We start from the raw sequence: 114806 nt of genomic DNA, 5'->3' as shown, positions 1-114806 counted from the left end.
GGCCGGGGCGCCAGCGGCGACGACGGGCGGTACGCGCTCAGCGCGCCCGGCGCCGGATCGTACGTCCTCATCGCCGCGGCCGGCGGCCACCAGCCGCAGGCCGTCAGCGTCACCGTCGGCGAACGCCCGGTCGACCTCGACGTGGTGCTCGGCGGCGCCGGACGGCTGGCCGGGACCGTACTGACGGCGGACGGCATCCCCGTGCGCGACGCCTCCGTCACCCTCACCGACGTCCGCGGCGAGGTCGTCGCCTCCACCCGCAGCGGACGCGAGGGCGGCTATGTGATCGGCGAACTGGTCGCGGGGGAGTACACCCTCGCCGCCTCCGCACCCGCGTTCCGGCCCGCCGCGCTGCCCGTCAGCGTCCAGGCGGCCAGGGAGACCCGGCAGGACATCGAACTCGCGGGCGGCGCCGTGCTGCGCGGCATCGTCCGGGCGACCGGCGGACGCCCCGTCGAGGACGCCCGGGTGACCCTCCTGGACGCCGCCGGCAATGTCGTCGACACCCAGACCACCGGCCCCGACGGGGCGTTCCGCTTCGTCGACCTGTCCACCGGCGAGTACACCGTGATCGCCGCCGGCTACCCGCCGGTCGCCACCGTCCTCCAGGTCGCGGGCGGCGGACGCACCGAACGCGACCTCCAGCTCGGCCACGAGGACTGAGGCCTGTCCGGACCGGAACCCCACGGCGGGTTCCGGTCCGGACGCGGCGCCCCGGGCCCCGCGCCTCAGCGGCCGGTGTCCTGCCGGACGAGCGCCATCAGCGCCCGCGCCCCCGGGCTCATCGCCTGCGCCTCCGGCAGCACCATCACGCTCTCGTACGACGGCCGGCCCGCCCCGTCCAGCGCGACCGCCGCCAGCCCCCGGGCCTCCGGCTTGCGGGCGAAGTGGTGCGGGACCACCGCGATCCCCAGCCCCTCGTGCACCAGCTCCAGCAGACTGTGCACATCGCTGACCTCCAGCGCCACCGTGCGCCGCACCCCGGCGGCGGCGAACGCCGCGTCGGCCGCGCGCCTCGGCCCGAAGTCCGGGTGGAAGTCGATGAAGCCCTCCTCCGGCAGCTCGCCCCAACCGGCGCGCTCCGCCGACGCCAGCCGGTGGTCCGGCGCGCAGAGCAGCACCAGCGGCTCCGTGGCGAGCGGCACCAGTTCGCCGCGCCACTCGCCCCGGGGAACCCCGGAGGCGAAAGCGATGTCCAGCCGCCCGCCCGCCACCCCCTCGACCAGATGCGTCGTCCCCTCCTGGCGGAGCCGGATCTCCATCTGCGGATGGGCGCGGTGGAACGCCGCGAGCAGCCGGGGCAGCCGCACCCCCGCCACGCACTGCTCCACCCCCACCGACAGGGTGCCGCGCAGCAGCCCCCGGACCGCGTCGACCGCGTCCCGGGCCGCCCGTGCGCCCGCCAGGGTGCGCTCCGCCTCCACCAGCAGGGCGCGCCCCGCCTCGGTCAGCCGCACCCGGCGGGTGGTCCGGCTGAACAGCGGGGTGCGCAGCTCGTGTTCCAGCGCCCGGACCGAGGCCGAGAGCCCGGACTGGGAGACGGCGACGCGCTCGGCGGCCCGGGTGAAATGCTGCTCGCGGGCGACCGCGACGAAATGCTCCAGCTGGCGCAACTCCATGATTGAGAAATATAGGCGCTGAATCCCAGCGGAATCTCCTGTTGGACCGCTGGATCGATGTGCGCGAGCCTGGATCCCGCATCCCCGTCCGGGCCGACGCCGCAACGCGCCCCCGCGACCCCGTACCCCTTCGCTGTGGAGCCCCGCATGTACATCCCGTCCGCCGGCCGCTACCAGGACATGCCCTACCGGCGCACCGGGCGCAGCGGTCTGAAGCTGCCCGCCCTCTCGCTCGGCCTGTGGCACAACTTCGGCGGCGACCGGACACCGGAGTCCCAGGGCCGGATCCTGCGCCGCGCGTTCGACCTGGGCATCACCCACTTCGACCTCGCGAACAACTACGGTCCGCCGCCCGGTTCCGCCGAGACCGCGATGGGCCGGGCGCTGGCCACGGACTTCGCCCGCCACCGGGACGAGATCGTCGTCTCCACCAAGGCCGGCTATCTGATGTGGGACGGCCCGTACGGGGAGTGGGGCTCGCGCAAGAACCTGCTCGCCTCACTGGACCGGAGCCTGGAGCGGCTCGGCCTCGACTACGTCGACATCTTCTACTCGCACCGGCCCGACCCCGACACCCCGCTCGAAGAGACCATGGGGGCCCTGGACACGGCGGTGCGCCAGGGCAAGGCGCTGTACGTCGGCATCTCCAACTACTCCGCAGAGCAGACCCGGGAGGCCGCCCGCATCCTCAAGCAGCTGGGCACCCCGCTCCTCATCCACCAGCCCCGCTACTCGATGCTCGACCGCCGCCCCGAGGACGGGCTGCTCACCGCCCTGGACGAGCTGGGCGTCGGCTCCATCGCCTACTCGCCGCTGGAGCAGGGCATCCTCTCCGACCGCTATCTGCGCGGCATCCCCGAGGGCTCCCGCGCCGCCGGCAGCAGCCCCTTCCTGTCGGCCGAGGCGGTCACCCCGGACCTGGTCGAACGGCTCCGGGAACTGGACCGGCTGGCCTCCGCCCGGGGGCAGTCGCTCGCCCAGATGGCCCTCGCCTGGGTGCTGCGCGGCGGCCGGGTCACCTCCGCCGTCGTCGGGGCGAGCAGCGTCGCCCAGCTGGAGAACAGCGTCGAGTCCGTGCGCAACCTGGAGTTCGACACCAAGGAGCTCACCGCGATCGACAAGCTCCTCAAGGGCGCCCGGCGCCGCTGAGGCCTACGCCGTTCCGGGGGATGCGGCCCCGTCCGCATCCCCCGTCAGAGGCATGGACCTGTGGCGGGCACACCACCTCTGGCCTGCGCGTTCGGTGACGCGTACCGTGTGGCCGCATGAAGATCCTCGTCAGCGCCGACATGGAAGGCGCCACCGGTGTGACCTGGCCGGCCGATGTGCTGCCCGGCACCCCGCAGTGGGAGCGGTGCCGCTCTCTGTTCACCTCCGACGTCAACGCCGCCGCCCTCGGCTTCTTCGACGGGGGAGCCGGCGAGGTGCTGATCAACGAGGCGCACTGGACCATGCGCAACCTGCTCCTGGAGAACCTGGACGACCGCGTCCAGATGCTCACCGGCAAGCACAAGTCGCTCAGCATGGTCGAGGGCATCCAGCACGGCGACGTGGACGCGGTCGCCTTCGTCGGCTACCACACCGGTGCCGGTACGGAGGGCGTCCTCGCCCACACCTATCTCGCCAACTCCATCACGGGGGTCTGGCTGAACGGCGTCCGGGCGAGCGAGGGGCTGCTCAACGCCCATGTGGCCGCCGAGTACGGCGTGCCCGTCGTCCTCGTGACCGGGGACGACCTCACCTGCGTGGACGCCGAGGGGTACGCCCCCGACGCCCGCAAGGTCGCCGTCAAGGACTATGTGTCGCGCTACGCGGCGGTCTGCCGCACCCCGGCGCGCACCGCCGCCGACATCCGCGAGGCCGCCGCGCGGGCCGTGCCCCTGGCCGGGCGGTACGCCCCGGTGGAGGGCGGCCCGTTCACCGTGGAGCTGGAGTTCGACGCCGAGCACCTGGCCGCCGCCGCGACCGTCGTCCCCGGCGTCGCGATCAGCGGTGAGAGGCGTGTCTCGTACACCAGCGCGACGATGTACGAAGGAATCCGCACGTTCAAGGCGGTCACGACCCTCGTGTCGTCCGCCGTGGAGGAGCAGTATGGCTGAGGCGAGCATCCGTCAGGACGGCACCGGCGGCGACGGCGTCGACGGCACCGCGCTCGACGAGGTGGTGACGTTCACCTCCGAACTGATCCGCATCGACACGACCAACCGGGGCGGCGGCGACTGCCGCGAACGCCCGGCCGCCGAGTACGTCGCCGAGCGGCTGGCCGGTGCCGGGCTCGAACCGGAGATGCTGGAACGCACCCCCGGACGCACCAACGTCGTCGCCCGGATCCCCGGCACCGATCCCTCCGCCGATGCCCTGCTCGTCCACGGGCACCTGGACGTGGTGCCCGCCGAGGCCGCCGACTGGAGCGTCGACCCGTTCTCCGGCGAGGTCCGCGACGGCGTCGTCTGGGGCCGGGGCGCCATCGACATGAAGAACATGGACGCGATGGTCCTCGCCGTCGCCCGCTTCTGGGCCCGGTCCGGCATCCGCCCCCGGCGCGACATCGTCATCGCGTACACCGCCGACGAGGAGGCCAGCGCCGAGGACGGCTCCGAGTTCCTCGCCGAGCGGCACGCCGCGCTCTTCGACGGATGCACCGAAGGCATCAGCGAGTCCGGGGCGTTCACCTTCCACGCCGGACCCGATATGCCGCTCTACCCGATCGCGGCCGGCGAACGCGGCACCGGATGGCTCAAGCTCACCGCCCACGGCAAGGCCGGGCACGGCTCCAAGGTCAACCACGCCAACGCCGTCAGCGCCCTGGCCGCCGCCGTCGCCCGGATCGGGGAGTACGACTGGCCGGTCCGCCTCACCCCGACGGTCCGCGCCGCCCTCACCGAGATCGCCGCCCTGCACGGCATCCACCCCGACCTGGACGCCCCCGGCTTCGACGTGGACGAACTCCTCGGCAAGCTCGGCCCGGCCGCCGACCTGGTCGCGCCGACCGTCCGCAACAGCTCCAACCCCACGATGCTGGAGGCCGGTTACAAGGTCAACGTGATCCCGGGGCACGCCACCGCGTACATCGACGGCCGGATGGTCCCCGGCGGCGAGGAGGAGTTCCACGCCACCCTCGACCGGCTCACCGGGCCCTCGGTCGACTGGGAGTTCCACCACCGCGAGGTGCCCCTCACGGCCCCCGTCGACTCGCCCACCTTCGCCAAGCTGCGGGCCGCCGTCGAACGCTTCGACCCGGACGGCCACACCGTGCCGTACTCCATGTCCGGCGGCACGGACGCCAAGCAGTTCTCCCGGCTGGGCATCACGGGCTACGGCTTCTCGCCGCTGAAGCTGCCCTACGGCTTCGACTACCAGGCCCTCTTCCACGGCGTCGACGAACGCGTCCCCGTGGACGCGCTGCACTTCGGCGTCCGGGTCCTGGACCACTATCTGCGCACCGCCTGAACCGTTCGGGGGAATTGATCATGGTATCCACCGGGGCCCACGGAACCTGGCCCTCACCCATCGACGCCGCGCTGGCCGCCTCCCACGACGGCCGCCCCGAATACGTCGGGGCGGTCGGCGAGGAACTGTGGTGGACCGAACCGCGCCCCGCCGAGTCCGGCCGCCGCGCCCTGGTCCGCCGCCGGGCCGACGGCACCACCACGGAACTGCCCGCCCCGTGGAACGCGCGCAGCCGCGTCATCGAGTACGGCGGCCGGCCCTGGGCCGGGACCGAACGCGCCGAGGGCGGCCCGCTGATCGTCTTCGTCCACTTCGACGACCAGCGGCTCTACGCCTACGAACCCGACAGCGGGGCCGCCCCCCGGCCGCTCACCCCCGTCTCCGCCACCGGCGGCGGCCTGCGCTGGGCCGACCCCCGCCCGCAGCCGGAGCGCGGCGCGGCCGGGGAGATCTGGTGCGTCCTGGAGGAGTTCACCGGCGAGGGCCCCACCGAACTGCGCCGGGTGATCGCCGCCGTCCCGCTCGACGGCTCGGCGGCCGACGACCGCACCGCCGTACGCGAACTCTCCGCCGGACAGCACCGGTTCGTCACCGGACCCGAGGTCTCGCCGGACGGGCGGCGCGCCGCCTGGATCGCCTGGGACCACCCCCGGATGCCGTGGGACGGCACCGAGGTGATGCTCGCCGGCATCGGGGAGGACGGCACCTTCCACGACGCCCGCCCCCTCGTGGGCGGCCCGGAGGAGTCCGTTCCGCAGATCCGCTGGGACGCCGCCGGGCGGCTGCTGTTCGCGAGCGACCGCGACGGCTGGTGGAACCTGTACCGCCTCGACGTCGACGGCGGGGGCGAGGCGGCCGGACTCTGCGCCCGCGAGGAGGAGTTCGCCGGCCCGCTCTGGAAGATCGGGCTCACCTGGTTCCAGCCGCTGGACAACGGACTGATCGCCACCGTCCACGGCAAGGGCTCCACCACGCTCGGCGTCCTCGACCCCGAGACGGGTCGGCTCGCCGACATCGCCGGACCGTGGACCGAATGGGCCGAGACCCTCGCGGTCCGGGGCAGCCGGGTCGTCGGCGTCGCCGCGAGCCCGCACCGCGCGTACGAGATCGTCGAACTCGACACCGCCACCGGGCACACCCGTGTCATCGGCGCCCCCCACGAGGACGCGGTCGACCCCGCGTACTACCCCCGGCCCGTCGTGCGGACCTTCACCGGCCCCGGCGGCCGGGAGATCCACGCCCAGATCTACGCACCGCACCACCCCGAACGAACCGGTCCCGACGGCGAGTTGCCGCCCTACGTCATCTGGGCGCACGGCGGCCCCACCGGGCACGCCGCCCTCGTCCTCGACCTGGAGATCGCCTACTTCACCTCGCGCGGCATCGGCGTCGCCGAGGTCAACTACGGCGGCTCCACGGGCTACGGCCGCGCCTACCGCAACCGGCTGCGCGAACAGTGGGGCGTCGTCGACGTGGAGGACTGCGCCGCCGTCGCGCGGGCGCTCGCCGACGAGGGCACCGCCGACCCGGCCCGCCTCGCCGTCCGGGGCGGCAGCGCCGGGGGCTGGACCGCCGCCGCCTCCCTCACCGGCACCGACGTCTACGCCTGCGGCACGATCATCTACCCCATCCTCGACCTCACCGGCTGGGGCACCGACGAGACCCACGACTTCGAGTCCCAGTACCTGGAGTCCCTGGTCGGCCCGCTCGCCGAGGTCCCCGACCGCTACCGCGAACGCTCCCCGATCACCCGCACCGACCGGCTCGCCACCCCCTTCCTGCTGCTCCAGGGGGAGGACGACCCCATCTGCCCGCCCGTCCAGTGCGAACGCTTCCTGGCGGCGGTCGAGGGACGGGGCATCCCGCACGCCTACCTCACCTACCCCGGCGAGGGGCACGGGTTCCGCCGGGCCGAGACCATGATCAGCGCCCTGGAGTCCGAACTCTCCCTGTACCTCCAGACGTTCGGCATCGACCGCGACGACGTGCCGCGCCTGGAGCTGCGGAAGTGAGCACCGGCCTCGTCCCCCTGACCCGGCCCGCCCGGCTGCGCGCCGGCTCCAGGGTCGCGATCGTCTCCCCGAGCGGACCGGTCCCGGCGGACCGCCTGGAGCCCGGACTCGACCTCCTGCGCGGCTGGGGCCTCGACCCCCTCGTGATGCCCCACGTCCTCGACACCCACCCGGAGCTGGACTACCTCGCGGGGGCGGACGCCGCGCGGGCCCGCGACCTCCAGGACGCCTGGTGCGACCCCTCCGTCGAGGCGGTGATCTGCGCACGCGGCGGCTACGGCGCACACCGCATGGTCGATCTGGTCGACTGGGCGGCGATGCGGGCCGCCGGGCCCAAGGTGTTCGTCGGCTACAGCGACATCACCGTTCTGCACGAGGCGTTCGCGCTGCGGACCGGACTCGCCACCCTGCACGGACCGATGACGGGCACGGAGACCTTCCTCACGGACCCGGCGACCCAGGAGTCCCTGCGGGCCACCCTGTTCGCACCCGAGACCGTGTCCGTGCTGGGGCTTCCCACCGCGCGGACCCTGGTCCCCGGGCGGGCCCGGGGCATCACCTACGGCGGCTGCGTCAGCCTGCTCGCCGCCGATCTGGCCACCCCGCACGCCCGGACCTCGGCCCGGGGCGGACTGCTCCTCATCGAGGACACGAACGAGGACCCCTACAGCCTCGACCGGATCCTCACCCAGCTCCTGCGGGCCGGGGCGCTCGACGGGGTCGCCGGGGTCGCCTGCGGCTCGTGGGCCGGCTGCGAACCGTACGAGCAGGTGCGCGCGGTCCTCGCCGACCGGCTCGGCCCGCTGGGCGTCCCCGTCGTCGAGGAACTGGGCTTCGGGCACGGCCCCACCGGACTGACCGTCCCGCTCGGGGTGCCCGCCGTCCTGGACGCCCCCGGGGACGGCACACCGGCCACGCTCACCGTCGAGACGCCCGCGCTGCGCTGAGCGGCCGGGCGCGGCCCCGTACCGCCGTTCACCCGAACGGCGGTACAGAGCGGCCCGCCGGGGCGGCGGCGGAGCCATCCTGGTGGTCCGGGCGCAATGTGCCCCGGAGCAGGGAAGGGGCCGCTCCATGAGCCCGAAAGACGTGTCGAGCGGTGGCAAGGGCGGTTCGGGCGCGTTCACACCGGCCCGCATCCTGGTCCTCGTCATCGCGGTCCTGTCGGTCGTGTTCATCGCCGAGAACACCAAGGACGTCGAGGTCCGGCTGATCATCCCGCTGGTGACCATGCCGCTGTACGTGTGGCTGATCGTGATGTTCGTCGCGGGGGCGGCCTGCGGCGCCTACTTCTTCCGCAGGCGGTCCCGGTAGGGCCGGGGCGCCGTGCCGGTCACGGACCGGGTCGCCATGCCGTGACCGGCACAGCACAGGCGTGCCATGCCGTGACCGGCACAGCACAGGCGTGCCATGCCGTGACCGGCACAGCACAGGCGTGCCATGCCGTGACCGGCACGGCACGCCTACGCTGTGCCGATGTCCGACACCAGCTATCTCGCCGAGGGCCCGCGCACGGGCATCCGCCCCTTCACGTACGCCGACGCCGAGGAGTTCACCGCCCGGGTCCGCGACAGCCGGGACACGCACCGGCCCTGGCTGTTCCCGCCCGACGGCCCCGAGGCCTACGCCGCGTACGCGCGCCCGCTCATCGAGGACCCCACGAGGGCCGGTTTCCTCGTCTGCGAGCGGCGCGGCGAGCCCGGCGGGCCGGCCGACGGCCCCATCGCCGGGTTCATCAACATCAACAACATCGTCACCGGCGGATTCCGCTGCGGTGCCCTGGGCTACGGAGGCTTCGCCCACGCGGCCGGGCGCGGGCTGATGAGCGAAGCCCTCGGCCTCGTCCTCGGGCACGCCTTCGGCCCGCTCGGCCTGCACCGACTCGAAGCCAACATCCAGCCGGCCAACACGCGTTCCATCGCCCTGGTCCGCAGGGCGGGCTTCCGGCTGGAGGGGTTCTCCCCCGACTTCCTGTTCGTCGACGGCGCCTGGCGGGACCACGAACGCTGGGCGATCACGGCCGAGATGCGCTGAACCAGCCCTGCCGGGGCGACGGTTCCGCCCTGCCGGGGCGGCCGTCCGGTCCTGCCGGGGCGACGGTTCCACCTGCCGGGGCGGCCGGCTGTTCAGCCCGTCGCTGCCGTCTGCGCGCCCAGCGCCGCGAACAGCCAGTCGTGCGCGGACCCGGGCGTCGGCTCCCGCGGACCGTCCGGCGGGCTGATCACCTCCGTCACCAGCTCCCAGTACCGGTCGATCCGCGGATCCCCGGCCAGCTGCGACAGCAGCACCCGGCGGAAGTCCGGGGTGTCCCGGCCGCCGTACGCGCTCGCGTACGCGTCCACGAAGCAGTCCAGCTCCTCGCCCGCGTACGGTGCGGCGCCCCGCCGCAGCGGGCCGCCGGCCAGCTCGTACGCCTGGGCGAGACCGGCGTACAGCACGGCGGGCCCGCGCGGCCCGGCGGCCGTGTGCGCCTGCGGCTGGCACACCTCGCCGCCCGTGCACGGCCGCGTCACCAGGGCGTACAGCCGGGCGAAGGCCAGGACCTGGGAGGGGGCGGGGTCGTCGGGAGGGGCGGGCACCGCCGCGTCCAGGAACGCCGCCGTCGCCGCCGCCGGCATCCTGGCCGGCAGCCAGCCACGCCAGAAGCGCGCCAGCGCGGCCGTGCTGGGCGGCGAGGCCACCGCACCGATCAGCCGCAGCCGGTCGGCCCGCTCCCCGGGCGGGCACTCCAGCACCAGCCGCAGCCCCGCCTCCCGCCAGCGCAACGCCGTGAGCTGCGAACCCAGTTCGCTCAGCTGCCCGGCGACGGCGTCCTCCAGCACCCGCTCCCCGGCGTCCTCCTCGTCCAGCACCCGGTGCACCTCGCGCACCGGCAGACCCAGCGCACGCAGCGAACGCAGCAACCGCAGCCGGCCCAGTGCCTCGGGGCCGTAGCGCCGGTGCCCGCCCGCGCTGCGCGCGGCCTCCGGCAGCAGCCCGCGGTCCGAGTAGAACCGGACGGTCTTCACGGTCAGCCCGGCACGCTCCGCCAGCTCGCCGATACTGCACAGTCCGTCCTGCGACATGAACACTTGAACCTCCCTCCGGGGGAGCTTCTACCGTACCGGCGAGGGCGGCCGGACCACGGGGCCGGGCCGCCGCCGACGGATCGCCGAGGAGCCGACCATGACGGAATTCATCCTGGTAGCGGGCATGTTCACGGGTGCGCGGGTATGGGAGGGGACCGCCGCCCGGCTGGTCCCGGCGGGCGCCGGGGCGCACCCGGTGGCCCTGTCCGGACTCGGTCCCGGGGCGGACGGGGACGACGACCCCGTCGACCTGGAACGGCACATCGCGGACGTGCTCGCGGTGATCGACGACGTGGTGGCCTCGGCGGGCGACGGCCCCGCACCCGAGATCGTCCTGGTCGGCCACGACTACGGCATGTATCCGCTGCTCGGCGCCGCGGACCGCCGCGCCCGGCACATCGCCCGGATCGTCGCCGTGGACACCGGTCCGGCCGCCGACGGCATGCCCGCCCTGGCCGTCGTCGCGGACGCCGGACTGCGCGACGAGGTGATCGCGCTGGCCGGGGCGGACGGGCCGGTGCGCCCCCTGCCCGTCCCGGAGCCCGAGCAGTGGCGGCGCTGGGGCAGCACCGACGGACTGGACGACGCGGCGCTGAAGCACCTCACCTCCCTGGCCTCGCCGCAGCCCCTCGCCACGCTGCTCCAGCCGCTGAAACTCACCGGGGCGTCCGGCGCGCTCCCCGTCACCGGCGTGCTCTGCCAGGCCAACGGCGGCTCCATCGGGCTGCTCCAGCAGCGGGTGGACTTCGGCGACCCCGTCATCGGCATGCTCGCCTCGCCCGGCATCTCGTTCTTCGAACTGGCCACCGGACACTGGCCGATGCTGTCCCGGCCCGGCGAACTCGCCGATGTCCTGCTGCGGGCCGCGGCGGGGGAGGGCCACCGTCTGACCAAGCCCGACGCGGACCGTCCGCCCGCCCATCTGCGCCCCTTCCCGCTGGACGTCCCGGAGCGGACGCCGGAGCGCCACGGGAACATCGACCTCTACGTCCCCGAGGGCGGCGGGCCCCGCCCCGCGGTGGTGTTCGTGCACGGCGGACCGGTGCCCGCCGGGGTCGAACCGACCCCGCGCGACTGGACGGCCCTGCGCGGATACGCCCGCTACGCGGCGGCCGAGGGCGTCGTCGGCGTCCTCTTCGACCACCGTCTGCACGACACCACGGACTACGCCCGCGCCGCCGACGACGTGGCCGCCGCCGTCGAACGGGTCCGGTCCGACCCCCGGGTGGACGCCGACCGGATCGCCCTCTGGTTCTTCTCGGGCGGCGGCCTGCTCTGCGCGGACTGGCTCGGCGCCCCGCCGGCCTGGCTGCGGTGCCTGGCCGCCTCGTATCCGATCCTGGTCCCGCTCCCCGGCTGGGGCCCGGTCGAGGACCGCTTCCGCCCGGCCGACGCACTGGCCGGCACCGGCTCCCTGCCCCTCGTCCTCACCCGCGTCGGACAGGAGATGCCCGGAATCGCCGCCACCGTCGAGGAGTTCCTGACCTCCGCCGCCCGGCACGGCACCGACATCGAGATCATCGACGTCCCCAGCGGCCACCACGCCTTCGAGGGCGACCCCGTCACGGACGAGATCCGTGACGCCCTGCGCGCCGCGATGAGCGCGGTCATCGGCCGGCTCACGGACTGAGCGGGCGCACGGGGCAGCGGCCTCCCGGCCGCGCGGAGCCGGGAGGCCGCACTGTCGGTGGCACCCCCTAGGCTGGTCCGCACAGAGCCGGCCGGGCGAGTCGGCCGTGCAGCGGAACCATGGAGCGGAAGCGTGCTGATAGAGCGTCATCAGGTGGGCGGGGCAGCCGTGTCGGCGGCGCGCGAGGACTTCCCCCACCGCATCGGCCGCATGGTGCACTCGATGTCCCGGGCCGACCGGATGACGACGCGCGAATGGCAGCTGATAGCCGACGAGTTCCTCGACTACCTGGGCGCACTCTCCGTGGAGACGCCCCAACTGGCCACCCCGGAGGCCGAGGCCGTCCTCCAGGACGCCTGCGAGGCCGCCGTCGGCGCCGTGACCTACGCGGCCTACCACCCGTACTGCGGCTTCCACGTCTTCCTGGACTACGTGAACTTCGGCATGGGCTACGAGCCCGGCGAGGACGCTCCCGCCGAGAGCGTCACGCCCGGCGACTGGATCGACGCGCTCTGCCTGGCCGTGCTCCGCGACCGGACCGCCCGGCACGGCGAGGCGTTCTCCTTCGCCCGCGCCGAGTTCGCCGCCAAGGCCCAGGGCACACCCGCCGGGGAACTGGCCACCGGGCTGATGGCCGTCGTCCTGGACGACGCGGGGGAGGACGGGGAGTATCCGCTCACCGAGGCGGCCAGGACCGCCGCCGTCGACGCGGCTCTGGACCGCCTCCGGGCGGGTGCGGAGGAGACCGGCCGGCCCCTGCTCGACCGCCCGGACAGCCTGGCCCTGCGCGCGCTGCGGGCCCTGGCCGCCGAGGACCGGACAGCCTTCGACGCCGCGCTGGCCGGCGTCCTCACCGCGCACGGCGCCCTGTACGGTCGCTCCGCGAGCCCCCGCACGCTGCTGCCGCTCGTCCCCCTGGCCCTCGCCGCGCTCGCGTACCGCCGGCACGGCTGGGCCCCCGCCGTCCGCACCGACTACCTCCCGCACGCCCTGGTCACCGGCTTCGAGACGCCCGGCCCCCGCGTCGCGGCCTTCGGCCGGGACCGTCGGCCGGACGCGGTGGCCGCCCTGGCCGCGGGCCCGCTGACGGTGGACCGCCCCGCCCCCGCCGCCACGCCGCCGGAGCACGTCGAGGACCGGTACGAGGAGCGCGCCCGCGCGGCGTTCACCCCCGTCGAGGGCAAGCCGGCGGAGGTGTGGCGGCTCTCCCGGGTCATGGAGGACCAGGAGCGCCTCTTCGCCTGGCGCGCCGGCACCGCCGCCGGCACCGTCGGGGCCCAGCTGGCGACGCTCCGCAGGGCCTCCCGGATCGGCGCCTTCCTCTTCCGCGTCGCGCTCGCCGCACCGGACACCGAGGTCGAGGCGGCCGTCGACGGCCACCTCCTGCGCCACCCCGGCGGACCCCACGAGTCGGCCGGGCCCGGAATCTGGCACCGGGCCACCGTCCTCGCCCTGATCACCGGCGCCCGCGAGGACCTCGCCCCGCTTGTCCTGGCGGGCCCCGCGCTCCAGGGGCCGGACCGCTCCGCCTTCGCCGCCTACCGCGAGGCCCTGCACGCCTACCTCAAGGGCGACGACCCCGAACCGGCCGCGCTCCGCGCCGTCCGACAGGCTCGGGCACTCGGCAACCGCACCTTCCCCGCACCCCCGGCCGTGCTGCTCTCGCAGCTGGTCGAAGGGGACGAGGAGAGCTTCTCCCTGGCACTGGCCGATGCGCTGGAGGCCCACCGCGCCCACTACCAGGTCGCCGACCGCGCCGACGATCCCGACGCCGCCGTCGCTCCGGACGTCCTCGCCCTGGCCTGCCACGCCCGCCGGCGGGGCTGGGAGATCCTGGTCCGCTCGCCCTACCTGCCGGAGGAGATCCTGCGCGCGGCCGAGCCCTTCTGAGCCGGACCGGCCCCCGGGCAAAAGGTGCGCGGCGGGACGGCGCGGGATAGGAAGGACGGAACTGCCGTCACGGAGCCGGTTCCCCGCCGGCGGACGGCGGGAAGGACGGGCCATGTTCCAGGAGCGCAAGGACCGCCGTCACGCCAATCGCGCGTTCGAGCACGGCGAGAACGTCACCCGCTACCGGATGCGTCAGAAGCTGGTCTCGATCGGCGACGACTACTGGATCGACGACGACGCCGGTGACCACCGCTACAAGGTCGACGGCAAGGCGCTCCGGGCCCGCAGGACCTTCCACATCGAGGACCGCGACGGCCACCGCGTCGCCACCGTCCAGAGCCGGCCGTTGCGGATCAAGGAGTCCATGGCGATCGAGGACGCCGACGGGCAGCGCGTGGCGATCGTCAAGAAGGCGGTCGTCGGCCCGCTGCGCGACCGCTGGCGCATCAAGCAGGAGAACGGCGACGACCTCACCGTCCACGGCAACATCGTCGACCACGAGTACACGATCGAACGCGACGGCTACAAGATCGCCGAGGTCTCCAAGAAGTGGTTCCGGGTGCGCGACACCTACGGCCTCGACATCGGTCCCGGGGCCGACCCCACCACGGTCCTGGCCGCCGCGGTCGCCATCGACGCGATGGCCCACCCCGGGGACTGACCGGGGGACTGCCTCGGCCGGACCGGTCCCGCCCGTCCTACCGCCCGGCGCGCCGGGCGCGTTCCCGCTCGAACGCGGTGACGTCGGTGAACCAGGGGCGGTGGGAGTCCGGGGCCCAGGTCTCCTCGGCCTCCTCGTCGTCCGGCTCGGGCGAGGTCTTCGCACGGTCCACGGCCTCCGAGCACATCAGGAAGCACAGCGTGCGCACCGCGTCGTCGGCGAGCCGGGGGTGGGCCCGGCACAGGCCCGTCTCGACCGCCGCCGGCATCCGCGGCCAGGCGCTCTTGTCGGTCGCGCCCCGGCCCCGGCGCGGGTCGAGACCGATCCGCATCCCGGCGCACGCCTCCTCCGCAGTGGCGACGACCCGCAGCACCTCGGGCAGCAGCGCGGGCGCGACGGCGCCGGGCAGCCGCTTCGGGATCGTCGCACCGTGTGCGTACTGCCCCGTGTACGTGAGGATCGCGGCGTCGAGCGGCCCAAGCACGGTGCCGCGTCCGGCGCGGCGGCGGTCCGCCCGGTACCGCTCGGCGCGCTTCGGATCGGACGTCTCCGTCGCGGTGCGCGCCGCCGCGCAGATCCGGCCGTCGTCGAGCAGCGCGATGTCGGCGCCGTGGGCGACGAGCCGGTACCGGTCCCACCGGGTGGTCCGGAAGAACGCGTCGGCCTCCCCGTCCGGGGTGAGGAGGACGGGATCAGTCCAGGTCGGGCAGCCGGTCGGCCTCCAGGGCCCGCATCGCGTAGGACGCGTTGAACGGCAGGATGGTCACGGCGACATGGGGGAGCCGCTCCAGGGTGCGGGCCATCGTCTCGCCGGTGCCGCGGTGGAGGATCTTACCGAGCGCGTTGGCGTACATCCGCCTCGGGACGAGCACGGTCAGGGAGGTCTCGCCGTCCTCGGTGGTGCGGACGGCCAGCTCCCGCATCGCGTGCCGGAGTCTGCGGTCGGGGCAGTCGACCAGTTCGAGTTCGACGGAGGTCGCGGACGTCGACTCCCAGACGGCGGAGAGCCGTTGCGCGTGCGCGACGTCGATGGCGAAGTGCACGGCCCGCACCAGGTCGGGGCGGAGTTCGTGGGCGTAGCGGAGCGCCTTCAGGGTGGCCAGGTCCAGGGTCTCGACCAGTACGAAGACCTGGTGGCGGCGGGAGCGCGGGCGGTCGGCGCCCTCGGGGAGGCGTTGCAGGGCGGCGGCCTCCCGGCGGTATTCGCGGTTGATCCGGATCAGCCCCCAGACACCGAGCGGGAAGACGATGACGACCAGCCAGGCGCCCTCGGTGAACTTGGTGACGGCGAAGATCAGGACGACGGCGGCGGAGATGACCGCCGCCGCGGCGTTGACCCCGGTCTTCGTCCGCCGCCAGGCCTCGCGCCGCCGCAGGTGGTACGCGGTCAGACCGGAGCCGGCCATGGTGAAGGCGGTGAACACGCCGATCGCGTACAGCGCCACCAGCCGGTCCACGCTGGCCCCCGTGACCAGCAGCAGGGCCAGCGAGAGCGCGGTGAGCGTGAGGATGCCGTTGGAGAACGCCAGCCGGTGTCCGCGCCTGGTCAGCATCCGGGGCAGGAACCGGTCCTGTGCGACGAAGCTGGCCAGGAACGGGAAGCCGGTGAACGGGGTGTTGGCCCCGGTGTACAGGATCAGCGCGGTCGCGAGCTGGACGAGGACGAGCCCGGCCGTCCCCAGGGTGCCCCGGCCGAACGCGAGCCGGGCCTCCTGGGCGATGACGGTCGGGGTGCCGTCGGTGTAGGGGACGGCGTGGGTGGCGTGCGCCAGCAGGGATACGCCCAGGACCAGGACGGCCAGCACCGCGCTCATGGTGATCAGGGTGCGGCGGGCGTTGCGGCCCTGCGGTTCCCGGAAGGCGGAGATGCCGTTGGAGATGGCTTCGAGCCCCGTGAGGGAGGAGCCGCCGTTCGCGAAGGAGCGCAGCACGATGAAGAGGGACGCGCCCTGCAGCCAGCCGTCGCCGGGCGTGCCCAGCGGGACGACGCCCGCGGCGTGCAGATCGGCGTGCGGCAGATCGCCCGCGAGCGCGCGGACCGCCGCCACGGCGAAGACCAGGCCCATGGCGGCCATGAAGAGGTACGCGGGCAGCGCGAAGATCCGCCCCGCCTCACGCACGCCGCGCAGATTCCCGTACGCCAGCAGCACGATCACCCCCACGGAGACCGGCAGTTGGAGATGGTCCAGGCCGGTCCAGCCGTTGCCCGCCAGATGCGCGAGGGAGATCAGCGCGTTCGTTCCGGCGGACACCTGGACGGCGACGGTGACGATGTAGTCGACGAGCAGTGCCACGGCCGCGATCTGGGCGACGTCCGGGCCGAAGTTCTCCCGGGCCACGACGTACGACCCCCCGGCCCGGGTGTAGATCATGACCACGTCGCTGTAGCAGAGCGTCAGGAGCAGCAGCACCAGCAGGATCGCCCCGGTCACCGGCAGCACCATCGTGAACGCCGCCGTTCCCACGACGGGCACGAGGACGCGCAGCATCTCCTCGGAACCGTATGCGGAGGAGCTGACGCAGTCGGAGGCCAGCACCCCGAGTGCCGTCCGGTTGCTCAGCTTCTCCTCGCTGACGCGGTCCGTGGTCAGCGGCCTGCCGAGCAGCCGCCGCTTGACGCGGTACAGGGGCCGGTCCGTGGTCATCCCGTCATCAGAACCGGTGGGCGGCGACGATCCGTGCAGGCTCCACCGGCGGGCACTCGTACGGAGCCGTCATCGCGCCCCGCCGGTCAGGAGGCCGGGGCCGTGAGGAGGTCCCGGGCCGGGGCCGCGGGCAGGCACGGGCTGATGGTGCGCCAGGCGTGGGCGACGTACTCCTCCTTCTCGCCGACCGGGGCGACGTAGTGCAGGGCGCTCTCGGCCTCCTCCCGGCCGCGCAGCCGGGCGATGATCCAGGCGGCGAGATAGGGCGAGGCGAGGCAGCCGCCGGCGGTGGCGACGGAGCCCCGGGCGTGGAAGGGCGCGTCGAGGACGTCGATGCCGGCCGCGACGACCCAGGGCCGGGTGGTCAGGTCGGTGCAGGCGGGCATGGAGCCGAGCAGCCCGAGCCGGGCCAGGACAAGGGCGCCGGAGCACTGGGCTGCGATGAGCTGACGGGACGGGTCCAGCCCCCGCAGCACCTCCATGACCGCCGGGTCCTCGACGACCTCCCGGGTGGCGATGCCGCTGCCGACGACGACGGCGTCCGCCGCGCAGGCCTCCTCCAAGGTCGACATCCGCTCGACCACCACCCCGTTCATGGAGGTCACCCGGGGGGTGGGGGAGGCGAGGGTGACGCGCCAGCCGTCGGCCCGGACGCGGTTCAGCACCCCGAGCGCGATCAGGGAGTCGAGTTCGTTGTAGCCGTCGAAGGTGAGGATGGCGATGTGCACGGCGGTGGCCTTCCTGCGGAGGGGGCGGGCGGGCCGCCACGGTACGAAGCGGCCGTCCCGCCGAGCGGTGCGGACGGGCCGCCACGCTACGAATCCGCTGCCAGGACAGTCAAAGAATTGTCATGGATACAATCCGGTCCATGGCAGCAGCGCGGTACAAGGCCCTCGTCGACGCCCTCGCCTCCGACATCCGGACGGGGCGGCTCACCCCGGGCACCCGGCTGCCGACCCACCGCGCACTGGCCGCCCGCGAGGGCGTCGCGGTGGTGACCGCGACCCGGGTCTACGCCGAACTCGACGCCATGGGCCTGGTCAGCCGCGAACAGGGGCGCGGCACCTTCGTCCGCGACCGCGCGGCCCCGCCCGGCCAGGGCGCCGACCAGCGGACGGTCGCCGCCGACGCCGTCGACCTCACCTTCAACCACCCCTCGCTGCCCCGGCAGACCGGCCTGCTGCGCGCGGCGCTGCGGGACATCGCGGTCTCCGGCGACCTCGAAGCGCTGCTGCGCTACCAGCCGCACCGGGGCCGCCCCCAGGACCGGGCCTCGATCGCCCGGCATCTGCGCCGCCGGGGGATCACCGCCGACGCGGACCGCGTCCTGATCGTGGGCGGCGCCCAGCACGGCCTGGCCGTCACGGCCATGGCCCTGCTCGGACCGGGGGACGTCGTCGCGGTCGACGCGCTCACCTACCCCGGCTTCAAGGTGCTCGCGCACACCCTCCGCCTCGATCCGGAACCCGTGCCCGCCACGGCCGACGGCATGGACCTCGACGCCCTGGAACGGCTCTGCGCGGCCCGGCCCGTGCGGGCCCTCTACACGATGCCGACCCTGCACAACCCCCTCGGATCGGTGATGCCCGAGGCCGACCGGGTCCGCCTGGCCGCGATCGCCCGGCGGTACGGCGTGCTCCTGATCGAGGACGCCTCGTACGCCTTCCTCGTCGAGAACCCGCCCCCGCCGATGGTGGAACGGGCACCGGAACGCACCGTCCATGTCTCGGGCCTCTCCAAGAGCGTCGCCACCGGACTGCGCGTCGGACACGTCCTCGCCCCGCCCGACCTGGTCCCCGCCCTCGAACGCGCGATCAGGGCCACCACCTGGAACACCCCGGCACTGACCACGACGCTCGCCTGCCGGTGGCTGGACGACGGCACGGTCGACGCGCTGGAGGCGCGGAAACGGGCGGACGCCCGCGAGCGCCAGGCCCTCGCCGCCACGGAACTGGCCGGGCTGCCGCTCGTCGCCCACCCCGCGTCCTACTTCACCTGGCTGCCGCTCCCCGACAGTGCCCGCGCCGACCGCCTGGCGGCCACCCTCGCCCGGCACCGCGTCTCGGTCACCACGGCCGAGCCCTTCAGCACCTCGGCCCGCACCCCGCAGGCGATCCGCCTCGCACTCGGCTCGGCGGAGCCGGACGTCCTGCGCACGGCGCTGCGCACGGTGCGCAGGCTGGCGCTGGAGGACGCGTTCGCCTGAACCCCGTTACAGGGGGCGGGAGTCGGAGTCCCGGCGCTCCGACACGGGGGCGCGGGCCGGAGCCCGGTACTCCGCCACGGGACGCGGGGGCCGGAGCCCCGGCCCGTCGGGGAACGGCGCGTACGTCCCGGCCGGGCCGGGGTAGCCGCACCACGGACCGGGCAGCCTTACGGGGCGCCGAGGCCCGGCCCACCGCTCAGGGCCGGGGCGGCCCGGCCGCACCACCGTCGAAGGAGAAACCCCCATGTCCGAGCAGCCGTTACTCGTCCTCGACCCCACCGGAAGCGACCCGGACGCCGAGCACCGGGCGCTCCTCGCGCGCGGCCCGGCGACCCCCGTGGACGTCCTCGGGGTGCGCGCGTGGTCCGTCTCCGACCCCGCGCTGCTGAAGCGGCTGCTCACCAGCCCGGACGTCTCCAAGGACGGCCGGGCCCACTGGCCCGCGTACGCCGAGGCCGTCGCGACCTGGCCGCTGGCCCTGTGGATCGCGGTGGAGAACATGTTCACCGCGTACGGCGCGGACCACAGCCGGCTGCGCCGCATGATCGCCCCCGCGCTCTCCGCCCGCCGTACCGCCGTCCTCGCGGCGGACATCGAGGCGCTGGTCACCGGCCTCCTCGACGAACTGGACGCGCTGCCGCCCGGGACGACGGTCGATCTGCGCGCGCGGTTCGCCCATCCGCTGCCCATCGCCGTCATCGGCCGGCTCATGGGCCTGCCCGCCGACCGGCGCGAGGAGTTCCGCACCCTGGTGGACAACGTGTTCGCCACCCATCTGACCGCCGGGGAACAGGCCGCCAACACCGCCTCGCTCTACGCGCTGCTCGCCGGACTCGTCGCGGCCAAACGGGCCGAACCCGGTGACGACCTGACGTCCATGCTGATCGCCACCCGCGACGAGGAGGACGGTTCGGTCCTCAGCGACGCCGAACTGCGCGACACGCTCCTGCTCATGATCAGCGCCGGGTACGAGACCACCGCCAACGTCATCGACCAGGCCGTGACCACCCTGCTCACCCACCCCGCCCAACTCGCCCACGTCCGCGAAGGCCGGTGCACCTGGCAGGACGTCGTCGAGGAGACCCTGCGCCACGAACCGCCCGTCAAGCACCTCCCGTTGCGCTACGCCCGCGCCGACATCCCCCTCCCCGACGGGCGCACCATCCGGACCGGTGAGGCGATCATCGCCTCCTACGGCGCGGCCAACCGCCACCCGGACCTGCACGAGGACCCCGAACGCTTCGACGCCACCCGCCCCGGCAAGGAGCACCTGGCCTTCGGCCACGGCGTCCACTTCTGCCTCGGCGCCCCGCTCGCCCGCCTCGAAGTCACCACCGCCCTGCGGCTGTTCTTCGCCCGCTTCCCGCACAGCGGCCTGGCCGCCCGCCCCGAGGAGCTGACGAGACTCCCGAGCCTCATCAGCAACGGGCACACCACGCTGCCCGTACTGCTGCGCCCGGCACGGGAGGCCCCCGCGAGCTGAGCGCGGACCCGCCCCCTACTGAATGCTCCAGCGGTGGGGGTGCCCCGGATCCCGGGGGCAGGCGAAGACGTTCAGCTCGCCCCAGCGGCCCACCACGACGGCGGTCGGGGCGGCGGCGCGGCGCGCGCGTAGGCCCCGGTCCTCCAGGGGCCTCCAGCTTCCGCTGCCGCCGTCCCACTCGGAGCTGTCGACGGTCAGCAGCAGTTCCATCGGCGCCGAGCAGGACCGGCAGTCCATCGGGGAGGGGTCGGTCAGGTGCCAGGAGGCGTAGCCCCCGACACGCCAGCCCGGCGGAATCGACAGGTCGTACTGGTAGCCGAGCACCGGCGCGTCCCCCTCGCCGTCCTCGTCCTCCCGCTCCTCGGCCCGTTCCTCCTGCTCCTCGTCCCAGGCGTCGATCCGGGCGCACAGCTCCTCGGGGAGCAGACCGGCGAACGGGTAGGTGGTCACCTGCTCCGGGTGCAGCACACACGGTTCGGGCACGTACCCGTCGAAGCCGACGACCGCCGGTTCCGGCGGCGCGGACAGCACCTCCGTGACCTCCCACGAGCGGCGCCACCGCAGATCGAGCAGCATGCCGTGGCCGGTCGGGCCGTGCGCGTCGAACGGGCACCAGAAGACCTGGAGGAGGTCGCAGCCGTCCGGTCCGGCGGGAAGGTCCGGCAGGTCCCGGCGGTACAGCTGGGCCAGCGCCGTCAGCGGCAGCGGAGCGGTCGCCGCGTCCCCCTCGACCCGGTGGGTCTCCTCCAGTTCGCCCAGCAGCCGCCGGTCCTCGTCGGTCGGCCCGCCCTGCGGGACCCGCCGCCACGCCGCTGCCAGAACCTCGCGCGCCCGGTGGATGTCCGCCGGGCGCCGGCCCCGCGCATGGGCGTGCGCCTCGGTGCACACCGGCCAGGGCTCGTCCGCCGGCCACAGCAGCGGCCCGCCCACCGAACTCTCCGTGGCCTCCGGCCGTCCGGGCCGCGGATGGAGCCGGGTCGTCGTGCCCCGGTGCGCCGCCAGCTCCGGGAACAGTGCCTCGACGTCGAGCGGGCGGGGCGGTGTGGTTCTCGGCATGGGAGCGACCCTAACGGGTGGGGCACGGGCTCCTTCCGGCGGACCGGAGCGGTGTCCGACCCGATACGGGGCCGCGCCCCGGGTCCAGGGGCACGCGCCCACGGGCACGCTCCCCGGCAGGGCCTCGCCTCGGACCTCTGCCCGGACCCATGACAGGATTCGGCCATGCCGATCGCCGCCGTGTCCCCCGGAGTGTCCCTCGCCCACCAGACCTTCGGCGACCCCGGGGACCCGCCCGTCCTGCTCGTGATGGGCTTCGGCGCGCAGATGATCGCCTGGCACGAGGACTTCTGCCGGGCACTGGCGGACCGCGGCCGGTACGTGATCCGTTACGACAACCGCGACTGCGGGCTGTCCACGAAGTTCGACGAGCACCCCGTCGACATGGCGGCCTTCATCGCCGCCGTCACCTCGGGCGACATCCCCGCCGCCCTCGGGATGATCCCCTACCGCCTCCAGGACATGGCCGACGACGGACTGGGCCTCCTCACGGCCCTCGGCATCGAACGCGCCCATGTGGTCGGCGCCTCGATGGGCGGGATGATCGCCCAGACGATGGCCCTCTCCGCCCCGGACCGGGTACTGACCCTCACCTCGATGATGTCCTCGACCGGCGAGAGCGAGTACGGCCAGGCCGCGCCGGAGGCCCAGGCGGTGCTGTTCACCCCGAAGCCGGCGGACCGCGAGGGATACGTCGCCGCGGCCGAGAAGGAACTGGTCTGGGCCTCCAGGCGCTACGGCGACCCCGCCGCCCTGCGTGAACTGGCCGCCGCGAGCTACGACCGCGCGTACTACCCCGCCGGCATCGGCCGGCAGCTCGGCGCGATGATCCTCAGCGGCTCACGCGCCGACGCCCTCCGCGCGCTGCGGGTCCCTACCCTCGTCGTCCACGGCCTGGACGACACGCTCATCGCCCCCAGCGGCGGTGAGCGCACCGCGGAACTCGTCCCGGACGCGCGCCTCCTCCTCGTCCCCGACATGGGCCACGACCGCCCCCGGGAACTCTGGCCGGTCCTCATCGACGCACTGGCCGCCCACACCGGCTGAGGGACTCACCCTCGCCACGTCGGCCTCCGGTACTCCGCTGTTTCCTATGCCGTGGCCGGGCCACGCACTCGGAGCTGTCCGCCGCCCTGCCCGCCCTCTCGGGCAGGGTTCCTTCCGAGTTCCGGCAGGGCGCAATCGCTGATGTGCCACCTGACGTCAGCGATGATTTCCGAGACGTTCGCGGTCGTCGGCGTCCAGCAGTCTCCGCAGCAGCGTGGTCAGCGTGTCCCGCTCCTCGGGGCTGAAACAGCCGAGGAAGGACTCCTGCGACTCCTGGGCCACCCGCCACAGCAGGCGCTGCAACTGGACGCCCTCAGAAGTCAGTTCGACCAGCTGTCGACGCCGATCGGATCGGTCGCGGGTGCGTCGTACCAGCCCGCGCTCCTCGATCGTGTCCAGATAGCCGCCCAGGTGGCTGCGCTGGAAACCGAGTCGGTCGGCCAGCACATGCTGCGGCAGCGGACCGAAGTCCGCGAGCGCGGTCAGAGTGGCGAAGTGGGGCAGCCGCAGACCGTGCTGCCCCACCGCCTCCACGAGTACGTCGTGGCCGATTCGCGCCATGTGCCCCGCGAGGTACGACGGCAGCGCCAGAAGGCTCGGCGGGCGGGGCGCGCCACCTTCGGCCGTGGCGTACGAAACGGGTTCAGGGATTTCGCTCATGTGCTCATGGTACGGCAATCCAGTGACTGGACGTAATGATGACACTGTGGAACGATCGCATCGCGATACTAGTTCGGCGTCCTTTCCGTGCTCCGAGACCGCGGACCGCGGCGCCCGTTTCCGGAGGACCGCCCGATGACCGACCACACCCCCGCTCCCAGCGAACGCCGCGGTTTCGCCGCCCCGTTCGCCGCCCTGCTCCTGGCTGTCCTGTCCTTCTCCCTGATGCAGACGATGGTCGTGCCCGCACTGCCCGACCTCCAACGCGAGTTCGGCGCCTCGACGACTGCCGTCTCCTGGGTGCTCAGCTCCTTCCTGCTCACCGCGTCGGTGGCGACAGCCTTGTTGGGGCGCGTCGGCGACATGTTCGGCAAGCGCCGGGTACTGATCGTCAGCCTCGGCGTCTTCGCCGTGGGCACCCTGATCGCTGCCCTGTCCGATTCGCTCGCCCTGCTGATCGCGGCGCGCGCGGTGCAGGGGGTCGGATCGGCCGCCTTCCCCCTGGCATTCGGGATCGTGCGCGACCAGTTCCCGCGCGAGCGGGTGCCGGTGGCGATCGGACTGATCTCGTCGACCTTCGGCATCGGCTTCGGTGTCGGGCTCGTCGTACCCGGCCCGATCGTCGACGCCCTCGACTGGCACTGGATCTTCTGGCTCGGACTTGTCGTCATCGTGCTCGGCATCGCCGCGGTCACTGCGTTCATCCAGGAGTCCGCGACCACCCGACCCGGGCGCATCGACTGGGCTGGTGCGGTCCTGCTCAGTGCGGGTGTCGTGGCGCTGCTGCTCGCCATCAGCGAGGGCAAGTCGTGGGGCTGGACGTCCGGTGGGGTCATCGGCCTGCTCGTCACGGCCGTCGTGCTGCTCGCGGTGTTCGTCCACGCCGAGAGCAAGGCCGGCGAGCCTCTCATCGACCTCGAACTGCTGCGCCGCCCTGCCGTGCTCACCAGTCACCTCACCGCGCTCATCATCGGGTTCGGCATGTATGGAGCGTTCACGCTGGTGCCGCTGCTCGCCCAGACTCCGTCCGAGGTCGGGTACGGCTTCGGCGCGTCCGTCACCGAGGCCGGGCTGTTCATGGTGCCGATGGCGGCGGCCATGCTGATCGCCAGTCCTCTCGCCGGGCGCATCGGTGCGGCGGCCGGATGGAAGTTGCCGCTCGTTCTGGCCTGCCTGATCGGTGCCGTCGGTTTCGTGGTCTACGCGGCCGCGCACGACACCGAAGGGAGCATGTACGTCGGTTCCGGGGTTCTCGGCATCGGTGTCGGCTTCGCCTTCGCCGCCCTCGCGAACCTCGTCGTCAGCGCGGTCGACCGAGGCCAGACCGGCGAGGCGACCGGCATCAACACGATCATGCGGACGATCGGCGGCTCGCTCGGCGCCCAGATCGCCGCGTCGATCGTCGCATCCAAGACAATCCCCGGCACCCGGGTGCCGGCCGAGTCCGGCTACACCACCGCGTTCGTCATGTCGGCGATCGCCCTGGTACTCGCGACGCCGGTCGCGCTGGCCGGGCCGGGCAGGCTCTGGGCCAGGCCCGGTGCGCCGGTGCCGGCAACGTCGACCGAGCGACAGTCACGGTCGGCGGCTTGAGGCACCGGCCTGCCGCAGGCCCCTCGGGCCGGGCGAGACCCGCCTCCTGCCCCGACACCGAGCAGATGACAAGGAGTTCACGCACCTATGCCCGACTACGGACATGACCTTCTCTTCGGTGCCGTCCTGGTGCCCGGTGCCGGGTACGCCGCCGAGACAGTGGCGCTGGCCCGTGTCGCCGACCGGGCGGGACTGGATCTGGTGAGCGTGCCGGACCACCCCTACCGGCCCGAGCTGCTCGACGCGTGGATGACGCTGGCGGTGATCGCCGCGTCCACCACACGCGTGCGGGTCTTCCCGAACGTCGCGAACCTCCCGCTGCGCCCGCCCGTCGCGCTGGCGCGCACCGCCGCCGGCCTGGACCTGCTCAGCGGGGGCCGGGTCGAGCTGGGGCTGGGGGCGGGGGCGTACTGGGACGCCATCGCCGCCGACGGCGGACCCCGCCGCAGCCCCGGTGAGGCGGTGCGGGCGACCCGCGAGGCCATCGACGTCATCCGGGCGTTGTGGACCGAGGGCCGGCAGGTTCGTGTGCCCGGCGAGCACTACGGACTCGACGGTGCGGTCGCGGGCCCCGCACCCGTGCACCCCATCGCGATCTGGGTCGGCGCGCTCGGCCCGCGCATGCTGCGGCTGACCGGAACGACGGCGGACGGCTGGCTGCCGAGCGTCCCGCACCTACCGCCGGGCCGCCTCGCCGCGGGGCACCGGGTCGTCGACGAGGCGGCCGTCGAGGCGGGTCGCGACCCCGCCGAGGTCCGCAGGCTGTACAACCTCTCACCGGGACCGTCCGGCTTCCCGCGAGGGCCGCTCGGCGCCTGGCCCGAGCAGCTCGCCGCGCTCACCCTGGAACACGGAACCAGTGCCTTCCTGCTGCCGGCCCAGCAGCCGGACCTGCTCCGGGCGTTCGCGGCGGAGGTGGCGCCGGCGACGCGGGAGCTGGTGACGGCACACCGCGGGCGCACGAGGGACACACCCGGCCCGGACGCGGCGCGTGGTCGGAACGCCACTGCCGCAGGCGCCACGTCATCGGCATCCGATACACCCCGGCCATGACGTTCATGGCGCTGATCGACCTGGTGTTCCGCGATGGGAGTCGCACCTTCGACGTACGCGCGCCGACGGGACCACCGAAGCCGAACCGACGGCCCTGCTGGAGGCCGCGGGTTGAGCTCGGCCCGCGGCGGCGAGGCGCCTCGGCGCGGGGGCCCGGCTGGTGCGGACGGCTGTTGCGGTTGCTCCGGCCGCGGCTCCACTTCCTACCCTCGCCGCCCTTTGAAGTTGATCTTCATCGTGTCCATGTCGGTCGCGGTGGAGCGGAGCTCCCCGTGGCCGTGGCCGGCCGCGCGCAGGGCGGTTTCGGCGCGGTCCTCGGCGAGGGCGCAGGCCATCTCCTCGCCGTCGTCGGCGTCGGAGACGACGACGTAGCGGAAGCTGAAGTGCTTGAGGACGCGGTCGTAGGTGAGGGAGCCCTCCTCGGTGAACTGCATGGCGGCCAGGCCGTGCTGCTCGACCTCGGCCAGCAGCCGGGTGCGGGACTCGTCGGTCAGCCCCTCCCACGTGCCGCGCACGATCACCCGGTAGGTGTGCTGCGTACTCATCGCTCTCCGCCGTTCCTCGGTCCTGGCTCTGCCGGATCGCGAGCCTACGGGGCCGCGGGCCGGTGGAAAACGGGATTTTTCCGGGGTGGTGGTGCCTTTGCCGAAGTCTGACGGCTGATCCACTGGTCCGGGCGGCGTCCAACGTGTTCCATGGTCATCGGGGGGCGCCCGGACCTGCGGCGGCCCGCGTGAGGGAGCGAGGTTGCCTTGGCCACCACCGTACGACGGACCGTACTCACCCTGCCCGCGGCGGCGACGGGGCCGGAGAATCCGCTGCCGGCGCTGCGGCCCCTCGACGAGGCGCATGTGATCGACGACCGCGACCGGGGGGACCTGCCCCGGGACATGGCGCGGCAGCTCGGGCACGCGCCGCTCGCCACGGTGCTGCCGGTGCGGATCCTCGACGGGTACGGACGTGAGCGCACCCCCACGGACCTCGACGCGATCGTCATCGAGAACGAGCGGCTGCGGGTGACCGTGCTGCCCGGACTCGGCGGCCGGATCCACTCGCTGTTCCACAAGCCGACCGGCCGCGACCTCGTCTACACCAACCCGGTGCTCCAGCCCGCCGACTTCGCCCTCAACGGGGCCTGGTTCTCGGGCGGCATCGAGTGGAACATCGGGGCGACCGGGCACACCACCCTGTCGTGCGCCCCGGTGCACGCCGCGCGGGTACCGGCGCCCGACGGGGGCGAGATGGTCCGGCTCTGGGAGTGGGAGCGCCTGCGCGACCTGCCCTTCCAGGTCGATCTGTGGCTGCCGGCCGACTCCGACTTCCTGCACGTCGGCGTACGGATACGCAATCCGCACGAGCATCCCGCCCCCGTCTACTGGTGGTCCAACATCGCCGTCGAGGAGGGCGAACGGACCCGGGTCCTCGCACCCGCCGACGAGGCGTGGCGCTTCGGTTACGAGCGGAACCTGTCCCGTGTCCCGGTTCCCCGGACGGACGGGGCCGACCACACCTATCCGCTGCGCGGCGACTTCCCCGCCGACTACTTCTACGAGGTGCCCGACGGCGCCCGCCGGTGGATCGCCTCGCTCGACGCGGAGGGGCGCGGACTCGTCCAGACCTCCACCGATCTGCTGCGCGGACGCAAGCTGTTCGTCTGGGGCAGCGGCCCCGGCGGCCGCCGCTGGCAGGAATGGCTCACCGAGCCCGGCACCCCCGGATACGCCGAGATCCAGGCGGGCCTGGCCCGCACCCAGCTGGAGCACGTCCCGCTGGAGCCCGGGGGTGAGTTCAGCTGGCTGGAGTCGTATGGTCCGCTGGCCGCGGACCCCGCCGCCGTCCACGGCGAGGACTGGGACGCCGCCCGCGCGGAGGCCGAACAGCGGCTCGCCGAGGCGCTGCCGCGCGCCGAGGTGGACGCGGCGTACGAGGCGTGGCGGCGCTGCGCGGACACCGAGCCCGGGGAGATCCTCGCCACCGGCTCCGGCTGGGGCGCCCTCGAAGTGCGACGCGGCGCCCACAAGCTGCCCGGAACCCCGTTCCCCGACTCCACCCTCGGTGAACAGCAGGCTCCCTGGCTGGAGTTGCTCGACCAGGGGGCTTTCCCCGGGCAGCGCGGCTCCGCCCCGCCCGGCCCCACTCTGGTCTCCCCGCACTGGCGCGACATGCTGGAGACGGCCCCGGCCGAACCGCTGACCGAATACCACCTCGGCGTCGCCCAGTGGCACGCCGGCGACCGCGCCCAGGCCGTCCGCAGCTGGGAACGCGGGCTCGGACCGGCCGTCTCCCGCTGGCCGCTGCTGCGCTGTCTCGCCGTCGCCGCCCAGGAGAGCGGCCAGCGCGACCGCGCCGCCGGCCACTACGCGGAGGCCTTCGCCGATCTCGTGGTCCGGCGCGACGGCGACGAGGGGGAGGAGTGGACCGCCGCCACGGCCGCGCTCGGCCGGGAGACGATCGAGTCCCTGCTCGCGGCGGAGCGCGCCGCCGACGCCCGCGCGGTCTGGGAGGGGCTGCCGGCCGAGGTGCGCGGCCGGGGCCGCTTCCGGCTGCTGGAGGCGCGCCTCCTCCTCGCGGAGGGCGACCGGGCCGCGGCGCGCGCCCTGTTCGAGGCGGGCTTCGAGGTCGCCGATCTGCGCGAGGGAGCGGAGATCCTGGACGAGGTGTGGGCCGGGATCACCGACGAACCGCTGCCGGACGCGTACAACTTCCGTATGCGGCCCCGGGACTGACGAGGCGTCGGAGCAGGCGTGCGGGCGGGCCGTCCCGAGGGCGGCCCGCCGGCGGTTCGGACCGTGCGGGCCGCCGTTCGCTCAGACCGCGCGGTTGCGGTCCACGTACTCGAAGACCGAGCCGTCCGGGTGCACGGCGATGAGATTGCGGCCGGCCGGCGTCGGCACCGGACCCGCGATCACCCGGGCGCCGATCCGGTTCAGCGTGCCGAGCGCCTCGTCCACGTCCTTCACCGCGATGGTCGCGCCGACCCTGCGCAGGATCTCCAGCTCCGACTCGGGGCCGGCCATCAGGAGGAAGCAGCCGACGGCGGCGACGGAGACCCCGCCGCGCTCGAAGCGCTGCGCCGGACTCGACGTCAGCTGCTCGTAGAAGGCGACCGCGGCCTCCAGGTCGTCGACGCAGATACGCAGCGTGGTTCCCAGGATCTCCATGCGTACCAGGGTAGTTGGGTGGTCGGCGCGGTGTGATCGGTTCGGGGGAGGGGGGCGGGCCCCGGGCCGGGCGGGACGTGCCGGGCCCGGGGCGTCCCGCTCAGGCCCGGCAGAGGATCTCGCCGTGCGGCACCATGAACCAGCCGTCCTGCTGCTCGCCCCAGGCGCGCCAGGCGTCGGCGATCGCGTTCAGCTGCTCCTCGGTCGCGTGGCCGCCCTCGACCGCCAGCTTCGCGTAGACGGAGCCGACCGTGCGGTCCGCCCACAGCCCGCTCCACCAGGCCCGGCTCTCCGGGGTGGCGAAACACCAGGCGGCGGCCGTCGGGGTGATGTCGGTGAATCCCGCGGCGCGCGCCCAGGAGAGCAGTCGGCGCCCGGCGTCCGGCTCACCGCCGTTGGCCCGCGCCACCCGGTCGTACAGTCGCTGCCACGCGTCCATCTCCGGCGACGCGGGGTACCAGTTCATCGCCGCGTAGTCGCTGTCGCGCGCGGCCACGATGCCGCCGGGGCGGCAGACCCGGCGCATCTCGCGCAGCGCCTGCACCGGATCGCCCACGTGCTGGAGCACCTGATGGGCGTGGACCACGTCGAAGGAGTCGTCGGGGAAGTCCAGGGCGTGCACATCGGCTACGGCGAACTCGACGTTGTCCAGGCCTCGTTCGGCGGCCACCGCGGCGGCCTGGTCCAGGATCTCCCGCGTGGTGTCCACCGCGGTCACCCGGCCCGGCGCGACCAGCGCGGCCAGATCGGCGGTGATGGTGCCGGGGCCGCAGCCCACGTCCAGCACGTCCAGGCCGGACCCGAGTTCACCGATGAGGTACCCCGCGGAGTTGGCGGCCGTGCGCCAGCGGTGCGAGCGCAGCACCGACTCGTGGTGCCCGTGGGTGTAGGTGGCGGTCTCCTTCGACATGGCCGTGCGTCCTCTCTCGGATGCGAACCCGCGAATGCGCTGTTCGGTACGGCTACGGTACGCCCGGAACTCGCATGGTGAGATAGGCGTCTTGCGATATGGACACCGGAGGGTGGCGGGACGTGCGAAAGGGGCGGCCGATTCGCCTTCGGCCGCCCCTTGTCGGCCCTTCTGCCGACCCGCCCGTCGCCCCTTTCGGGCTCGTACTCACACGGGCATCGGGCAGTACACCGTCAGTGCCTCCGGAAGCTTGTCGATCATCAGGTCGCCCTGGCTGTGCGCCACTTCGCCGTCGTACGCGTACGGCGTGCCCGGCGTGAGCCCGGAGACCCGGACCCGCCGCCGGCGGACCGCCGCGTGCATGGGGGAGCGGGTCAGCGGACCGGCGATCGCGGTCGCCAGCAGACGCAGACCCGGGGTCCGGCCCCCGTGCACCACGCGGACGTCCAGCAGCCCGTCCGCGAGATTGTGCCGCCGGCCCGGCGCCGGGCCGACCCGCTGGAACATCCCGTTGCCGATGAACAGCAGCCACAACGGGCGCTTCCTGCCCTGGAGTTCGGCCTCCAGGGGGCGTTCGCCGCGCAGCACCTTCAGCGCCGCGAGCACCCCGGCCGGCCAGCCGCCGATCCTCGGGGACCAGTGCTCACGGGTCCGGACCAGCTCCGGGTAGACACCGAGGCTGAAGGCGTTGAGGAAGTAGCCGTGCGCGCCCCCGGGCCCCTCCGGCCCCGGCCGGAAGCGTCCCAGGTCCACCCGGACCGCGCTGCCGCCGCCGAGCGCGGTGCAGACATCGGCCACCGTCTCGATGCCCAGGTCGTACGCGAAGTGATTGAGCGTCCCGCCGGGGAACACGGCGAGCGGCAGACCGTGCACGGCGGCCACCGCCGCCGCCCGGTTCACCGTGCCGTCGCCCCCGCACACCCCGAGGGCCCGGCCCCGCCCCGCGGCCTTCTCCAGCTCCGCGGAGAGCGCGTCGGGCGGGCACTCCACCACCTCGGCCCGGGGCAGCGCCTCCCGGACCTGCGCCGCCGTCGCCGTCGCTGTACCGGACTCCCGGTTGACGATCACGACCAGGTCCTGGCCGTCCGGGAGGGCCGGGGCCTCGGCGGGCGGGCGGCCCGGCGCGGGCAACTGGCCGCGGGTCGGCACCAGCCCGCGCAGCGCGAACGCCGCACCCACCCCGAGCAGCGCCCCGGCCAGCACATCGCCCGGATAGTGGACCCCGGTGTAGACCCGGGAGGCGGCCACCGAAACGGCGACGGGCGCGACGACCGCTCCCCAGCCCTTCGACTCCAGGGCCACCCCGGTCGCGAAGGCCGCCGCCGACGCGGCGTGCCCCGAGGGGAAGGAGGTGGTGACCGGCTGCCGTTCCAGCCGCCGTATCACCGGGACGACGTCCAGCAGCGGCCGCTGCCTGCGGACCGCGCCCTTCCCGATCGTGTTGATCGTGGCCGAGGCCACCGCCAGGGACGCGACCCCGCGCAGTGCGGCCCGCCGGGCGCGGGCACTGCCGCCGAACGCGGCCATCCCGGCCGCCGCGCCCAGCCAGAGCAGTCCGTGGTCGGCGCTGCGGCTCAGCCGGGGCAGGACCGGGCCGGCGGCCGGCCAGTGGCGCCCGGCCAGACTCCGGAACGCGGCGGCGTCGCCGCTGTGCAGCAGTTTCCGCAGGCCGGTGGGGTGCGGCAGGAAGGACGAGAGCTTCGGTGACGACATGGAACACCGCATACCCCGCGCGCCCCTGCCGAACCGGCAGGCGCGCCCGAGGGGCCCCGGACTCCTCACCGGACCCGTCCCGCGCTACGGTCCGCGTGCCCGGGAAGCCCCCTGCCGCCCTCCCGTCATTGCCCCGGCAAGTGCGGCACGCATAGCCTGTGTTCGTGATGCCGGTCAGTGGCCGGAATGCCGAACACGAGAGGGTGGTGCACGACCATGGGGCGACTCGTCCCCGCGGTGACCCGGGCGCTGGACGTACTCGAACTCTTCCTCCAGGGCGACGGTACGCTCTCCGCGCCCGAGGTCACCCGCAAGCTCCAGCTCCCGCGCACCACCGTCCACGAGCTGCTGACCACGCTCGCCGCGCGCTCCTACCTGGTCACGGTCCCCGACCAGCCCGGCCGCTACCGCCTGGGCGTGCGCACGTACCAGCTCGGCAGCCGGTACGCGGAACAGCTCGATCTCGCCGCCGAGGGGCAGCAGGTGGCCCGGCGGGTCGCCGAGACGTGCGGGGAGACCGTGCACGTGGCGATCCTGGAGGGGACGGACGTCATCTACATCGCCAAGGTGGACTCCACCCATGCCGTCCGCATGGTGTCGGCGGCCGGCCGCCGGCTGCCCGCGCACTGCACGTCCGTCGGCAAGATGCTGCTCGCGGCCCTTCCCGAGCGGGAACTGGACGCCCGCCTCGACGGGCTCGAACTCACCGGCATGACCCCCGACAGCATCACCGACGAGGCGGAACTGCGGACGGCGCTCGCCACCGTCCGGGAGCGCGGGTTCGCCGTCGAGCACCGGGAGTCCAACCCCGATGTCAGCTGTGTCGCCGCGCCCGTCCGGGACCGTTCGGGACGGGTCGTCGCCGCGCTCTCCGTCTCCGTGCCCATGAGCCGCTGGAACGAGGAGCGCGAGACCGAGCTGGCCGCCCTCGCCGTCGAGGGCGCCGACGAACTGTCCGGCCGGCTCGGACACCACCGGGGGGACCGATGAGCACGCCACGCCTCGACATCGCCGTACGCGAACACGCCGAGCTGGGCGAGGGCCCGACCTGGGACCCGGTCACCCAGCGGCTGATCTGGGTCGACATCCTCTCCGCCCGGATCCACACCTACGCGCCCGCCACCGGCAGGCGCACCGTGATGGCCACCGAGCAGCACGTCGGCGCCGCCAAGCCGCGGACCGGCGGCGGCCTCGTGGTCAATCTGCGGGACGGCATCGGCCTGTACGACGCGGACGGCGCGTTCCGCTGGCTGGTCCACGATCCCGAACCGGGGCGGCGCGGCAACGACGCCGCGGTGGCACCGGACGGGGCGCTCTGGGCCGGGACGATGCTCTACGACGAGTCGCGGGCCGGCGGCAGCCTCACCCGGATCGCGCCCGACGGCACCGCCGACCGGGTGCTGCCCCTCGTGGCCTGCAGCAACGGCACCGGCTGGAGCCCCGACGGACGGCTGATGTACTACATCGACACCCCGACCCGCCGCATCGACGTCTTCGACGTCGATGGCGAACGGGTCACCGGCCGCCGCCCGTTCGCGACCGTGGAGGACGGTGCCGGCTACCCCGACGGGCTGACGGTCGACGCCGACGGGGCGGTCTGGGTGGCCCTCTGGGACGGCTCCGCCCTGCGCCGCTACACCCCGGACGGCCGGCTGGACCGCGTCGTCCCGCTGCCCGTGCGCAGGCCCACCGCCTGCGCCTTCGGCGGCCCGGACCTGCGCGACCTCTACATCTCCACCGCCCGCACCGGACTGGCCGCTCCGCACCCCCTCTCGGGTTCGCTGCTCGTCCTGCCGGACGCGGGGCAGGGGCTGCCGGGCACGGCCTTCGCGGGCTGAGGCGGGGCCGGGGCCGGTGCGGGCCGAGGCGCCGGGCGGCGGGGGCGCCGGGGCGGGGCCCCGTCCCTCTCCGGCACCGTCGCCGCTCACTCCGCGGGGAAGCGGCGGAGCGGGCCCGGAAGCCGGGAGCCCAGGGGCGACATGTTCCCGTCGGCGCCGTGCCGGGCGAGCAGGTCCAGGGCGAGCCGGCCGCGCCGGACCCGTTCGCGCGCGGTGTCCAGGGCCACGGTGCGCAGATGCGCGCCGTAGGGGTAGATCCCCGGCGCCCTGGACAGGCCGAACTTGAGGTAGAGTGGGGCGCCCCGCCGGATCAGCTCCGCCGTCTCGTACATCCGCACATAGCCGCCGAGATCGTCCGGCGCCTCGATGTACAGGTCCATCGGTGCGGCCGACACCCGCCGGATCTCCGTGAAGTGAGCGAGCGTCAGATCCGACGGGACGTTCACCGAGTCCGCGCCCAGCCGCTCGTAGACCTCGAAAGAGGCGGGGTTCACCGGGCCGATCAGGGCCGACACCTTGAACGTCGTATCGGCCGGCAGCACCCCCCGTTCCCGCAGCCGGTGCAGGGTTCTCAGCACCCCCTCGTCCGCCACCAGCAGGCATTTCACGCCCAGGGCCGAGGCCCGCAGCGCGTCCTCGACACAGCCCGCAAGCCCGTCGTGCCCCCGGGCCCGCAGCCCGGCGCCACCCGAGTCCGTCCGGTACGAGGCCCCGGTGTCCCAGCTGCCGCGCGGACCGGTGAACAGGCACAGCTCGATCCCGCGCGCGGCGCAGCCGTCGGCCATCTCGGTGATCTCGGCGTCCGTGAGCATCCAGATCCCGCTGCCCTGGCTGATCCGGTGCACCGGGACGTCCAGGCGGGCGCTCTCCTTCAGGACGACGGCCAGCGCCTCTGGGCCCTCCACGGAGGGGACCTCGGTGCGCCAGGTGCCCCCGTCCGGGAAGGCGTGCGGGGAGGCGTCGGCCGGATCGGCGGCGGGCGCGCCCAGTCCGAGCGCGCCGAGCGCGGGCTCGCCGGGGCGACGGACGGGGGAGGGGGACGGGTCCGGCGATGCGACGGTCATGGGAGGCCCTTCGTGTTCGGTGGGTCGGACAAGGTTCGGGACGGTGGGTGTGCGCAGGTACGGAGGGGGCCGGATACGGGGGCGGCGCGATCCGGAGGGCGGGCCCGGCGCCGCCCCCGCGCCCCGGGCCCCCGGGGCGGGACTTTCGGAACACGCCCTACGGCCGCAGCAGCACCTTGCCCGTGCCCGCCCCGCCGCCCCCGACCAGCGCGACCGCGTCCGCGAACCGCTCCAGCGGGAACTCGTGGGTGATCAGCGCCGCCGGGTCCAGCAGCCCCGCCGTGAACGCCCGGACCGCGTACGCCCAGGACGCGGACGACGCCCCGAACACGCTCCGCACGGTCAGCTGGCTCACCGACAGATGCACCGGATCGATGCCCGTCGACCCCGGCGCGAACATCCCCGTGAGCACGACCCGGCCGCCGCGCCGCGCGAGCAGACAGGCGTCGGCCGCCGTGGTCGGGGCGCCCGCCGTCTCCACCACGAGGTCGTAGCGGCCCCGCACCTCCTCGGCCTCGCGCGGTGCGAGCGCCTCGCTCGCCCCGAACCGCAGTGCCTGCCGGGCCCGTTCCTCGCGCGGGTCGATCACCGTCAGCTCCCCGGGCGACACCGCCGCCAGGAACTGGACCGCGAGCAGCCCGAGCGTGCCCGCGCCCACCACGGCGATCCGCTCGCCCGGCTCCGGGGCGCCCGCGCGCACGGCCGCCGCCACCACGGCCGCGGGCTCCAGCAGTGCGGCGGCCCGCAGATCCGCGTCGTCGGGGAGCGGGTGCAGCAGCCGGGCCGGCACCACGACATGGTCGGCGAAGGCACCCGGACGGGTGAAGCCCGTCTCGTCGTAGCCCGCGGAGCACAACGAGGTCTCGCCCTCGCGGCACCGGTCGCAGCGGCCGCAGGAGCGGAAGCCCTCGGCGACCGTGCGCCGGCCGGTCAGCGCCGGGTCGACGCCGGGGCCCACGGCCTCGACCGTGCCCGCCCACTCGTGACCGGGCACCACCGGATAGCGCACATAGCCCTCGGCGCGGCGGCCGTCGTACACCTCGCGGTCGCTCATGCAGAGGCCCGCGGCGGCCACCCGCACCCGTACCTCGTCCGGCCCCGGCTCGGGAACCGGGCCGGTGGCCAGCCGGTGGCCGCCGGGTCCGTCGACGGTGATCGCCCGCGAGCGGGCCGGGGCGGCGCTCACTTGGGCTGCCTCTTCTCCCAGCCGTCGGCCCACAGGTCGAACCGGGCCTGCTGCTGCGGGAACTCGGCCGCGGCGTCCACGTCCAGCTCCACTCCGAGCCCGGGGGCGTCGGACAGCTCGAAGCAGCCGGTCTCCGGGTCGACCTCCGGGGCGCCGCGCACCACCTTCTTGATCTCCGCGTCCGCGAAGTCGTTGAAGTGTTCGAGGATCTTGAAGTTGGGGGTACAGCCGGCCACCTGGAGGCCGGCCGCCGTGAGCACCGGACCGCCGACGTTGTGCGGGGCGACGAGCGTGTAGTGGGTCTCGGCCGTCGCGGCGAGCTTGCGGGTCTCCAGGATGCCGCCGATGTGGCCGACGTCCGGCTGGATGATGTCGGCCGCCTGCGACGCGAACAGCTCGCGGAACTCGATCCGGTCGTGGATGCGCTCGCCGGTCGCGATCGGCAGGTCCACCTTGTCGGCCACCTTGGCGAGCGCCCGCAGATTCTCCGGCGGCACCGGCTCCTCCAGCCAGGCCGGCCGGAAGGGCGCCATCTCGTGCGCGATCCGCACCGCCGTGGACGGGCTGAACCGGCCGTGCATCTCCAGCATCAGCTCGGTGTCCGGGCCGATGGCGTCGCGGACCGCCTCGATCAGCGACACCGCGTACCGCGTCTCCTCGTGGCCCAGTTCGAAGTGGCCGGTGCCGAACGGGTCGATCTTCAGCGCCCGGTAGCCGCGCGCCACCACGCCGGACGCGGCCCGGTGGTACGCCTCCGGGGTCCGCTCGGTCGTGTACCAGCCGTTGGCGTACGCCTTCACGCGGTCGGTGACCCGGCCGCCCAGCAACTGCCAGACCGGCACCCCGAGGGCCTTGCCCTTGATGTCCCAGCAGGCCATCTCGACGACCGCGATCCCGGACATGACGATCTCGCCGGCCCGGCCGTAGTCCCCGTACTTCATCCGGCGGACCAGATCCTCCACGGCGAACGGGTCCGACCCCGCGATGTGGTTGGCCTCCGCCTCGCGCAGATAGCCGAGGAGCGCGTCGGTGCGGCCGAGCATCCGGGTCTCGCCCACACCGGTGAGACCCTCGTCGGTGTGGACCTGCACATACGTGAGATTGCGCCAGGGTGTTCCGACCACATGTGTGCTGATTCCGGTGATACGCACGGGAGTCGCCCCTCGACTTGTTCGATATTTCGTCACTCGTTCGAAATCCTGGCGTGACCGTAATGACGCGGCGGGGCGAGTGTCAATGGGGCCACCCGCGCGGCGCAGCGCAGGCGCCCCGCGCCATTCCCTCGTATAACTCGTACACGGAGCCGACGGACGGCGACGGCGGACACGGCGAGCGGCGAAGGAGGCCCGGATGGGCCGGGAGCGGACCGGGGCCGGGGGAAGCGAGGGGCCGCGCGGCCCGCAGGGCCGGGGACCCGTGCGCTACGGACCGCCCGCCCCCGGGCCCGGCCTGCCGGTCCTGCCCGAACTGGCCCGGGTGCTGGCCGCCGCGGCCGACGACGCCGCCCCCGAACCGGCCGGCGGCTCCTTCGCCCTGCGCGAGGCCGCCGTCGCCTACTGGGAGCGGCGCGGCCTGCACGGCGGCCCCGAACGCGTCGCCGCCGCCCCCGGCGCCTCCCCGCTGCTGCTCGCCCTGATCGCCGCGCACGGCGGCGACGTGCTCATGCCCCGCCCCTGCCCCGCCTCCTGGATCCCGCAGGCCCGGCTGCTCGGCCGGCCCGCCTACCACGTGCCCACGCCCGCCGAGTGCGGCGGCGTCCCCGACCCGTACGCGCTCCTGGAGACCGTCCGCAGGGTCCGTGCCGAGGGCGGCCGGCCGCGCCTCCTGCTGCTCTCGGTCGCCGACGACCCCACCGCCACGGTCGCCCCGCCCGAACTGGTCCGCGAGGCCTGCGAGGCGGCCGTCGCCGAGGGGCTGCACATCGTGAGCGACGAGACCTGGCGCGACACCCTGCACCGCCCCCGCGACACCGTGCTGCTCAGCCCCGCCGAGATGTGCCCCGACGACGTCACCGTCCTCGCCGATCTGGCGGGCGCGCTGACCCCGGCCGCCTGGCCCGTCGCCGTCGCGCGGTTCCCCGACACCCCGAGGGCCGCCGCCCGCCACGCCCGTACGCTCGACATCCTCACCGCCCTCGGCGCGCTCGTCGCCCGCCCCGCCGCTGCCGCCGCCGCCCACGCGCTGCGCGAACCGGACGCCGTCACCGAACGGATCCGGCGGGCCGCAGCCCTCCAGGCCCGGGTCGCCGCCGCGGCCCATCGGGCGGTCCTGGCCTGCGGCGCACTGGCCCGGCCCCCACAGGCCGGCCGCCATCTGTACGCCGACCTCGGCCCGCTCCGTGCCCGGCTCGCCGAACGCGGGGTCACCGACTCGCTGGAGCTGGAGGGCTGGCTCACCGACCGGCTCGGCGCCCCCGCCCCCGGCGGCCACCGCTTCGGCGACGAACTGGGCGCCCTGCGCGTGCGCCTGGGCACCGGACCGCTGCTCGGCGCCACCCCGGAGGAGCAGACGGCCTCCCTCACCGCCCCGGAACCCCTCGAATTGCCGCATGTCGCGACGGCGCTGAGCATGTTCCGAGCGGCCCTCGACACACTCCGCTGACGGACGGGCCGACGTATTCCGAGACGGGAGTACCCGATGACGGAACGAACAGAGGGCGCCCGCACCCGGGACGTCCGCCGGGTGTCCCACGGCCGTGTGCTCGCCCCGCGTCCCCTCGGAGAGACACGCACCTGGCCCCGGAGCTTCGCCGACCGGCTCACCGCGCCGCTCCCCGGCGTCCTGGGACTGTCCCGGCTCGCCCGGGAACACTCCGTCCGGCCCAACGCCGAGGGACTGCGCGGAATCCACCGGCTGCCCTACGCCCCCGAACCCCTGCCCGCCGCCCCGGCCGGCACCACCTGCGTCACCTGGGCCGGGCACGCCAGCTGGATCATCCGCACCGGCGGCCTCACGATCCTCGCCGACCCCGTCTGGTCCCGGCGCATCCTGGGCACCCCGGCCAGGATCACCCCCGTCGGCGTCCGCTGGGAGGACCTGCCGCCGGTCGACGCCGTCGTCATCAGCCACAACCACTACGACCACCTCGACGCCCCCACCCTGCGCCGGCTGCCCCGCCACACGCCCCTGTTCGTCCCGGCCGGACTGGGCCACTGGTGCCGCCGCAGGGGATTCACCGTCGTCACCGAACTCGACTGGTGGGAGTCGGCCGAACTGGACGGCGTCCGCTTCGACTTCGTCCCCGCCCACCACTGGTCCCGGCGCACCCTCACCGACACCTGCCGCTCGCTCTGGGGCGGCTGGGTCGTCGAGGCCACCACCGGCCCCGGCGGCGGGCGGATCTACTTCGCGGGCGACACCGGATACGGCCACTGGTTCACCGAGATCGGCCGCCGCCACCCCGGCATCGACCTCGCCCTGCTGCCCATCGGGGCATACGAACCGCGGTGGTGGCTCGCCGACGTGCACACGGACCCGGAGGAGGCCGTCCAGGCGTACGAGGACCTCGGCGCCCACGCCATGGCCCCGATGCACTGGGCCACGTTCCTGCTCTCGGCCGAACCGGTCCTCGAACCGCTCACCCGGCTGCGCACGGCCTGGCAACGCGCCGGCCATCCCCGCGAACGGCTCTGGGACCTGCCCATCGGCGGCTCGCGCCTCCTCGACACGGCGGACGAACCGCGCCCCGTCGGCCGCTGACCCCCGGGCTCAGCGCCCCGCCCGCAGCCGGCGCCACACCCCGGGCGCCGCGCTGATCAGCAGCGTCAGGCCCACCGCCGCCACCACCCCCTGCCACGGCTCCGGGAACAGCGAACCGCCCAGGATCCCGATCAGCTGGTACGTCGCGGCCCAGGCCAGACACGCCGGCACATCCCCCCGGGCGAACCGCCGCAGCGGCATCCGGCCCAGCAGACACGCCAGCATCACCGGGATCCGCCCGGCCGGCACCAGCCGCGAGAGCACCAGCACCACCACACCGTGCTCGTCCAGCTTCCGCTGGGCCTGCGCCAGCCGCTCCGGCGCCGCCCGGTCGCTGATCGCCCGCAGCCACCGGGAACCGTTCTTCGACCCCACCCCGCGCTGCCCCAGCCAGTACAGGCACAGGTCGCCCAGGAACGCCGCCGACGACGCCACCGCGAATACCACCAGCAGGGCGAACGGCGCCGACTGGTGGAACGCCACCACCGCCGCCGAACTCACCAGCGCGCCCGTCGGCACCACCGGCACCAGCGCGCCCAGCGCCACCAGCAGGAACAACGAGGGATAGCCGACGGCCTGCTGGGTCGACTCCGGGGGCAGCGTCGCCGTCTGCCGCAGGAACTCCGGGATCACCCGCGCGCCCCCGGCCGCACATGCTCGCCGTGCGCCAGCCGGTGCACCGCCACCTCCGGCGCCCGCAGCGCCGCCTGCCGCACGAACTCGTCGCCCGGCGCGTGGAACTCGTGCGGCCGGACCCCGTCGAGCCCGATCGGCCAGTACGTGCCGTAGTGCACGGGCACCGCCGCACGCGGCGCGAGCCGGGTCAGCGCCTCGGCGGCCCGCCCCGCGTCCAGGTGCCCGTGCCCCAGATACGGCCCCCAGCCGCCGACCGGCAGCAGGGCCACGTCCACCGGGCCGACCGCCCGCGCCATGTCGTCGAAGAGCCCGGTGTCCCCGGCGAAGTACGTCCGCGCCTCGCCCTCCACCACATAGCCCAGCGCGGGAGACCGGTGCGGGCCCAGAGGCAGCCGCCGCCCGTCGTGCAGCGCCGGCACCGCCCGGACGCGCACCCCGCCCACGCGCAGCTCGTCACCCGGGGCGACCTCCGTGATCCGCACCCCGCGCCGCCGGCGCAGCGCACGCAGTCCGGGCACCGCCGCGACCGCCCCCAGCGGAACGATCAGCCGCGCCTCCGGGGTGATCCGCGCGAGCGAGGGCAGATGCAGATGGTCGGAGTGCAGATGCGAGATCAGCACCGCGTCGGCCACCGCCGCCGCCGGAGGGGGCAGCTCGCCCCGGCGCCGGCGCAGATGCGCGAAGCGCCGTACGAAGAGGGGATCGGTCAGGAACCGGACCCCGGAGTCCTCGATCGTGCAGGTGGCATGGCCCCACCAGGTGATCTCCACCGGCACCCGCCGTCTCCCTCCGTCGTCTGCCGACGAGCCTACGGGGCGCGCGCCCGGTCCGGTCGGCGAGTCCCGGCCTTCCGGCCCGCGCGCGGCACCGCCCCGGACACCGCACGGCGGGGGCGCGCGTCACGGCCCCGGCGCGCGCCCCCGCCCCGCATACGCCCCTCGGGCCCGACGTGCGCCTTCTTGTGCGGGAATCCGGCGGGTAGGGTCGGAGCACTCCGGACAGGAACCAGCACGGGGAGACGGCCATGGGGGACGTACGGGTGGCGGCCATCGCCAGCCTCACGCCGCTGGAGGAACTCGACAGCGAACCCTTCCTCGTCGACACCCGAAGCCAGCACGCCATGTGCGCCCGCTGGGCCGCCGACCAGGGATACGTCGTCACCCGGCAGCTCCGCCTCTACGGGATGCGCCCCGACCACCACGCGCTCTGGGCCGATGTGGAGGGCGGCGAGGTCGAGCTGTTCGTGGCCCCCACGGACCGGGTCCTCGCCCGTGCCGTCGCCTCCGTGCCGCAGTTCGCCGCCGAGTGCGAGCGCCGCGGCGTCCGGCTGGAGATCGCCGGCCTCGACGAACCGGAGTACAGCTCCCGGACCAAGGCCAGCGTCCACCGCAGACTCTCCATGCCCACCGCCGGCTACGACGGCTGCTGACCCGGGCCAGGCCCGCCCCGGGCCACCGCTCCGCCGCCCGTCCCGCCCGCTGTGAAAGGCTGGGCGGGGACCGGAACGGCAGGTCCCGGACGTGTGAGGTGGCGGCGGAGTGAGTGGCGGGCGATGGCGGACGGCCGGGAGCGCCCTGATGCGAGTGATCGCGGTATGGGGGGTCTCGACCCTCACCATGCTGGTGCTCGCCGGGATCCTCCCGGACTTCCAGCTCCAGTCCGCCGACGGTGACAGCTGGACCAAGACCGCGTTCACCGCGGCCTGGGGAGCGGGCGCCTTCGGTCTGCTCTCCGCCCTCGTCTGGCCGCTGCTCGTACGCGCCCTGCTCATCGTCCCGGCGCTCGTCCTCGGGCTGCTCGTCTTCTTCCTCAACGGCTCCCTGCTGATCGTCGCCCTGCGGCTGATCCCCGACGGGCGCGGAGCCGCCGCCCCCGAGACCGCCGTCGTGGTCGCCGCCGCGATGTCCGCCGTCGCCTCCGCGACCTCCACCGCCCTCGCGGTCCGCGACGACAACGCCTACCGCCGTCGGCTCTCCCGCCTGGCCGAACGGCGCCGCCGCCGCAGCGGTACGCCCGGCACCGACGGGGACGGCCCGCCCGGCACCGTCTTCCTCCAGCTCGACGGCGTCGGCCACGACGTCCTCGCCCGCGCCGCGGCCGACGGCGTCATGCCCACCGTCGCCCACTGGCTGGCCGACCCCGCCGGCCACCGCCTCACCCCGTGGCGCACCGACTGGTCCAGCCAGACCGGCGCCAGCCAGCTCGGCATCCTGCACGGCAGCAACCACGACGTGCCCGCCTTCCGCTGGTACGAGAAGGAGACCGGCGCCGTCATGGTCTCCAGCCGCCCGGCGAGCGCCCTCGAACTCCAGCGCCGCGCCATCCTCCGCACCCACGACGGCGGACTCCTGACCGTGGACGGCGCCAGCCGCGGCAACCTCTTCAGCGGCGGCGCCGACCAGCTCGCCCTGGTGCTGTCGATGGCCGCCCGGCGCGGCAAGGGGCGGCGCTCCCGCGCCGGGTACTTCGCCTACTTCACGGACCCCGCCAACGCCGTCCGCACCGCCCTCTCCTTCGTCGCCGAGGCCGGCCGCGAGATCGGCCAGTCCACCCGGGCCCGCATCCGCAAGGAGACCCCCCGGATCAAACGCGGCTGGCTCTACCCCTTCATCCGGGCCTTCGCGACCGTCGTCGAACGCGATGTGGTGGTCGCCGCCGTCATCGGGGACATGTTCGCCGGCCGCACCGCCGTCTACGCCGACCTCGTGGCGTACGACGAGGTGGCCCACCACTCCGGACCGCACGGGCGGGACGCGCGCAAGGTACTGGCCCGGCTCGACCGCGCCCTCGCCCTGATCGTCAAGGTCGCCGAGCACACCCCGCGCCGCTACCGCGTCGTCCTGCTCTCCGACCACGGCCAGAGCCCGGGGGAGACCTTCGCCGGGGCGTACGGGCTGACGCTGAAGGACCTCGTCCGGGCCGGCAGCGGACTGCCCGTCCCGCGCCGCGCCCAGCGCACCCGCAGCGGTTCCGAGGCCCGCGACGCCGTCCGGATCGCCCTGCACCGCCCGGTCGCCGCCCAGAGCGAGGAGGAGCACGTCGCCGCGACCCCCTCCGACCCCGTCGTCCTGGCCTCCGGCAACCTCGGCCTGATCTCCTTTCCGGACATCGCGGGCCGCGCCACCCAGGAACAGCTGGACCGCCGCCACCCCGCACTGCTCGGCACCCTCGCCAACCACCCCGGCATCGGCTTCCTGCTGGTCCGCAGCGAGCGCGACGGATCGGTCGTCCTCGGACGCGACGGCGCCCGCGTCCCGGTCGCGGACCTCACCGACGGACAGGGCCCCCTCGCCCCCTTCGGACCGGGCGCCGCCGACGCGATCCGGCGCACCGACACGTTCCCGCACGTCGCCGACGTGATGGTCAACTCGATGTACGACCCCGAGACGGACACCGTCCACGCCTTCGAGGAGCAGATCGGCTCCCACGGAGGTCTCGGCGGCGCCCAGTCCCGCCCCTTCCTGCTGTGGCCGCGCGAGATGACCGACCCCCTGGAGGTCGTCGGCGAGGACGGGGCACCGGCGGCCGAACTGGTCGGCGCCGAATCGGTTCACCGCGTCCTGCGGCACTGGCTGCGCGAGGTGTCCGGGCCCCAGGTCCCCCTGCGCGACACCCGCCGCCGCACCGGTGGGCGCCGCTTCGGCCGCCGCGCGGTACGGGGCGCGGACGGGACGGGGGCACCCGGATTCCCGGCGGGCGGGTCCGGCCGGGGGACGGACGCCGGCACCGGGGCGCGGGGCTGACCGCCGCCCGTCCCGGGCGCCGGCTCAGGCCGACTGCCGCCGGACCAACGTCGGATGGAAGACCACCGACGGCGGCGGGACCCCCGGCCCGCCGATCTGCTTCAGCAGCAGCCGGGCCATCTCGGCGGACATCTCCTCGATCGGCTGGCGGACCGTCGTCAGCGGCGGATCGCAGGCCAGGGCCGCGCTGCTGTCGTCGAACCCGACGAGCGCCACGTCCCCGGGCACGTCCCGCCCGGCCCGCAGCAGCACCGGAACGGCACCCAGGGCCATCAGGTCCGAGGCGATGAACACCGCGTCCAGATCCGGCCGCTCCGCGAGCAGCCGCCGCATCGCACCCGCCCCGCCCGCGTGCGTGAAATCGCCCTCCGCGGCGGCCACGTCCACGATGCCGTGCGCGGCCAGGGCGTCGACGAAGCCCGCGAGCCGCGCCTGACCGGCCGGCATGTCCTGCGGGCCCGAGACCGTGCCGATCCGCCGCCGGCCCAGCGCCGCCAGATGGTCGGCGGCCAGCTGCGCGCCCGCCCGCTGGTCGGCGTCCACATAGGTGAGCGGCGTCGGCCGGAGCGGCCGCCCCGCCAGGACCGCCGGCAGCCGGGTCTCGTGCAGCAGCCCCGGCAGCGGATCGTCCGCGTGCGAGGAGATGAGCACCACCCCGTCGACATGGCCGTGGCGCAGATACGAGACGAGCTGGGCGCGCGACTCCTGGTCGTCGGCCAGCATCAGCACCAGCTGGACGCCCGCCGGGCGCAGTACCTCCAGCAGACCGCCGACCACCCGCCCGAAGTACGGATCGGAGAACATCCGTCCCACGAACGGCTCGGCCACCGTGCGCCGTTCGCGCTCGGAGACGACGAGCGCGATCGAATCGGTGCGCCGGGTCACCAGCGAACGGGCCGCGCGGTTGGGCACGTACCCGGTGGCGTCCACGGCCTCCTCGACCATCCGCCGCAGCGCCGGGTCCACGGTGGTCGCTCCGTTGATCACCCGGGACACCGTCGCCCGGGACACTCCGGCCACCCCGGCCACGTCCTCCAGGGTGGCGGGACGTGCGGGCGGGGGCGCTTCGGCAGTCATGCAGTCTTTATACCGGGTGGTACGACCGGCGCGGAACGCCCGCCCGGCCGGGGCGGAGGCCCGGCCCGCGCTCAGCCGGACCCCTCCGACAGGCCCGGCAGCCGGGCGAGTTCGGCCGTGCGCGCCGCGACCAGCCCGCCGGCGAGGCGTCGCGCGTCCGACCGGGTGCCGGCGGTGGTCTCCGAGCGCGAGACCTGCGAGGACTGGCGCAGATGGGCGCGGATCAGGGTCACGAGCAGACGGTCGAACGCGTGCCCCGAGAGCGTGCGGGCCCGCGCCAGGTCGGGTCCGGTGACCATGCCCGGCATGGTGTGGCCCTCGTGGACATTGGTGTCCGGCAGCCCCATCAGGGCCAGCAGCGGACGCAGCCGGGCCAGTTCGCGGTTCTGCGCGGACCGCAGGGCGGCGGCCCAGGCCCGCACCCGGGGATCGGCGGACCGGTCCGGTGCGAGTGCGAGGAGCGCCACGGCCTGTTCGTTCATCGGGGTCATCAGCTGGACCCAGGCGGCGTCCGTGGGATCGGCCGGCGCGGAGAGCGGGGAGGGGGATCCGGTGGCCGGGGCCGGGCGGGACGGTGCGGCGGAGCCGCCGGATCCCGACGGGCCGGCGCAGCCGGCGAGGGCGAGGAGCAGGGAGAGTGCCGCGGTGGTGCGGGCCGCCTTCATCGCGGGGTCCTCGGGAGAAGGGCCCGTCCGGGGCGCGGGGACCCCGGACGGGCGTCGGATGAATGACGGACGGTCAGGGAGTGCCGTCGGCACCGCACTTGATGATCGCGTTGATGCAGTCACGCACCCGCTGCGCCATCTCGGCCTCGGGCCACACGTTGAAGAAGTCGCCGTGCATCGTGTAGCCGGGGCCGGAGGCCAGCCGGAAGCGGGACGGATCCCCGTTCACCGGGTAGCGCAGCACCTGGCGGAGCTTGGGCACCGGCACCGGGTGCGTGGCCGGGCACTCCCCGCCCACCGGGTAGGACATATGGCTCTTGTGGTCGGGGGAGTCCAGGTCCTTGCCGTTCCAGCACTGCGGGAAGTCGAGGTAGGACTCCAGCATGGCGCCGGACGGGCAGTTCACGAAGTCGTGGGAGGGGTTGACCTCCCCGTGATGCAGACACGACCAGCGCGAGATGGTGTTGTCGTCCGGCCCGGTCGCCTTCGCGTTGCCCGCGACGATCCGCAGGCCCCGGGGGAAGGGCTTGATCTGCCGGATGACGTCGTCGCGCACGCCCTCGCCGAGGTAGTAGAAGGTCGTGCCGGTGGGCTCGACCTCCTTGTCGCCGTCGTACAGCGTCGGCACCCAGTACGAGGACAGGTCGATGTCGGGGGAGCAACTGCTCCTCGCCTTCTCCAGCGAGGCGAGGTCGGAGTTGCCGTTGGTCGAGTCGTTGCCGAAGAAGCTGTGCATGTGCGAGGCCCCGGGCAGCCCCGGGAAGACGATCGGGTCGTCGGGGGCCCGGTGGGTGTACGGGCACTCGGCGAGGAACTCGGCGACCCGGACCACATCGGCGGCCGCCGCGGGTGCGGCGGGGGCGGATGTGTCCGGACCGGCTGACGCGTTGCCGGTGTTCGCCTCCAGGAAGGACAGGGCCAGGACGGCGGCGACGAGCGCCGCGGTGCGGCGGCGGCCGGGCCGGGTTCTGCGGTGACTGTCCTCGCGGGCGCGTCGGTGACGGAAGAAGAGCACGGCACTCCTGTTCGGGGAAGTGGGGGATTCCGGTGCGAGAGAGCGCTCTCTGCGAGGAACGTAAAAGCGTGTTACGGGCATGTCAAGAGAGGCTGCGGTTCCGGAACTCCGTGTGCTGAAAAGTCAGTTGAGAAGGCTCCGTGATGGGAGAGCGCTCTCTTGCGAGAGGTTCCGTGTCAGGCCGCCACATAGGGGGGCGGGGCGCGGTGCGGGGCCGTGCGGAGGCCGGGCCAGCCCCGTGCGAGCGGGGCGTTGTCAGTGGTGGACGGCAGGATGGAGGGCATGACGAACTCAGCTGTTGTGCTCGCCGACACCGCCGCCTACGCCGCCGCCGTCGAAGAGGCGTCCCGGGCCGCCGCCGCGTACTACGCCACGGGCGAGAGCGCGCTCGACGACGACGCGTACGACCGGCTCGCGCGTGGCATCGCCGCCTACGAGGAGGCGCATCCGCAGGAGGTGCTGGCCGATTCGCCGACCGGCAAGGTGGCCGGCGGCACCGCAGTCGGCGACGTTCCGCACACGGTGCCGATGCTCTCCCTGGACAATGTGTTCTCGGCCGAGCAGTTCGCCACCTGGACCGCCTCGCTGGAGCGGCGGATAGGCCGACCGGTCGCCGCCTGGAGCGTCGAGCCGAAGCTCGACGGCCTCGCGGTCGCCGCGCGTTACCGGGAGGGCAGACTGGAGCGGCTGATCACCCGGGGCGACGGCACCGCCGGCGAGGACGTCTCGCATGCGATCGGCACGGTCGTGGGCCTCCCGGCCGAGCTGGCCGAGCCGGTGACGATCGAGCTGCGCGGCGAGATCCTGATGACGGCCGAGCAGTTCGAGCGCGCCAACACGGCCCGCACCGCGCACGGCGGCGCCCCCTTCGCCAACGCGCGCAACGGCGCGGCGGGCACCCTGCGCGCCAAGGACCGGGCGTACACGGTGGAGATGACGTTCTTCGCCTACGGGGTCGTCGCCCTGCCCGACTCCGGGGACACGGCCACCGCCCTGGCCGAGCTGCCGCACGGCGAGACGCTGACCTACGCGGCCGGGCTCGGCGTGCACACCGCCGGGGAGACGGTGGTGGCGCCGCGCACCCTGGCCACGGTGGAGGAGGTCCAGGCGCGGATCGAGGAGATCGCCTCGCTGCGCGCCTCGTTGTCCTTCGGCATCGACGGCATCGTCATCAAGGCGGACCTCGCCGCGGACCGGCGGGACGCCGGCTCCGGCAGCCGGGCGCCGCGCTGGGCCATCGCCTACAAGCTCCCGGCCGTCGAGAAGGTCACCCGCCTCCTGGGCGTCGAGTGGAACGTGGGCCGCACCGGCATCATCGCCCCGCGCGCCGTCCTGGAGCCCGTCGAGATCGACGGATCGACCGTCGGGTACGCCACCCTGCACAACCCCGCGGACATCACCCGCCGCGATCTGCGCGTCGGCGACCACGTGATGGTCTACAAGGCGGGCGACATCATCCCCCGCATCGAGGCCCCGGTCGCCCATCTGCGCACGGGCGAGGAACAGCCGATCGCCTTCCCCGAGTCCTGCCCGCAGTGCGGATCCGAGATCGACACCAGCGAGCAGCGCTGGCGCTGCGTCCGGGGCCGCGACTGCCGTCTGGTCGCCTCGGTCTCGTACGCCGCCGGGCGTGACCAGCTCGACATCGAGGGCCTGGGCGCCACCCGGGTCGTGCAGCTCGTCGACGCCGGTCTCGTGAAGGACTTCGCCGATCTGTTCGCCCTGGAGCGCGAGCAGTTGCTGGCGCTGGAGCGGATGGGCGAGACCAGTACCGACAACCTGCTGACCGCGATCGACGCCGCGCGCCGCCAGCCGCTGTCCCGGGTCTTCTGCGCGCTCGGGGTGCGGGGCACCGGCCGCTCCATGTCCCGCCGCATCGCGCGCTACTTCGCGGACATGGACCGGATCCGGGCCGCCGACGCCGAAGCCCTCCAGCGGGTGGACGGCATCGGCAAGGAGAAGGCGGCGGCCGTCGTCGCGGAGCTGGTGGAGCTGGCCCCGCTGATCGACAAGCTGGTCGCCGCCGGGCTGACGATGACCGAGCCGGGTGCGACCCCGCCGCCGGAGCCCGGCGAGGAGGGTGCGGAGGGCGCCGACGGTACGGCGGACGGGGCCGCGGGCGGGGAGACCGGGAGCGCCGGGGGTGCCGATGCCGGACCGCTGGACGGGATGACCGTCGTCGTCACCGGCGCCATGACCGGTGCGCTGGAGAAGCTCTCGCGCAACCAGATGAACGAGCTGATCGAGCGGGCCGGCGGAAAGTCCTCCTCCAGCGTCTCCAAGCGCACGACCCTTCTGGTCGCCGGCGAGAAGGCCGGTTCCAAGCGTGCCAAGGCGGAGGACCTGGGAGTGCGCATATCCGGCCCGGAGGAGTTCGCCGCGCTCGTCGCCGCGTTCCTGCCGGACGCGGTCTGACCCCACCGCCGGACACCGGGGCGTCCGGAGGACCGGGCCCCGGCGGAGGGCGGCGCGGGCGGCGTCGGTGGCCCAGGGGCCTTGGGGGCTGGGGTGGCCTTGGATTTTGCGTGGAAGTGGCTTTCTTTGCCTCCCTATTGCATAGTGAGGGTTCGGCCATGCCTCGCGATGCGCGGGTCCATGGGTGTGTGAACGGCCGCGTCGGCGGACCGGGGGTGAGGGGCGATGCGTTCTGTGCGCGACGGGCGCCGGCGGACCGGATCCGGTCACCGGCCGGACCGGCAGCGGACGATGTCCCCCCGGCTCCCGCACCGCGGTGTGACCCGCGGTATCGCGCTCGACCTCGGCAGTTCCGGCATCCGCGCCTGGATCCCCGGGCAGGGCGTCGTCGCGGACACCGGCTCCGGCCGGGCCGACGCGCCGGCGCACGACGGCCGGCCGGTCCGGCGCGGGCGCATCGTCGACCCCGAGTCCTGCGGCCGGACGCTCGGCCGCATCGCGGACACCGCACTCGGCGCCGACCGGGGCGACGCGGTGATCGTCCTCAGCCACCCCCTGCTCACCGGTCCCGAACACCGCGCGGCGGCACGGGACATGCTCACCGCGCTGGGCCCGGCCGATGTCATCGTCCTGGACAGTGCCAGGGCGGCTGCCGCCTGCGCCGGACCGCACGACGGGGGGCCGCTGCTCGTCGTCGACATCGGCGCCGAACTGACCGAGACGACGCTCCTCGTCGGCGGCCGGGTGCGCGACGCGCGCCTGGCCGAGACCGGCACCAGTGATCTGGAGGCCGGCGCCCCGCCCGCCGCCGTGGTCGGCACCGTCCTCGACATGGTCATGGACATGTGGCGACAGGACCGGCACGGGGCGCTGCTCGGCGCCCTGCGCCGGGGGCCGCTGCTCACCGGCGGGGGAGCGCTCCGTCCGGACATCACCCAGCGCGTCGCGGTCCGCCTCGGCGTCCCGGTCCGGCTCACGGACGACCCGGCGACCACGGTCGTACGCGGAGCAGGACTGGTCCTCGGCTCCGTGCTCCGCCACGCCGCACCCGCCCTGCCCGGCCGGACCAGGTGACCCCCCTCCCGGGGCCGCCCCGGGGGAACGCACCCCGAGGGGACCGGCCGCACATCCCGGCACCCCAGGGCGTTCCGCCGCTCCCCGGTACCCCGACGGGGTGCTCGGGCGCTTCGGGGGTCTCCGACGCTCCGAGGCCCTTTGGCCCTTCGAGATCCCGAGGCGCTTCAAGGCTCTCCGACGCTCGGAGGCCTTTCGGCGCTTCGGGATCGCGAGGCGGGCCGGGATCCGTCGACGTGCCGCGACCTCTCGGCGTCCCGAGATCCGTCGACGTCCTGAGACCTGCCGACGTCCTGGGATCCGTGGGCGTTCCGCCCTTCCCCGGCGTCCCGACACTCCCTGCCGTCCGGCCGCTCAGTGGCGCGGCGGCCCGGCGCTTCCTTGCCGCGCTGCTCCTCGCCGTCCTCGCGGTGACGGGTGTCGCTCCGGCGGCGCTGGGGCAGGTGCCGTCGGTCTCGGGGCACGTGCCCGCGCAATCCGCGACCGAGCCCGCCGCCGGAGCGGACCACGCGTCCGCGCCCGCGTTCCGCACGTCCGGCGACGCGTGGTCGCCGGCGGACAGCGGGGCATCGTCCCCCGAGGCGCCGGCCCGTCCCGAACGGACAGCCGCCCCCGACTCCACGGCCGTCCCCACCCCCACCGCCGTCGACACCCTGCGGTCCGTCCCCACCACGACGCCCCAGCCGCGTGTCGCCCCGCACCCGCGCATCGCCCCGCACCCGCGGGGCATGCCGCAGTCCTGGGCGGTGCCTCGGACGGGGGCCGTTCCTCCGCACTGGGCGGCCGGTCAGCCGTGGGCGGTGTCCGAGCAGCCGCGTGCGCCGCAGCATCTGCCGCCTCCCGGGCCCGGCTTCCTGCCGTCGTCCCCGCCCGGCCTTCCGCCTCCGCACCCCGTCCCCGGGGGGCCGTCCGCCGTACCGGCGGCGGCCGCAGACCGCTTCCGTGCCGCGCTGCCCGGCGTACGCGGACCTCCGAGCGCGGCCGTTCACCGGCCGTGGGACCCGGCACCGGTCCCGACCCACCTCACCGCCGTGACGGTTCCGCGCTCCTAGAGCCGGCCGTTTCTGTGGAGGATCCGCTCTCCTCCGCAGGACCGGCCGCCTCCGAGGGGTCCGGAACCACCCGTCCGGCACCCCTCGGAGGACCCACGCATGACCCGCGCCACCACGGTGCGGGCGGTACTGGCCGCGGCCGTACTGCTCGTCTCCGTGCTCATCACGCTGACCATGTCCCCCCGGCTGGGCCTCGATCTCCAGGGCGGCACCCGGCTCGTCCTGCAGGCGAAGGACTCCGACACGGCGAAGGCCGACCGGAAGAGCACCGACCGCACCCTTGAGGTGCTCCGCAAGCGCATCGACTCCCTCGGGGTCACCGAACCGACCCTGACCCGGTCCGGCGAGGACCGGATCATCGTCGAACTCCCCGACGTCCAGGACCCGCGCAAGGCCGCCGAGGTCATCGGCCGCACCGCCCAGCTCACCTTCCACGCGGTACGCGGCCCCGGCACCGCCGCCGACGCCGAGGCCACCCGGTCAGGGAAGACCGGCCCCGAAAGCGGCGACAAGCCCGGCACCGAGAGCACCACGCCGACCTCCGGCACCGAGAGCACCACTCCGACCTCCGGCACCGAGGGCCCCACCGCCACCGGCACCGAAGGCCCCACGCTCCCCGACGAGCAGGGCCGGTTCCTCGCGCTCGGGCCCGTCGCGCTCTCCGGCGCGGGGGTCAAGGACGCGTCGGCCTCGTTCGACGCGCAGCAGGGGGCCGGCTGGTCGGTCGCGCTGGACTTCCACAAGGACGCCGGCCGGGACTGGACCAAACTGACCGGCGAGGCGGCCTGTCACCCCGTCCAGGACGAACGGCGCAGGGTCGCCATCGTGCTGGACGAGAAGGTGATCTCCTCGCCGCAGGTCTCCCCGAGCGTCGGCTGCAACACCGGGCTGCCCTCCGGATCGACCCAGATCACCGGCGCGTTCAGCGCCGACGAGGCGCGCGAACTGGCCCTGCTCATCCAGGGCGGCGCCCTGCCCGTCCCCGTCGAGATCGTCGAGCAGCGGACCGTCGGACCCACGCTCGGGGCCGACGCCATCGACGCCAGTGCGCGGGCCGCCCTGATCGGCGCCGCGGCCACCGCCCTGTTCATCACCGTCGTCTACCGGCTCTTCGGCGCCCTCGCCGCCGTGGCCCTGGCGGCCTACGGAGTCATCTCGTACGCCGCACTGGTCGGTCTCGGAGTGACGCTCACCCTGCCGGGGCTGGCCGGGTTCGTGCTCGCCATCGGCATGGCGGTCGACGCGAACGTGCTGGTCTTCGAACGGGCCAGGGAGGAGTACGCCGGGCGGCCGGGGCGGTCCCTGCGCACCTCGCTCGTCGCCGGGTTCCGGCACGCCTGGAGCGCGGTGGCCGACTCCAACGTGACCACGCTCATCGCCGCCGGACTGCTCTTCTTCCTCGGCTCCGGACCCGTCAAGGGCTTCGGTGTCACGCTCGGCATCGGTGTGCTCGCCTCGATGTTCTCCGCGCTGGTCATCGCCCGGGTGCTCACCGAGACGGCCTCCCGGTCCCGGTTCGTCGCCGACTACCGGGGCGTCAACGGCATCGCGAGCCCGGGGCGGGTGCGGACCTGGATCACCCGCCGCGACCCGCAGCTCATGCGCACCCCGCGCCGCTGGCTGATGGTCTCCGCCGTCCTGGTCGCCGTGGCCGTCGCGGGCATCGTGGTGCGCGGCGTCAACCTGGGCGTGGAGTTCACCGGCGGCCGGCTCGTCGAGTACGCGACCAGCCGGCCGGTCGACGTCGAGCGGGCCCGTACGGCGCTGGCCGGGGCCGGCTTCGGCGACGCCGAGGTCACCACCGCGGGCGCCGGTGACATCTCCGTACGCACCGGGGACCTCGACAACGACGCCGAGCACCGGCTGCGCGCGGCACTGGCCGAGGAGGGCGGCGAGACCACCAAGGTCCGCGACGAACTCATCGGACCCAGCCTCGGCGACGAACTGCGGCGCAACGCGCTGATCGCCCTGGCGATCGCCGTCCTCGTCCAACTGGCGTATCTGGCGATCCGGTTCCGCTGGACCTTCGCCGTGGCCTCGGTCGGCGCGCTGATCCACGACGTGATCATCCTGATCGGCGCCTTCGCCTGGCTGGGGCGCACCGTCGACGGCATCTTCCTGGCGGCGCTGCTCACCGTCATCGGCTACTCGGTCAACGACTCCGTCGTGGTCTTCGACCGGGTCAGGGAGCTGTGGGCCAAGGCCCGCCGCAAACCGCTCGCCGACGTCGCCAACCACGCCGTCCTCCAGACGGTGCCGAGGACCGTCAACACCGGGATGGGCGCGCTGTTCATCCTCACCGCGCTGGCGGTCCTCGGCGGCGACTCCCTGGAGGACTTCGCCCTCGCCCTGCTGATCGGCATCGTCGTGGGCACGTACTCCTCGGTCATGACCGCCGTACCGGGAGCGCTGCTGCTGGAGAGCAGCGGCAGGGTCCCGCCGCCGGCCCGGACGCGCGCCCCGCGCGCCCGCTCGGGTGCCGGACGCCGCGACCCGCTCGACAACGGCGCCCGGGTCTGAGCCCCGCCGTCGCCCCCGCGCCCCGTGCACCCGTGGCGCGGGGGCGACGACACGCGGCGGGCGTTCCCTCCGGGCCGGGCACGACGGCACCATCCTGATCACACCGAGCCGTCTCCCGTACCCCGTGATCGGAGCGTTCCCGTGCCCGTCGTCCTGCGTGAGGCATGGACCACCCTCGTACCCGACCCGGACGACCGGCACGGTCCGCTGCCGCCGCTGATGCTCGCGCTGACCGTCGTCACCGGTCTGGTCGACGCCGTCAGCTATCTGGAACTCGGGCGGGTCTTCGTCGCCAACATGACGGGCAACGTGGTCTTCGCCGGGTTCGCGTTCGCCGGCGCTCCCGGGTTCTCCCTCGCCGCCTCCCTGTTCGCGCTCGTCGCCTTCGCGGCGGGCGCGTTGGCCGGCGGGCGGATCGTGCACCACGCCCGCGCCCACCGCGGCCGGATGCTGCTGCGCGGGCTGTGGGCGGAGACGGTGTGCGTCCTGGCCGCGCTCGCCGTCGCGCTCGTCTCGGGCACCCCCTTCCACGGCGGGGTGCGCTTCACCCTGATCGTGCTGCTCGCCCTCGGCCTCGGGGTGCAGAACGCCGTCGCGCGGGCGCTCGCCGTCCCCGATCTGACCACGACGGTCCTCACCCTGACCATCACGGGGATTGCTGCCGACGGCCGGCTCGCCGGGGGCGGCGGCAGCCGGGCCGGGCGCCGCGCCCTGTCGGCGGCGGCCATGCTGGCCGGTGCCCTCGTCGGCGCCGTCGCCGTCCTGCACGGGCGGCCCGCGCTGCCGCTGGTGCTCGCCTCGGTGGTCCTCGTCCTGCTCTGCCCGGCCGCCCAGCTCCTGGCCCGCGAGGACGGCGAGTGGATCCACCCCGTCGTCAAGAAGTGAGCGGCCGGACCGGGTCAGCCCGCGAGCGACCGCAGATACGCCGCCGTCGCCGCGTCGGCCGGCAGCAGCGTCTCGATCGCCAGCTCCGCCACCGTCACATCCATCGGGGTGTTGAACGTGGCGATGGACGCCACGAACGAGAGCACGTGCCCGTGGTGCTCGACGACCAGCGGCAGCGCGAACGGCACCGAAGCCGAGGGCGGCTCCCAGCCCTCCGCGTCCCGGGACCGCTCCGGTACGGGATAGCCCGCCACCTCCTCGTACAGCGCGCGCAGCTCCACCGAACGGGCCAGGGCGATCTGACGCTCCATCTGCGCCAGCAGATCGGCCCGCCACTCCCGCAGATTGAGGATGTGCGGGGCCATGCCCTCCGGGTGCAGGGTCAGCCGCATCGCGTTCAGCGGCGGCACCAGCAGATGCTCCGCCACCCCGTCCAGCATCCGGCGCATCCCGTCGTTGGCCGCCACCACCGTGTACAGGCCGTCCACGACGAACGCCGGGTACGGGTCGTAGCCCTGGAGCAGCCGGTCCAGCCCCTCGCGCAGCGCCCCCATGGCCGGGTCGTCGAGCGGGGTCTCCGCGTAGTGCGGCGCGTATCCGGCGACCACCAGCAGCGCGTTGCGCTCCCGTACGGGCACGTCCAGGTGCTCCGCCAGCCGCAGGACCATCTCCTGGCTGGGGCGGGCACGGCCCGTCTCGATGAAGGAGATGTGCCGGGCCGAGGAGTCCGCCCGCAGCGCGAGCTCCAGCTGACTGATCCGGCGACGCTCCCGCCAGCTGCGCAGCAGCGGCCCTACCCCCGTGTCAAGCGCGACAGTTGTCATACCGAGACCGTAACGTCACCGGCAGTGCCACCCCACCCGACCCCGACGAGGGAGCCCTCCATGCCCGCCGCACCCCTGCCGCCGCACGCGATCGAGGAAGGGCTGCGCGAGCTGCCCGGATGGGCGGTGGAGGGGGACCGCATCACCTGTTCCTACCGGCTGCCCTCGCACATCGCCGCCGCCGCGTTCGCGATGCACATCGCCCGGATCCAGGACGAGCTGAACCACCACTCCGATCTGACGCTCGGCTACAACTCGGTCGCTCTGTCGGTGAACTCCCACGACGCGGGCGGCAAGGTCACGGCCAAGGATCTGGAGCTGGCCGGCCGGGTCGCGGCCGCCGCCCCCGCCCACGGGGCCGAATGAGACGCGGCCCCGGACGCCCCGTCAGGGGGCCGCGCCGAAACGCGGATGCGCGGCGAGCCAGCGGGTGTAGCTGTCGCTGCGCTCCACCGCCTGGGCGTACGCCGCCCGGGTGTGCCCGGTGACCGCCGCGGCCGCCGCCGCGGCGGCGGCCGAGCGCGGATGCCAGCCCAGCAGATGACGCCAGCTCAGTGGGGAACCGGCGATCGGCCGGGTCACCACGCCCGGTGTCGGCGGGAACGTCGCCCGGCACAGTCCGACCGCCCGCCCCACCTGCACCAGATGGACCACGGACACCGTGTCCGTCTCGAACACCGAGACCGGACTGAACCCGGCACGCGCGCAGGCGGCCACGAAACAGTCCGCGAAACAGCCGTCGCCCGGCACGTCCGCCCAGCCCTCGTCCGCCAGCGCGGACAGTTCCAGCTCCGCCTCACCGGCCAGCGGATGCGTCTCCGGCAGCATCACGAACACCGGATCGATGCCGATGACCTCCCACCGCAGCCGGTCGGCGACCGGGGGCGCACTCTCGCCGCACGCCCCGACCAGGGCGAAGTCCAGCCGCCCGTCGACCAGTTGGCCGGCCAGCTCGGCGACGGACCAGGAGGTGTACGTGGAGACCGGGGCGGACGGGTGCGCGGTGGCGAGCCGGTCGACCAGCCCGCCCAGCAGCGGTCCGTGGGTGGCGCCGAGCCGGAACCGCTCCATGGCCCCCCAGGCGTTCGCGAACCGCACCGCCTCCTCCTGGAGTTCGCTCACCGCGGGCAGCACCACCCGGGCGCGTTCCAGCACCAGTTCGCCCAGGAGCGTGGGGCGCGCACCCGTGTGGTCGCGGTCGAACAGCGGCCCGCCCAGCGCCTTCTCGATCCGCCGCAGCTGCGCGCTCAGCGCGGGCTGGGCCAGCCCGAGCGCGGCGGCCGCCTTGGTGAGGCTTCCGGTCTCGGCGATGGCCCGTACGGTTCGCAGATGGCGCAACTCCAGCTCCATAACCGCACGTTATGGCCCCCGTCGTCCTGCGGCAATACGATCGTCGGCTCCGGGCCGTGGGCTGCGGTCCTTTGTCGTACAGTCGTCCGCATGCTGGACTACGACAAGGAGGCCGCCGTCTACGACGCGACGCGCGGCGGTGTCCCCAGGGCGCAGGCGGCTGCCCGCGCCGTGCTGGGCCTCGTTCCGCCCACCGCGCGCACCCTGCTGGACATCGGGTGCGGCACGGGTCTGGTCACCGAGCGGCTCGCCGCCGGCCGGCCGCGCCTGCGGGTGTACGGCTCCGACGCCTCCCCGGGCATGGCCCGGGTGGCACGGGAACGGGTCGGAGGCGTCGTGCTGGCCGACGCGCGCCGGCTGCCCGTGCGCGACGCGTCCGTGGACGCGGTGACGGCCGTGTGGCTGCTGCACCTGCTGCGCGAGGAGGGCGCCGTGCCCGCGGTCGTGGCCGAGGCGGCGAGGATCCTGCGGCCCGGCGGCGTGTTCGTGACCACCGTCGACAAGGACGCCGCGCACGACGTCGGCAGCGACATCGACGCGCTGTTCGGCCCCTACCTCTCCGTCTCCCCGTCCGACGCCACGGACCGGGTCCTCGGCCACGCCGCCGCCTGCGGTCTCGATGTGATGGGCAGCGGGGTCTTCCGCGGCCACGGCCAGGGCAGGACCCCGCTGACCGCGGCCGACGGGGTCCTGCGCGGCTCCTACGCCTCGCGTCTGGTGCTGCCGGGCACGGCGGCCGACGACCTCGTGCGCGGGCTCGCCGCACTGCCCGGCCCCGACCGCCGCCGTGCCGAACCGGAGTACCGGCTCCTGGCGTTCCGCCGCCGCTGAGGGCGCGCGAGCCCGCCCGGGGCCCACGCCCGCCCCGCTCAGGCGCCGCCCCACGCCCCGTCCTGCGCCGCCTCCGACGCGAAGACGGCGAACGGCTTCGGATCGCGGCCCAGGACCCGCTTCACCCCGTCGGTCACCGTGGCGTTGTGCCCGTCCAGCAGGAAGGTGAACAGCTCGGCCAGCATGTCCGCCTCGGCATCCGGAACGCCGAAGTCGATCAGCATGGAGCTGTACTGATCCTCCGTCACCGCGACGTAGCGCACCTGCCGCCCGGTGGCGGCGGTGAGCGCCGCCGCCGCCTCGGCGAAGGTCAGCGGCCGGGGTCCGGTCAGCTCGTGCACCTCGCCCGCGCCCGCCTCCCCGCACAGCACCGCCACCACCACGTCCGCGAGATCGTCGGCGTCGACGAACGGCTCGGCCGTCGTGCCCGCCGGGAACACCACCTCACCCAGGTGCACCCCGTCCGCCAGCGCCCCCTCGCTGAAGTTCTGCGCGAAGAACGCCGAACGCAGCACGGTCAGTTCGGCGTCACCGGCCGACGACCGCAGCGCCTCCTCGGCCACCACGGCCTGCGGCTCGCCCCGCCCCGACAGCAGCACCAGCCGCCGCACCCCGCACCGGCGCGCGACCGCGCCGAACTCCGCCATCGCCTCCGGCGCCCCGGGCGCCGCCAGATCCGGGTAGTAGGCGATGTACGCCGCCTCCGCACCCGTCAGCGCGGCCTCCCACCCCGAGGGGTCCGTCCAGTCGAACGCGACGGCGCCGTCCCGCGACCCGGCCCGCACCCGAAGGCCCCGCGCCGCCAGCCGCTCCACCACCCGCCGGCCCGTCTTGCCCGTCCCGCTCGTCACCAGGACCGGGCCGGTGACGGGGTTCTGCCGCTGCGTGTTCTCCGTGTTCTCTGTCATGCCCCCAGACTCCCCGGCCCCGCCCCCGCCCTCCATGCCCCAGCCACTCACCTCCCTACGCGCGCGTCTACGCTGCACCGCATGGACGCACTCGCAGGCCTGCTCGACGGACCGCGCGCCCGAGGCGCCTTCCTGCTGCGGATGGTGATGGAACCGCCGTGGTCCGTACGGATCGAGGACCGGGCCCCGCTCTGTCTGATGGCCGTCACCGAGGGCGAGGCCTGGATCCGTCCCGACGCCGGCACCGCTCCCGTACGGCTGACCCCGGGCGATCTGGCCGTCGCCCGCGGCCCGGAGCCGTACACCGTCGCCGACGGACCCGACACCGCGCCCCACGCCCTCATCGGACCCGGCGGCGGCTGCACCACCCTGCGCGGCGAACCGCTGGCCCAGTCCATGCGATTGGGCGTACGGACCTGGGGCAACGCCGCCGAGGGCTCGGCCGTCGTGCTCGTCGGCACCTATCTGATGGACGGCGAGATCAGCGGACGGCTGCTCGACGCCCTGCCGCCGCTGCTCCTCCTGCCCGCCGACGGCCGGACCACCGGACCGCTGCTGAGCCTGCTCGGCTCGGAGATCGCCCGCGACGAACCGGGCCAGAGCGTCGTGCTCGACCGGCTCCTCGACCTGCTCCTCATCGACACCCTGCGCACCTGGTTCTCCCGGCCCGGCGCCGAGGCCCCCGCCTGGTACCGGGCCATGGGCGACCCCGTCGTCGGACAGGCGCTGCGCCTCCTCCAGAACGAGCCCGCCCACCCCTGGACCGTCGCCGCACTCGCCGCACGGACCGGGGTCTCCCGGGCCGGGCTGGCCCGCCGGTTCACCGAACTGGTCGGGGAGCCCCCGATGAGCTACCTCACCGAATGGCGCCTCGCCCTCGCCGCCGACCTGCTCCGGGAGACCGACGCGACCGTCGAGGCGGTGGCCCGCAAGGTCGGCTACAGCCAGGCCTTCGCCTTCAGCACCGCGTTCAAGCGGGTGCGCGGCGTCAGCCCGCAGGACTACCGCAAGGGCGGCTTGCCGGACCGGCAACAAAGTTTGCCCATCAGCTGACGTGCGGTGAGGGTGGAGGGATGAGCAACCACACCGTTCACGGTCACCACCACGAGGGCCGGCACGGCCACGGACACTCCCACGGGCACGGCCACAACCCCGCCGAACCGGACTGGGACGTCATGGCCCCGCTGCTGGAGCAGAACGCCGAACTGAGCAGTGAGCAGTACACCCGCGCGGCCCGCTGGATCGCCGGACTGCCCGACGCTCCGAAGGTCCGCCGGGTCCTGGACATCGGCAGCGGCCCCGGCGTCGTCGCCTGTCTGCTCGCCGAGGTGTTCCCCGAGGCCGAGGTCGTGGCCGTGGACGCCACCCCGGCCCTGCTGGAGCGCACCCTCGACCGCGCCCGGCGGCTCGGGCTCGGCGACCGCGTCACCACGCTCCACGCGGAGATCCCCGAGGGGCTCGCGGGCCTCGGCGAGGCCGACCTCGTCTGGGCGGGCAACGCCCTGCACCACATGGGCGACCAGCGCGCCGTCCTGGCCGGATTCGCCGGACTGCTGCGCCCCGGCGGCACCGTCGCCCTGGTCGAGGGCGGGCTCCAGCCGCGTCAGCTGCCCCGCGACCTGGGCTTCGGCCGGCCGGGCCTGGAGGCCAGGATGGAGGCGGTCCAGGCCGAGATGTTCGAGGAGATGCGGGCCGAACTGCCCGACGCGCGGCGGGAGAACGAGGACTGGGCGGCACTGTTCACCGCGGTGGGGCTGGCTCCGCAGGGCACCCGCAGCTTCCTGCTCGACCTGCCGGCCCCGCTGGGCGAGGTGGCCAGGGACCATGTGATCGCGGAATTCGCCCGCCGCCGCGACGGGCTCGGCGAACGGCTCGACGCCGACGACAACGCCACGCTCGACCGGCTCCTCGACCCCGAGGACCCGGCCGGACTCCACCGGCGCCCCGACACCTTCCTGCTGCTGGCGCGCACGTTCCACCTCGGCCGCCGCGCCTGAGACGGCGACCGCCGCCCGGCACGGGGCCGGGCGGCGGTGCGGACACGGTCTGCGGGGCTCAGGCGCCGGCGTTGAACTCGCCGGGGTTCGGGCCGAGGCGCTTGCCCTCGTCCAGCGCGGCGAACGCGGCCAGGTCGTCGGCGTCCAGCTCGAAGTCGAAGACGTCGATGTTCTCCGCGATCCGCGACGGCGTCACGGACTTCGGGATCACCACGTTGCCCGTCTGGATGTGCCAGCGGAGCACCGCCTGGGCCGGGGTGCGGTTGTGCTTGCGGGCGACCGCGACGACGGTCGGGACCTCCAGGAGGCCCTTGCCCGAGCCCAGCGGGGACCAGGCCTCGGTGGCGATGCCGTGCCGCGCGTGCAGGGCGCGGGACTCGGCCTGCTGGAGCTGCGGGTGCAGCTCGATCTGGTTGACGGCGGGCACCACGGAGGTCTCGCCGAGCAGTCGCTCCAGGTGCTCCGGCAGGAAGTTCGACACGCCGATGGCCTTCGCCCGGCCGTCGGCGTAGATCTTCTCGAACGCCCGGTACGTGTCCACGTACGCGTCCTTGGCCGGCACCGGCCAGTGGATCAGGTACAGGTCGACGTAGTCGAGGCCGAGCTTCTCCAGGGAGGCGTCGAAGGCGCGCATCGTCGAGTCGTAGCCCTGCTCGGTGTTCCACAGCTTGGTGGTCACGAACAGCTCGTCGCGCGCGACACCGGAGGCGGCGATCGCCCTTCCGGTGCCCACCTCGTTCTGATAGATCGCGGCGGTGTCGATGCTGCGGTACCCGGACTCGATGGCCGTGGCGACGGCCTTCGTGGCCTCGTCGTCCGGCACCTGCCAGACGCCGAAACCGAGCTGCGGCATCTCGACGCCGTTGTTGAGGGTGAGGGTGGGGACCTGGCTCACGAGCAGTCGATCCTTACGTTGTGGGTGGTGGGACTCCCACAGTGAACGATCAGCGCCGCTCGTGCATTCCCGAACACGCGGTCCATATTCGTGAACGCCGCTGCGGACACCGGTGCCCGGCGGCCCGTGCGCGGACATCGGGCGGTCAGCGGTAGAGGGCGTCCACCTCGGCCGCGTACGCGGTCTCGATCGCCCGGCGCTTCAGCTTCAGCGAGGGGGTCAGCAGTCCGTGCTCCTCGCTGAACTGATGGGCCAGGATCCGGAACGTACGGATCGACTCGGCCTGCGAGACGGCCGTGTTCGCGGCGACCACGGCCCGCCGGATCTCCATCTCCAGATCGGGATCGCGCACCAGCTCCGCCGGGCCCAGCGGCTGCCGCCCCTGCATGGTCAGCCAGTGCTCCACCGCCTCCTGGTCGACGGTGACCAGCGCCGCGACGTACGGCCGGTCGTTGCCGACGACGATGCACTGCGCCACCAGCGGATGGGCCCGTACCCGCTCCTCCAGACCGGCCGGCGACACGCTCTTCCCGCCCGAGGTCACCAGGATCTCCTTCTTGCGCCCGGTGATCGTCAGATAGCCGTCCTCGTCCAGCGCCCCCAGGTCGCCGGTGGCCAGCCAGCCGTCCTTGAGGACCGCCTCGGTCGCCTTCGGATCGCCGAGATAGCCGCCGAACACATTGGCCCCGTGGACCCAGACCTCGCCGTCGTCCGCGATGTGCACGGTCGACCCGGGGATCGGCTGCCCGACCGTGCCGTACCGGGTGCGCTCGGGCGGATTGGCGGTGGCCGCCGCCGTCGTCTCGGTCAGTCCGTAGCCCTCGTACACCGTCACACCCGAACCGGCGAAGAACAGCCCGAGCCGCCGCTCCATCCCGGAACCGCCCGACATGGCGTGCCGGATCCGGCCGCCCATCGCCTCGCGCACCTTGCGGTACACGACCTTGTCGAAGAACTGGTGCTGCATCCGCAACCCGGCCGAGGGCCCGGGGCCGGTGCCGAAGGCCCGCTCCTCCATGGCCTCGGCGTACTTCACGGCCACCTCGACGGCCTTGTCGAACGGCCCGATCCGGCCCTCCGCCTCGGCCTTGCGGCGCGCGGCGTTGAACACCTTCTCGAAGATGTACGGGACCGCCAGGATGAAGGTCGGACGGAACGACACCAGATCCGGCATCAGCGCCCTGGCCGACAGCTCCGGCTGGTGGCCGAGCTTCACCCGGCCGCGTACGGCCGCCACCTCCACCATCCGGCCGAAGACGTGTGCCAGCGGCAGGAAGAGCAGGGTCGCCGCCTCGTCGCCCGCCCGGGAGCGGAAGACGGACTCCCAGCGGGTGGCCATGGTGTCGGTCTCGAACATGAAGTTGGCGTGCGTGATCACACAGCCCTTCGGGCGGCCCGTGGTGCCCGAGGTGTAGATGACCGTCGCCACCGACTCCGGCGTGACCGCCCTGCGGTGCCGGTGCACGACCTCGTCCCCGACCCGCGCACCGGCCTCCACCAGCTCGTCCACCGCTCCGGCGTCCAGCTGCCACAGCCGCTTCAGCTGGGGGAGCCGGTCGATCACCGAGGCGATCGTCATCGCGTGGTCCTCGTGCTCCACGAGCACGGCCGAGACCTCGGCGTCGTGCAGCATCCACAGGACCTGCTCCGCCGAGGACGTGGGATAGACCGGCACGGACTGCGCCCCGACCGACCAGAGCGCGAAGTCGAACAGGGTCCACTCGTAGCGGGTCCGGGACATCAGGGCGACCCGGTCGCCGAACCGCACCCCGTGCGCGATCAGCCCCTTGGCCAGCGCCAGCACCTCGTCGCGGAACGTCGCCGCGGTGACATCCCGCCAGCGTCCGTCCGCGTCCTTGCGGCCCAGCGCGACCCGCCGCGGGTCCTCCTCGGCGTAGTCGAACACGACATCGGCGAGCCCGCCTACGTGGGGCGCGGCCGCCATCGGGGGAACCGTGAATTCACGCAATGACCTGCTCCTTGTGGCGCTCCGCACAGCGCCGTGACGCTACCCCACCCAAGGCCGCCGCGGGAGGGCCCGCACCACCCCGTACCAGGTGCGTCGTGCACCGGCCGGGTGGTGAAATCCGGCCAGATGGGCAAGGCACGGACACGCTTCTGACCATGGAGTAAGTGGCTCGCGCGGGAATCTCCACCGAATCTGTACGCCGCGCGCACTGCGATATGTGGGGAAACAGGGGATACGGCCAGACACCCCTACGCCGTGTCCCTCGGCCGGACCAGCCGGTCGCCGCCCGCCAGGATCGCCCCGGCCAGCGCGTCCGCCGCCTGCTGGGCGCCGCCCCGGTGGCGGCCGTGCAGCAGGACGAAGTCCACGTCACCGAGGTCCGGCAGCCCCGCCCCGGGCGGCAGCGGCACCAGCCCCGGCGGGATCAGCCCCCGGCTGTGCGCCATCACCCCGAGCCCCGCGCGGGCGGCGGCGGTCAGCCCGCTGAGGCTGCCGCTCGTGCACGCCACCCGCCAGGAGCGCCCGGCCCGCTCCAGCACCTCCAGCGCACGGGCCCGGGTGATGCCCGGCGGCGGGTAGACGACCAGGGGCACCGGACGCTCCGGGTCGATCCGCAGCCCCGGTGTGCCGATCCACACCAGGTCGTCCTGGCGCACCAGCTCCCCGTGCGTGTCCCCGGTCCGCCGCTTGGCCAGCACCAGGTCCAGCCGGCCCGCCTCCAGCCGCCGGTGCAGCGTCCCCGACAGCTCCACCGTCAGCTCCAGGTCCACCTCGGGATGCTCGTGGCGGAAGGACCGGAGGATCTCCGGCAGCCGGGTCTGCACGAAGTCCTCGGAGGCACCGAAGCGCAGCCGTCCGCGCGGCCGGGTGCCGGAGAAGAACGCCGAGGCCCGCTCGTGGGCCTCCAGGATCGTCCGCGCGAAGCCGAGCATCGCCTCGCCGTCCACGGTCAGCTCGACCCGGTGGGTGTCCCGGACGAACAGCTGCCGCCCGGCCGCGTCCTCCAGCCGCCGCACATGCTGGCTGACCGTCGACTGCCGCACCCCCAGCCGTCGGGCGGCCGCGGTGAAACTCAGTGTCTGGGCGACGGCGAGAAAGGTGCGCAACTGCGCCGGGTCGTACATCCGCCCACGTTATCGCGGAACGTGATGACAGTCAGAGCGGTGTACGGGATTCCCGATGCCCACCTCGGTGAGCAGGATGGGAGGCCGCGCCCCCGAACGAGAGAACCCGAGCATGAGCCGCCGCATCCCGCTGTCCCCGTCCCGGATACCGGTCGATCCGTACATCCTGGCGCTGCTCGGCACCGTCGCCCTCGCGGCGCTGCTGCCCGCCTCCGGAACGGCGGCCGAGGTGGCCGGCGGCGCCTCCACCGGCGCGGTCGCCCTGCTGTTCTTCCTCTACGGCGCACGGCTGTCCACCGCCGAGGCGCTGGAGGGACTCCGGCACTGGCGACTCCACCTCACCGTGCTCGCCTGCACCTTCCTCGTCTTCCCGGTGCTCGGCCTGGCGAGCCGGGGGCTGGTGCCGTACGTGCTGACGCCGCAGCTGCAGAGCGGATTCCTCTTCCTCTGCCTGGTGCCCTCGACGATCCAGTCCTCCATCGCCTTCACCTCGATCGCCCGGGGCAACGTGCCCGCCGCGATCTGCGCCGGCTCCTTCTCCTCCATCGCCGGGATCTTCCTCACCCCGCTGCTCGCGGCGGCGCTCCTCGGCAACAGCGGCGGCGGCTTCTCGGCCGACGCGCTCCTGCGGATCGGCGTGCAACTGCTGCTGCCGTTCGTCGCGGGACAGCTGCTGCGCCGCCGGATCGGCGGCTTCCTCGCACGCCACAAGAAGGTCCTCGGCCTGGTCGACCGGGGCTCGATCCTCCTGGTCGTCTACACGGCGTTCAGCGAGGGCATGGTCGCCGGCATCTGGCACCAGGTCACCCCGGCCCGGCTCGGCGCGCTGCTGGCCGCCGAGGCGGTGCTGCTCGCGCTGATGCTCGCGGTGAGCTGGTACGGGGCGAAACGGCTCGGCTTCGGGCGCGAGGACCGCATCGCGATCCAGTTCGCCGGCTCCAAGAAGAGCCTCGCCTCCGGTCTGCCCATGGCCAGCGTGCTGTTCGGCGCCCAGGCGAGCCTCGCCGTCCTGCCCCTGATGCTCTTCCACCAGATGCAGCTCATGGTCTGCGCGGTGATCGCCAGGCGGCGCGCCCGGGATCCGCAGGGCCCGCCGGAGCGGGGCGCCGCGCCGGTGCGCGGAACCGCCGCCGTGGGGTGAGGAACGGCGGCGGTCAGCCGCGGACGGCCGGTGCCTCCACGGCGATCCGGTGCTCGCCCGCGTACACGTTCATGGACGGGCCGCGCAGGAAACCGACCAGGGTCAGACCGGCCTCGGCCGCCAGGTCGACGGCCAGGGACGAGGGCGCCGAGACGGCCGCGAGCACCGGGATGCCCGCCATCACCGCCTTCTGCGCCAGCTCGAACGAGGCCCGCCCCGACACCAGCAGCACCGACCGGGACAGCGGCAGCCGGTCGTCCGTCAGGGCCCGGCCGACCAGCTTGTCCACCGCGTTGTGCCGGCCCACGTCCTCCCGGACATCGACCAGCTCGCCCTCCTCGCTGAACAGCGCCGCCGCGTGCAGTCCGCCGGTCGTCTCGAACACCCGCTGGGCGGCCCGCAGCCGGTCGGGCAGCCCCGCCAGCAGCTCAGGCGTCACCCGCACCGGGGGAGCGTCGGCGACCGGATGCCGGGTCGTGGTGCGCACCGCGTCCAGGCTCGCCCGGCCGCAGAGCCCGCAGGAGGACGTCGTGTAGACGTGGCGCTCCAGCGTGATGTCGGGGACCGGGACACCGGGCGCGAGCCGCACGTCCACCACGTTGTACGTGTTCACCCCGTCCTCGGTCGCGCCCGCGCAGTACACGATCGACCGCACCTCGGAGCCCTCGCCGACCACGCCCTCGCTCACCAGGAACCCGGCGGCCAGCGCGAAATCGTCGCCCGGGGTGCGCATGGTGACGGCGAGCGGCCGGCCGTTCAGCCGGATCTCCAGGGGTTCCTCGGCCACGAGCGTGTCCGGACGGGTGGACACCGCCCCGTCCCGGATGCGGAGGGTGCGGCGGCGCTCGGTGACCCGTCCCATGGCAGTCAGACCCGATTCTGTACGTGGCGGAGGCCCAGGCGGCCCGTGCGGCCGAGGTGACCTCGGCGTTCCCATTGTCACGCACGTCCGCCCGCGCGCCGCGGCCGGTGCGCGGGCCGTAGGTGCCGGGCTGTCGCCAAGCCTCCAAGGTGAGGCCGGGAATCCTGTGGGATCACGTACCCCTGTACCGGGCGGTAGCGACCAAGACTGGATGGTTCCTGCCGAATGGAGCGAGGGGAACCGCAAATATGACCGGCTCACGTGTCGTGGCGCTCGGCCACCATCAGCCCGCCAAGGTGCTCACCAACCACGATCTGGCGGCCATGGTCGACACCAGCGACGAGTGGATCACCAGCCGGGTCGGCATCAGGACCCGGCACATCGGAGGTCCCGACGAGCCCGTCGACGAGCTGGCCGCCCGTGCCGCGGCCAAGGCGCTCGCCGCCGCGGGCCTCCAGCCCGCCGACATCGATCTGGTCCTGGTCGCCACGTCGACCGCCATCGACCGCTCCCCGAGCATGTCGGCCCGGGTCGCCGCCCGCCTCGGCATGACCGCGCCCGCCGTGATGGACATCAACGTGGTCTGCTCGGGCTTCACCCATGCCCTGGCCACCGCCGACCACACCCTGCGGGCCGGTGCCGCCACCCGGGCGCTGGTGATCGGCGCCGACAAGATGGGCGACATCGTCGACTGGACCGACCGCTCCAGTTGCGTCCTGATGGGCGACGGCGCGGGGGCCGCCGTCGTCGTCGCCGACTCCGGGGCGCACGGCGGTCCGCCCGGCATCGGACCGGTGCTGTGGGGCTCGGTGCCCGGCATGGGCGACGCGGTGCGCATCGAGGGGACGCCGCCGCGCTTCGCGCAGGAGGGCCAGTCCGTCTACCGCTGGGCCACCACCCAGCTGCCGCCCATCGCCCGGCAGGTGTGCGAGAAGGCGGGCATCGCCCCCGAGGACCTGGCCGCCGTCGTGCTCCACCAGGCCAATCTGCGGATCATCGAACCCGTGGCCCGGAAGATCGGCGCGGTCAATGCCGTGATCGCCCGGGATGTGGTGGATTCCGGTAATACGTCGGCTGCCTCGATCCCCATGGCCCTGTCCAAGCTGGTGGAGCGCGGCGAGGTCGCCACGGGCGATCCGGTGCTGCTCTTCGGCTTCGGCGGGAACCTCAGTTACGCCGGTCAGGTTATCCGCTGCCCCTGACGCGCGGGGGCCCGGGGGTGCCGCGCCGGCAGGGCGCGGCACCCCTCTTTGTCTTCAGGGTGGAGAAAGTTGTGATGGATTCCTGCTCAACTTCTTCCCAGCCCCGGCAACCGCTGCTACGTTCCCCTCCAAAGCCCGACGGACAGGCCGATGTGGCGGGGAGAGGCGCGTGAGACGGATGACGGCACGACCCGCGAACGGCCATCAGGCGCGACTGCTGCGGCTGTTGCGCGACGGCGGGCCCAACTCACGGGCACAGCTGGGGGACCAGGTCGACCTCTCCCGCTCCAAGCTCGCCGTCGAGGTGGACCGGCTGCTGGAGACCGGCCTGGTGGTGGCCGACGGACTGGCCGCATCCCGCGGCGGGCGTCGCTCGCACAACATCCGGCTCGCCCCCCAACTGCGCTTCCTCGGCGTCGACATCGGCGCCACCTCCGTCGACGTGGCGGTCACCAACGCGGAGCTGGAGGTCCTGGGCCACCTCAACCACCCCATGGACGTACGCGAAGGCCCCGTCGCCGTCTTCGAGCAGGTGCTGTCGATGGCGGCCAAGCTCCGGGCCTCCGGCCTCGCCGAGGGCTTCGACGGCGCGGGGATCGGCGTACCGGGACCGGTCCGCTTCCCCGAGGGCATCCCCGTCGCCCCGCCGATCATGCCCGGCTGGGACGGCTTCCCGGTCCGCGAGGCGCTCAGCCAGGAACTGGGCTGCCCCGTCATGGTCGACAACGACGTGAACCTGATGGCCATGGGGGAGCAGCACGCGGGCGTCGCCCGTTCCGCGGGCGACTTCCTCTGCGTCAAGATCGGCACCGGCATCGGCTGCGGCATCGTCGTCGGCGGTGAGGTCCACCGCGGTACGACGGGCAGCGCCGGAGACATCGGCCACATCCAGGTCGAACCCGAGGGCCGCCCCTGCGCCTGCGGCAACCGGGGCTGCCTGGAAGCACACTTCAGCGGCGCGGCCCTGGCCCGCGACGCCGAGGACGCGGCACGCACCGGGAGGTCCGCGGAACTCGCGGCCCGCCTGGAGGCGTCCGGCAGGCTCACCGCCGTCGACGTCGCCGCCGCCGCGGCCGCCGGCGACCCGACCTCACTCGATCTGATCCGCGAAGGCGGCAACCGGGTCGGCCAGGTCATCGCGGGCCTCGTCAGCTTCTTCAACCCCGGACTGGTGGTGATCGGCGGCGGCGTGACCGGACTGGGCCACACGCTGCTGGCCAGCGTCCGGACCCAGGTCTACCGGCAGTCCCTGCCGCTGGCCACCGGCAACCTCCCGATCGTGCTGGGCGAGCTGGGACCCGCCGCCGGAGTCATCGGCGCGGCCAGGCTCATCAGCGACCACCTCTTCTCACCCGCCTGATCCGCTCCACCCCGCCCCCTCCCACCCGCCCCACACCACCGCGCCCGGCCGCACCGCCCGCCCGGCGCCCGCGCCGTACCCGTACGACACCTCCCGCACCCGCACGGCCCGTCACGCCCGCCCCGGGCGGCACCCCACCCGGGACCGCACTGCGCCCTGCCCGCTCACCGGCCCCTCCCTGCGTCCGGCTCCACCCCGCAGAGGAGACCCCATCCGCCGAGGGGATTCGTCATGGCTCCAGAACCACCGCTGCTCACCATGTCCGGCATCACCAAGTCCTTCCCCGGTGTGCGCGCCCTCGACGGCGTGGACCTGGAGGTCCAGGCCGGCGAAGTCCACTGCCTCCTCGGCCAGAACGGTGCCGGAAAGTCCACCCTCATCAAGGTGCTCGCCGGGGCCCACCAGCCCGACGACGGCGAGATCACCTGGCGCGGCGCCCCCGCCGTACTGAAGTCGCCCATCACCGCGATGCGGCTCGGCATCGCCACCATCTACCAGGAACTCGACCTGGTCGAGGGGCTGTCCGTCGCCGAGAACGTCTTCCTCGGCCACGAGCACACCGGCGCCGGCTTCGTCGTCCGCACTCGCGAGGGCCGGCAGGCCGCCGCCGCCCTGCTGGAACGGCTCGGCCACCCCGAGATCGACCCCGCCCGCCCGGTCGGCGAACTCCCCGCCGCCCAGCAGCAGATCGTCTCGATGGCCCGCGCCCTCTCCCACGACGTCCGGCTGATCGTGATGGACGAGCCCTCCGCCGCCCTCGACCCCGACGAGGTCGACAACCTCTTCCGGATCGTCGACTCGCTCACCGCCGACGGCGTCGCCGTCGTCTACATCTCCCACCGCCTGGAGGAGATCCGCCGCATCGGCGACCGGGTCACCGTCCTCAAGGACGGCCGGGCCGTCGCGGTCGGCCTGCCCGCCGAGTCCACCCCGACCAAGGACATCGTGGCCCTGATGACCGGCCGCAACGTCGAGTACGTCTTCCCTCCGCGCCCCGACCGCACCGACGCGGTCGAACGCCCCGCACCCGTCCTCACCGTCGAAGGGCTCACCAGGAAGGGCGAGTTCGCGCCTGTCGACCTGGAGCTGCGCCCCGGCGAGATCGTCGGCCTCGCCGGACTCGTCGGCTCCGGGCGCTCGGAGATCCTGGAGACCGTCTACGGGGCCCGCCGGCCCGCCGCCGGCCGGGTCACCGTCGCCGGCCGGGCGCTGCGGCCCGGCAGCGTCCGCGCCGCCGTCGCCGCCGGCATCGGCCTCGCCCCCGAGGAACGCAAGGCCCAGGCCCTGCTGATGCTGGAGTCCGTCACCCGCAACGTCTCCGTCTCCACCCTGTCCCGCTTCTCCCGGGCCGGCTGGATCGACCGGAGGGCCGAGCGCGCGGCGGCCCGCGCCGCCACCCGGGAACTCTCCCTGCGCCCCGACAACCCCGACACCGCCGTCCGCACCCTCTCCGGCGGCAACCAGCAGAAGGCCGTCCTGGCCCGCTGGCTGCTGCGCGGCTGCCGGGTGCTGCTGCTCGACGAACCGACCCGCGGTGTGGACGTCGGCGCCCGCGCCGAGCTCTACGCCGTGATCCGCCGGCTGGCCGACGAAGGCCTCGCCGTCCTGCTCGTCTCCAGCGAAGTGCCCGAAGTCCTGGGCCTCGCCGACCGGGTGCTCGTCCTGCGGGAGGGCCGCGTCGTCCACGAGGCCGACGCCCGGGACCTCGACGAGCACCGCGTACTCGACCTCGTGATGGAAGGGAGCCCGACGTCATGACGCAGCCCGTCTCACCGGCGCGGCACAGCGGGCCGGACAAGGGCGCAGCGCCCGCCTCCGCCCCCACGTCCCCCAAGAAGGGCGGATCCGCGCGCGCTCCGCGACTGCGCGCGGACATCCACAGCCTCTCCCTGCTCGGCGTCCTCGCCGTGCTCGTCCTGGTCGGCGGCATCACCGAACCCGACGCCTTCCTCGACACCGGGAACCTCCAGCTCATCCTGACCCAGTCCTCCGTCATCGGCGTCGTCACCGTCGGCATGACCTTCGTCATCACCAGCGGCGGCATCGACCTGTCCGTCGGCGCCATGGTCGCGCTGGCGTCCGTCTGGGCGACGACGGTCGCCACCCAGGACTTCGGCTTCGCGGGCATCCTGTTCACCGCCGTCCTGGTCGGCCTCGGCGCCGGCCTCGTCAACGGGGTGCTCATCGCCTACGGCAGGGTCGTCCCCTTCATCGCCACCCTGGCGATGCTCGCCTCGGCCCGCGGTCTGGCCCTCCAGATCACCGACGGCAGGACCCAGATCGTCACCGTGAAGTCGGTCCTCGACCTGGGCCTGCCCGACGCCTATGTCCTCGGTGTCCCGCCGCTGGTCATGATGTTCGCCGCGGTCACCGTCATCGGCTGGCTGGTGCTCAACCGCACCACGTTCGGCCGCCGCACCGTCGCCGTCGGCGGCAACGCCGAGGCCGCCCGGCTGGCCGGCATCGACGTCCGCCGCCAGCGGCTCTACCTCTACCTGCTGTCCGGACTCTGCTGCGGCATCGCCGCGTTCATGCTGGTCATCCTGTCCGGCTCGGGCCAGAACACCAACGGCAACCTGTACGAACTCGACGCCATCGCCGCCGTGATCATCGGCGGCACCCTGCTCAGCGGCGGACGGGGCACCATCGTCGGCTCCGTGCTCGGCGTCCTCGTCTTCACCACCATCACCAACATCTTCGCGCTCAACAATCTGCAGAGCGACGTCCAGCAGATCGCCAAGGGCGCGATCATCGTCGCCGCCGTCCTCGTCCAGGGCCGCACCTCGGCCCGCGCGGGGACCTGACGGCCCGTTCCGCCCCTCCCGTACCCGAACGTTCCCCCTCCCGCGCCGCACTCCCGGATGAAGGGTTTGACAGCCATGCCAGAAACCAGCCGCAGACGACTCCTTTTCGGTTCCGCCGCCGTCTCCGCGGGCGCCCTCCTGACCGCCTGCACCAGCAACGACCCCAAGGAGAAGGACACCGCGGCCCAGAGCAACGCCCCGGCCGCCGACGACAAGCCCGGCAAGCCCGTCACCATCGGCTTCGCCGGCCCCCAGGCAGACCACGGCTGGCTCAACGCCATCAACGAGAACGCCCGGTCCCGGGCGAAGAAGTACTCCGAGGTGACCCTGGAGACCACCGAGGGCTCCAACGACACCGCCGCCCAGATCGGCCAGGTCAAGACCCTCATCAACAAGAAGGTCGACGTCCTGGTGATCCTGCCGGCCGACGGCAAGGCCCTCACCCAGGTCGGCCTGGAGGCCATGCGCGCCGGCATCCCCGTCATCAACCTGGACCGCGTCTTCGCCTCCCCGCAGGCCTACCGCTGCTGGGTCGGCGGCGACAACTACGGAATGGGCCTCAACGCCGGCACCTACATCGGCGAACAGCTCAAGGACAAGGCGAACGCCAAGGTCGTCGAGCTGGCCGGCATCGACAACCTGGAGCTGACCAAACAGCGCAGCCAGGGCTTCGCCGACGCGCTGAAGAACTACCCCAACATCAAGCTGGTGGCCCGTCAGGCCGCCGACTTCACCGTCGAGTCGGGCCAGGCCAAGATGGCCCAACTGCTCCAGGCGCAGAAGCAGTTCGACGCCCTGTGGAACCACGACGACGACCAGGGCGTGGGCGCGCTCCGCGCCATCCAGCAGGCCGGACGCGACGAGTTCCTGATGGTCGGCGGCGCCGGGGCCAAGTCCGCCATGGACGCCATCAAGGCCGGGAACAGCGTGCTCAAGGCCACCGTGCTCTACCCGCCGACCATGGCCGCCTCGGCCATCGATCTGGCCCGCGCGCTCGGACAGGCCAAGGGGGTGTCCGGACTCGCCGAGATGGAGATCCCGACCAACCTCACCCTGTACTCCGCGGTCGTCACCAAGGACAACATCGACCAGTACCTGCCGACGGGCTTCAACTAGACGGCCGACGAAGGGGGGTGAGCCCCCCGGCCGCACCCACTGAACCACCGATGAGGAGGAAGCCCGGATGGCCCGTAGGGAAGACACTGAGCAGGAGTCGGCCGCGCCGCCGACGTACCGGCCGATGGCGAGCGCACCCGCGCTCGGGGTCGGCATGGTCGGATACGCGTTCATGGGAGCCGCCCACTCGCAGGGGTGGCGCACCGCGGGCCACGTCTTCGAACTGCCCATGAGACCCGTACTCGCCGCGATCTGCGGGCGCGACCGCACCGCGGTGGAGGCCGCGGCCGACCGGCACGGCTGGGCGGCGGCGGAGACCGACTGGCGCGCGCTGATCGCCAGGGACGACGTCCAGCTCGTGGACATCTGCACCCCGGGTGACAGCCACGCCGAGATCGCCATCGCGGCCCTGGAGGCCGGCAAGCACGTGCTGTGCGAGAAGCCGCTGGCCAACACGGTCGCGGAGGCAGAGGCCATGACCGAGGCGGCCCGCCGTGCCGCCGCCCGCGGTCAGATCGCGATGTCCGGCTTCAACTACCGCAAGGTCCCGGCGATGGCCTACGCGCGCCGGCTCATCGCCTCGGGCCGGCTCGGCACCCTGCGCCACGTCCGGGCCACCTACCTCCAGGACTGGCTGGTCGACCCGGCCTCACCGCTCACCTGGCGGCTGCGGAAGGACCGGGCCGGGTCCGGCGCGCTCGGCGACCTCGGCGCGCACATCGTGGACCTCGCCCAGTACCTGGCGGGCGAACCACTGGTGTCCGTCTCGGCGTTGAGCGAGACCTTCGTCCGGCAACGGCCGCTGCTCGCCGGGCCCTCGGGAGGGCTCGGAGGGGTGGCCGCCGAGAGAGAGTACGGGGCGGTGACGGTGGACGACGCCGCGCTGTTCACCGGACGCCTCGCCTCCGGGGCGCTGGCCTCCTTCGAGGCGACCAGGATGGCGGCCGGGCGCAAGAACGCGCTGCGGCTGGAGATCAACGGGGAGTGCGGCTCACTCGCCTTCGACCTGGAACGCCTCAACGAGCTCTCCTTCCACGACCACACCGAGCCCGCCACCACGGCCGGCTTCCGCCGCATCCTGGTCACCGAGCCCGAGCACCCCTACCTGGAGGCCTGGTGGCCGCCGGGGCACGCGCTGGGCTACGAGCACACCTTCATCCACCAGGCCCGCGACGTGGTGCGCACCATCGCCGAGGGCACCGCGCCCGTCCCCTCGTTCGCCGACGGGCTCCAGGTGCAGAGGGTGCTGGCGGCGGTGGAGGAGAGCGCCGCCAAGAACTCCGTCCTCACCCCCGTACAGCTCTAGGCCCTGGGAGGTCCCGCGCATGCCCCGTCCCTTCACCCTCTTCACCGGCCAGTGGGCCGACCTGCCCCTGGAGGAGGTCTGCCGCCACGCCCGCGACTTCGGCTACGACGGACTCGAACTGGCTTGCTGGGGCGACCACTTCGAGGTGGACAAGGCCCTGGCCGACCCCGGCTACCTGGAGGGCCGGCACCAGCTGCTCGACACGTACGGCCTGAAGTGCTGGGCGGTCTCCAACCACCTGGTCGGCCAGGCCGTCTGCGACAGCCCCATCGACGAGCGCCACCAGGGGATCCTGCCCGCCAGGATCTGGGGGGACGGGGAGCCGGAGGGGGTGCGCCGGCGCGCGGCCGAGGAGATCAAGAACACCGCGCGGGCGGCCGCCGCGTTCGGTGTGGACACCGTCATCGGCTTCACCGGCTCCTCGATCTGGCATCTGGTCGCCATGTTCCCGCCGGTCCCGCCGCACATGATCGAGCGGGGCTACGAGGACTTCGCCGAGCGCTGGAACCCGATCCTCGACGTGTTCGACGCCGAGGGCGTGCGGTTCGCCCACGAGGTGCACCCCAGCGAGATCGCGTACGACTACTGGACCACGCACCGGGCCCTGGAGGCGGTGGACCACCGCCCGGCCTTCGGGCTGAACTTCGACCCCAGCCACTTCGTGTGGCAGGACCTGGACCCGGTGGGCTTCCTGTACGACTTCCGTGACCGGATCTACCACGTCGACTGCAAGGAGGCCCGCAAGCGCCTGGACGGGCGCAACGGGCGGCTCGGCTCGCATCTGCCCTGGGGCGATCCGCGCCGGGGCTGGGACTTCGTCTCGGCGGGGCACGGGGACGTGCCCTGGGAGGACGTGTTCCGGATGCTGCGGTCCATCGGCTACGACGGCCCGGTCTCCGTCGAGTGGGAGGACGCCGGGATGGACCGGCTGGCGGGGGCGCCGGAGGCGCTGGCCTCGCTGAAACGGTTCGACTTCGATCCGCCGAGCGCGTCGTTCGACGCGGCCTTCGGCGGCAAGGACTGACGTCCGGCGACGACTGACCGTGTCCGGGGGCGCCGCCCCCGGACAACGCCCCGACGACCCGTCCGGGGAGCACCGCGCACGGCGGCACCGCACCCCGCCGCCGTGCCGGTCAGCCCTGCCCGCACACCTCTTTGTCCTGGGCAGGGAAGAAGTTCGACAAGGCCCTGCACAAGGGCTTTCCGTCCCGGACGAACAGGTCTACCGTCCAAGACGTGTACATGACGTAACTCTCCTGTCACCGGAGCCCCACGGACCCCGGTGACCTGCGCGGCAGTCCCCGCGCGGAACGGCACGGCAGCACCCGCCCGTACAACCGGCACCTTCCGGAGGACACACTCGTGCACAGATCCAGAACCGCGACCGGCGCCCGAGCCGGCAGCCGCACCGGGCTCCGCGTCCGCAAGTCCCTCGCGTTGTTCACCGGCGGCCTGCTCGCCGCCGCCACCCTCAGCCTGAGCGCCACGGTCTCCCCGGCGGCGGCCCACGAGGAGCCCGCCCCGGCACCGGCCGCCGAGGACTTCCAGCAGGTCACGCTCGCCAAGGGCGCGGCCGAGACCGGCGAGCCGATGTCGCTGGCCGTGCTGCCCGACCGCAGCGTCCTGCACACCTCCCGCAGCGGCGAGCTGCGCATCACCGACAGCGCGGGCAACACCCGCGTCTCCGGCGTCCTCCCCGTCTACTCCCACGACGAGGAGGGCCTCCAGGGCATCGGGGTCGACCCCCACTTCAGCGAGAACCGGGCGATCTACCTCTACTACGCGCCCCCGCTCGACACGCCCGCGGGCGACGCCCCCGAGACCGGCACCGCCGCCGACTTCGCGAAGTTCGACGGCGTCAACCGGCTGTCCCGGTTCGTCCTCGACGAGGACGGGACCCTGGACCTCGGCAGCGAGAAGAAGGTCCTGGACGTCAAGACCTCCCGCGGCATCTGCTGCCACGTCGGCGGTGACATCGACTTCGACGCCGACGGCAACCTGTACCTGTCGACCGGCGACGACTCCAACCCCTTCGCCTCCGACGGCTACACCCCGATCGACGAGCGCCCCGACCGCAACCCGGCGTTCGACGCCCGCCGCTCGGCCGGCAACACCAACGACCTGCGCGGCAAGATCCTCCGCATCAAGGTCGCCGAGGACGGCTCGTACACCGTCCCCGAGGGCAACCTCTTCGCACCCGGCACGGACAGGACCCGTCCCGAGATCTACGCGATGGGCTTCCGCAACCCCTTCCGCTTCTCCGTCGACAAGCCCACAGGCATCGTCTACGTCGGGGACTACGGCCCCGACGCCGGAGCGGCCGACCCCAAGCGCGGCCCGGCCGGCCAGGTCGAGTTCGCCCGGGTGACGAAGGCCGGGAACTTCGGCTGGCCCTTCTGCACCGGCGCCAACGACGCCTACATCGACTACGACTTCGCGACGAAGACCTCCGGCGCCGCCTTCGACTGCGCGGCCCCGAAGAACACCTCGCCGCACAACACCGGCCTCGTCGACCTGCCGCCCGCCCAGGAGGCGTGGATCCCGTACGACGGCGGCTCCGTCCCCGAGTTCGGCACCGGCTCCGAATCGCCCATGGGCGGCCCGGTCTACCACTACGACCCGAACCTCGACTCGCCCGTGAAGTTCCCCGAGGCCTACGACGGCGACTTCTTCGCCGGTGAGTTCGGCCGCCGGTGGATCAAGCGCATCGAGCAGGACGCCGACGGCAAGGTCCAGTCGATCAACGACGTCCCGTGGTCGGGCACCCAGATCATGGACATGGCCTTCGGCCCGGACGGGGCGCTGTACGTCCTGGACTACGGCCTCTCCTGGTTCGGCGGCGACGAGAACTCCGCCCTGTACCGCATCGAGAACGCCACCGGGGGACGCTCCCCGATCGCCGAGGCCTCCGCGAACAAGACCTCGGGCACCGCGCCCCTGAAGGTGCAGTTCTCCTCGGCCGGCACCTCGGACGCCGACGGCGACGCGCTCACCTACGCCTGGGACTTCGGCGACGGCGGCACCTCGACGGCCGCGAACCCCGCGTACACGTACAAGAAGAACGGCACCTACACCGCGACCGTCACGGCGAAGGACCCCACCGGACGGACCGGCTCGGCCAGCGTCCATGTCACCGTCGGCAACACGGCCCCGGTCGTGAAGCTGGAACTCCCCGGTGACGGACAGCTGTTCACCTTCGGCGACGAGATCCCGTTCAAGGTCACCGTCACCGATCCCGAGGACGGCACCATCGACTGCTCCAAGGTCGAGGTCAGCTTCGTGCTCGGCCACGACAGCCACGGCCACCCGATCACCTCGGCGCACGGCTGCACCGGCACCCTCACCACCACGATGGACGGCGGCCACGACCCCAACGCCAACATCTTCGGCGTCATCAACGCCTCCTACACCGACAACGGCGGCGGCGGCCAGGCCGCGCTGAGCGGCCAGGACCAGGCACAGCTCCAGCCCCGCCACCGGCAGGCCGAGCACTTCGGCGACTCGTACGGCATCAAGACGTACGACAAGGCGAACGCCGAGGGCGGCAAGACGGTCGGCGACATCGACAACGACGACTGGATCTCCTTCAAGCCGTACATCCTCGGTGACTCCACCAAGCTCACCGCCCGGATCTCCTCCGGCGGCGCGGGCGGCTTCCTCGAAGTGCGCGCCGGCTCCGCGACCGGGAAGATCCTCGGCTCCGCACCCGTCCCGGTGACGGGGAGCTGGGAGACGTTCCAGGACATCGACGTACCCCTGCGAGGCGTCCCGAAGAAGGCCACCGAACTCTTCCTGGTCTTCAAGGGCGGTGACGGAGCGCTCTTCGACATCGACTCCTTCGAGCTCTCGAACACACCGCCCGACAAGACCGCCAAGCGCGTCCTGGTCTTCTCCAAGACCGCCGGCTTCCGCCACGACGCGATCCCCGAGGGCATCGCCGCACTGAAGGAACTCGGCAAGGACAGCAACATCACGGTCGATGCCACCGAGGAGGCCGGCCAGTTCACCACGGCGAACCTGGCCCGCTACGACGCCGTCGTCTTCATGTCGACCACCGGCGACGTCCTGAACGCCGACCAGCAGAAGGCCTTCGAGAACTACATCGCCGGCGGTGGCGGCTACATGGGCGTCCACGCCGCGGCCGACACCGAGTACGACTGGTCCTTCTACGGCGGACTCGTCGGCGCGTACTTCTCCGGCCACCCCGCCATCCAGCCCGTCACGGTCCGCGTCGAGGACCACAAGCACCCGGCCACCGCCCACCTCGGCGACACCTGGCAGCGCACCGACGAGCTGTACAACTACCGCACCAACCCGCGCGACAAGGTGAAGGTCCTCGCCACCCTCGACGAGACCACCTACACCGGCGGCACCATGAAGGGCGACCACCCGATCACCTGGTGCCAGACCTACCAGGGCGGCCGCTCCTTCTACACCGGCCTCGGCCACACCAAGGAGTCCTACGCCGACGCCGACTTCCGGGGCCTGCTCCTCGGCGGTCTGCGCTACGCGGCCGGCCAGGTCAAGGCCGATTGCAGGCCCGACACCGGCTACCGCTCGATCTTCAACGGCGAGACCCTCGAAGGCTGGAAGCAGGCCGGCCCCGGGAAGTTCGACGTCGTGGACGGTGAGCTGCGCTCCGAGGGCGGCATGGGCCTGCTGACCTACCAGGCCAAGGAGCTGGGCGCCTACTCCCTGAAGCTCGACTGGAAGCTGGACGGCGACTCCAACTCCGGTGTCTTCGTCGGCTTCCCGGAGTCCGACGACCCCTGGTCCGCCGTGAACAACGGCTACGAGGTGCAGATCGACGCCACCGACGCCGTCGACCGCACCACCGGCTCGATCTACACCTTCAAGGCCGCGAACATCAAGGCCCGCGACCAGGTGCTCCGCCCGCCGGGCCAGTGGAACAGCTACGAGATCAAGGTCCGGGGCGAACGGCTCCAGGTCTTCCTCAACGGGGTGAAGATCAACGACTTCACCAACACCGACCCGGTCCGCAGCCTCAAGGACGGCTACATCGGCCTCCAGAACCACGGGGCGAACGACCACGTGTCCTTCCGCAACATCCAGCTGAAGGAACTGCCCCAGGCGTAGGGCGTGTTCCGGCGGCGGGCGGAACCACCCGTCCCGCCCGCCGCCGGCCACGGCCCCCGCCCCCTCGTGCAGTGCCCGCACCCCGCCCCCTCCCGTACAGCGCCACCGCTCTGCCCAGCCAGGACCACCAGCCAGGGAGGCAGCCCGTGTCAGCACACGCCGTTCGTACCGGAGTCTGGTTCATCGGAGCACGCGGCTCCGTCGCCACCACCGCCACCGCGGGATGCGCGGCGCTCGCGGCGGGCCTCCACCCGGCGGCCGGCATGGTCACCGAGACCGCCCCCTTCGCCGACAGCGGACTGCCGCCCCTGTCCACGCTCGTCTTCGGCGGACACGACACCCTGGACTGCCCGCTCCCCAAACGCGCCGAGGCACTGGCCGACGGCGGCGTCCTGCCGCACGGACTGCCCTCGGCCGTACACGCCGAACTCGTCGCCGCCGACGCGGAGATCCGCCCCGGCGGCCCGCTCCCCGGCGACACCCGCACCGACGAGGAACTGATCACCGCCTTCGCGGCCGACCTCACCGACTTCACCCGCCGGGGCGCACTCGCCCGGACCGTCGTCGTCAACGTCGCCTCCACCGAACCCGCGCCCGCCCCCGGCGCCCCCCGGCTCCCCGCCAGCTCCCTGTACGCCGCCGCCGCACTCCGGGCCGGCTGCGCCTACGTCAACTTCACCCCCTCCACCGGACTGCACGCCCCCGCCCTCCGGGACGCCGCCGCCACCGGCGGACTCCCGTACGCCGGACGGGACGGCAAGACGGGCCAGACCCTGCTGCGCTCGGTCCTCGCCCCGATGTTCGTCCAGCGCGCCCTGCCCGTCCGGGCCTGGTCGGGAACCAATCTGCTGGGCGGCGGCGACGGCGCCGCCCTCGCGGACCCGGCCGCGGCCGCCGCCAAGAACGCCGGTAAGGAACGCGTCCTCGCCGACACCCTCGGCGCCGCGCCCGAGGGCGAGGTCCACATCGACGACGTACCGGCCCTCGGCGACTGGAAGACCGCCTGGGACCACATCGCGTTCGACGGCTTCCTCGGCGCCCGGATGGTCCTCCAGACGACCTGGCAGGGCTGCGACTCCGCCCTCGCCGCGCCCCTCGTCCTCGACCTGGTGAGGCTCGTCGCCCGCGCCCACGAAGCGGGACTGACCGGGCCCCGCCCGGAGCTGGGCTTCTACTTCAAGGACCCGGACGGCGGGCCCGCCGCCCTCGCCGAGCAGTACACGGCGCTCCTCGCCTTCGCCGAGCGGCTGCGGGACGCGCGATGACGGCAGGCGCCTGGGCGGAACTGCTCAGGATCTCCGCCCTGTTCACCGTGCCCGGCGACGCCCTCGCCGGAGCCGCCGCGGCCGGACTGCGCCCCGGCCGCGCCACGGCCCTGGCCGCGGGGGCCTCGCTCTGCCTGTACGAGGCCGGCATGGCGCTCAACGACTGGGCCGACCGCGACGAGGACGCCGTCGACCGGCCGCACCGGCCGATCCCCTCGGGCCGGATCACCCCGAGCGCCGCGCTCACCGCCGCCGGTGCCCTGACCGCCGCCGGACTCGCCCTCGCCGCCCGCGCCGGACGTCCCGCCCTCACCGTCGCCACCGGCCTGGCCGCCACGGTCTGGGCCTACGACCTCCGCCTCAAGCACACCCCGGCCGGCCCCGCCGCGATGGCCGCCGCCCGGGGCCTGGACCTGCTCCTCGGTGCGACGGCGACCGCGGCGGCGGCACGCCGGCACGGCGGGGGAGCGGGGCGGGCAGTGCCCCCGGGCGGCCCCGCCGCCCCGCCGGAGGCGCGCACCCGGACCGCCGCCGCGAAGGCCCACGCGCCCCGCACGGGACGGCCCACCACGGCCGGGACCACCCGCGCACCGGCCCCCGCCCTCACCGCCGCCGCGCTCCTCACCGCCCACACCTACGCCGTCACCGCCGTCTCCCGCCACGAGGCACAGGGCGGATCCACCGCGACGCCGCTCGCCGCCCTCGCGGCCGTCACCGCGCTCGCCGGAGCCGTGGCGGCCGAGCGCACCGCCCGAAACGGCGGCCCGGCCGCCCCGGCCCCCGTCCGGCTGCTGCGCACCGCGCTCGCCGGGGCCTACCTCCGGACCGCCGCCCGCCCCCTCGCGCACGCCGCGCTCAACCCCTCGCCACCGCTCACCCAGCGCGCGGTCGGCGGCGGGATCCGGGCGATGATCCCGCTCCAGGCCGCGCTGGCCGCCCGCGCCGGGGCCACCGGCACCGGGCTCGCCGTCATGGGCCTCGTCCCGCTCGCCCGCGCCCTCTCCCGGAAGGTGAGCCCCACATGACCCTGCGCCTCGGCTACGGCACCAACGGGCTCACCGACCTCCGCCTGGACGACGCCCTCGCGCTCCTCGCCGACCTCGGCTACGACGGTGTCGGGCTCACTCTCGACCACATGCACCTCGACCCGATGGCTCCGGACCTCGCCGCCCGCACCCGCAGGACCGCCGCCCGGCTCGGCGAGCTGGGGCTCGGCGTCACCGTGGAGACCGGGGCCCGCTACGTCCTCGACCCGCGCCGCAAGCACGGCCCCTCCCTGCTCGACCCCGACCCCGAGGCCCGCGCCGCCAGGACCGCCCTGCTCGTCCGGGCCGTGGACGTCGCCGCCGACCTCGGCGCCCACGCCGTGCACTGCTTCAGCGGCGTACTGCCCCCGGGCACCGACCCGGACACCGGCTGGCAGCGGCTGACCGGCGCGCTCGCCCCGGTCCTGGAGGCCGCCGCCCGTGCCGGAGTCCCGCTGGCCGTCGAACCCGAACCCGGCCACCTCGTCGCCCGGCTCGACGACTTCCACCGCCTGCGCGCCCGGTGCGGCCACCCCGACCCGCTCGGCCTCACCCTGGACATCGGCCACTGCCAGTGCCTGGAGACCGAGTCGCCCGCCGACTGCGTCCGCGCCGCCGCCCCCTGGCTGCGCCACGTCCAGATCGAGGACATGCGGCGCGGCGTCCACGAGCACCTGCCCTTCGGTGACGGCGAGATCGACTTCCCGCCGGTGCTCGACGCGCTCGACGCCCTCGGCGCCGCCGGATACCTGGGGCTCACCGTCGTCGAGCTGCCCCGCCACTCCCACGCCGGCCCCGAACTCGCCCGAACCAGCCTCGACTTCCTGAACAAGCACCGCCCACCGCGCGCGACCGCCGAAGGGAGCCCGTCATGACCCGGCCCCCCGTCCTGCCCCCGCTCCTGACCCGCAAGGAACTCGACGACCTGCTCGGCGGGGCCGCCCGCGCCTGGCTCGACGAAGCGCTCGCCGAGGCCGCCCACGCCGTCGCCCACCCGGACCCCGCACCCACCGGCGGCTACGCCGTACCCCCCTGGGAACTGCGGTACGCCGCCGCCGGCCGCCACTGCGGACCGGAGCACGGCGACTCCGTACGCGCCCTGCTGCTCACCGAGGCACGCGCCGCCCTGCCCACCCTGACCCGCCTCTACGACCAGGGCACCGCCGCCGAACGCCGCGCCGTGCTGCGCACCCTGCCCGCACTCCGCCTCGGGGACAGCGCCCTCCCGCTCGTCGAGGACGCCCTGCGCACCAACGACACCAGCCTCGTCGCCGCCGCCGTCGGACCGTACGCCGCCGCCCACCTCGCCCCGCACGCCTGGCGCCACGCCGTCCTGAAGTGCCTGTTCACCGGCGTCCCCCTCGACGCCGTCGACGAGCTGCCCCGGCGCGCCCGCGGTGACGCCGAACTCGCCCGGATGCTCCACGACTTCGCCGCCGAACGCACCGCGGCCGGCCGCACCGTCCCCGCCGACCTGCACCACGCGCTCGCCCTCGCGGCCCCCACGGCCCCACCCGCCCCGACGTCCCCCACGCAGGAGTCCTGATGCGCATCTTCGACCCGCACATCCACATGACCTCCCGCACCACGGACGACTACCGGGCGATGTACGACGCCGGGGTGCGCGCCCTCGTCGAACCCTCCTTCTGGCTCGGCCAGCCCCGCACCTCGCCCGCCAGCTTCCTGGACTACTTCGACGCCCTGCTCGGCTGGGAGCCGTTCCGCGCCGCCCAGTACGGCATCGCCCACCACTGCACCCTCGCCCTCAACCCCAAGGAGGCGAACGACCCGCGCTGCACCCCCGTCCTCGACGCCCTGCCGCGCTACCTCGTCAAGGACTCCGTCGTCGCCGTCGGCGAGATCGGCTACGACTCCATGACCCCGGCCGAGGACACCGCGCTCGCCGCCCAGCTCCAGCTGGCCGCCGACCACGGACTGCCCGCCCTCGTCCACACCCCGCACCGCGACAAGCTCGCCGGACTGCACCGCACCCTCGACGTGGTCCGCGAATCCGACCTCGCTCCCGGGCACGTCCTGCTCGACCACCTCAACGAGACGACCGTCAAGGACGCCCTCGACAGCGGCTGCTGGGCCGGGTTCTCGATCTACCCCGACACCAAGATGGACGAGGACCGCATGGTCGCCGTCCTCAAGCTCCACGGCACCGAGCGGATCCTCGTCAACTCGGCCGCCGACTGGGGCAGAAGCGACCCCCTCAAGACCCGCAGGGTCGCCGACGCGATGCTCGCCGCCGGCTTCACCGAGGACGACGTCGACCTCGTCCTGTGGCGCAACCCCGTCGCCTTCTACGGCCAGAGCGGCCGCCTCCAGCTCGACGTCCCCGCCCCCGGACCCCTCCACGAGGGCAACTCCGTGCTGCGCGGCGGGGAGTGAGGCGATGCGCTTCCGGCACCCCGACGGCACCGTCCTCCACCTCGCCTACTGCACGAACGTCCACCCCGCCGAAACCCTCGACGGCGTCCGCGCCCAACTGCGCGACCACTGCGAACCCGTACGCAAACGGCTCGGCCGCGACCGCCTCGGCATCGGCCTCTGGCTCGCCCGCGACGCCGCCCGCGCCCTCACCGACGACCCCGCCCGGCTCCGCGCCCTGCGCGCCGAACTCGACGCCCGCGGCCTGGAGGTCGTCACCCTCAACGGCTTCCCCTACGAGGGCTTCGGCGCCGACGAGGTCAAGTACCGGGTGTACAAGCCGGACTGGACCGATCCGGAACGCCTCGCCCACACCACCGACCTCGCCCGCCTCCTCGCCGCCCTGCTCCCCGACGACGTCACCGAGGGCACCATCTCCACCCTGCCGCTCGCCTGGCGCACCCCGTACGCCGACGACCCCGACGCCGCCCGCACCGCCCTCGCCGCCCTCACCGTCCTCGGCGAACGGCTCGACGCCCTGGCCGAACTCACGGGCAAGTCCATTCGCATCGGCCTCGAACCCGAACCCGGCTGCACCGTCGAGACCACCGCCGACGCCCTCGCCCCCCTCACCGAGGTCGGCCACCCCCGCATCGGCGTCTGCGTCGACACGTGCCACCTCGCCACCTCCTTCGAGGACCCGGACACCGCGTTCGACGCCCTGGACGCGGCGGGCGTCCCCGTCGTCAAGACCCAGCTCTCCGCCGCCCTGCACGCCGAACACCCCCACCTCCCCGAGGTCCGCACGGCGCTGGCCGCCTTCGCCGAACCCCGCTTCCTCCACCAGACCCGCACCGCGACCGCCGCCGGACTGCGCGGCACCGACGACCTCGGCGAGGCCGTCGAGGGCGGCGCCCTGCCCGACGGCGCACCCTGGCGCGCCCACTTCCACGTCCCGCTGCACGCCCCGCCCGCACCCCCGCTCACCTCCACACTGCCCGTCCTGCGCGCCGCCCTCGCCCGGCTGGCCGGCGGCACCCACCCGCGCACCCGGCACCTGGAGGTCGAGACGTACACGTGGCAGGCGCTCCCGGCCGAACTGCGCCCGCGCACCCGCGTCCAGCTCGCCGACGGCATCGCCGCCGAACTCACCCTCGCCCGCGACCTCCTGACCGACCTCGGCCTGAAGGAGCTGCCATGACCACCGCAGAGGCGGCCGGCACGCCCACCCCACTCCTCGTCCTGGACGTCGTCGGACTCACCCCGCGCCTCCTCGACCACATGCCCCACCTCAAGGCCCTGGGACGCTCCGGCACCCACGCCCCCCTCGGCACCGTGCTCCCCGCCGTGACCTGCGCCGCCCAGTCGACGTTCCTCACCGGCACCACCCCCGCCGAACACGGCATCGTCGCCAACGGCTGGTACTTCCGCGAACTCGGCGACGTCCTGCTGTGGCGCCAGCACAACGGACTCGTCGCCGGCGACAAGCTCTGGGACGCCGCCCGCCGCGCCCACCCCGGCTACACCGTCGCCAACATCTGCTGGTGGTACGCCATGGGCGCCGACACCGACATCACCGTCACCCCGCGCCCCGTCTACTACGCCGACGGCCGCAAGGAACCCGACTGCTACACCCGCCCGCCCGCCCTCCACGACGAACTCACCGGAAAACTCGGCACGTTCCCCCTCTTCCACTTCTGGGGACCCGGTGCCGACCTCGTCTCCTCGCAGTGGATCATCGACGCGACCCGGCACATCCTCGACACCCGCCACCCCGACCTGGCCCTGTGCTACGTCCCCCATCTCGACTACGACCTCCAGCGCTACGGCCCCGACGACCCGCGCGCCTTCGCCGCCGCCGCCGAACTGGACCGGGCCCTCGCCCCGCTCCTGGACGACGCCCGCCACGAGGGCCGCACCGTCGTGGCGCTCTCCGAGTACGGCATCACCCGCGTCGACCGCCCCGTCGACATCAACCGGGCGCTGCGCCGCGCCGGACTCCTGGAGGTCCACACCCAGGACGGCATGGAGTACCTGGACCCGATGGCCTCCCGCGCCTTCGCCGTCGCCGACCACCAGCTCGCCCACGTCTACGTACGGCGCCCCGAGGACCTGGAGGCGGCCCGCGACGCCCTGGCGGACCTGCCCGGCATCGAACAGCTCCTGGACGACGAGGGGAAGAAGGCCCACGGCCTGGACCACCCCCGCTCCGGCGAACTGGTCGCCGTCGCCGCACCGGACGCCTGGTTCACGTACTACTACTGGCTCGACGACGCCCGCGCCCCCGACTTCGCGCAGCTCGTCGAGATCCACCGCAAACCCGGCTACGACCCCGTGGAACTGTTCATGGACCCCGAGGATCCGTACGTCCGGGTCAGGGCGGCCACCGCCGTCGCCCGCAAGAAGCTCGGGATGCGCTACCGCATGGCGGTCGTGCCCCTCGACCCGTCCCCGATCCGAGGCAGCCACGGCCGCCTGCCCACGAGCGACGACGAAGGTCCGCTCATCCTCTGCTCCACCCCCCACGCGTTCACCGGCCCGGTCCGGGCCACCGAAGTGAAGTCCCTGCTCCTCGCGCTCGCCGGTCTCGCATGACCGGCCCGCGCAGTGGTTCCCGCACACCCTCGACAAGGAGACAGATCGTGACCGCGTACAACGATTCCGGTTCGGACGAAGCCCTGCGCCGCAGCCTCGGCATCAGCCGCCGGGGCTTCCTGAGCACCTGCACGGCCGTCGCGGCGGGCGCCGTCGCCGCGCCCGTCTTCGGCGCCGCGCCGGCCTTCGCCCAGCCCGCCCCCGACCGGGGCAGGGGGAAGGGCCTGTCCCTGGTCCCGGCGGACAAGCGGGGCATCATCCTCTACACCGTGCGCGACGCCACCGGCCGCGACCCGCTCAGCACCGACCTGCCCTCCGGTTTCCGCGAGGTCTTCGCCGAACTCTCCCGCTACGGCTACCAGCAGGTCGAGTTCGCCGGCTACGGCCAGCACGCCAACGCCCCCGGCGGCGGCAACCTCCAGACCGTCGAGGGAGCCAAGCTGCTGCGCTCCTGGCTCGACGAGTCCGGACTGCGGGCCCAGGGCAACCACGGCTTCATCCCCGGCTCCTGGCCGCTCACCACGGCCGACCTGGACGAGTTCAAACGGCACCTGGAGATCGCGAACATCCTCGGCATGGACCACATGGGCACCGGCGGCGACCCCACCGGCAGCGCCTACCGGGCCGACTGGGACATGGCCGCCGAGAAGTGGAACGTCCTCGGACGCATCGCCACCGCCGCCGGAATCAAGCTCTACACGCACAACCACGACGCCGCCTACGGCTTCCTGCTCGACGGCGGCCCCTCGGACGCCCAGGGCCGCCCCACCCGCAGCTCCGGCATCCGCAAGCTGGAGTACTTCCTCCGGCAGACCGACCCCAAGCACGTCTGGCTGGAGATGGACATCTACTGGGCGCACGTCGCCCAGTACAAGTTCCACACCTACACCGCCCATGACGGCTCCACCGGGGAGAACGTCTTCGACCCGGCCGCCCTGGTCCGCTCCCACACCAAGCGCTACCCGCTCTTCCACGCCAAGGACGGCGTCGTCAACACCACCAACGGCCAGGGCTACGACATGGTCCCGTTCGGTACCGGCGTCATCGACTACCGGACCTTCTTCCGCCGCGTCGGCGCGAAGAACTACCACAACCCGATGGTCGAGCAGGACAACGCGCCCAGCTCGTCCGACCCCGCCCAGTCCCTGACCCACGCCCGGATCGGCTACGACAACCTGGCGGCGCTGCGCAAGTAGCGCCCCGTCCGGCGGCCCCGGAACCGGCCCCGGTGCGCCGCGCACGACGGGCCTCCCCGCATCCCGCGGAGAGGCCCGTCGGCGCACCCGGCCGACGCCGCCCGCTCATCCGATGCCCTGCCGGTCCGGCAGCAGCGCGAACGCCCGCTCGGACGCCTCCGGCACCGTCCGCTCCACCGCCCGGACCAGCAGCGCGCGGTGCCGCAGCAACGGCTCCTGCCGCTCGGGCCCCGTCAGCAGGACCAGATCGTCGAAGGCGGCCAGCAGCCGACGGGTGACCTGCGGACTGTCCGGGGCGCAGCGCCGGACCTCCTCGAAGCCCAGATCCACGAACTGCTCCCAGGTCGGCACGGGCTGGACGAGCCGCACCGCACCGGTCCGGTCCCGGTGGTGGACGGTGCCCAGGGGCAGCGGCGCGAGTGCCGCGAGGAACTGCACGACGCGGTCCAGGCACTGCACGGCCGTCGTCGGATCGTTCACCGACGTCGACAGCGCGCGCAGCGCGATGTCGGACAGCTGCCGCAGCCCGAACGCCGGATCCTGGTGCAGGGTGCGCTCCACCCCCACGGACACCGTGTACCGCAGCGCCCGCCGCCCCGGCGCGCTCCCGCCGTGCACCGCGAACACCGGGGTGCCCGGCACGACGAAGTCCCCGAGCCGGGGGATGAGCCGCAGCACGGTCCCCTGCCGCCGCGCCGCCCGGACCAGCCGCACCACGTTCACGTCCCGCAGCACCCCGGCCCGCCCCTTGTGCCGGATCACCCCGGTCTCCGCGGGCACGGCCTCCGGCTCCGGCCGGCCGACGGGCATCCGCCCCAGCACCCGGAACGAGTCCCGGGTGATCCGGTCGACGACGGGCCCGACCTGCATCAGCCGCAGGGTGGAACTGACGTACGCGATGAAGAGCAGCAGACTGAGCGCCACGAGCACGGCGGTCAGCACACTCTGCAGAAACGGCACCGACACCACGCGGCGCGGATCGGCCGTGCTCTCGTACGAGCTGAGCACCAGCAGCGAGAACACGAACGTGGCCAGGAACACCGACAGCGTGAGCTTGCTGATCCGGCTCCGTACGAAGATCCGCACCACCCGGGGCGTGAGCTGCCCGCTCGCCATCTGCACGGCCACCAGCGAGATGCTGAAGACCACACCGATGAAGGTCATCATCGCCGAGCTGACCGTGACCACGATCGTCTTGGTGTCCTCGGCGATCGAGACCAGATCCCTGATCTCCTCGTACGCCTCCTCGTCCTTCAGATACGCGATGATCTGCTCGTCCAGCGCCGAGGCCACCAGCCAGAGGACGACGGCGCAGACCAGCGTCGCGGCCGGGGCGAACCAGAAGGTCTCGCGCAGATGCTCGCGCAGGGGCGACAGCGCCCGGGGTGGCCGGTGGCCGCGATCACTCATGCCCGCGAACGTAACCCGCCCGGCCCGCCCGCCGAAGCACCCGCCCGCACGGTGTGTACGCACTCCCTCACGCTCCGCCCACCCCGCCCGTCGGGGCCCTTCCTTTCAGGGCGATGACCACCGGATATGCAGGTGAGAGGCACCCCAAACCCCTGGTATTGTTTTCTTTGTCGCCGCGGGAAACCGGGGCCGACCACCTGGTCCGGGTGGCGGAATGGCAGACGCGCTAGCTTGAGGTGCTAGTGCCCTTTATCGGGCGTGGGGGTTCAAGTCCCCCCTCGGACACCAGCCGGAGAAGCCGGAGTATTCACTGAATACTCCGGCTTCTTTGCTGTGCCCCTGTGGTGTCCGGCCGTCAGTGGAAGCTGAGCGAGGCCGAACCGGCCTCCGCGGTGATGGAGCCGGGGCAGAGGAAGCTGCCGGAGCTCTTGGCCGCGGTGAACGCCTGGTTGGCGTAGGTGCGCGTGGAACCGTCGCGGGTCCAGCCGACGTTCGTGGCGCGGTAGGAGCAGGAGATGATGCTCTGCTTCACCGTGATGTCGATGAGGTCGGAGCTCGCGGTGCCCGCGGTGTCGTCGAAGGTGACCGCGGGGTCGTTGTTGAGGGTGGCGCTCGCGCCGCCGGTGCAGCTCACCCCGCTGTTCACGGTCGAGCGGTCGATGGTCAGGGCGTCCGGGGGATTCCCGGTGGCGGTGGCGCCGGACCACGTGCAGGTGCTGCCGGCGGCCGAGATGACGCCGTCGACCTGTTGCGAGGCCGCGATGCCCGACGCGCTCGCGACGGTGGACGCACCGGCGAGGGCGGCGGCCGCCAGGGCGGCGGCGAGCGAGAGTCTCGGGGTGAGTTTCATGTGTCAGTCCTCCGTGCCGCGTCCTGTGGGGGGATGGACGGCGCCCCGTCCGTGCGCGCGGCGAGGGCGCGGACGGGGGCGTGGTACGGACGGACGGTCCCACGGACACCTTGAAATGTCATGCACGTGTCATGTATTGGCTGAATGGTGCCCTCGTCCCGCAGTTCCCGCCCCGCCCCCGTGCTCGCGGCCCGCGCGGGCGGTCACGTCCGCTTCGCGTACACGATCAGGTTGTCCACCGGGTGTCCCTGGGCGTCGAAGGTCCCGTCGCAGGTGATCAGGCGCAGGACCCGGTCCTTGGTGGGCCCGTAGACGCGGGCCGTCGGGAAGGCGGACTTCCTGACCGTCTCGCGGCCGGTGACGGTGAAGTGGGTGGTGGCGCCCTTCTCGTCGCGGACGGTGATGTCGGCGCCCTGGGCGATCTTCTTGAGGTTGTGGAAGACGGCGCGGCCGAAGCGGGTGTCGTTGTGGCCGATGAGGACGGCGGGGCCGGGGGCGCCGGGGACGGGGCCGCCGGTGTACCAGCCGACCGTCATGCCCTTCTCGGCGGGCGGGACCTCGACGGTGCCGTCCGCGTTGAGGCCCAGCCGCATGACGGCGCTGTCCACGCCGAGGGAGGGGATGGCGACGTGGACCGGCGGCCGGGCGGGCGTCCCGGCGCGCGGCGGCGCGGAGGAGGCCGGGGCGGTGGCTGCGGTGGACGGGCGGGCTGCGTCGGCCGGGGGCTGCGTCGACGAGGAGTCCGAGCAGGCGGTGAGGGCGGTGAGCGGGGCCGAGAGCAGGAGCGCGTACGCGGGGAGGAGGGTGCGGCGGCGCGGGGCGGGACGGTGCATGGGGTGGGCTCCAGGAAGGGTGCGGGCCGGGGGACTTCGTCGCGGAAGGCTCTGGGTCCTGTCGTCGCGTTCCCGTCCCCGGCGGACGGGAATGCGACGCCTGGACCTACGGCAGTGGCGCCGCCCGGATGCGGACGGCGCCACTGCGGGGCGGTTCGGGTGCGGTCAGCCGTCGCGGCGGGCGGCGCGGCGGCGCAGCACCACCGTGCCGGCACCCGCGACCAGGAGCGCGGCCGCACCGGCGCCCGCCACGGTCGCGGTGGACGTGGCGCCGTCCGAGGAACCGGACGGCTCCTCACCGGCCGCGACCCCGCCCCGGGGCGCGACCGTCGGGGTGGCGTCCGACGGGGAGGACGGGACGGCGCTCGGCACCGCGGTCGGCTCCTCGCTGGGGGCGTCGGCCGACGGGCTGGGCTCGGCGGGCGCCGCCGACGGGGTCGCCGCCGGCGTCGGCGTGGAGTCGGCGAAGGCCGCGGTGGCCGGGAGGCAGACCGCGCCGACCGCGACGGCGGTCAGGACGGCGGTGCGCAGGGACGTACGCAGGGGCATGGACAGGGCTCCGTTCCGGTTCGGCCTCGACGGCGGCGCGGTGCAGGGGCGCACCGCGCCGCGAGGCGTGCCGCCAGGCTGGCGCGAACTTATGAAGAAGCTGTCAGGGCGCTGTGGTCATCGGATCAGGGCCGTCCGGGGGCGTGGCGCTCACCGCGGAAGAGGGGCGGGCCCGGGGCTCCCGTCGTCCGGGCCGGACCCGGGGGAACGCGGTGGGGGCAGGCCCGCGCCCGCCGTCGGCAGCCGCAGCGTGAACACCGAGCCCTCGCCCGGGACGCTCACCGCCGTCGCCGTGCCGCCGTGAGCCTCCGTCAGTTTCCTGACGATGGACAGCCCCAGCCCGCTGCCACCGGTACGGCGGGAGCGGGACTTCTCGCCGCGCCAGAAGCGGTCGAAGACATGGGGGAGATCGGCGGGCGGGATGCCGGAGCCGGTGTCCTCGACGTCCACGACCACCGCGTCCCCGTGCTCGCTCCCGTGGAGGCGGACGGTGACCCGGCCGCCCGGCGGGGTGTGGCGGACGGCGTTGGACACCAGATTGCCGATGGCCTGGCGCAGCCGGACCGGGTCGGCCGTCAGCCCGGGGAGCGGCCGGCCGGGCGGTGCGGGGGCCACGCTCAGCATCACCCCCGCGGTCTCCGCGCGGGCCTGGTGGGCGGCCGCGACCTGGGCGGCCAGCTCCTCCAGCCGTACCGGTTCCGGATGCAGCCGCAGAGCCCCCGCGTCCGCCTGGGCGAGGTCCTGGAGGTCGTCGATGATGTGCTGGAGCTGGACGGCCTCCTCGTGCAGGGAGGCGATGAACGCCGGGTCGGGATCGGCCACCCCGTCCTGGGCCGCCTCCAGCCAGCCGCGGATGTTGCTGAGCGGGGTGCGCAGTTCATGGGCGACATCGCTCACCATCGCCTTGCGCTGGGCCTCCAGCCGGGACCGGTGCGCGGACATGTCGTTGAACGCGGCCGTGAGCCTGCCGATCTCGTTGTCCGAGGTGACCCGGACCGGCGCGGTGTCCTCGCCGTCCCGCATCCGTTGCGCGGCCCCGGTCAGGGCGCGCAACGGCCGGACGAGCCGGGCGCCCACGAGGACCGAGACGCCCACGGTGAGCGCCAGGACGAGCGCGGCGGTGCCCGCGATCCGCGCGGTGTTCGCGGGGGAGAGGTCGAAGCCGGGCACGGTGGTGCGGCCGGCGTCGGCGATGAACAGCAGGGCGGGCGAGGCCACGTAGGAGGCGAGCTGCTCGCGGCGGGCGGAGCCCACGCACGAGGCGATGGCCCGGTCGTTCTCGCTGGTGCCGGCGACGGGCGTGGGGGCGTCACGGGGCACTTCGCTCGGCGTGGCCGCCGGGGTCCCCGGTTCCGAGGGCGCGGGCCCGTCCGCCGGGCCGGCCGACGGCGTGCCCGGGGGCCCGCCGTCCTCCGGGAGGCCGGGCACCGGGCTCGGCGCGACGGTCGGCACCTCCGCCGTGGGCACCGGCTGGGCGCTCCGCCCCCAGGACAGATCGAGCCGCAGCCGTACACCGTCCCGGCCCTGGCGCTTCAGACAGGCGTCGGCCAGCTGGTTGAGCGCCTTGAGGGCCTTGCGCTCGGTGGCGGTCGGGGTGTCGAGCGCGTCCGTGGCGCAGCCGGTGCCCAGGAGCCGGTCGGGGTCGTTGCCCACCACCTGGATCACCGGCCGCCCGCTGGCCGTCGCCACCACGTCCGAAGCGATCCCGGAATCGGCGAGACAGGCCACGCCCCGCTCCGCGACCGTCCGCAGGGCCGCGCGCTCACCGGCCGGCAGGGTGAAGGGGCCGACCGCGCGCGGGTCCACCCGGTCCGCCGGGGTGCCCGACGTCCCGGCGTTCGCGGCGGCCAGCGCGGTGTCCACGGAGAGCGGGTCCACGACGGCGGAGGCCTGCTCGGGCAGGGACGGGGCCCCGTCCGGCGCTGCCGAGTCGGCGAGCGGCTCGCGCTGCTGCGTCGTCAGCGCGATCCGCCGGCCGGAGCCTTCGGCCAGCTCGCGCACGGTGTCCCCGACGCCGTCCCAGGTGGGATGGGCCGCCGCGTACCCCAGCAGACTGTGGTAGATCCGGGCGTCGGCGGCGAGGTTCTGCCCCTGCTCCTGGAGGATGGCGCCGGAGGTCGTCTGGACGGCGAGCCAGGCGGTGGCCGCCACCGAACAGGCCGCCACCAGCGCGGAGACGGCCAGCAGCCGCACCAGCAGACTCCTGCGCCACGGCAGCCGCGCCCGTCCCGCCGCCCCGTCACGGCCGGCCCCCGCGCTACGACGACGCACGGGCCGCCGCCTTCGCGGGATCGGTGAGCTTGTAGCCGACGCCGAACACGGTGAGCAGCCGCACCGGCCTGCGCGGCGCGGGTTCGATCTTCTTGCGCAGGTTCATGACGTGCACATCGACCGTACGGTCGCTGATGTACCGGTCGAAACCGTGGAGTTCGGCCAGGAGCTGCTGCCGCGAGAACACCCGGTCCGGTTCGGCGGCCAGCGCGGCGAGGATCCGGAACTCGCCCGGTGTGCACTCCACCTCGGTACCGTCCACCGTCACCACGTGCCGCGGCGGATCGACCCGCAGCGTCCCCACGACCAGCACCCCGGGGTCCGGGACGGCCGCGGCGGAGCCGCCGCCGCCCGTACGCCGGCTGCGGCGCAGCAGCGTACGGACCCGGGCCATCAGCTCGCGCGGGCTGTACGGCTTGGTCACGTAGTCGTCGGCGCCCAGATCGAGGCCGAGCAGCAGATCGTCCTCGGTGGAACGGGCCGTGAGCATCAGCACCGGCAGCTCCCGGTGCTCGGCGCGCAGCACCCGGACCACGTCCAGCCCGTCGGCCCGGGGCATCATCACATCCAGGACCAGCAGGTCCGGTTCGCGCTGACGGACCGCGTCGAGCGCCGCGAGACCGTCACCGGTCACGGTGACGGCGTGCCCCTCCCGTTCGAGATAACGGCGGAGCAGCTCGGCCTGTTTCTCGTCGTCCTCGGCGATGACCACATGTGCGCACACATGAGCGATCGTAGAGGGGCGCGGAACGGCTTCCGACCGCCCCCGGCCCTGTCGCCGCCATCCGACCCGACCCGCGGGCGACGGGAATCTGACGCCAGGACCTTGCCCGCGGGCCCCGCCGCCTGCTCTTGTGTACCCGCAGGTAACAGCGGGCACACGAGAGCGGGCGGTGGCGGCATGGAGCCGTTGGGCGAACAGGGCGTACGGAGCGTGGTGCTGCCCGAAGGGCTGGCCGACGCGGTACGGGGCACGGCGGCCGACATCGCCGCGCTGCTGCGCACCGTCCCTGACCCGGCCGCCCCCGTCCCGGGGCTGGAGTGGACGGTGGGGGAGCTGGCCGCGCACCTGGCGCAGGCCAACGCGCTGATGGCCGACGTGGCGGCGGGCCGCGACCGCCCGTACGGCGACGGCACCCCCCAGGGCATCGCCGCCGCCAACGAACAGGGCCTCGCGGCCTTCGGCGAACGCGCGGCCGAGCCGCTGGCCGCGATGATCGTGGAGCAGACCGAGGCCTGCCTCGACGCGATCGCGGCGGGCGACCCGGACGAGACGCTCATGACCCCGATGGGACCCATGAACCGCGCCGTCCTCGCCGCGTACCTCCTGACGCATCTCCTGGGCCACGGCTACGACCTGGCCCGTGCCCGGCGCCGCCCGCACATGGTGGACCGGACCCGGGCCGCGCTGACCCTGCCCTTCATGATCGAGGCGATGCCCCGGGTGACGGACGCGGCGGCCGTACGCGGGCTCAACGCCCGTTACGCCGTACGCCTGTGGGGCGGCGGGCAGATCGGCGTCACGTTCACCGACGGCGCGGCCACCGTCTCCCCGGCCCTGCCCGACCGTCCCGACTGCACCATCTCCATCGAGCCGGTCACGTTCCTCCTCATGGCACTCGGCCGCTGCTCCCCGGTGGGCGCCATGGCACGCGGCCGCGTCTTCGCCCGGGGCCGCAGGCCGTGGCTGGGACCGCGCTTCCCGAGGTACTTCACGGCACCGTGACCGCGTGACCCCTCGCCCGCCGGGACCGGGGGCGGGACGGGCCACCGGGGCGGCGGAACGGGACTTCCAACCTCCGCGCAGCAGACCGCTGTTCGTATCCGGCCAAGGACACCGCCCCGCCGCGCCCACCTGGCCGGATACGAACCCGGGGCCGAGGATTCTCGATAGATTGCCCCCGCACGGTGGCAGCGGCGGTGCCGGGGAGGACGCACCGCGCGGAGCGCCGGGAACGGGGAGTGCGCGGCATGCTGGATCCCATTTCGCTGTCGGCCGTCACGGCGGTGCTCGGCGCGGTCGGCTCGGGAATGGCGAACGAGGCCGGGAAATGGGCCTGGGAGTCGACGGGCGGATTCGTCCGCAGGGTCACCGGACGCGAGGTGCCCGCACCCACCACCCCGGGCGAACTCGACGACGTGGCACGGATGATGGCGGAAGGGCTGCGGAACAACCCCGCACTGGCTTCCGCGTGGACCGTCTTCGCCGCCCGTATCGGCGGCTCGCTCCCCGGCGCGGGGCCCGCCTCCTCCGGAAGGCCCGCACTCCCCGTGTCGACACGGTTCTTCACCGACCGCAAGGAAGCGCTCAAGGCCCTCGACCGCGAGGCCTCGCGCCGCGCCGACGGCACACCGCGCCTGGCCCTCGTCCACGGCGCCGACGGCATGGGCACCAGTACGCTCGCCGCGCACTGGGGAGCCCGCGAGGCCGCCCGCTACCCGGACGGCCGGCTCTACGCCGATCTGCGGGCGGGCACCGGCCAGGACGGGCTGCGGGACCCCGGCGCCGTCCTGCGCGAGCTGCTGGGTCAACTCGGCGTCCCCGAAGCGGAGATGCCGCCCGCGGCCGGACAGCTCCGCGACTGCTTCCAGCGGCAGGTGGCCGGCCGGAAGCTGCTGATCGTCCTTGACCACGCCCAGACCGCCGCACAGGTCAGGCCCCTGCTCACCGCGGCACCCGCCGTCTTCACCGTCGTCGTGGCCCGGCGCCCCTTCCCGGGGCTCGACGCCGTACGCGTACCGGTCGGCCCGCTGACCGACAAGGACGCCGTCCGGCTGCTCACCCGGCTCACCGACAAGTCGGCCGTGGCCGCCGCCCGTGCCACCCTGCCCGGCGTCCTCGCCCGCTGCGGCGGATCACCGTACGCCCTGCGCGCAGCCGCCTCCCGCCTCACCGAGCCCGTACCGGACGCACCCGTCGACCCGGACCCGGTCCGTGCGGCGGCCGAGGAGACCTACCGCCTGCTGGACCCGGCGACGGCCCGGCTCTACCGGCTGATGGCAGTCCGCGCCTGGCCCGCCTTCGACGCGGAGACGGCCGCCCGGGTCACCGGCACCGCGCCCGAGGACGCGGCGCGGCGCCTGGAGGAACTGGCGGACGCCCTGCTCATCGAGCCCGCCGCCGTGCCCGACGGACCCGCGCCCCGCTACCACTACCGCCCGGCGGTCCGTGCCCATGCCGAGGCCGCCGCCGTACGCGAGGACGGCATCGCCGGCTGCTCGGCCGCGATGGCCCGCGCACTGCGGCACTATGTCGACGCAGCGACCCGAGCGGCCCACGAAGCACTGCCGGAGAGTTGGCGCGTTCCCGCCCCCGACCCCGGTCCCGCCGCTCCGGACCCGGCGCCCACCCACGGCAGCCGGGGCGACGCGCTGGAGGCACTGATCGCGGAGAGCGCCAATCTGATCGAAGCGGTCCACTGCGCCGAGGAGTCCGGCGACCCGGACGCCGCCGTCCGTATCTGCCGCTCCCTCTGGCCCCTCCAGTTGAAGGCCGGCCGCCACGAGACACTGCTCCCCGCCCTGCGCGTCGGCGCCCGCCTCGCCGACGCGCCCGGCCGCGACCCGCGCGACGCGGGCGCCCTGCACGCCCAGCTCGCCCACTCGCTCACCGAACTGGTCCACTGGGACGAGGCGGAGGCGGAGGCCCTGGCGGCTGCACGGGCCGAGGAAGCCGCCGGCCACCGGCGGGGCCGGGCCTCCGCCGTCGAGTTCCTGGGGCTGCTCCGGCTCCGGCAGTGGCGGTACGGCGAGGCCCACGCCTGCTTCGACGAGGCCGGCACGGTGCTGGACGGCATCCGTCCGGACGAGGAGGGCGCGGCCGACGTCCCGCGCGCCCGTGCCCTGTTGGAACGCCATCGCGGGCGGGCCCTGCGCGGGCTCGCCCACTTCGACGCGTCCCGGGAACGGCTGGGCGCGGCCCTGGACTTCTTCCGCGCCCACGGCGACACGTACAACACGGCTCGGGCCCTCACCGACCTCGCCGAGACCTGGCTCGACGCCTCGGAGCCGGCCAGGGCCCGGCCCCTGATCGAGGAGGCGCTGACCGTCCTGGACGGTCAGCGCGCCGAGTACCACGTGGCCTATCTGCGCGGAATGCGTGAACGCTGCGCCGATGCCGATGCCGATGCCGATGCCGACGAGGACTAGGTGTATGAGGGATCCGGTTGTCCCTCTCGACCTTGCCGTTGTGCTTGGGCGTGTAGGGCCTGGTCCGCTTGTGCTTCGCGTGGTCCGAACCGCGTCCGTGGGCGCGCCACCCGCCGCCGTCGGGGATGCGTCCGACTTCTTCACATCGAACTGAATCATGTGTCCTGGCCGCTTCGCGACGCCGACCATGTGCGTTCCCGGCGCATTGCCTCGATCCGTTGCGCGACATCGCCATCTGTCGCGGTCGGTTGCCGGTGTGGTGGCGAAGACGGTCCGGCAGCCCAGCCTCGCCGTTTCTTCGCCACCGGTTCACCCACTTCGAGGCACACGCCCGCGAGATGCCCGTCTCTGCGGCGACGTGCGCATCGGGCGGGGCGTGCACCGCTCGATGAGGCGTCGGCGGCCTTCGACTGATAGTGGCGCGTTGACGTGCGTCATATCTTGCTCACGAAGAACGCGGTGCTCGCTGCCGCGAGCACCAGGAAAACTCCGGGGAACGCGATGTTGTGGAACACCCGAGCACGGATGTGGGCGATGACTGCTCCGATGAAGAAGACGACGAGTCCGACTCCGGCCGCCAGGCCGAGCAGATGAGCTCCGAGCATGCCGATGGCAAGACCCGCGCCTCCTGCGAGCTTGAGCGTCGCGAGGTACGGAAGCATCGCTGAAGGGAGCCGCACTTCAGCTGAGTTGGCCACCACGAACGGAGCTCGGCCGTAGTCCGCGATGGCGATGCCCAGGTTGGCCGCGATGCACGCGACCGTGGCGATCACAAGGATGAGGTTCACGATGTGTACGACCCCACGATCGTGAACGGCTCAGGTGTGGGCGCGATGAGGCCACCGGCTGCCCGGCTGATCGCGTCTCGTAGCCGCTGTGCTTCGGGCAGCGCAAGGAGGGGGTTCGTTGTCGGGTCGGTGAGTTCGAGCGCGAGGAGGAAGCCGGTTCCCGACTCGCTCGCGTATGCCGTATGGGTCAGGCCGGTCGTTGACGCTGCGTCGAGGGCCGCCAAGCCACTGGTCGGGCGATCGCGTGGCTCTGCGGCGGAGTCCATGGCGGCGTTGAAGCGCACCGTCTGTAGGCTCATCGTGCTGTCATCTCCTTGGGATGTGAACGGGCATGGTTCTGAACCGACCGTCCCGACGTCCGCCAGATCGAGAAGGTGACACCCGATGCCCATCACACTCGGAGAATTCGAGGCCGCCAGGCCACAACTGCTGTCGGTCGCCTACCGAATGCTCGGCTCGTCTCATGATGCGCAGGACGCGGTCCAGGCAGCGTGGCTACGGACCACGACCACGCGATCCGACGCTGAGATCGAAAACCCTGCCGCGTGGCTGCGGACAGTGACCGCCAGCGTGTGCCTCGATGAACTGCGGATGCGACGCCGCCGTAACGAAGCGCCTCTGCCGGCGGCAGCCATTCCCGCGGAACAGCTCGCGGCGGACGAGGCCCTCCTGCGGAAAGAGGGCATCTCTCGTGCGCTGATGGTCGTGCTGAACCAGTTGACGCCGCCGCAACGGGTGGCGTATGTCCTGCACGACCTGTTCTCGGTGCCGTTCGATCACGTCGCGAATGTGCTCGGCGGAACCGTTCCGGCGGCGAAGAAGCACGCCAGCCGGGCCCGGCAGCGCATCGCGGGAGCCCAGCCGGTCGAGCACGTGGATCGCGGTGCCCACCTGATCGTCGAAGCATTTCTGGCAGCAGCCGAGACAGGAGACACGAGCGCAATGATCCGGATGCTTGCTCCGGACAGTGTCCGTGACGCCGACGCAGCGCTGCTGCCGCGTGGTGCCCGCACCCACGTCGTCGGGTCGACCGCGATCGCCACCGAGACAAGACTCTTCCGCGACCGGATTCGAGTCACGTGCCCTCTCACGGTCGACGGTCGAAGCATGTACCTCATCGCGCCCGGCGGACACCCACTCGCGACCCTCGAATTCGTCACCACCGGCAAGGAGATCACCAGGATCGAGCTGCACCCAGCAGAACGAGGCCACGTGTACACAGCCCCGGTCGCGTCAACAACCTCCTGACCCGCAACAACGAGGAGCGCGACGCGAACGGCTGACGGGCTCACTTCCGCCGGACCCGCGCGACGGCAGGTGCGTGCGGACCGTGCGGCGCACGGGGCCGGGCTCCGCTCAGCCCTCCGGGGCCCGCTCCACGCGGACGCGTACGCCCCGGCCGCCGCCGGTCCGCACGGTGAAACCGGCCTCCAGGACCCGGTCCCGCCCGGCCGGGCCGTCCGCGTCCCCCAGCAGGGCGTGCAGTGCCGAGGCGAACACGGCCGGATCGGGGCCGGTGTGCGCTTCCGGTGCCTCGGTCACCAGGCGGAGCAGGGCACCGTCGCGGAGGCGTACGACGCAGGCGTCGGGGGCGACGACGAAGGCGGCCAGGGCGCAGCCCGGAGCGCGCCGCAGCGCCTCGGCCGTCCAGACGGGCGGGGAACCGAACCGCGGATCGTCGGGCGGCCCGTCCCGGAGGACGACGTCCGCGACACGGAGCCGGTCCACGTCGCGGGTGTCCTCGTGCACGGCGAGATGCGCCTCCTCGCCCCCGTCCGGATCCGGCGACGGCGCGGACGTGGCCCACCGGGTGACGGTCACCTCACCGGGGCCCTCGACCCGGGTCAGCACATGCAGGGGCGCGGTGACCGTGACCCGCGCGAGCGGAGGTGTCTCCAGGGGCTTCAGCGAGGCGGACCACTCCGGTTCGGCCTCGCCCAGCATCGCGTAGAACAGGGCGCGCAGCCGAGCGGCCGACTCGCCCGGCACGGACGAGGTGAACGCCGCCGGACCCGGCAGCGGGCGGTGGCCGTCCACGAGCGCCTCCAGCCGGGCGCGCAGCGGTTGGCCGGGGACGAGGCGCGGGGCCTCCCGCAGGAAGGCGGAGACCGGGGCGTCGGGGTCGAGCGCGTGCAGCGGGGCGGCGGCCAGCAGCACGGGCCGGCCCAGCGCCGCCGCGTAGTACGTCACCGATCCGTGGTCGCCGATGACGGCGTCGGCCGCGAGCAGCGCCTGCCGCCAGCCCTCCAGCGGGTCGACGAGCACCAGCCCGGCCCGTCGCGCCCGGTCGAGCCAGGCCCGGATCTGGCCGGGACCGTGCCCGTGCCAGATGTTGGGATGCAGAACGGCGGCGAACCGGTACGCGTCCACCGGGAACTCGCGGGCGAGCCGGGGCAGCAGACAGGACAGCACATCGTCCCCGCCCCCGTGCTCGCCTCCGTCCCCGGCCCGGGACCCGTCCCCGAACAGGGACTCGGGGTTCCAGGTGGAGCTGATGACGATCAGGCGCTGGCCCGCCCGGACCCCGAGCGCCCGGCGGAAGCGGTCCCGGTAGGGCCGGGCGGCGAGCATCCGGTCGTAGCAGGGATCACCCGCGAGGACGGCGGCCGGCGCGGCCTCGGGGCACGCGGCGCGCAGCCGGTCGATCTGCTCGGGATGGGAGAGGACGAGGGCGTCGGCCAGAGGGACGCCGTCGTCGGCCAGCACCCACTCCGGAGCGGTCCCGAAAACGGGCGCGGGCTCCGGCCCCGACCCCCGTCCGGTGTCCGGTGTCCGGTGTCCGGTGTCCGGTGTCCGGTGTCGCCAGCCTTTTAGTGTATCCAACACCGTGCGAGAGGATCGCCAACTTCCCTCGGAATACCTCCAGTTGGCCGCCGAAACTCGCGGAGACCGCCAGGTCCACCGGTGTGGCCGCGGCCTGCTCCCACGGCAGGACGGGCAGTCCCGTGGCGGCGAGGAGTTCGGCGGTCCCCGCGGAGAAGGGCGAGGACCCCGGGCAGGTGAGCAGGAGTTGGATCCGCAGATCGTCGTCGAAGAGCGGCAGGATGTCGAGGAGCCGGGTGGCGGCCGTGACGTTGTGCACCACGAGGAGGACCCGCCGGCACGCCCCACGGGTGGTCCACCGCTCCGCGTCGTCCCCGACGGGGACCCGTACCCATCCGGCCCGCCCCTGTGGCACGCGTGCTCCCGCTTCGACTCCGGGGCCGCGCTCGTGCCCGGCCGACCCGTCACGATATCCAACGCGGGGCGCGAACCGGTGACAACCGGTCAGGCGGCCATCGCCACGGCGGCCTTGCCGAGCGGGGCCCGGTGCGCGCCGGAGGTGTCGCTGGCGACGCCGCCGCGGTCACGGAAGACCACGATCCGCAGGAGCGCGAAGCGGCCGACGCCGGCCAGGGCCGAGGCCGACAGATAGACGGTCTGCTGGAGCAGGGCCGAGGGCTCGGGCCGCAGGGCGTACAGGCAGAGCAGCGCCCCGGTGGTGAAGGCGTAGCTCACGGCGACGGTCAGACCGGACTGGAGGTGGACGCCCCAGCCCCGGCGGCCGCTGCGGAAGGAGACCCGGCTGTGCAGTTCCGTCGCGATCACGGTGGACACCACCGTCACCAGGGCGTTGGCCACCGCCAGCGGGATCGTCCCCTGGAGCAGGACGAGGACCCCGCTGGAGGCGACGCCCACCCCGCCCCCGCAGATCACGAAGCGCACGAAGGCCGTGAGGGCGGGGTGGAGCGTGCGCGTCGGCCGGGGGGAGGGGGCGGCGGTCACGGGGTGCCTCCGGGGGCGGTGGGGAGCGGAAGGGGAGCGGTGCGTCGATCGCACTCCAGAACCTACGGAACCGGCGCGCTCGGGACGATCGGGTTTCTCCCCGAGCCTCGTGGGGGGTTTCCCCCAGGGAACCCCGATGTCCCACCGTCCCGGGGACGGCCCCTCGGCCGCGTGGGACGGTCGACCGGGCGCGGCACCGGCGGAGTCACCCCTAAGGGGCGGTCGACCAGGGGCGCACCGGGGCCGTCCGGGGGCACGGACGCCGTCCCGTGGCCGGGGAGACGGGGTGGCCGTCCCGGGACGGTGCCGGGAGGGACGTCCCCGGGACGTTCCAGCGGCCGAACGGGCCCTTCCCCGGCCTACGTTGGCGATCACGAAGCGACGCCCGCCGTACGGGCCGAGGCGCCGCACCGACCCAGGAAAGGTCCCTCCCGTGACGAGGTCTCTCACCCGCATCGCCGCCACCTCCGCCGGACTCCTCCTCGCCGCCGTCTCGTCGTTCCTCACCGCGCCGCCCGCGGCCGCCCTCGTCAGCGGCGCGCAGCACAGCGTCGCCACGGGCAAGTGCCTGGGCATCTACGGGAACGTCGTGGCCGACGGCCAGCAGGCCATCATCTGGGACTGCAACGGGAACAACGACCAGCGCTGGGAGTTCACCGGCGAGGGCAACGGCTTCTACCAGCTCAAGAACGCCAACGGGAAGTGCCTCGCCGTCTGGGCGCAGGACAACTCCGTGATCCAGTGGAACTGCAACCACCATGCGGACCAGCAGTGGTACATCGACTCCAGCGCCGGCACGGCCCAGCTCCGCAACGGTGCCGCGTACGACAAGTGCGTCACCATCTCGGGCACCGGCAACGCGTCCCGGGCCTACCTGGCCACCTGCAACATGCAGACCAACCAGCGCTGGTACTGATCCCCGCCCCGGCCCGCGCACTACGGTCCGGGGACCGCGCTCCCCGGGACGTCCTCGTCCGTCCCGGGGAGCGGGAGCGGATCCACCGGGAGCGGGACGCCGGCGGTGACCTCCTCCAGCACCCGGTAGTACTCCTTCGTGCGGGACTCGAAGTCCACCCAGGCGCCCAGTTCGTCCCGCGCGCCGTCCGGGCCGCGCAGCAGATCGGCGGAGGCCTGGCCGAACCCGCGGTCCACGGTGCCCTGTTCCGCCTCGTCGAGCAGGACGCGGAGTTCGGCCATGGCCGCGCGGGTCCGCAGGCGCTGCTCGGGGCCCGCCAGGAGCAGTGTCCGGTGACCGGCCGCTTCGGCGGTTTCATCGAGCAGGGACTCCAGGCGGGTCGCCAGGGTTTCGGCGGTGCGCGCGGCTTCACGCGCGTCCGGACCGGCGTTCACCAGCACGTGCAGCGCGACGACCAGGGCAGTGGTCCCGGGGGTGGGGCGGTCCGGGGAGATGCGGACCAGCAGGTCCCCGCTGGTCCGCCCGGCCGTGCGCCGCGCGGCGGCCAGGGCGTGCTCCGCCGTCCGGCGCCCGACCCCGGGCACCTGCCCGAGCGTCCACACGCCGCCCTCCAGGACGTCCCGCACGGTGCGGAGGCCCGCGCGCTCCCACGCGTCCGTGCGGAAGGGGGTCCCGTCGTCGTGGTGGAGCCGGGCGACCGGGATCCGGTCCAGTTCCTCGCCCAGCCGCGTCCGGTGCAGACGGTCCCAGGCCTCGCGTACGGCCGTCACGGCCCGTGCGTGGTCCTCGGCGAGTGCGTCGGCCGCGCGGCTCAGGTGCCGGCCGCGCCGGACGAGATCCCGGTCGACGCCGCGCAGCCGGGGCAGGGCGCGGAGGTTCCCGCCGACGAGGCCGACGGAGGCCAGGAGCAGCCCGGCCGTCACGAGGATGTCGGAGAGGCCGAGGCGGCTGTCGGTGGTCTCGTCGTCCTGGCCGAGGACGTACAGTTCGCCCTTGTCGTCGCCCTCGGCGACCACGAAGCCGGTGTCCCAGCCGCGGTCGGACCCCTCTTCGTAGTTCGGCGCCTTCAGCATCGGGTCGCGGTCGGCCTCGCACCGGTAGTGGCCCTCGCGCGAGGTGTGGTCGAAGGGGTCCGTCCAGCTGACCCGGCAGGAGCCGTCCGGCTCCTCGTCGAGCACCGTCAGATCGATCTGGCGCAGCTCCGGCATGCCCGGGGCGGCCATGTACAGGGCGGCGGAGCACGCGATCAGCAGCACGCCGACGGTCAGTACCCAGCGGAAGACGGGAATGTGTCTCACTCGGGGGCCCTCGCGTCCTGTGCGTGGTGAAGGGGTGCCCCCGCAGCGTGCGGCCCGGGGTGCCGCACCGGCAACTCCCGGTGTCGGCAATGACGGGGACGCGGGACTTCCCGGTTCCGGCAACGGTCCCGCTGCCGGCGGTATGCGCAGGTGGCGGCGGGTTCCGTCGCCGAGTGTTCGGCCGGCCGTCACGGGGCGCACACCTTTCGGGCCTTCCGTACGACCGGTGGGTCCTGGAACACTCCAGTCGCTCCCACCCCCACATCCCCTCACACTGCGTAAGGCTTCCGCCATGGCAGAGATCAATCGTCGCCGTCTCCTGCAACTCGCCGGGGGAGCGGCCGCGTTCACCTCCCTGTCCTCCAGCATCGCCCGCGCCGCCTCCCTTCCCGCGCGCGGCCGCACGGGCACACTCCAGGACGTCGGGCACATCGTCGTCCTGATGCAGGAGAACCGTTCCTTCGATCACTACTTCGGAACGCTGAGAGGGGTCCGGGGCTACGGCGATCCGCGCCCCGTCACCCTGCCCTCCGGCAAGCCGGTCTGGCACCAGAAGGATCTGCTGGGCAAGGAGGTGCTGCCCTTCCGGCCGCCCGCCGACGAACTGGGCATGCAGTTCCTCCGGGACCTGAACCACGACTGGGCCGGCGGCCACCGGGCCTTCAACAAGGGCGCGTACGACCAGTGGGTGCCCGCCAAGACGGCGACGACGATGGCCCATCTCACCCGTGAGGACATACCGTTCCACTACGCGCTGGCCGACGCCTTCACCGTCTGCGACGCCTACCACTGCTCGTTCATCGGATCGACCGACCCGAACCGCTACTACCTGTGGAGCGGGTGCACCGGCAACGACGGCACCGGGGGCGGGCCCGTCCTCGGGAACGACGAGACGGGTTACGGCTGGACGACCTACCCCGAGCGGCTGGAGCGTGCCGGGGTCTCGTGGAAGGTCTACCAGGACATCGGGGACGGGCTCGACGCGGCGGGCTCCTGGGGGTGGATCGGGGACGCCTACCGGGGGACGTACGGCGACAACTCGCTCCTGTACTTCGACGCGTACCGCGAGGCCGTGCCCGGCGAGCCGCTGTACGACAAGGCGCGCACCGGGACCGACATCGCCCACGGCGGCGCGCTCCTCGACGACCTCAGGGCCGATGTCCGCGCGGGGACGCTCCCCGAGATCTCCTGGATCGTCGCCCCGGAGGCGTACAGCGAGCACCCCAACTGGCCCGCCAACTACGGCGCCTGGTACATCGCACAGGTGCTGGACGCGCTGACCGCCGACCCCGAGGTGTGGGGCAGGACCGCGCTGTTCGTCACCTATGACGAGAACGACGGCTTCTTCGACCACGTGGTGCCGCCGTTCGTGCCGTCGGGGCCGGCGCAGGGGCTCTCCACCGTGGACACCGCCGCGGACCACTTCCCCGGCGACCTGCGGTACGCGGCCGGGCCCTACGGACTCGGCCAGCGCGTGCCGATGCTCGTCCTCTCTCCGTGGAGCACCGGTGGATACGCGTGCTCGGAGGTGTTCGACCACACCTCGGTCATCCGGTTCATGGAGCGGCGCTTCGGGGTGCGCGAGCCGAACATCTCGCCGTGGCGGCGGGCCGTCTGCGGCGACCTCACCTCGGCCTTCGACTTCAGCCGCCGGGACGGTGCGGCCGTCCGGCTGCCGTCGACCGAGGCGTACCGGCCGCCGGACCGCGACCGGCACCCGGACTACGTGCCCGCGCCGCCGGCCACCGGGAGCGTGCCCGGCCAGGAGAAGGGGAGGCGGCCCGTCCGGCCGCTGCCCTACGCGCCGTTCGTCGACGGGACCGCCGATCCCGTGAGCGGGACGTACCGGCTGTCCTTCGGCGGCGGGCCCGACGCCGGGGCGCACTTCCTGGTGACCTCCGCCAACCGCACCGACGGCCCGTGGACCTACACCGCCGCGGCCGGGACCTCGCTCGCGGACACCTGGAACACCCTGTACTCCGGGGGCGTGACCGATCTGACCGTGCACGGACCGCAAGGGTTCCTCCGCGCGTTCCGGGCGGCCGGCCGGGCTGCGGGACCGGAGGTGACCGCCCGGCACAATGCCGCCACCGGCGGGCTCGACCTCGTCCTGACCAACGCCGGGACGGCGACCGTGCGCCTCACCCTGCGGCACGCGGCGGCGTACGGGGGAGGGGTGCGGACCCTCGCCGTGCGCGCGGGAGCCACCGTGAGGCACGCCCTCGATCTGCGGACGAGCGGGAGCTGGTACGACTTCACGGTCGTCGCCGACACCGACGCCGTCTTCCTGCGGCGCTTCGCCGGACATGTGGAGACCGGCAGGGCCGGCATCAGCGATCCGGGTCTGATCACCGTGTCACGCCAAGAGGCCCCGGGCGGTGCGGAGTCGGACTGATCGGCGCTCGGTGACCGGGGGGTGGCGGCGTGCGACGCGCGGTCGCCCCCCGAGGGGCGATACCTGCCGACTGACCGTCAAATAACGGGAGTTGTCGCCCGGTTGTTGTGTCTCGCCATCGCTTTGTTCCGTCCATGGAGCGAAAATGATCGGAGTTGATAGCTCCGGCGTCACACAAAATCCTTATAGTGAACGTGCGTTGAGCGCATGATCTTGACGCGTGCAGCCGTCGCCTCAGAAGTCAGGACCCATGTCGCGCCCTTCTTCCGCCGAGTCCGCGCCGGTTGTCCCTCCCGCCGGCTGCCCGGCGCACGCCGGTGCCGTACCGCTCTCGGGGCCCGGATTCCAGACCGAGCCGCAGACCGTCTACCGGTCCATGCGCCGCGAGCACGGGCCGGTCGTGCCCGTGGAGCTGCCCGGCGGATTTCCCGCCTGGCTGGTCATCGGCTACCGGGAGCTCCACCACGTCACGAGCGACGGGGAGCTGTTCCCCCGGGACGTGGGGCTGTGGAACCAGTGGCCGCACATCCCCGAGGACTGGCCGCTGCTGCCGATGGTGGGCCGGCCCATGCCGTCGATCTACTTCAGCGCCGGCGAGGAGCACCGCCGCCACGTCCGCATGGTCGGGCCCGCCCTGGAGGCCGCCGACCCCTTCGAGATCCGCAGCCACTGCGAGCAGCTCGCGGACCGGCTGGTCGACGCCGTGTGCAGCCGGGGCACCGCCGACCTCGTCGCCGACTTCTGCGAGCCGCTGCCCGTGCTCGTCCTCGCCCGGCTGGTGGGCTTCCCCGACGACGAGGGGGCGGACATCGCCCAGGTCCTCAAGGACCTCGCCGACGGCGGGCCCCAGGCGCAGAGCGCCCATATGCGGTTCGGCGAGCACATGGCGCGGCTGGTCGCGACCAAGCGGACCGCGCCCGGGGACGACGTGACCTCGCGGATGCTCGCGTTCCCGGAGGCGTTCACGGACGAGGAGTACATGCTCGACCTGATGGCCATCACGGCCGCCGGACACCTCACCACCGCCGACTGGATCAGCAACTCGGTCCGGCTGATGCTCACCGAGGACGAGTTCGCCGACTCCATGGCCCGCGGCCGGCGCAGCATCGGCGAGGCCATGAACGAGGTGCTGTGGGAGGACACCCCCACCCAGATCCTCGCCGGGCGCTGGGCCGCGCGCGACACCCAGCTCGGCGGGCAGCGGATCAAGGCCGGGGACATGCTGCTCCTCGGGCTCGGGGCGGCCAACACCGACCCGCTGATCCGCCAGGGACTGTCCGCCGGGACCGCGCAGGGCGGCAACGGCGCCCATCTGGCCTTCAGCCACGGCGAGTACCGGTGCCCGTTCCCGGCCCAGGAGATCGCCGAGATCATCGCGCGGACCGGCATCGAGGTGCTGCTCGACCGGCTGCCCGACCTCGCGCTCGACGTCCCCGTCGAGGACCTCGTCCGACGCCCCTCCGCCTTCCTCCGCGGCACGACCTCGCTCCCCGTCCGGTTCACCCCCGTTCGTACGACAGGAGACCTCTCGTGAACTGCCCCCACGCCGACCGGGCCGCGGCCCGGCGCAGCGCGACCGTCGTCATCGACCCGATGGTCCAGGACCTGGACGGTGAGACGGCGCGGCTGCGGGAGTCGGGACGACTGGCCCCGATCGAGCTCCTCGGCGTGCCGGCCTGGGCGCTCACCCGGCACGCGGACGCCCGCCAGCTCCTGGTCGACCCCCGGCTGGTGAAGGACATCAACGCCTGGAACCTGTGGCAGAGCGGCGAGGTGACACGTGACTGGCCGCTCATCGGAATGATCGACGCCGGGCGCTCCATGTTCACCGTCGACGGCGCCGAGCACCGCCGGCTGCGCACCAAGACCTCCCAGGCCCTCACCCCCCGCCGGCTGGAGGCGATCCGCCCCGACATCGAGAAGTTCACCGCGGAACTCCTCGACGCCCTGGAGGAGGGCGGCCGGGACGGGGCCGTCGTCGACCTCAAGTCCGTGTTCGCCCAGCCGCTGCCCATGCGCGTCGTCGGCATGCTGATGGGCGTCGACCCCGCCGAGAACGCCATGCTGACCCGTCAGTACAAGGCCTTCTTCTCCATGCTCACCCCGCAGGACGAGCGCCTCGCCCTCCTCGCCGACCTGGACGTCTTCTACGCCGGTCTCGTACGGGAGAAGACCGCGCACCCCACCGACGACCTGACCTCCGCGCTGATCCTCGCGGACGAGGGCGGCGAACCGCTCACCGAGGAAGAGGTCATCGGCAACCTCAAGGCCATGGTCGCCGCCGGGCACGAGACCACGATCGGGCTCATCCTCAACGCCGTGCGCGCGCTGCTCTCCCACCCCGACCAGCTGCGCCTGGTCCTCGACGGGGAGGTCTCCTGGGAGACGGTGATCGAGGAGACGCTGCGCTGGGACACCCCGACCACCCACCTCCTGATGCGCTTCGCCACCGAGGACATCCAGGTCGGCGACGCCACCATCGCCAAGGGCGAGGGCGTGGTCATCTCCTACCGGGTCATCGGCCGCGACCCCGAGCAGCACGGCCCCGACGCCGAGGAGTTCGACGTCACCCGGGCCACCCCCATCCGGCACATGACCTTCGGCCACGGCCCGCACATCTGCCCCGGCGCCGCGCTCTCCCGCGTCGAGGCGGGCATCGCCCTGCCGGCCCTCTTCGCCCGCTTCCCCCGGCTGCGCCTCGCGATCGGGGACGACGAACTGCGCAAGCTCCCGGTGATGACGCAGAACGACATGGAGTCCTTCCCCGTCCTGCTCGGCAACTGACGGAAAACAGCGCTGATGTGACAGCGCCCGGCGTGGTCGAGGGAGCGTTCCGGTGAAGATCCGTTTCGGAGTCGGGCTCGGTGACGGAACGCCCCTGTCGGAGTTCGGCGGGATCGTCGACCGCCTCGAAAGCGGCGGCATCGATTCACTCTGGCTCTCCGAACAGATCCGCTCCGACGCCGTCGACCCGTTCGTCGGCATGGCGTACGCCCTGTCCCGGACCCGGCGGCTGAAGGTGGGGACCTCGGTCGCGGTGCTGCCCGGCCGGCACCCCGTCCTGGTCGCCAAGCAACTGGCCTCGCTGGCCGCCCTCGCACCCCGGCGGGCCCTCCCGGTCTTCGGACTGCGGCCCGCGCGGCCGGGGGAGCGCGAGCTGTTCCCCGCGCCCGAGGGGCGGCGCGGCGAACTGTTCGACGAGTCGATGGCGTTGTTGCGGGCCGCGCTCGACGGCGACGACGCCCCCTTCGCGGGGGAACTGCTGAGCGTCGCCTCGCCCCGCGTCGGGCCGGTCCCCGCCCGCACGCCTGACCTCTGGCTCGGCGGCAGCGCCCCGGCCGGGCTGCGCCGGGTCGGGCGGTACGGGGACGGCTGGCTCGGCTCCTTCCTGACGCCCGGGGCGGCCGGGCGCGCCGTCGAGGCGATCCGGGCCGCGGCGGCCGAGGCCGGGCGGGCGATCGACGAGGACCACTACGGGATCAGCCTGGCCGTCGCCGAGGACGGCATTCCGGACGCGCTCGGCGCGGCTCTGCGCCGCGGCGCTCCAGGCGCCGACCCGCAGGAGCTGGTCGCCACCGGCTGGCCCCGGCTGCACCGCCTGATCGACGCCCATCTCGCCGCCGGGATCAGCAAGTTCGTGATCCACCACGCCGGGACCGGACCGCTGGACGCCTTCCTGGACCGCTTCGAGAGGGAACTGCCGCCCCGGCAGAACTGACCCCGGCCGGGGCGGCGGACGGGAGTACTCCCGCGCTCGCGCGGGCACGTCCGGGGCGGCGGGTCGGGGTACTCACGAGGCGGTCGCTCGGGGCACTCCCGGGGCGGCGGATCGTGATACCCCGGACCGGTCACACCTCCGGGATCTCCAGCCCCTGCTCCTCGGCCAGCAGCAGCGCCCGCTCGATCAGCGTCTCCACGATCCTCGACTCCGGCACCGTCGCCACGACCTCGCCCTTCACGAAGATCTGGCCCTTGCCGTTCCCCGAGGCCACGCCGAGGTCCGCCTCCCGGGCCTCGCCGGGACCGTTCACCACACAGCCCATCACCGCCACCCGCAGCGGGAGGCGGAGACCGTCCAGGGCGGCGGTCACCTCGTCGGCGAGCCGGTAGACGTCCACCTGGGCCCGGCCGCAGGACGGGCAGGACACGATCTCCAGACCCCGTGCGCGCAGCCCCAGCGCGCCGAGTATCTGGATGCCGACCTTGACCTCCTCCGCGGGCGGGGCGGAGAGGGAGACCCGGATGGTGTCGCCGATGCCCTCGCTGAGCAGGGCGCCGAAGGCGACGGCGGACTTGATGGTGCCCTGGAAGGCGGGGCCGGCCTCGGTGACGCCGAGGTGCAGCGGGTAGTCGGACCGGGCGGCGAGCTGGCGGTAGGCGTTGACCATGACGACCGGGTCGTTGTGCTTGACCGAGATCTTGATGTCCCGGAACCCGTGCTCCTCGAAGAGCGACGCCTCCCACAGCGCCGATTCGACCAGGGCCTCGGGCGTCGCCCTGCCGTACTTCTTCAGCAGGCGCGCGTCCAGCGAACCGGCGTTCACCCCGATCCGGATCGGGGTTCCGGCGTCCTTCGCCGCCCGCGCGATCTCCTTCACCTTGTCGTCGAACTTCCGGATGTTCCCCGGATTCACGCGGACGGCCGCGCAGCCGGCGTCGATCGCGGCGAACACGTACTTCGGCTGGAAGTGAATGTCCGCGATCACCGGGATCCGCGACTTGCGCGCGATGGTCGCGAGCGCGTCCGCGTCGTCCTGCGAGGGGCAGGCCACCCGCACGATCTGGCAGCCGGCGGCGGTCAGTTCGGCGATCTGCCGGAGCGTGGCCTCGACATCGGCCGTCACGGTCGTCGTCATCGACTGCACGGACACCGGGGCATCGCCCCCCACCTCGACCGCGCCGACCCGGATCTTCCGGGAGGTACGGCGGGCGGCGAGCGGACGGGTGGGCAGCGCGGGCATGTTCAGGGATACGGCGGTCATCGCGTACGGGCTCCTTCGGCCGGCACCGGCGCCGCCGCGCCCACCGGGCGGGCGCACGGGCGCAGATGCGCGAGTTCGGTGGTCACGGAGTCGGCCAGGGCCTCGGCGGTGAGGCCCAGCTCCGCCAGGATGTCGGCGCGCGAGGCGTGCTCCAGGAATCGGGCCGGAATGCCGAAGGACCGCAGCGGTACGTCCACGCGGGCCTCGCGCAGCGCCTGGCCCAGGGCCGCACCGAAGCCCCCGGCCAGGCTGTTGTCCTCCACGGTGACGACGAGCCGGTGCCGGGCGGCGAGCGCCACCAGCTCCGGATCCACCGGCTTGGCCCAGCGCGGGTCGACGACGGTGATCCCCGGCGGCTCCGCGCCGAGCCCCAGCCGCTCCGCAGCCCCGACCGCCGTCGCCGCCATCGACCCCACCCCCACCAGCAGCACCTCGGCCGGACGGGGCCCCACCCGGGCCAGGACATCGGCGACACCCACCCGCTCCAGCGCCGGCAGGTCCGCGGGCACCGCGCCCTTCGGGAAGCGGACCACGGTCGGCGCGTCGTCCACCGCCACCGCCTCCCGCAGCTCCTCCCGCAGACTCGCCCCGTCCCGGGGCGCCGCGATCCGCAGCCCCGGCACGACCTGGAGCACCGAGAGGTCCCACATGCCGTGGTGACTGGCCCCGTCCTCGCCCGTCACCCCGGCCCGGTCCAGGACCAGGGTGAGCCCGGCGCGGTGCAGCGCCGCGTCCATCAGCACCTGGTCGAACGCCCGGTTGAGGAAGGTGGCGTACACCGCGACCACCGGATGCAGCCCGCCCAGGCTCATCCCCGTCGCCGCCGTCACCGCGTGCTGCTCGGCGATGCCGACGTCGTACACCCGGTCGGGGAAGGCCTCCGCGAAACCGTCCAGGCCCACCGGCCCGCGCATCGCGGCGGTGATCGCCACCAGATCCGCGCGCTCGTGCCCCAGCGCCACCAGTTCCCGGGCGAAGACCCCGGTCCACGACGGCGGCGAGGGCTTCAGCGGCCGGCCCGTGGCGGGGTCGACCACCCCGATGCCGTGGAAGCGGTCGGCCTCGTGCTCCTCGGCCGGCGGATGACCCGCGCCCTTGCGGGTGATGCAGTGCACGATCACCGGACGGTCGTACTCCCGGGCCTGCCGCAGCGCGGCCCGCAGGGCCGGGACGTTGTGACCGTCCACCGGCCCCAGGTACTTCAGTCCCAGATCGCCGAAGAGGGCCTGCGGCACGGCGAGTTCCTTCAGACCGGACTTCACCCCGTGCAGCCCCCGGTACACCGCCTCGCCGACCACCGGGATCGACCGGGCGGCCCGCTTGCCGGTCGCCAGCAGCCGTTCGTACTCCGCCGCCGTCCGCAGCCGCCCCAGGTGCTCGGCGAGACCGCCGACCGTCGGGGCGTACGAACGGCCGTTGTCGTTGACGACCACGACGACGTTGCGCCGGCCGCGCGCCGCGATGTTGTTCAGCGCCTCCCAGGCCATTCCGCCGGTCAGCGCGCCGTCCCCGATCACCGCGACGACCTGGCGGTCGTCCTCACCGGCCAGCGCGTACGACTCCGCCAGCCCGTAGGCGTAACTGAGCGAGGTCGAGGCGTGCGAGTTCTCGATGACGTCGTGCGGGGACTCGGCGCGCGACGGATAGCCGGAGAGCCCGCCCCGGCGGCGCAGGGTGTCCAGCCGCCCGGCCCGGCCGGTCAGCATCTTGTGGACGTAGGCCTGGTGACCGGTGTCGAACAGGATGCGGTCGCGCGGCGAGTCGAACTCGGCGTGCAGCGCGATCGTCAGCTCCACCACCCCGAGGTTGGGCCCCAGATGGCCGCCGGTCCGCGACACCTGGCTGATCAGCCGCTCCCTGATCTCCCCGGCCAGACACCGCAGTCGGGACGCGTCCAGGGCACGGAGATCGGACGGATTGCGCAAGGACTCCAGTACGGACATCGACCGCTCCTTCGGTACGAGGCGTCGCCCCATACAAGGCGCTCGTCCGGAATCCGCCCAGTCGGCCGTTCCGTGCAGCGGAACACGAGGCTGCGCCCGGATCCGGGCCGCTCCTACGGTTGATCCGTTCCCGGGGCGACGAGCCCCCGGCCGGTGGACGCACCCGTCCACCGCGTCGCACGGCGAGAGGCGGACCGCATGGTGGAGCAACCCGAACCGGCGACCCTCACCGTGCCCCTCGCCGCCGCGCCCCTGGTCACCGGGGCGCTGCTGCGGGAGGGCCTGACCGTCCGGGAGGGCGCCCCGCACCGGCCCGGCACCGTGGGACTGGAGTTACGGACCGGCGGGAGCGAGGCGCACTTCACCGCCCCGCCGGACGCCGCCGCCCCGTTCACCGCTGTCCGCGACGCCTGGCGGGCCGCCCTCGGTCCCCGGACCGTGCTCCTCGCCGAACCCCGCTCCTTCTGCGCCGGCGTCGACCGGGCCGTCGAGATCGTCGAGGAGGCCCTGCGCCGCCACCCGCACCCCGTCTACGTACGCAAGCAGATCGTCCACAACACCCATGTGGTGCGCGATCTCGCCGGACGCGGCGCCGTCTTCGTCGACGAACTCGACGAGGTCCCGGCCGGCGCCACCGTGGTCTTCTCCGCCCACGGCGTCGCGCCCGCCGTCCGTGCCGACGCCGCCCGCC

The 114806-nt window shown here is 73.7% G+C and carries 96 protein-coding genes, 1 tRNA gene and 2 pseudogenes (2 of these 99 cut by a window edge); 59 read left to right on the top strand and 40 right to left on the bottom strand.

All coding sequences use genetic code 11. The features are described from left to right. Nucleotides 1-663, top strand: the end of a protein-coding gene (locus tag ACFVDM_RS15705) for an MFS transporter (protein ID WP_383638873.1). The gene continues 1791 nt to the left of window position 1, outside the view; the window shows 663 of its 2454 coding nt (coding positions 1792-2454); the start codon falls outside the window, past its left edge; it ends in the stop codon at nucleotides 661-663. 65 nt (nucleotides 664-728) lie between these two features. Here the strand turns inward: ACFVDM_RS15705 and ACFVDM_RS15700 are convergent, their stop codons facing one another. Further along, complete coding sequence (locus tag ACFVDM_RS15700) at nucleotides 729-1619, bottom strand: LysR family transcriptional regulator (protein ID WP_383638870.1); 891 nt, start codon at nucleotides 1617-1619, stop codon at nucleotides 729-731. Between the two features lie 147 nt (nucleotides 1620-1766). Here ACFVDM_RS15700 and ACFVDM_RS15695 point away from each other — a divergent pair, with 147 nt between their 5' ends. The 7 genes from ACFVDM_RS15695 (at nucleotide 1767) to ACFVDM_RS15665 (ending at nucleotide 9115) form a co-directional block, all read left to right on the top strand. Further along, nucleotides 1767-2768, top strand: coding sequence for an aldo/keto reductase (locus ACFVDM_RS15695; protein WP_383638867.1), 1002 nt, complete (start codon nucleotides 1767-1769; stop codon nucleotides 2766-2768). Nucleotides 2769-2884: 116 nt separating this feature from the next. After that, a complete protein-coding gene (locus ACFVDM_RS15690) occupies nucleotides 2885-3718 on the top strand; it encodes a M55 family metallopeptidase (RefSeq protein WP_383638864.1) in 834 nt (277 codons plus the stop codon). Then, nucleotides 3711-5069 carry a M20/M25/M40 family metallo-hydrolase gene (locus ACFVDM_RS15685; protein ID WP_383638861.1) on the top strand — a complete coding sequence of 453 codons (1359 nt, stop codon included), beginning with the start codon at nucleotides 3711-3713 and terminating at the stop codon, nucleotides 5067-5069. The genes ACFVDM_RS15690 and ACFVDM_RS15685 overlap by 8 nt, the downstream gene beginning before the upstream one ends. A gap of 20 nt (nucleotides 5070-5089) precedes the next feature. Beyond that, complete coding sequence (locus ACFVDM_RS15680) at nucleotides 5090-7081, top strand: prolyl oligopeptidase family serine peptidase (RefSeq protein ID WP_383638858.1); 1992 nt, start codon at nucleotides 5090-5092, stop codon at nucleotides 7079-7081. Then, nucleotides 7078-8028 carry an LD-carboxypeptidase gene (locus ACFVDM_RS15675; protein ID WP_383638855.1) on the top strand — a complete coding sequence of 317 codons (951 nt, stop codon included), beginning with the start codon at nucleotides 7078-7080 and terminating at the stop codon, nucleotides 8026-8028. The genes ACFVDM_RS15680 and ACFVDM_RS15675 overlap by 4 nt, the downstream gene beginning before the upstream one ends. Before the next feature lie 127 nt (nucleotides 8029-8155). Beyond that, a complete protein-coding gene (locus tag ACFVDM_RS15670; RefSeq protein ID WP_383638852.1) occupies nucleotides 8156-8395 on the top strand; it encodes a DUF1049 domain-containing protein in 240 nt (79 codons plus the stop codon). A 162-nt stretch (nucleotides 8396-8557) separates the two neighbouring features. Then, complete coding sequence (locus tag ACFVDM_RS15665; RefSeq protein WP_383638849.1) at nucleotides 8558-9115, top strand: GNAT family N-acetyltransferase; 558 nt, start codon at nucleotides 8558-8560, stop codon at nucleotides 9113-9115. A 92-nt stretch (nucleotides 9116-9207) separates the two neighbouring features. On the opposite strand, the gene ACFVDM_RS15660 is transcribed toward ACFVDM_RS15665, so the two are convergent. Continuing rightward, nucleotides 9208-10152 carry a MerR family transcriptional regulator gene (locus tag ACFVDM_RS15660; RefSeq protein ID WP_383638846.1) on the bottom strand — a complete coding sequence of 315 codons (945 nt, stop codon included), beginning with the start codon at nucleotides 10150-10152 and terminating at the stop codon, nucleotides 9208-9210. Between the two features lie 94 nt (nucleotides 10153-10246). Here ACFVDM_RS15660 and ACFVDM_RS15655 point away from each other — a divergent pair, with 94 nt between their 5' ends. The 3 genes from ACFVDM_RS15655 (at nucleotide 10247) to ACFVDM_RS15645 (ending at nucleotide 14330) form a co-directional block, all read left to right on the top strand. Next, nucleotides 10247-11779 (top strand): alpha/beta hydrolase, encoded by a 1533-nt coding sequence (locus ACFVDM_RS15655; protein WP_383638843.1) that lies wholly within the window; start codon nucleotides 10247-10249, stop codon nucleotides 11777-11779. Nucleotides 11780-11911: 132 nt separating this feature from the next. Then, entirely contained in the window at nucleotides 11912-13669 is a 1758-nt protein-coding gene (locus ACFVDM_RS15650) for an immunity 49 family protein (RefSeq protein WP_383638840.1), read from the top strand. A 112-nt stretch (nucleotides 13670-13781) separates the two neighbouring features. Then, the gene (locus ACFVDM_RS15645) at nucleotides 13782-14330 is read left to right on the top strand and encodes an LURP-one-related/scramblase family protein (RefSeq protein ID WP_383638837.1); all 549 of its coding nucleotides are present in this window, start codon (nucleotides 13782-13784) and stop codon (nucleotides 14328-14330) included. Nucleotides 14331-14379: 49 nt separating this feature from the next. Here the strand turns inward: ACFVDM_RS15645 and ACFVDM_RS15640 are convergent. From ACFVDM_RS15640 to ACFVDM_RS15630, 3 genes and pseudogenes are all read right to left on the bottom strand, one after another. Next, nucleotides 14380-15024 (bottom strand): annotated as a pseudogene (locus ACFVDM_RS15640) (DUF6357 family protein); the annotation flags it as partial. After that, nucleotides 15023-16975 carry an APC family permease gene (locus tag ACFVDM_RS15635; RefSeq protein WP_383638835.1) on the bottom strand — a complete coding sequence of 651 codons (1953 nt, stop codon included), beginning with the start codon at nucleotides 16973-16975 and terminating at the stop codon, nucleotides 15023-15025. The gene ACFVDM_RS15635 and the pseudogene ACFVDM_RS15640, both read right to left, overlap by 2 nt. Nucleotides 16976-17061: 86 nt before the next feature. Further along, on the bottom strand, nucleotides 17062-17703 hold the full coding sequence (locus ACFVDM_RS15630; protein ID WP_383638831.1) for a DJ-1/PfpI family protein: 642 nt from the start codon (nucleotides 17701-17703) through the stop codon (nucleotides 17062-17064). Nucleotides 17704-17843: 140 nt separating this feature from the next. On the opposite strand from ACFVDM_RS15630, the gene ACFVDM_RS15625 reads away from it, so the two are divergent. Further along, entirely contained in the window at nucleotides 17844-19181 is a 1338-nt protein-coding gene (locus ACFVDM_RS15625) for a PLP-dependent aminotransferase family protein (protein WP_383638827.1), read from the top strand. 244 nt (nucleotides 19182-19425) lie between these two features. After that, entirely contained in the window at nucleotides 19426-20664 is a 1239-nt protein-coding gene (locus ACFVDM_RS15620; protein ID WP_383638824.1) for a cytochrome P450, read from the top strand. 15 nt (nucleotides 20665-20679) lie between these two features. Here ACFVDM_RS15620 and ACFVDM_RS15615 read toward each other — a convergent pair whose 3' ends face one another. Next, nucleotides 20680-21720 carry a hypothetical protein gene (locus tag ACFVDM_RS15615; RefSeq protein ID WP_383638821.1) on the bottom strand — a complete coding sequence of 347 codons (1041 nt, stop codon included), beginning with the start codon at nucleotides 21718-21720 and terminating at the stop codon, nucleotides 20680-20682. A gap of 165 nt (nucleotides 21721-21885) precedes the next feature. Here ACFVDM_RS15615 and ACFVDM_RS15610 point away from each other — a divergent pair, with 165 nt between their 5' ends. Beyond that, entirely contained in the window at nucleotides 21886-22767 is an 882-nt protein-coding gene (locus tag ACFVDM_RS15610; RefSeq protein WP_383638818.1) for an alpha/beta fold hydrolase, read from the top strand. Nucleotides 22768-22923: 156 nt separating this feature from the next. Here the strand turns inward: ACFVDM_RS15610 and ACFVDM_RS15605 are convergent, their stop codons facing one another. Further along, nucleotides 22924-23427 carry a MarR family winged helix-turn-helix transcriptional regulator gene (locus ACFVDM_RS15605; RefSeq protein ID WP_383638815.1) on the bottom strand — a complete coding sequence of 168 codons (504 nt, stop codon included), beginning with the start codon at nucleotides 23425-23427 and terminating at the stop codon, nucleotides 22924-22926. 135 nt (nucleotides 23428-23562) lie between these two features. Here ACFVDM_RS15605 and ACFVDM_RS15600 point away from each other — a divergent pair, with 135 nt between their 5' ends. Beyond that, a complete protein-coding gene (locus tag ACFVDM_RS15600; protein WP_383638812.1) occupies nucleotides 23563-25020 on the top strand; it encodes an MFS transporter in 1458 nt (485 codons plus the stop codon). Nucleotides 25021-25107: 87 nt separating this feature from the next. Continuing rightward, on the top strand, nucleotides 25108-26073 hold the full coding sequence (locus ACFVDM_RS15595; protein ID WP_383638809.1) for an LLM class flavin-dependent oxidoreductase: 966 nt from the start codon (nucleotides 25108-25110) through the stop codon (nucleotides 26071-26073). Nucleotides 26074-26276: 203 nt separating this feature from the next. On the opposite strand, the gene ACFVDM_RS15590 is transcribed toward ACFVDM_RS15595, so the two are convergent. Next, nucleotides 26277-26618 carry a DUF6204 family protein gene (locus tag ACFVDM_RS15590; protein ID WP_383638806.1) on the bottom strand — a complete coding sequence of 114 codons (342 nt, stop codon included), beginning with the start codon at nucleotides 26616-26618 and terminating at the stop codon, nucleotides 26277-26279. 207 nt (nucleotides 26619-26825) lie between these two features. On the opposite strand from ACFVDM_RS15590, the gene ACFVDM_RS15585 reads away from it, so the two are divergent. Then, on the top strand, nucleotides 26826-28799 hold the full coding sequence (locus tag ACFVDM_RS15585) for a DUF5107 domain-containing protein (protein WP_383638803.1): 1974 nt from the start codon (nucleotides 26826-26828) through the stop codon (nucleotides 28797-28799). A gap of 81 nt (nucleotides 28800-28880) precedes the next feature. Here the strand turns inward: ACFVDM_RS15585 and ACFVDM_RS15580 are convergent, their stop codons facing one another. The 3 genes from ACFVDM_RS15580 to ACFVDM_RS15570 form a co-directional block, all read right to left on the bottom strand. Then, the gene (locus ACFVDM_RS15580) at nucleotides 28881-29234 is read right to left on the bottom strand and encodes a VOC family protein (RefSeq protein ID WP_383638800.1); all 354 of its coding nucleotides are present in this window, start codon (nucleotides 29232-29234) and stop codon (nucleotides 28881-28883) included. Between the two features lie 100 nt (nucleotides 29235-29334). Further along, nucleotides 29335-30144 (bottom strand): class I SAM-dependent methyltransferase, encoded by an 810-nt coding sequence (locus ACFVDM_RS15575; protein ID WP_383638797.1) that lies wholly within the window; start codon nucleotides 30142-30144, stop codon nucleotides 29335-29337. Between the two features lie 207 nt (nucleotides 30145-30351). Then, nucleotides 30352-31857 carry a bifunctional phosphatase PAP2/diacylglycerol kinase family protein gene (locus ACFVDM_RS15570; RefSeq protein ID WP_383638794.1) on the bottom strand — a complete coding sequence of 502 codons (1506 nt, stop codon included), beginning with the start codon at nucleotides 31855-31857 and terminating at the stop codon, nucleotides 30352-30354. A gap of 216 nt (nucleotides 31858-32073) precedes the next feature. Here ACFVDM_RS15570 and ACFVDM_RS15565 point away from each other — a divergent pair, with 216 nt between their 5' ends. Further along, on the top strand, nucleotides 32074-32847 hold the full coding sequence (locus ACFVDM_RS15565) for an IclR family transcriptional regulator (protein ID WP_383638791.1): 774 nt from the start codon (nucleotides 32074-32076) through the stop codon (nucleotides 32845-32847). Continuing rightward, the gene (locus ACFVDM_RS15560; protein WP_383638787.1) at nucleotides 32844-33695 is read left to right on the top strand and encodes an SMP-30/gluconolactonase/LRE family protein; all 852 of its coding nucleotides are present in this window, start codon (nucleotides 32844-32846) and stop codon (nucleotides 33693-33695) included. Before ACFVDM_RS15565 ends, ACFVDM_RS15560 begins: the two co-directional genes overlap by 4 nt. Nucleotides 33696-33781: 86 nt before the next feature. Here the strand turns inward: ACFVDM_RS15560 and ACFVDM_RS15555 are convergent, their stop codons facing one another. From ACFVDM_RS15555 to ACFVDM_RS15545, 3 genes are all read right to left on the bottom strand, one after another. Then, nucleotides 33782-34759 (bottom strand): hypothetical protein, encoded by a 978-nt coding sequence (locus tag ACFVDM_RS15555; protein WP_383638784.1) that lies wholly within the window; start codon nucleotides 34757-34759, stop codon nucleotides 33782-33784. Between the two features lie 157 nt (nucleotides 34760-34916). Further along, the gene (locus tag ACFVDM_RS15550; protein WP_383638781.1) at nucleotides 34917-35945 is read right to left on the bottom strand and encodes a zinc-binding dehydrogenase; all 1029 of its coding nucleotides are present in this window, start codon (nucleotides 35943-35945) and stop codon (nucleotides 34917-34919) included. Beyond that, nucleotides 35942-37096, bottom strand: a complete 1155-nt coding sequence (locus tag ACFVDM_RS15545) for a mandelate racemase/muconate lactonizing enzyme family protein (protein WP_383638778.1) — start codon at nucleotides 37094-37096, stop codon at nucleotides 35942-35944. Before ACFVDM_RS15545 ends, ACFVDM_RS15550 begins: the two co-directional genes overlap by 4 nt. Before the next feature lie 199 nt (nucleotides 37097-37295). Between ACFVDM_RS15545 and ACFVDM_RS15540 the strand changes: the two genes are divergently transcribed. Together ACFVDM_RS15540 and ACFVDM_RS15535 are read left to right on the top strand one after the other, a co-directional pair. Further along, entirely contained in the window at nucleotides 37296-38546 is a 1251-nt protein-coding gene (locus ACFVDM_RS15540) for an aminotransferase class I/II-fold pyridoxal phosphate-dependent enzyme (protein WP_383638776.1), read from the top strand. Nucleotides 38547-38582: 36 nt separating this feature from the next. After that, complete coding sequence (locus tag ACFVDM_RS15535; RefSeq protein ID WP_383638773.1) at nucleotides 38583-39644, top strand: MBL fold metallo-hydrolase; 1062 nt, start codon at nucleotides 38583-38585, stop codon at nucleotides 39642-39644. 9 nt (nucleotides 39645-39653) lie between these two features. Here the strand turns inward: ACFVDM_RS15535 and ACFVDM_RS15530 are convergent, their stop codons facing one another. Continuing rightward, complete coding sequence (locus ACFVDM_RS15530; RefSeq protein ID WP_383639162.1) at nucleotides 39654-40274, bottom strand: DedA family protein; 621 nt, start codon at nucleotides 40272-40274, stop codon at nucleotides 39654-39656. Next, nucleotides 40274-41056, bottom strand: coding sequence for an MBL fold metallo-hydrolase (locus tag ACFVDM_RS15525; protein WP_383638771.1), 783 nt, complete (start codon nucleotides 41054-41056; stop codon nucleotides 40274-40276). Before ACFVDM_RS15525 ends, ACFVDM_RS15530 begins: the two co-directional genes overlap by 1 nt. 248 nt (nucleotides 41057-41304) lie before the next feature. Between ACFVDM_RS15525 and ACFVDM_RS15520 the strand changes: the two genes are divergently transcribed. Together ACFVDM_RS15520 and ACFVDM_RS15515 are read left to right on the top strand one after the other, a co-directional pair. Further along, nucleotides 41305-41709 (top strand): hypothetical protein, encoded by a 405-nt coding sequence (locus tag ACFVDM_RS15520; protein ID WP_383638768.1) that lies wholly within the window; start codon nucleotides 41305-41307, stop codon nucleotides 41707-41709. Nucleotides 41710-41857: 148 nt separating this feature from the next. Next, complete coding sequence (locus ACFVDM_RS15515; RefSeq protein WP_383638765.1) at nucleotides 41858-44023, top strand: alkaline phosphatase family protein; 2166 nt, start codon at nucleotides 41858-41860, stop codon at nucleotides 44021-44023. Between the two features lie 24 nt (nucleotides 44024-44047). On the opposite strand, the gene ACFVDM_RS15510 is transcribed toward ACFVDM_RS15515, so the two are convergent. The 3 genes from ACFVDM_RS15510 to ACFVDM_RS15500 form a co-directional block, all read right to left on the bottom strand. Beyond that, entirely contained in the window at nucleotides 44048-45100 is a 1053-nt protein-coding gene (locus ACFVDM_RS15510) for a LacI family DNA-binding transcriptional regulator (protein WP_383638762.1), read from the bottom strand. A gap of 71 nt (nucleotides 45101-45171) precedes the next feature. Continuing rightward, nucleotides 45172-45765, bottom strand: coding sequence for a DUF305 domain-containing protein (locus tag ACFVDM_RS15505; protein ID WP_383638759.1), 594 nt, complete (start codon nucleotides 45763-45765; stop codon nucleotides 45172-45174). Between the two features lie 73 nt (nucleotides 45766-45838). Next, nucleotides 45839-46780, bottom strand: coding sequence for a DUF1996 domain-containing protein (locus ACFVDM_RS15500; RefSeq protein WP_383638756.1), 942 nt, complete (start codon nucleotides 46778-46780; stop codon nucleotides 45839-45841). A 273-nt stretch (nucleotides 46781-47053) separates the two neighbouring features. Between ACFVDM_RS15500 and ligA the strand changes: the two genes are divergently transcribed. The 5 genes from ligA to ACFVDM_RS15475 all read left to right on the top strand — a co-directional run bounded on the left by ligA (nucleotide 47054) and on the right by ACFVDM_RS15475 (nucleotide 54726). Further along, nucleotides 47054-49195 (top strand): NAD-dependent DNA ligase LigA, encoded by a 2142-nt coding sequence (gene ligA, locus ACFVDM_RS15495; RefSeq protein WP_383638753.1) that lies wholly within the window; start codon nucleotides 47054-47056, stop codon nucleotides 49193-49195. A 225-nt stretch (nucleotides 49196-49420) separates the two neighbouring features. After that, the gene (locus tag ACFVDM_RS15490; RefSeq protein ID WP_383638750.1) at nucleotides 49421-50269 is read left to right on the top strand and encodes a rod shape-determining protein MreC; all 849 of its coding nucleotides are present in this window, start codon (nucleotides 49421-49423) and stop codon (nucleotides 50267-50269) included. 236 nt (nucleotides 50270-50505) lie between these two features. Then, a complete protein-coding gene (locus tag ACFVDM_RS15485) occupies nucleotides 50506-51321 on the top strand; it encodes a hypothetical protein (RefSeq protein ID WP_383638747.1) in 816 nt (271 codons plus the stop codon). Between the two features lie 99 nt (nucleotides 51322-51420). Continuing rightward, nucleotides 51421-53841, top strand: coding sequence for a protein translocase subunit SecD (secD, locus tag ACFVDM_RS15480; protein ID WP_383638745.1), 2421 nt, complete (start codon nucleotides 51421-51423; stop codon nucleotides 53839-53841). A 141-nt stretch (nucleotides 53842-53982) separates the two neighbouring features. Beyond that, nucleotides 53983-54726 carry a YoaK family protein gene (locus tag ACFVDM_RS15475; RefSeq protein ID WP_383638742.1) on the top strand — a complete coding sequence of 248 codons (744 nt, stop codon included), beginning with the start codon at nucleotides 53983-53985 and terminating at the stop codon, nucleotides 54724-54726. Between the two features lie 14 nt (nucleotides 54727-54740). On the opposite strand, the gene ACFVDM_RS15470 is transcribed toward ACFVDM_RS15475, so the two are convergent. Further along, on the bottom strand, nucleotides 54741-55550 hold the full coding sequence (locus ACFVDM_RS15470) for a helix-turn-helix domain-containing protein (protein ID WP_383638738.1): 810 nt from the start codon (nucleotides 55548-55550) through the stop codon (nucleotides 54741-54743). A 60-nt stretch (nucleotides 55551-55610) separates the two neighbouring features. On the opposite strand from ACFVDM_RS15470, the gene ACFVDM_RS15465 reads away from it, so the two are divergent. After that, nucleotides 55611-55916 (top strand): 4a-hydroxytetrahydrobiopterin dehydratase, encoded by a 306-nt coding sequence (locus tag ACFVDM_RS15465; RefSeq protein ID WP_383638735.1) that lies wholly within the window; start codon nucleotides 55611-55613, stop codon nucleotides 55914-55916. A 21-nt stretch (nucleotides 55917-55937) separates the two neighbouring features. On the opposite strand, the gene ACFVDM_RS15460 is transcribed toward ACFVDM_RS15465, so the two are convergent. Beyond that, complete coding sequence (locus ACFVDM_RS15460) at nucleotides 55938-56900, bottom strand: LysR family transcriptional regulator (protein ID WP_383638732.1); 963 nt, start codon at nucleotides 56898-56900, stop codon at nucleotides 55938-55940. A 90-nt stretch (nucleotides 56901-56990) separates the two neighbouring features. Between ACFVDM_RS15460 and ACFVDM_RS15455 the strand changes: the two genes are divergently transcribed. Beyond that, nucleotides 56991-57731: a class I SAM-dependent methyltransferase gene (locus ACFVDM_RS15455; protein WP_383638729.1), complete on the top strand. Its 741-nt coding sequence runs from the start codon at nucleotides 56991-56993 to the stop codon at nucleotides 57729-57731. 38 nt (nucleotides 57732-57769) lie between these two features. On the opposite strand, the gene ACFVDM_RS15450 is transcribed toward ACFVDM_RS15455, so the two are convergent. Beyond that, nucleotides 57770-58639, bottom strand: coding sequence for an NmrA family transcriptional regulator (locus ACFVDM_RS15450; protein ID WP_383638726.1), 870 nt, complete (start codon nucleotides 58637-58639; stop codon nucleotides 57770-57772). Between the two features lie 81 nt (nucleotides 58640-58720). Here ACFVDM_RS15450 and ACFVDM_RS15445 point away from each other — a divergent pair, with 81 nt between their 5' ends. After that, entirely contained in the window at nucleotides 58721-59692 is a 972-nt protein-coding gene (locus tag ACFVDM_RS15445) for an AraC family transcriptional regulator (RefSeq protein WP_383638723.1), read from the top strand. Nucleotides 59693-59712: 20 nt separating this feature from the next. Continuing rightward, nucleotides 59713-60636 (top strand): class I SAM-dependent methyltransferase, encoded by a 924-nt coding sequence (locus tag ACFVDM_RS15440; protein ID WP_383638720.1) that lies wholly within the window; start codon nucleotides 59713-59715, stop codon nucleotides 60634-60636. A 58-nt stretch (nucleotides 60637-60694) separates the two neighbouring features. On the opposite strand, the gene ACFVDM_RS15435 is transcribed toward ACFVDM_RS15440, so the two are convergent. The 3 genes from ACFVDM_RS15435 to ACFVDM_RS15425 form a co-directional block, all read right to left on the bottom strand. After that, nucleotides 60695-61531, bottom strand: a complete 837-nt coding sequence (locus ACFVDM_RS15435) for an aldo/keto reductase (protein WP_383638717.1) — start codon at nucleotides 61529-61531, stop codon at nucleotides 60695-60697. Nucleotides 61532-61676: 145 nt separating this feature from the next. After that, the gene (locus ACFVDM_RS15430; RefSeq protein WP_383638714.1) at nucleotides 61677-63476 is read right to left on the bottom strand and encodes an AMP-dependent synthetase/ligase; all 1800 of its coding nucleotides are present in this window, start codon (nucleotides 63474-63476) and stop codon (nucleotides 61677-61679) included. Nucleotides 63477-63748: 272 nt separating this feature from the next. Further along, nucleotides 63749-64624 (bottom strand): LysR family transcriptional regulator, encoded by an 876-nt coding sequence (locus tag ACFVDM_RS15425; RefSeq protein WP_383638711.1) that lies wholly within the window; start codon nucleotides 64622-64624, stop codon nucleotides 63749-63751. 112 nt (nucleotides 64625-64736) lie between these two features. Here ACFVDM_RS15425 and ACFVDM_RS15420 point away from each other — a divergent pair, with 112 nt between their 5' ends. Then, the gene (locus tag ACFVDM_RS15420; RefSeq protein WP_383638708.1) at nucleotides 64737-65765 is read left to right on the top strand and encodes a bile acid:sodium symporter family protein; all 1029 of its coding nucleotides are present in this window, start codon (nucleotides 64737-64739) and stop codon (nucleotides 65763-65765) included. 13 nt (nucleotides 65766-65778) lie between these two features. Here the strand turns inward: ACFVDM_RS15420 and fdhD are convergent, their stop codons facing one another. Beyond that, a complete protein-coding gene (gene fdhD / locus ACFVDM_RS15415) occupies nucleotides 65779-66627 on the bottom strand; it encodes a formate dehydrogenase accessory sulfurtransferase FdhD (RefSeq protein WP_383638705.1) in 849 nt (282 codons plus the stop codon). A gap of 248 nt (nucleotides 66628-66875) precedes the next feature. Between fdhD and ACFVDM_RS15410 the strand changes: the two genes are divergently transcribed. The 16 genes from ACFVDM_RS15410 (at nucleotide 66876) to ACFVDM_RS15335 (ending at nucleotide 87966) form a co-directional block, all read left to right on the top strand. After that, nucleotides 66876-67829: a beta-ketoacyl-ACP synthase III gene (locus tag ACFVDM_RS15410; RefSeq protein WP_383638702.1), complete on the top strand. Its 954-nt coding sequence runs from the start codon at nucleotides 66876-66878 to the stop codon at nucleotides 67827-67829. Between the two features lie 178 nt (nucleotides 67830-68007). Next, nucleotides 68008-69189, top strand: coding sequence for an ROK family protein (locus ACFVDM_RS15405; RefSeq protein WP_383638700.1), 1182 nt, complete (start codon nucleotides 68008-68010; stop codon nucleotides 69187-69189). A gap of 231 nt (nucleotides 69190-69420) precedes the next feature. Next, nucleotides 69421-70947, top strand: coding sequence for a sugar ABC transporter ATP-binding protein (locus ACFVDM_RS15400; protein ID WP_383638697.1), 1527 nt, complete (start codon nucleotides 69421-69423; stop codon nucleotides 70945-70947). After that, entirely contained in the window at nucleotides 70944-71993 is a 1050-nt protein-coding gene (locus ACFVDM_RS15395; RefSeq protein ID WP_383638694.1) for an ABC transporter permease, read from the top strand. Before ACFVDM_RS15400 ends, ACFVDM_RS15395 begins: the two co-directional genes overlap by 4 nt. A gap of 75 nt (nucleotides 71994-72068) precedes the next feature. Beyond that, nucleotides 72069-73109 carry a substrate-binding domain-containing protein gene (locus ACFVDM_RS15390; RefSeq protein ID WP_383638691.1) on the top strand — a complete coding sequence of 347 codons (1041 nt, stop codon included), beginning with the start codon at nucleotides 72069-72071 and terminating at the stop codon, nucleotides 73107-73109. A 67-nt stretch (nucleotides 73110-73176) separates the two neighbouring features. Further along, complete coding sequence (locus tag ACFVDM_RS15385) at nucleotides 73177-74415, top strand: Gfo/Idh/MocA family protein (RefSeq protein WP_383638688.1); 1239 nt, start codon at nucleotides 73177-73179, stop codon at nucleotides 74413-74415. A 19-nt stretch (nucleotides 74416-74434) separates the two neighbouring features. After that, a complete protein-coding gene (locus tag ACFVDM_RS15380; protein WP_383638685.1) occupies nucleotides 74435-75439 on the top strand; it encodes a sugar phosphate isomerase/epimerase family protein in 1005 nt (334 codons plus the stop codon). A 338-nt stretch (nucleotides 75440-75777) separates the two neighbouring features. Beyond that, the gene (locus ACFVDM_RS15375; protein WP_383638681.1) at nucleotides 75778-79512 is read left to right on the top strand and encodes a ThuA domain-containing protein; all 3735 of its coding nucleotides are present in this window, start codon (nucleotides 75778-75780) and stop codon (nucleotides 79510-79512) included. 146 nt (nucleotides 79513-79658) lie between these two features. Further along, entirely contained in the window at nucleotides 79659-80777 is a 1119-nt protein-coding gene (locus ACFVDM_RS15370; protein ID WP_383638678.1) for an inositol-3-phosphate synthase, read from the top strand. Next, complete coding sequence (locus ACFVDM_RS15365; RefSeq protein WP_383638675.1) at nucleotides 80774-81802, top strand: SCO3242 family prenyltransferase; 1029 nt, start codon at nucleotides 80774-80776, stop codon at nucleotides 81800-81802. Before ACFVDM_RS15370 ends, ACFVDM_RS15365 begins: the two co-directional genes overlap by 4 nt. Beyond that, the gene (locus tag ACFVDM_RS15360) at nucleotides 81799-82677 is read left to right on the top strand and encodes a sugar phosphate isomerase/epimerase family protein (protein ID WP_383638672.1); all 879 of its coding nucleotides are present in this window, start codon (nucleotides 81799-81801) and stop codon (nucleotides 82675-82677) included. The genes ACFVDM_RS15365 and ACFVDM_RS15360 overlap by 4 nt, the downstream gene beginning before the upstream one ends. Continuing rightward, a complete protein-coding gene (locus ACFVDM_RS15355) occupies nucleotides 82674-83348 on the top strand; it encodes an EboA domain-containing protein (protein WP_383638669.1) in 675 nt (224 codons plus the stop codon). Before ACFVDM_RS15360 ends, ACFVDM_RS15355 begins: the two co-directional genes overlap by 4 nt. Next, on the top strand, nucleotides 83348-84196 hold the full coding sequence (locus ACFVDM_RS15350) for a TatD family hydrolase (RefSeq protein WP_383638666.1): 849 nt from the start codon (nucleotides 83348-83350) through the stop codon (nucleotides 84194-84196). The genes ACFVDM_RS15355 and ACFVDM_RS15350 overlap by 1 nt, the downstream gene beginning before the upstream one ends. 4 nt (nucleotides 84197-84200) lie before the next feature. Continuing rightward, on the top strand, nucleotides 84201-85376 hold the full coding sequence (eboE, locus tag ACFVDM_RS15345; protein WP_383638663.1) for a metabolite traffic protein EboE: 1176 nt from the start codon (nucleotides 84201-84203) through the stop codon (nucleotides 85374-85376). After that, nucleotides 85373-86770 (top strand): alkaline phosphatase family protein, encoded by a 1398-nt coding sequence (locus ACFVDM_RS15340; RefSeq protein ID WP_383638660.1) that lies wholly within the window; start codon nucleotides 85373-85375, stop codon nucleotides 86768-86770. The genes eboE and ACFVDM_RS15340 overlap by 4 nt, the downstream gene beginning before the upstream one ends. A 47-nt stretch (nucleotides 86771-86817) precedes the next feature. Then, on the top strand, nucleotides 86818-87966 hold the full coding sequence (locus ACFVDM_RS15335) for a sugar phosphate isomerase/epimerase family protein (protein ID WP_383638657.1): 1149 nt from the start codon (nucleotides 86818-86820) through the stop codon (nucleotides 87964-87966). Nucleotides 87967-88071: 105 nt separating this feature from the next. On the opposite strand, the gene ACFVDM_RS15330 is transcribed toward ACFVDM_RS15335, so the two are convergent. After that, a complete protein-coding gene (locus ACFVDM_RS15330; protein ID WP_383638654.1) occupies nucleotides 88072-89376 on the bottom strand; it encodes a DUF2254 domain-containing protein in 1305 nt (434 codons plus the stop codon). Nucleotides 89377-89576: 200 nt separating this feature from the next. On the opposite strand from ACFVDM_RS15330, the gene ACFVDM_RS15325 reads away from it, so the two are divergent. Beyond that, nucleotides 89577-89664: transfer RNA gene (locus ACFVDM_RS15325), tRNA-Leu, on the top strand. Between the two features lie 67 nt (nucleotides 89665-89731). Here ACFVDM_RS15325 and ACFVDM_RS15320 read toward each other — a convergent pair. From ACFVDM_RS15320 to ACFVDM_RS15300, 5 genes are all read right to left on the bottom strand, one after another. Continuing rightward, nucleotides 89732-90226 (bottom strand): hypothetical protein, encoded by a 495-nt coding sequence (locus ACFVDM_RS15320; RefSeq protein WP_383638651.1) that lies wholly within the window; start codon nucleotides 90224-90226, stop codon nucleotides 89732-89734. Nucleotides 90227-90429: 203 nt separating this feature from the next. Next, nucleotides 90430-91059: a class F sortase gene (locus tag ACFVDM_RS15315; RefSeq protein WP_383638648.1), complete on the bottom strand. Its 630-nt coding sequence runs from the start codon at nucleotides 91057-91059 to the stop codon at nucleotides 90430-90432. A 165-nt stretch (nucleotides 91060-91224) separates the two neighbouring features. Then, entirely contained in the window at nucleotides 91225-91608 is a 384-nt protein-coding gene (locus tag ACFVDM_RS15310; RefSeq protein WP_383638645.1) for a sortase-dependent protein, read from the bottom strand. 150 nt (nucleotides 91609-91758) lie between these two features. Further along, entirely contained in the window at nucleotides 91759-93879 is a 2121-nt protein-coding gene (locus ACFVDM_RS15305; protein ID WP_383638642.1) for an ATP-binding protein, read from the bottom strand. Further along, nucleotides 93866-94603: a response regulator transcription factor gene (locus ACFVDM_RS15300; protein ID WP_383638639.1), complete on the bottom strand. Its 738-nt coding sequence runs from the start codon at nucleotides 94601-94603 to the stop codon at nucleotides 93866-93868. Before ACFVDM_RS15300 ends, ACFVDM_RS15305 begins: the two co-directional genes overlap by 14 nt. 177 nt (nucleotides 94604-94780) lie before the next feature. Between ACFVDM_RS15300 and ACFVDM_RS15295 the strand changes: the two genes are divergently transcribed. Both ACFVDM_RS15295 and ACFVDM_RS15290 read left to right on the top strand, forming a co-directional pair. Continuing rightward, a complete protein-coding gene (locus ACFVDM_RS15295) occupies nucleotides 94781-95605 on the top strand; it encodes a maleylpyruvate isomerase family mycothiol-dependent enzyme (protein WP_383638636.1) in 825 nt (274 codons plus the stop codon). A 245-nt stretch (nucleotides 95606-95850) separates the two neighbouring features. Further along, entirely contained in the window at nucleotides 95851-98028 is a 2178-nt protein-coding gene (locus ACFVDM_RS15290) for a tetratricopeptide repeat protein (protein WP_383638633.1), read from the top strand. On the opposite strand, the pseudogene ACFVDM_RS15285 reads toward ACFVDM_RS15290, so the two are convergent. The 3 genes and pseudogenes from ACFVDM_RS15285 to ACFVDM_RS15275 form a co-directional block, all read right to left on the bottom strand. Next, nucleotides 97913-98466, bottom strand: a pseudogene (locus tag ACFVDM_RS15285) (helix-turn-helix domain-containing protein); the annotation flags it as partial. The gene ACFVDM_RS15290 and the pseudogene ACFVDM_RS15285 sit on opposite strands and share 116 nt — an antisense overlap. Beyond that, nucleotides 98463-98816 carry a DoxX family protein gene (locus ACFVDM_RS15280; RefSeq protein ID WP_383638631.1) on the bottom strand — a complete coding sequence of 118 codons (354 nt, stop codon included), beginning with the start codon at nucleotides 98814-98816 and terminating at the stop codon, nucleotides 98463-98465. The gene ACFVDM_RS15280 and the pseudogene ACFVDM_RS15285, both read right to left, overlap by 4 nt. Beyond that, nucleotides 98813-99115, bottom strand: a complete 303-nt coding sequence (locus tag ACFVDM_RS15275) for a hypothetical protein (RefSeq protein ID WP_383638628.1) — start codon at nucleotides 99113-99115, stop codon at nucleotides 98813-98815. The genes ACFVDM_RS15280 and ACFVDM_RS15275 overlap by 4 nt, the downstream gene beginning before the upstream one ends. An 85-nt stretch (nucleotides 99116-99200) precedes the next feature. Between ACFVDM_RS15275 and ACFVDM_RS15270 the strand changes: the two genes are divergently transcribed. Continuing rightward, on the top strand, nucleotides 99201-100064 hold the full coding sequence (locus tag ACFVDM_RS15270; protein WP_383638625.1) for a sigma-70 family RNA polymerase sigma factor: 864 nt from the start codon (nucleotides 99201-99203) through the stop codon (nucleotides 100062-100064). Nucleotides 100065-100172: 108 nt separating this feature from the next. Here the strand turns inward: ACFVDM_RS15270 and ACFVDM_RS15265 are convergent, their stop codons facing one another. Both ACFVDM_RS15265 and ACFVDM_RS15260 read right to left on the bottom strand, forming a co-directional pair. Then, entirely contained in the window at nucleotides 100173-101522 is a 1350-nt protein-coding gene (locus ACFVDM_RS15265; protein ID WP_383638622.1) for a hypothetical protein, read from the bottom strand. A 561-nt stretch (nucleotides 101523-102083) separates the two neighbouring features. After that, nucleotides 102084-102581, bottom strand: coding sequence for a hypothetical protein (locus tag ACFVDM_RS15260; RefSeq protein ID WP_383638619.1), 498 nt, complete (start codon nucleotides 102579-102581; stop codon nucleotides 102084-102086). A 433-nt stretch (nucleotides 102582-103014) separates the two neighbouring features. Here ACFVDM_RS15260 and ACFVDM_RS15255 point away from each other — a divergent pair, with 433 nt between their 5' ends. Beyond that, a complete protein-coding gene (locus ACFVDM_RS15255; protein WP_383638616.1) occupies nucleotides 103015-103497 on the top strand; it encodes an RICIN domain-containing protein in 483 nt (160 codons plus the stop codon). Between the two features lie 20 nt (nucleotides 103498-103517). Here ACFVDM_RS15255 and ACFVDM_RS15250 read toward each other — a convergent pair whose 3' ends face one another. Beyond that, complete coding sequence (locus tag ACFVDM_RS15250) at nucleotides 103518-104795, bottom strand: hypothetical protein (RefSeq protein ID WP_383638613.1); 1278 nt, start codon at nucleotides 104793-104795, stop codon at nucleotides 103518-103520. A 292-nt stretch (nucleotides 104796-105087) separates the two neighbouring features. Here ACFVDM_RS15250 and ACFVDM_RS15245 point away from each other — a divergent pair, with 292 nt between their 5' ends. From ACFVDM_RS15245 to ACFVDM_RS15230, 4 genes are all read left to right on the top strand, one after another. After that, nucleotides 105088-107190: a phosphocholine-specific phospholipase C gene (locus ACFVDM_RS15245; protein ID WP_383638610.1), complete on the top strand. Its 2103-nt coding sequence runs from the start codon at nucleotides 105088-105090 to the stop codon at nucleotides 107188-107190. 250 nt (nucleotides 107191-107440) lie between these two features. Further along, entirely contained in the window at nucleotides 107441-108724 is a 1284-nt protein-coding gene (locus ACFVDM_RS15240) for a cytochrome P450 (protein ID WP_383638607.1), read from the top strand. Beyond that, nucleotides 108721-109974 (top strand): cytochrome P450, encoded by a 1254-nt coding sequence (locus tag ACFVDM_RS15235; protein WP_383638604.1) that lies wholly within the window; start codon nucleotides 108721-108723, stop codon nucleotides 109972-109974. Before ACFVDM_RS15240 ends, ACFVDM_RS15235 begins: the two co-directional genes overlap by 4 nt. A gap of 52 nt (nucleotides 109975-110026) precedes the next feature. Beyond that, nucleotides 110027-110908: a TIGR03854 family LLM class F420-dependent oxidoreductase gene (locus ACFVDM_RS15230; RefSeq protein WP_383638601.1), complete on the top strand. Its 882-nt coding sequence runs from the start codon at nucleotides 110027-110029 to the stop codon at nucleotides 110906-110908. A 130-nt stretch (nucleotides 110909-111038) separates the two neighbouring features. On the opposite strand, the gene ispG is transcribed toward ACFVDM_RS15230, so the two are convergent. Next, on the bottom strand, nucleotides 111039-112172 hold the full coding sequence (ispG, locus tag ACFVDM_RS15225) for a flavodoxin-dependent (E)-4-hydroxy-3-methylbut-2-enyl-diphosphate synthase (protein ID WP_383638598.1): 1134 nt from the start codon (nucleotides 112170-112172) through the stop codon (nucleotides 111039-111041). After that, on the bottom strand, nucleotides 112169-114115 hold the full coding sequence (gene dxs / locus ACFVDM_RS15220) for a 1-deoxy-D-xylulose-5-phosphate synthase (protein ID WP_383638595.1): 1947 nt from the start codon (nucleotides 114113-114115) through the stop codon (nucleotides 112169-112171). Before dxs ends, ispG begins: the two co-directional genes overlap by 4 nt. Nucleotides 114116-114313: 198 nt before the next feature. Between dxs and ispH the strand changes: the two genes are divergently transcribed. After that, a protein-coding gene (gene ispH, locus ACFVDM_RS15215) for a 4-hydroxy-3-methylbut-2-enyl diphosphate reductase (protein ID WP_383638592.1) crosses the window boundary here: on the top strand, nucleotides 114314-114806 show its start. The gene runs 668 nt beyond the window's last position; only the first 493 of its 1161 coding nucleotides appear in the window; it begins with the start codon at nucleotides 114314-114316; its stop codon lies beyond the right edge, outside the window.

Source organism: Streptomyces sp. NPDC057682 (assembly GCF_042799575.1).
Lineage (GTDB): Bacteria > Actinomycetota > Actinomycetes > Streptomycetales > Streptomycetaceae > Streptomyces.
The sequence above is the reverse complement of the archived record's forward strand: the minus strand, read 5'-3'. Positions and strand labels throughout refer to the sequence as shown.

Bases quoted from the DNA above. Each gene is read 5' to 3' on its own strand.
- ACFVDM_RS15700 (WP_383638870.1), bottom strand. From the start codon at position 1,619: ATGGAGTTGCGCCAGCTGGAGCATTTCGTCGCGGTCGCCCGCGAGCAG.
- ACFVDM_RS15695 (WP_383638867.1), top strand. From the start codon at position 1,767: ATGTACATCCCGTCCGCCGGCCGCTACCAGGACATGCCCTACCGGCGC.
- ACFVDM_RS15690 (WP_383638864.1), top strand. From the start codon at position 2,885: ATGAAGATCCTCGTCAGCGCCGACATGGAAGGCGCCACCGGTGTGACC.
- ACFVDM_RS15685 (WP_383638861.1), top strand. From the start codon at position 3,711: ATGGCTGAGGCGAGCATCCGTCAGGACGGCACCGGCGGCGACGGCGTC.
- ACFVDM_RS15680 (WP_383638858.1), top strand. From the start codon at position 5,090: ATGGTATCCACCGGGGCCCACGGAACCTGGCCCTCACCCATCGACGCC.
- ACFVDM_RS15670 (WP_383638852.1), top strand. From the start codon at position 8,156: ATGAGCCCGAAAGACGTGTCGAGCGGTGGCAAGGGCGGTTCGGGCGCG.
- ACFVDM_RS15665 (WP_383638849.1), top strand. From the start codon at position 8,558: ATGTCCGACACCAGCTATCTCGCCGAGGGCCCGCGCACGGGCATCCGC.
- ACFVDM_RS15655 (WP_383638843.1), top strand. From the start codon at position 10,247: ATGACGGAATTCATCCTGGTAGCGGGCATGTTCACGGGTGCGCGGGTA.
- ACFVDM_RS15645 (WP_383638837.1), top strand. From the start codon at position 13,782: ATGTTCCAGGAGCGCAAGGACCGCCGTCACGCCAATCGCGCGTTCGAG.
- ACFVDM_RS15635 (WP_383638835.1), bottom strand. From the start codon at position 16,975: ATGACCACGGACCGGCCCCTGTACCGCGTCAAGCGGCGGCTGCTCGGC.
- ACFVDM_RS15625 (WP_383638827.1), top strand. From the start codon at position 17,844: ATGGCAGCAGCGCGGTACAAGGCCCTCGTCGACGCCCTCGCCTCCGAC.
- ACFVDM_RS15620 (WP_383638824.1), top strand. From the start codon at position 19,426: ATGTCCGAGCAGCCGTTACTCGTCCTCGACCCCACCGGAAGCGACCCG.
- ACFVDM_RS15615 (WP_383638821.1), bottom strand. From the start codon at position 21,720: ATGCCGAGAACCACACCGCCCCGCCCGCTCGACGTCGAGGCACTGTTC.
- ACFVDM_RS15610 (WP_383638818.1), top strand. From the start codon at position 21,886: ATGCCGATCGCCGCCGTGTCCCCCGGAGTGTCCCTCGCCCACCAGACC.
- ACFVDM_RS15605 (WP_383638815.1), bottom strand. From the start codon at position 23,427: ATGAGCGAAATCCCTGAACCCGTTTCGTACGCCACGGCCGAAGGTGGC.
- ACFVDM_RS15600 (WP_383638812.1), top strand. From the start codon at position 23,563: ATGACCGACCACACCCCCGCTCCCAGCGAACGCCGCGGTTTCGCCGCC.
- ACFVDM_RS15595 (WP_383638809.1), top strand. From the start codon at position 25,108: ATGCCCGACTACGGACATGACCTTCTCTTCGGTGCCGTCCTGGTGCCC.
- ACFVDM_RS15590 (WP_383638806.1), bottom strand. From the start codon at position 26,618: ATGAGTACGCAGCACACCTACCGGGTGATCGTGCGCGGCACGTGGGAG.
- ACFVDM_RS15580 (WP_383638800.1), bottom strand. From the start codon at position 29,234: ATGGAGATCCTGGGAACCACGCTGCGTATCTGCGTCGACGACCTGGAG.
- ACFVDM_RS15575 (WP_383638797.1), bottom strand. From the start codon at position 30,144: ATGTCGAAGGAGACCGCCACCTACACCCACGGGCACCACGAGTCGGTG.
- ACFVDM_RS15570 (WP_383638794.1), bottom strand. From the start codon at position 31,857: ATGTCGTCACCGAAGCTCTCGTCCTTCCTGCCGCACCCCACCGGCCTG.
- ACFVDM_RS15565 (WP_383638791.1), top strand. From the start codon at position 32,074: ATGGGGCGACTCGTCCCCGCGGTGACCCGGGCGCTGGACGTACTCGAA.
- ACFVDM_RS15560 (WP_383638787.1), top strand. From the start codon at position 32,844: ATGAGCACGCCACGCCTCGACATCGCCGTACGCGAACACGCCGAGCTG.
- ACFVDM_RS15555 (WP_383638784.1), bottom strand. From the start codon at position 34,759: ATGACCGTCGCATCGCCGGACCCGTCCCCCTCCCCCGTCCGTCGCCCC.
- ACFVDM_RS15540 (WP_383638776.1), top strand. From the start codon at position 37,296: ATGGGCCGGGAGCGGACCGGGGCCGGGGGAAGCGAGGGGCCGCGCGGC.
- ACFVDM_RS15535 (WP_383638773.1), top strand. From the start codon at position 38,583: ATGACGGAACGAACAGAGGGCGCCCGCACCCGGGACGTCCGCCGGGTG.
- ACFVDM_RS15520 (WP_383638768.1), top strand. From the start codon at position 41,305: ATGGGGGACGTACGGGTGGCGGCCATCGCCAGCCTCACGCCGCTGGAG.
- ACFVDM_RS15515 (WP_383638765.1), top strand. From the start codon at position 41,858: ATGCGAGTGATCGCGGTATGGGGGGTCTCGACCCTCACCATGCTGGTG.
- ACFVDM_RS15510 (WP_383638762.1), bottom strand. From the start codon at position 45,100: ATGACTGCCGAAGCGCCCCCGCCCGCACGTCCCGCCACCCTGGAGGAC.
- ACFVDM_RS15505 (WP_383638759.1), bottom strand. From the start codon at position 45,765: ATGAAGGCGGCCCGCACCACCGCGGCACTCTCCCTGCTCCTCGCCCTC.
- ligA (WP_383638753.1), top strand. From the start codon at position 47,054: ATGGAGGGCATGACGAACTCAGCTGTTGTGCTCGCCGACACCGCCGCC.
- ACFVDM_RS15490 (WP_383638750.1), top strand. From the start codon at position 49,421: ATGCGTTCTGTGCGCGACGGGCGCCGGCGGACCGGATCCGGTCACCGG.
- secD (WP_383638745.1), top strand. From the start codon at position 51,421: ATGACCCGCGCCACCACGGTGCGGGCGGTACTGGCCGCGGCCGTACTG.
- ACFVDM_RS15470 (WP_383638738.1), bottom strand. From the start codon at position 55,550: ATGACAACTGTCGCGCTTGACACGGGGGTAGGGCCGCTGCTGCGCAGC.
- ACFVDM_RS15465 (WP_383638735.1), top strand. From the start codon at position 55,611: ATGCCCGCCGCACCCCTGCCGCCGCACGCGATCGAGGAAGGGCTGCGC.
- ACFVDM_RS15460 (WP_383638732.1), bottom strand. From the start codon at position 56,900: ATGGAGCTGGAGTTGCGCCATCTGCGAACCGTACGGGCCATCGCCGAG.
- ACFVDM_RS15455 (WP_383638729.1), top strand. From the start codon at position 56,991: ATGCTGGACTACGACAAGGAGGCCGCCGTCTACGACGCGACGCGCGGC.
- ACFVDM_RS15450 (WP_383638726.1), bottom strand. From the start codon at position 58,639: ATGACAGAGAACACGGAGAACACGCAGCGGCAGAACCCCGTCACCGGC.
- ACFVDM_RS15445 (WP_383638723.1), top strand. From the start codon at position 58,721: ATGGACGCACTCGCAGGCCTGCTCGACGGACCGCGCGCCCGAGGCGCC.
- ACFVDM_RS15440 (WP_383638720.1), top strand. From the start codon at position 59,713: ATGAGCAACCACACCGTTCACGGTCACCACCACGAGGGCCGGCACGGC.
- ACFVDM_RS15430 (WP_383638714.1), bottom strand. From the start codon at position 63,476: ATGGCGGCCGCGCCCCACGTAGGCGGGCTCGCCGATGTCGTGTTCGAC.
- ACFVDM_RS15425 (WP_383638711.1), bottom strand. From the start codon at position 64,624: ATGTACGACCCGGCGCAGTTGCGCACCTTTCTCGCCGTCGCCCAGACA.
- ACFVDM_RS15420 (WP_383638708.1), top strand. From the start codon at position 64,737: ATGAGCCGCCGCATCCCGCTGTCCCCGTCCCGGATACCGGTCGATCCG.
- fdhD (WP_383638705.1), bottom strand. From the start codon at position 66,627: ATGGGACGGGTCACCGAGCGCCGCCGCACCCTCCGCATCCGGGACGGG.
- ACFVDM_RS15410 (WP_383638702.1), top strand. From the start codon at position 66,876: ATGACCGGCTCACGTGTCGTGGCGCTCGGCCACCATCAGCCCGCCAAG.
- ACFVDM_RS15405 (WP_383638700.1), top strand. From the start codon at position 68,008: ATGACGGCACGACCCGCGAACGGCCATCAGGCGCGACTGCTGCGGCTG.
- ACFVDM_RS15400 (WP_383638697.1), top strand. From the start codon at position 69,421: ATGGCTCCAGAACCACCGCTGCTCACCATGTCCGGCATCACCAAGTCC.
- ACFVDM_RS15395 (WP_383638694.1), top strand. From the start codon at position 70,944: ATGACGCAGCCCGTCTCACCGGCGCGGCACAGCGGGCCGGACAAGGGC.
- ACFVDM_RS15390 (WP_383638691.1), top strand. From the start codon at position 72,069: ATGCCAGAAACCAGCCGCAGACGACTCCTTTTCGGTTCCGCCGCCGTC.
- ACFVDM_RS15385 (WP_383638688.1), top strand. From the start codon at position 73,177: ATGGCCCGTAGGGAAGACACTGAGCAGGAGTCGGCCGCGCCGCCGACG.
- ACFVDM_RS15380 (WP_383638685.1), top strand. From the start codon at position 74,435: ATGCCCCGTCCCTTCACCCTCTTCACCGGCCAGTGGGCCGACCTGCCC.
- ACFVDM_RS15365 (WP_383638675.1), top strand. From the start codon at position 80,774: ATGACGGCAGGCGCCTGGGCGGAACTGCTCAGGATCTCCGCCCTGTTC.
- ACFVDM_RS15360 (WP_383638672.1), top strand. From the start codon at position 81,799: ATGACCCTGCGCCTCGGCTACGGCACCAACGGGCTCACCGACCTCCGC.
- ACFVDM_RS15355 (WP_383638669.1), top strand. From the start codon at position 82,674: ATGACCCGGCCCCCCGTCCTGCCCCCGCTCCTGACCCGCAAGGAACTC.
- ACFVDM_RS15350 (WP_383638666.1), top strand. From the start codon at position 83,348: ATGCGCATCTTCGACCCGCACATCCACATGACCTCCCGCACCACGGAC.
- eboE (WP_383638663.1), top strand. From the start codon at position 84,201: ATGCGCTTCCGGCACCCCGACGGCACCGTCCTCCACCTCGCCTACTGC.
- ACFVDM_RS15340 (WP_383638660.1), top strand. From the start codon at position 85,373: ATGACCACCGCAGAGGCGGCCGGCACGCCCACCCCACTCCTCGTCCTG.
- ACFVDM_RS15330 (WP_383638654.1), bottom strand. From the start codon at position 89,376: ATGAGTGATCGCGGCCACCGGCCACCCCGGGCGCTGTCGCCCCTGCGC.
- ACFVDM_RS15320 (WP_383638651.1), bottom strand. From the start codon at position 90,226: ATGAAACTCACCCCGAGACTCTCGCTCGCCGCCGCCCTGGCGGCCGCC.
- ACFVDM_RS15315 (WP_383638648.1), bottom strand. From the start codon at position 91,059: ATGCACCGTCCCGCCCCGCGCCGCCGCACCCTCCTCCCCGCGTACGCG.
- ACFVDM_RS15310 (WP_383638645.1), bottom strand. From the start codon at position 91,608: ATGCCCCTGCGTACGTCCCTGCGCACCGCCGTCCTGACCGCCGTCGCG.
- ACFVDM_RS15295 (WP_383638636.1), top strand. From the start codon at position 94,781: ATGGAGCCGTTGGGCGAACAGGGCGTACGGAGCGTGGTGCTGCCCGAA.
- ACFVDM_RS15290 (WP_383638633.1), top strand. From the start codon at position 95,851: ATGCTGGATCCCATTTCGCTGTCGGCCGTCACGGCGGTGCTCGGCGCG.
- ACFVDM_RS15275 (WP_383638628.1), bottom strand. From the start codon at position 99,115: ATGAGCCTACAGACGGTGCGCTTCAACGCCGCCATGGACTCCGCCGCA.
- ACFVDM_RS15270 (WP_383638625.1), top strand. From the start codon at position 99,201: ATGCCCATCACACTCGGAGAATTCGAGGCCGCCAGGCCACAACTGCTG.
- ACFVDM_RS15245 (WP_383638610.1), top strand. From the start codon at position 105,088: ATGGCAGAGATCAATCGTCGCCGTCTCCTGCAACTCGCCGGGGGAGCG.
- ACFVDM_RS15240 (WP_383638607.1), top strand. From the start codon at position 107,441: ATGTCGCGCCCTTCTTCCGCCGAGTCCGCGCCGGTTGTCCCTCCCGCC.
- ispG (WP_383638598.1), bottom strand. From the start codon at position 112,172: ATGACCGCCGTATCCCTGAACATGCCCGCGCTGCCCACCCGTCCGCTC.
- dxs (WP_383638595.1), bottom strand. From the start codon at position 114,115: ATGTCCGTACTGGAGTCCTTGCGCAATCCGTCCGATCTCCGTGCCCTG.